The organism is Streptomyces sp. NPDC054783, assembly GCF_053611725.1.
The window spans coordinates 170,161-283,578 of record NZ_JBSHAY010000003.1; the positions used below are offsets into that span (position 1 = coordinate 170,161).

Below are 113,418 nucleotides of genomic sequence, written 5' to 3' on the forward strand. Positions count from 1 at the left end.
CCGTGATGCAGGTCGGAGAAGTGATCACCCGGCAGGACCGCCGCGACTTCACCACCAGCGACAGCGTGCCCTCGATTCGTGACGTTTCCCGTACGTCCGGTACGACGGCGGGTCGCGCACTGTTTGCGGGTTGGAAAGCCGCGGAGTGTGGCACCCGGTCAGGGAGCGGACACGCGAACCGCGTCCCGCACGGGCCGGCGGTTCGGAAGAGAGCCGCGAGCCGCACGAGACGGGTACGGCCCGCTCCGCCCGGTTGTCGCCGGAGAGCGCGGCGGCAACCGGTGCGTGTCCGACCCCGTCCGCCACGGGCCGGCGGATGGTCAGACCTGCTCGGTGGGGCGGACGAGCAGTTCGGCGACGGCCACGTGCCGGGGGCGGGTGACGATGTAGCCGACGGTGTCGGCGATGTCCTGGCTCTGCAGCCGCTCGATCTCGCCCAGCGCGGCGACGATGTGCTGCTGGATGACGTCCGGGTTGTGCGTGCGCAGCTCGGTGTCGACGCTGCCCGGCTCGACGACGGACACACGGACGTGCTGGCGTGCCAGTTCCTGGCGCAGCGCCTCGCTGAAGGCACCGACGCCGAACTTGCTGGCGCTGTACACGGCGGACATGGCGTAGGCGTTCCGGCCGGCGAGCGAGCCGATGTTGACGATGTCGGCGACCCGACGCGGCTCCTCGGCGGCTGCCTCGACCAGGTGGGGCACGGCCGCGTGGGCGGTGTACATCAGGCCCATGAGGTTGACGTCGATCATGCGGCGCCAGTCGTTCAGGTCGGCCGTGGGAGCGGGCCCGAGCAGCATGAGGCCGGCGTTGTTGACCAGGGTGTCCAGGCGGCCCAGGCCCTCGACGGTCCGCTCGACCGCCTCGGCGGCGGCCTGGGCGTCGGTGATGTCGGCGGCCACGACCAGGGCCTTTCCGCCGGCGCCCGTGATGTCCGCGGCGAGGTCGGTGAGCCGGTCCTCGCGCCGGCCGACCAGGGCCACGGAGGCACCCCGGCGGGCCAGTTCCAGCGCGGTGGCGTGGCCGATACCGCTGGAGGCCCCGGTGACCAGGGCGACGGTTCCTTCAAGACGACGAGTCATGGGTTCAGGCCTTTCGATGTACGGGCAAGGGCCGTACGGGGGTGGAGGCCGCTCGGGGCAGGGCCGAGGGCACAATGGGGAAGTGAGCAGCACTGGGCAGAAGCGCACGGACGGCACGCCTCGACAGACCGGGGCCGAGCGGGACCTACCGCCCCGCGAACGCCTCGTACAGGCCGCGTCGCGGCTGTTCTACTACGAGGGCGTCCGCGCGATCGGCGTGGAGCGGCTGATCGCCGAGGCCGGGGTGACCAAGGCGACCTTCTACCGGCACTTCGCGTCCAAGGACGACCTGGTCGTGGCCTATCTGCTGACCAAGGACGCCTACTACCGTGAGGTGGCCGAACCGCTGGCCGCCGGGCATCCGCCCGCCGAAGCGATCGACCTGATCTTCGAGGCGATCGCCGAGCACGCCCGCGAGCGCGGGTTCCGCGGTTCGCCGTTCATGAACGCCGCCGCCGAGTACCCGGACGCCGACCACCCGGTCCGCGGCCTGGTGGCGACCCACCGGAACTGGATCCGCACCCTCTTCGAGGACCTGCTCACCCGGCTCGGGCACGCCGACCCGGAGTCGGCCGCCGGTGCGCTGCTGATGCTGTACGACGGCGCGATGGCCGCCGGCTACCTGGACGACTCGACGGCCGCCCACAAGACCCTGCTGAACGCGGTCCGGCTCATCCGGTCGGACGGCTGACCCCGGCAGGGCCGGGGCGCGGTTTGCTTTCATGGCACTTTTCGATCTCTCTTCGACGTGCGGGTCATTCCCGGCGAGGCAGGAAGACCGGTCGTTCTACCTACGACGGTAGCCCTCCCGGCGCCCGCGCGCCACCGGCCGTCCTCAGGTGTGGGATGCCTCACCGGCCCTCACGTGGCCGCCGCGGTCGTCGAGGCGTCCGGCTGCTGGACCAGGGCGGTGGGCAGGGCGACGTACGCCGTGACGCCCGAGCCCTGCGTGGGACGCAGCTCGACATGGACCCCGAGGCGGCCGGCGAGCGCGCCGACGACGTGGTGGCCGAGGAACCGGGTGGGCGCGGCGAGCAGGGAGCCGGCCATGCCGGACAGCAGGGCGTTGGCCTCGGACATGCGCTCCGCCGTCATCCCGATGCCCCGGTCGACCACGGCGAGGCAGTACTCGCCGCCGTCCCGCCAGCCGTACACCGCGACGGGCTGCTGGGGCGGGCTGAACATGAGCGCGTTCTCCACCAACTCGGCCAACAGGTGGGAGAGTTCGGCGACACAGTGACCCCGGACGCGGCACTGCTCGATGTCGGTCACGGCGACCCGCTGGTACTGCTCCACCTCGGCGACGGCCGACTGCACCACCTCGGTGACGGTGACCGTGCCGGGCCACCGGCGGGCCGGGGGCTCCTCGCCGGCCAGGACGAGCAGGGACTCGGCGTTGCGGCGCATGCGCGTCGCCAGGTGGTCGAGCTCGAAGAGTTCGGCGAGGGCGTCCGGGTCGAGTTCCTGGCTCTCCAGCGTGGTGATCAGCCCGAGCTGCCGGCTGAGGAGCGCCTGGTTGCGGCGGCCGAGACTGGCCAGCGACTCGGTGCCGTTGCGGCGCAGGACGGCCTGCTCGGCGGCGAGGCCCACTGCGGTGCGCTCGACATTGCGCAGAGCGGCGACCAGCCGGGTGATCTCCCGTGCGGTGCCGGGGACTTCGGCCGCCTCGGGCTGCGCGGGCAACGGGGTGTCGGGGTCGGCCTCCTGGATGTGCCTGACCACGTCCGGCAGCCTGGTGCCCGCGACCGCGTCCGCCTCGTCGGCCAGGGCCCCCAGGGGGCGGGTGATGGAGCGGGCCGAGAACACCGCGAGCGCGCAGGCCACGGCGAGGATCAGCGCGCCCAGCGCCAGGAAGCCGGCGAGTTCCCGGGTGGCCGCGCCGCCGACCTGGTCCGCTCGTGCCCGTACGTCGTCACCGACCTGTTTCTGCACGCCGTGCAGGGCGTCGACGAGCGTCGTCATGTCGGCCCACCAGCGGGTGGGGTCGACGCCGAGGCGCGAGCCGTCGGCACCCGCCTCGGCCCTGGCCTCGTACCCGGTGACGCGGCGGGCGGCAGCCGTTGCGAAGGCGTGGTCGAGGGACGACTTCTCGGCACCGTCGGCGAGTTGGCGGTACTGGCCGAGGGCGGCGACCCGCGTGGCGCGGACGTCGGTGAAGTCGAGGTACTCGCCCGCCCGGAACCGGCAGGCCGCGAACACGCCGTTCAGGGAGCCGCGTTCGAGGGCCACGGCCTCCGTGGCGCGCGCCAGTGACTGCAGTGCCTGCACGCCCTGCGCGATGCGGCGGTCGCCGTCGGGCGCGCCGGCCCCTTCGGCGTCGATCAGCGCGGTGACGGCCCCGGTGTAGAAGCGGAGGGTGGCGGTGCGGTCGGCCGTGCCGGTGTCGACGGCGGTACGGGTCGCGGTGAGGCCGACGAGCGGGTGCTGGGCCCGGCGTAAGGCGGAGGCCGCGGCTCCGGGCAGATCGCCGCTCTGCTCTGCGAGCGCCGCCGTCAGGGACGTACGCGCGTCGTCGGTGCGCGCCCGCTGCCCGCGCACCTCGTCCCGGTACTGCTCGGCACCGCTCAACAGGCCGTTGGTGAGGCCCCGTTCGCGCTGGAGCTCACGGACGAGGTCCTGTTCCCGCAGCAGGAGGCCGACCCGGGACTCCGTGGCCCGCGCGGCGGACCAGTCGTGGGCGCGGTCGGCGACGCCCAGCCCGGTGAGGGCGAGGAGCAGACAGGTGGGTACGGCGAGGACGATCGCCATACGGCCGCGGATGGAGCCCCAGCCGGGCATGCGGACGAAGTGGTCGGGTCGGCGGATTCGGTTCCCCCTCATGCACGGCGAGGCTAGAGGCGGCCCGGCAGGCGCCTCGTTTCCCGGGCGTAAGACATCGATTCACAGGTGCTCACCCGACGCCCGCCCCTGCTGTGAGAGGGGTCATGGCATTGGATCAGCGGCGCCTTCGGGCGGGGGCTGCATGGTGCTGCCCACGGCCGGCACTGCCGCACGCGAAGGCCCCGGACCGGTCACGGCCGGGGGCCTTCGGCATCCACTACACACGTGAGGACAACGCTGGGTGACCGGCTAGCACTCGGTGAACTGCGCGCCTGGATTGCCCTCGCCGTTCAGCAAGTTGCCGAGCACGCCGTTGGCGATGCCCACCTCACCCAGGATGTCGACGCACCCGCCGCGAGGCACGACCGCGGCTTGGGCAGTGGCGGCGGCGGTGGCGGTGCCGGTGGCTATGAAGCTCACGCTAGCGACAACCGCGGCCGCGACAGCGGCCTTGGAGAGCTTGCGCATGTGTCCTCCTTGGGTCGAGTGGAGCGCATCGTCAAGAGATCCATTAAGCGCTCATTTCGGAGGCTAATCCGATATGCACCATGGCGCTCACCAGCAGCGCCATCCGGAGCCCCCTGGGCTCACCCGGTCGTGTCGCACGGCTCTCAGGGCGTCGGGCCCGGCTCGCGGCTCGGCGCGGCGTCCTTCCACACCGTGTGGAAAGCCAGCCGCAGGCAGCCCGCCAGGGCCGGGTGTTCGATGAAGAGCGTGGTGGTGGAGCCGGCGCCGGCCACCGGATCGGGCATGTCGCACAGGACGAGGGAGGCGTCGGCGATGACGAGTTTCAGGGGCAGTTCGGGGGCGAAGCGCGCCTCCTCGCCCGCCGCGGCGAAACGCCGTACGTGGTCCACCTGCTCGGGGTCGTCCAGGGCGTCGTCGAGGTAGATCGCGCGGACCGTGCCGCCCGAACGGTGCAGCCGATGGACCACCGCCAGGCCGTCCGCGTTCTCGGTGGGGGCGACGAACGGCGGTTTGCAGAAGGTGAGCAGTTCGTGCCGCGCCTGCCGCTGGATGTCGGCGAAGCGTTCGGAGATCGCCTTGGGGTCGCGCAGGATCTCGATGTAGTCCAGCGGGTCGGTGTGGTCCCGGCCCTGGGACCACAGGGGCTGCAGGAGGCCGGCCAAGTCCTGGGAGACCCGCTCCAGTCGGTCGACGGTCTCCCGTTGCGCGGCCATCAGGCGGGCGAGGGCCAGCTCGGGCGTGACGGCGGAGTAGGTCGCCACCCGCCCCGGGTGGGTGGTGGCCAGCTGCCGCCGCACGAGGGCGTCCAGCACGTCGTACACGCGCTGGCGCGGCACGTCGGCCTCCCGGGCCACCTCGGCGGCCGTGTAAGAACCACGCCTGATGAGGGTCAGGTAGACCCGTGCCTCGTAGCGGGCCAGGCCCAGCGACATCAAGTCGTTGATGGTTCCGTCTTCAAGCTCCATGGCTGCACAACGTACCCGGCCGCGCCGCGGGTTGATCCCAAGGTTTTTACCAACTGGCTCTGTTCTCTTCGGCAAATTGTCCATAGCCTCGTCTGTAGCCACCACTGACCAGGGTGGCAGCATCAGCAGGATGCCCGACTCGACTCCGGCCGGCCACCCCCAACGGCAAGCGCTTGTCATGTCTATGACATCACCGCGCTTCCGGCCGCCGGTGTGGAGCCACCCATCCCCCCACGGAGGGCAGTTCATTGCGTTCTCACCGCAGAAGGACCCTGATACGCCGCGGCGCGCCCGCGTTCCTGTCCGCGGCGGCTCTGATCACCGGCGGCCTCGCCGTCGCCGCGCAGTCGTCGGCGTTCGCCACGACGACCGACGCGTCGCCCACCACCTCCACGGCCTCCACGGTGCACACCCGCCCGCTGTGTTCCGAGCCGACCAAGCCCGGCTACATGGCCTGCCAGGCGGTGGTCCGCACCGACCTCACACCGCAGAAGTCCCTCGGCCGCCACGACACCCCCAAGGGCTTCGGGCCGGCCGATCTGCAGGCCGCCTACAACCTCCCGAAGGACGGCGGCAAGGGCGCCACCGTCGCGATCGTCGACGCGAACGACGACCCGAACGCCGAGAAGGACCTGGCGGCCTACCGGTCCCAGTACGGCCTGCCGGAGTGCAGCACGAGCAACGGCTGCTTCAAGAAGATCGACCAGGACGGCGGCACCAACTACCCGACGCCCGACTCGGGTTGGGCGGGCGAGATCTCCCTCGACGTCGACATGGTCAGCGCGGCCTGCCCGCAGTGCCACATCCTGCTCGTCGAGGCCAAGTCCGCCAGCATGGACGACCTCGGCGCCGCCGTGAACCAGGCCGTCAAGCAGGGCGCCAAGTACGTCTCCAACAGCTACGGCGGCGGCGAGGAGGCCGCCGACACCCAGGCGGACGACAAGTACTTCAAGCACCCCGGCGTCGCCATCACCGTCAGCTCCGGCGACAGCGGTTACGGCACCGAGTACCCGGCCTCCTCCCAGTACGTGACGGCCGTCGGCGGCACCTCGCTCAAGAAGGACAGCAGCACCCGCGGCTGGTCCGAGTCCGTTTGGGGCACCTCCGCCGGCGGCGAGGGAGCAGGCTCGGGCTGCTCGCAGTACGACGCGAAGCCGTCCTGGCAGAAGGACACCGCCTGCGCCAAGCGCGCCGTCGCCGACGTCGCCGCCGTCGCCGACCCGGCCACCGGTCTCGCCGTCTACGACACCTACCAGGCCAGCGGCTGGAACGTGTACGGCGGCACCAGCGCCTCCGCACCGTTCGTCGCCGGCGTCTATGCCCTCGCGGGCGCCCCGGGCAACGGTGACGTCCCGGCGTCCTACCCCTACGCCCACCCGGACAAGCTGAACGACGTCACCGACGGCTCCAACGGGTCCTGCAGCAACTACCTCTGCAAGGCGGGCAAGGGCTACGACGGCCCGACCGGCCTCGGCACCCCGAACGGCGTGGCCGCCTTCACCAAGTAACACACCGAGAACCGCACAGTCCGCTTCGCCCCGCCGGTCGGCCGACGGGGCGAAGTGCTGTCAACGGCACTTGTGCGCATGGCACCTGGGACCAGGCGCCGGAACGCCCGGCGTGGGGGTGGTCGTGACGGGCGTGTGCTTGCCCGGTCTGGTGGCGTGCTTGGCCGGGGGATGGGCGGGCTTGGGGGAGGCTGAGGGGGCTCCGGGCTCGTTGCTGCCGTGGCCCAGGGGTGCCGGGGCGGGGAAGGGCAGGTCGGGCAGGCCGGACAGGGCGTCGCGCATGTAAGCGGTCCAGATCTCGGTCGGGATGTCTCCGCCGAACACCTTCTGCAGGCCGCCGACGCCCGCCAGGGACTGGAGCTGGGGATGGGCCGGGTCCTCTTTGAAGAGGACGACCGACGTGGCCAGTTGGCGGGTGTAGCCGATGAACCAGGCCGAGCGGTAGTCGTCGGTGGTGCCGGTCTTGCCCGCCGCCGTACGGCCGAGTGCCTGGGCCCTGGTGCCGGTGCCCCGGGCGATGACGCCCCGCAGGACGTCGGTCACGTTGTCGGCGACCGCCGCCGGCAGGGCCCGTACGGGAGCGGGAGCCGTGAATCCCGGCAGGACCGCGCCGTCGCGGGTCACCTTCGTCACCGAGTACGGCGTGGCCCGCAGCCCCGAGGCGGCGAACGTCGCGTAGGCGCCCGCCATGCGGATCGCGCTCGGCGTGGAGGTGCCGATGTAGAAGCCGGCGCTGGGCGCGGCGAGGCTCTCCGGGCGCAGGCCCAGGGTCTTCGCCGTCCGGGCCACGTCGCCGTAGCCGACGTCCTCGCCCAGCTGCACGTACGGGGTGTTGACCGACTGCTCCATCGCCGTGCGCAAGGAGATGTACCCCCAGCGGTGCGGGGTGTCGTTGTGCTGGTGGAGGAGGCCGGTGGGGTCCTTGTCGTCGGTGACGTAGTCGCCCTGCCGGTCCTTGATCTGGATGCCGTCGTCGCCGTCGAACCTGCTGGCCGGGGTGATCGGCGCCGGGGGCGTGGCCGGTTTCAGGACGGCCCCGTACTGGAGCGCGGAGGCGAGGACGAGCGGTTTGAAGGTCGACCCCACCGGGACGCCGGAGGTGTCGGCGTTGTCGGAGTAGTGGGCCTGCTGGTAGCCGGGGCCGCCGTAGACGGCCAGGATCCGGCCGGTCGCCGGGTCCACCGAGGCGGCGCCGGCCTGGACGTTCCGGTCGGCGGCCCGGTGGGCGGGGTCGAGGCGCTCGGCGCGCACCTTCGCGACGGCCCTGGCCAGTTCCGCCGTCTTCTTGCGGTCGAAGGTGGTGTGGATCTGGTAGCCGCCGCGGCTCAGGCTGCCGTCGGTGACGCCGGGGTCGTGTGCCTGGACGTACGACCGGGCGAGCTGGACCAGATAGCCGGTCTGGCCGGTGAGCCCGGATCCGGGGGCCCACTTGCGGGGTACGGGGAAGCCGGCCGCCGCGATGCGGGCGCGCTGCTGCTGCGTCAGCCTGCCGGTCTTCACCATCCGGTCGAGCACCCAGGACCAGCGGGCCTGCGCCTGCGCCCGGGCCCGGGGGTCGGCGTCGGCGTACTGGAAGAGGCTCGGCTCGTTGACCGCGGCGGCGAGGAACGCGCCCTGGCTCACGGTGAGCTTCTCGACCGGGAGGCCGTAGTACACGCGGGCGGCGGCCTGGATGCCGTTGGCCTGGCGGCCGAAGAAGCAGGTGTTCAGATAGCCCTGGAGGATCTGCTGCTTGCTCATGCTCGCGCCGATCTTGGCGGAGATCAGCAGTTCCTTGAACTTGCGGGACAGCGTCTGCGACTGGTCGAGGTAGGTGTTCTTGACGAACTGCTGGGTGATCGTCGATCCGGACTGGACGGAGCCGCCCTCGGCCATGTGCACGAGGGCGCGCGCGACGCCCTGCGGGTCGATGCCCGGGTCGGTGTAGAAGGAGGCGTTCTCGGCGGCGATGAAGTCCCCCTGCACATCGGCGGGGACCTGCGCCAGGGTGACGTTCTCCCGGTTGACGCTGCCGTCGGTGGCCAGCACGGTGCCGTCGGACCAGTAGTAGACGTTGTTCTGGAGCAGCGTCTGGGGGTTCGGGTCGGGGACGGTGATCGTGGCGTAGGCGTACCCGACGGCCACGGCCACTGCGCCGACGCAGAGCAGGAACGACGCCAGCACCTGGCGCCACGACGGCAGCCAGCGGCGCGGGCCGCTCCGGTCGGCGCGCGGATAGTCGATCCAACGTTTCCGCACGTCGGTACGGCGCCTGCCGCGGCCGCCCGCCGCACGCCTGCCGGAGCTGGTCCGCTGCGGCGGTCGGCGCCGGGTTCCGCTCATGGGCTCGGATCACTTTCCTTCCGGTACCGCTGGGTTCGGTACCACTGGGTTCAGTACCACTGGGTGGTGTCGTGGGGGACGGGCTGCTGCCGGTAGCCGGCCTGGGGCGGGCCTTCGTACGGTCCGGGTCGCGGGACGGCGCCGTAGGGTGCGGGGTGCGGGACGGCGCCGTAGGGTGCGGGCTGCGGGACGGCCGCGTACGTTCCTGCATGGGGGCCGGCCCCATACGGTTCCGGCTGCTCAGGGGCGGTGGTGCGGTCGTCCCCGGAGGGACCCGCGGCCGCCGGGGCCGACGCCAGGCTGCCGTAGCGCTCCATGCGCTGCCAGCGCAGGCGTGAGCCGGACACGGCGGTGAAGACGGACTGGATCACCACCAGGTACATCAGCTGCCGGTAGACGAACTGCTGCAGCGGCAGGCTCCACAGCGGGCCGGGGCGTTCACCGTCCAGGCGAAAGGCGTACAGGCCCATGCCGAGTTGCAGCAGCAGGAAGGCCAGCCACAGACCGGCGATCCGCAGCGGGTCGAGGAAGACCAGGCCGTACAGGGCGAAGATGTCCACGGCCGGGGCGAGCAGCGGCAGCAGGACCTGGAAGAGGAGGAGATAGCCCAGGCCCCGGCGGCCCAGCTTGCCGGCGGCGCCGCGCTGGACCAGCGCGCCGCGGTGCTTCCACATCGCCTGCAGGGTGCCGTAGCACCAGCGGTACCGCTGCCGCCACAGGGCGTTCAGGGACGCGGGCGCCTCGGTCCAGGCCACCGCGCCCTCCTCGTACACCACGCGCCAGCCGTCGCGGCACAGGGCCATGGTGAGGTCGGTGTCCTCGGCGAGGGTGACGTCGCTGACGCCGCCGAGGTCCAGCAGCGCCCGGCGGCGGAAGGCGCCGACCGCTCCGGGCACGGTCGGCATGCACTCGGCGAGGTCGAACAGGCGGCGGTCGAGGTTGAAGCCGACCACGTACTCGATGTGCTGCCAACGGCCCAGCAGGCCACCGCGGTTGACGACCTTGGCGTTGCCGGAGACGGCGCCCACGCGGGGATCGGCGAAGGGCTGCACGAGGGTGCGGACGGCGTCGGGTTCGAAGACGGTGTCGCCGTCGACCATGACCACGAGCTCACAGGAGGCCGCGGCGAGCCCGGTGTTGAGCGCGGCCGGTTTGCCCGCGTTCTCCTGCCGGATCACCCGCACCCCCGGCAGCCGGAGCGACTCCACCAGGTCCGCGGTGCCGTCGGAGGAGCCGTCGTCCACCACGATGACCTCCACCGGATGGTCCGAAGCGATCAGGGACCTCACGGCCGCCTCGATCCCGGCGCTCTCGTTGTACGCGGGGACGATGACACTGACCGGTTCGGTCACCGGCGGCCCCCAGGAGCGGCCCCGGCGCCCGGAGCGCAGGCGCCGGTGCCGGCGGGCCGCGATCAGCACGACCGCGGCGCGCAGCACGCTGATCGCTCCGGCCGCGTACATCAGCACGCCCAGCAGCCATACGACCCAGTCGCCGGTCCGCAGCACCGTGATGAGGGCCATGCCCTGGAGGTGGTCGCCGAGGCCGGCGCGCTGGACCGGCCCGGCCATGCCGACGGCGGCGCCGACCGTCGCGAACCGGAAGCCCTGTGCCTTCAGCCTCGGGATCAGGGTGCCCAGCGCGGCGACGGTCTCGGCGCGGTCCCCGCCGCCGTCGTGCATCAGCAGGACCTGACCGGCGTGGCCGTGCGGGGTCGCGTTCGCGACGATGCGGGCGGTGCCGGGTCGCTGCCAGTCCTCGGCGTCCTGGGTGGAGAGCACCGTGACATAGCCGGCCTGGTCGGCCTGCTCGAGGACGGACCAGTCGGCGTCGTCCAGCGCGGCGTTCGACGAGGAGTACGGCGGCCTGAGCAGTGCGGTGGTGACCCCGGCCGCGCCGGCCACCGCCAGCTGGGTCTCGCGCAGTTCCAGGGAACGCTGCCAGGGGGCGAGGCGGGCCAGGTCGGGGTGGGTGAAGGTGTGGATGCCGATCTGGTGGCCGTCGGCGATCATCCGGCGGACCAGGTCCGGGTGGTCCACGACCTCGGTGCCGACGACGAAGAAGGTCGCGCGCACATGGTCGCGGCGCAGCACGTCGAGGATGCGCGGCGTCCAGACGGGGTCGGGGCCGTCGTCGAAGGTGAGGGCGATGGTGCGGTCCCTGACCCGGACGGTGTGCGCGGAGGAGGCGGCGTTCGCGATCACCGGGCCGCCGTGGGTCACCCGGGCGGGCACCGCGTCGTTCCGGCCGCGGGCACCGGTCACGTCGTCCGGGCTGATCCCGAACATGTGGTGGGTGTAGCCCTGCAGCAGGAGTGCCGTCGACAGCGTCACCGCGAGCACGCTCAGCAGGAGCCAGTGGGTGCGGGGTGTGATCTGGCGGGTGCGGCCGTGGCGGCGGGAGGGGGCGGTGCGGCGTCGGCGATCGGTCACGTCAGGGCCTTGGGATCACTTCACGGGCTTGTGGGACGAGCCGAGGGCGCGTCCCTTCGGGGCCGGGGTGCGGGTGGAGGCGGAGGCCGGGGAGGTGGTCTGCGCCTGCGTCACGGTGGTCCCGGCCGCGGGGGCGGTCGGGGCTGCCGTGGAGCCCGGCGCCTTCCGTACCGGACGGGGGCCGGTGTGCGCCGCGGCGGGGTTCGTGCTGCCCGCCGGGCGGCCGGTGCCGGCCGGGGCGTTCAGGCGCGGCGTGGCCGGGTGCGTGGCGGCCGGCTGCGGGACGAACGGGGCGCTGACGCTGGGGCCGCCCAGCAGGGTGCTGATCAGCAGGGCGACATAGCCGCCGGCGGGGATCATCAGCAGCCAAGCGGCGCGCAGCACACGGCGCTGGCGGCGCCCCGAGGAGTCCACGAAGACGGGCCGCGCCGGCTCGCTCACCGGTGTGTCCGGTTCCGGCACGAAAGGGATTTGCGGCGCGAAAGGTATGGGTTGCGTGTCGAACTGCCCTTGGTGCACGGCGTCCCAGGGCAGGGTGGCCGTGTCGGTGACGGCTCCGCCGCCCTGGTGACCGTAGGCATACCCGTACCCGGCACCGCCGTACGGCTCCTCGCCGTACCCCCTGCCGCTCTCGTCCGTCCACTGCACGAGTCGTGTCCCCTGTCCTGGCCGACCGACATGGTCATCCGCATGGACAGAGCGCGGCACCCCGGAACTGTTACACCTCAGTCCTCATGCACCCACTTCACCACCGCGTCTCCACACTCGGCGGTCTGCGTGTAGAACGCCTTCAGCTCCTGGTGCGCCACCGCGAACGCACCCCATGTCTCGGGCTCCGCGGTCACACCGCCGTAGTGCGGCAGCAGTGCGTCCCGGGCCAGGCCCCACAGCGCGTCGAAGTCGGCCGCGGCCAGGAACCCGGACACCCGGCGGGCCTGGGCCGCCGTCAGCACCAGCAGCGGCGGTTTGCGCCGGTCGGCGCGGAACACCGGCCGGCCGCCGAGCACCACGTGGGTCTGGGGCCGGTCCCGGGCAAGGGGCTGCAGGCAGGCGCCGGTGTAGATGCGTTCCTGGTCCCGGTAGTGCCGGACGGTCTCCGAGTCGTCGTCGAAGAGCCGTTCCAGCCAGGTCGAGCTGTTGCGCAGTGCCGGCGGCGGCACCGCTCGCAGACGGAGGTACGCGCTCATGCCACAAGGAGCGCACGAGGGTGCCGAAGCATCACGCGGCCGGACGGGACCGGTCCGCCCCACGCGGGGCGGCCGGGGCCTCGTGCAGTGGTCAGGGCCCTGGCCGCCCCATCCCTCTCCGTGCCGCCCACGAGGGGGGAGACCGGAACGGCACGGAGAGGGGTCCGGGGCGGGCTGCGGCACCTGCGCCGGCGAGCGGCAGCCGACCCGGGCGGTACCGCGCCCGGCACTCACCCAGCGCGCGGCCCGCGGAGAACGTCACCCGCCGCGACCGCCCCGGTCACCTGCGGCCTCGTGAAGGAGGCCTGGTACGTTGTGACACTTCTGTGGGGGCAGACGCTGATCGCCGTGGGGCCGTCGATGCGACCGGTGCGCGGCTGACGGCACGAACTGGCTACGAACCAGCGCGAACGAGGATGATCTTGGGCCAGGTACGGCAACCCCGGCGCGTACAGGCGTACGACGAGGAACTGGGCGCGGCGGTCGCGCGGGCCCAGGAGGGCGACGAGGCCGCCTTCGCGGTCGCCTACCGGTTCGTGCAGCCGGGCCTGCTGGGCTATCTGCACGGATTCGTCGGCGACGACGCCGAGGACGTGGCCGCCGACGCCTGGCTGGACATAGCCCGCGACCTCGGACGTTTCAAGGGCGACGGCGCCGGTTTCCGCGGCTGGACCGCGACCATCGCCCGGCACCGGGCGCTGGACCACCTGCGCCGCCAGCGCGTTCGGCCCCGCTCGGGCGGGACCGAGCAGGACGTACTGCACCTGGCCGGCCCGCACAGCACCCATGAGCAGGCCCTGGAGTCCCTCTCCACCGAGCGGGCCCTGGAACTGGTCCGCGGACTGCCCAGGGACCAGGCCGAGGCCGTGCTGCTGCGGGTCGTGGTCGGCCTGGACGGTCCCGCCGCCGCTCGCGTCCTCGGCAAGCGCCCCGGAGCGGTGCGCACAGCGGCCCACCGAGGCCTGAAACGCCTCGCGCGCCAGCTCGGCATCGGCGACGCGACGGAGAAGGGTGTGACGGATGAGGCTTCCCGAACGCTGGGGGAGTCGACATGAGCTACACCCGGTGCACCGCACGAACCACACGAACAGCACGAATCGACACGGCCGGACAGGAACGGACGAGAACGGACAACGGACATGGGTGAACGGCTGAGCGGCGACGGAGGACCGGGCCGTCGACGCGTGCAGGCCGGCACCGTGTCCGGCGCGTCGGACGCGGCTGACGTCGCCGCGCTGGAGACGGTGCTGGCCGCCGTCCTGCGCACCGGTGATCTCGACCCCCGGGCCGAGCAGCGGGCCGTGGCCGCGTTCCGGGACGCCGGCGCCGCGGGCGCGCGGCGGGCACGCACCCGGCGGCGGGACGACTGGCGGCCGACCGCGGAGCGGCGGGCCGGGCGGACGGTGAAGATGACGTTCGGCGCGGTGTTCGCCAGCGTCGCCCTGGGCGGGGTCGCCGTCGCGGCCATCGGCTCGGCCGGCTCGTCGACGGGCGGTACCGGGGCCGGCCCACGGACCGGGCACCCCTCGGCGGTCGCCCCGGCCCGGCCGGGCGGTACGGCGCCGTCGGCTCCCTCCGCCGGCTCCCGGCCGACGGACGGTCCGCCGTCCGCCAAGGACACCCAGGCCCACTGCCGTGCCTACGAGCAGGTCCGGAGCCGGGGCAAGGCGCTCGACGCGACAGCCTGGCAGCGGCTCGTCACGGCCGCCGGCGGCAAGGACAAGGTCGCCGCGTACTGCTCCGAGCAGCTGACGCGGGCGACCGCCACGCCGAGCGGGCGGACCGGCACGGGCAAGCCCGGCGAGAGCGCCGGGGCCGCCGGCCACGGCACGTCCGGCGGGACCGGCACCTCCGGCAACGGCACCTCCGGAACTGGCGCCTCCGGCAGCAACTCCGGCGGTACGGGCGACTCCGCCGGGAGCGGTACGGGCGACTCCGCCGGGAAGGGCCAGTCCGGCGGCGGCAGGACCGGCGGGAAGCACTGACCGGGAGCGCCGACCTGGTGGAGCACGTCCTGTCCGTCAGGGCGTGCCGCTGGGGATCACGCAGTTCTTCGGCTGTTCGCGGCCGGTGGGCCAGCCGAGGCCGACGAACCTCAGCCCGCCCCGGCCCGCCCGGCCCGGATCCAGCTCGACCACCGCGACCGGCTTGTCGTACGGATTGCCGGCGCTGGTCAGGCAGATCAGACCGCTCGTGCCCTGCACCCGGTGCCGGGACTGCAGTTGCGACCACTCCCCGCCGACGTCGTCCAGGGCCGGCATCCTCGCGGCGTCGCCGCTCTGCACCTGGTGCAGGGCCGTGCCGATGGTGACGAGGCCGTCGTACACGAGCATCGTCCGGGAGTCGTCCAGGTTCGGAGCGGAGCCGAGGTCGGTGGCCTTCGTGGTGCCGATCAGCTTCTTCAGGTCGTCCAGGGCCGCCTGGGGCTCGGTGAGGTACTGGGGGAGCTCGTCCCCGGTGGGCTCGCGGTGGTGGGCCGCCTTGAACCGCTTCTTCCAGGCGGCCAGTTCGGTGCTCCAGGCGTCCGGGTGCGCGGGGGCGGCGTACTGCACCGTCACCTTGGCCCTGCCGTCCGCGCCGCGCAGCTGCTGCCAGTCCCCGTCCGTCATGTTCTGCTGCAGCGAGGCGGCGTCGGAACCGCTGATGATCGTGTAGTGCCGGTTCTCGCAGCCCACTTGGGCGAGTTTGAGCGCGAAGAGCCGCAGGTGCAGGGTGCGGCCCGCGAAGTAGACGGTGTCGGCCTCGGAGTCGCAGATGTTGTTGGCTATCTGGGTGAACTGGTTGCCGGTCGAACCCGCCTCGTCGATCGCCGGGGAGGTGAAGGGCATCGCGGCGGGACCGGGCGCGCCCGTCTCCCGGATCCCGCTGAACGCCTTCGCCAGCGACTCGTCGTAGCCGTCCGGCCGCTTGTCGTAGACCAGGACCGTCCTGCTGTTCTCCCGGCCCTGCGCCCCGTTGAAGTCGGCGAGCGCCTGGGCCACGTCGTGGTTGGCGGGGATGATCCGGGCCAGGCCGGGGAACCTGGGCTTCGCCATCCCGTCCGCCCCGTCCGCGTTCGCGATCTGGTCGCCGGTGATCCGGGAGGCGAGCACCGGGATCCGGTGGTCCGTCAGGCGCCTGACGGCCGCCTGGGTGGCGTCGAGGCTGAGGTTGAAGCCGGTGACGGCGCGCAACCGGTCCCCGGGCGAGCCGGCCATGCGCAGCAGGGTGTCCACGACCGTCGACTGGTGCCGGTAGTCCCGCCCGGGGTTGGCCAGCACCAGCCGGATCTTCGGCGGTTCGCCCTCGCCCTCGTTGGCCTCCAGCTGCCCCAGGTACGCGCCCTGGAGGTCGCTGCGCATCTCCCGTCGCAGGGCCGCCTTGTCCGACTGGAGCGGCAGCATCATCGCCACCGTCACATGGGGCTGGCCCTGGATCTTCCTGTTCTCCCGGGCGATGGCCCGGGCCACCTGCCTGATCTCCGGTGTGCCGAAGTCGTAGCCCTCACCGTTGACGCCGACGCACTCGCCGCCGATCCGCTCGACCCCCTCGGTGCAGGTGTCCGGCCGGCTGACGACGGACCAGCCGAACAGACCGCCCGCCACGACCGCCGCCGTGACCAGCAGCGCGTAGAGGATCTTCTTCCACCTGGGCATCGCCGCTACCTCCTTCGCCGGAGCTGATCGGTGCAGGCGCAGCGCAGCAACGGCTGCTCGTTCTCCGCCAGGGCACTCCAGTCGGTGGCCGTCCGGCCGAGCTCCCCGGCGCCGTCGAACTCCATGATCGAGAGCAGGCCCAGCAGCTTGTCCAGCGTGCGGGCGGTCTCCCTGCCGGTCGGCCGGGTCCGCTCCTCGCACAGCCACACCGCGTGCAGCAGCTGGTCGACCGTGCGGCGCAGCGCCGGCCCGTCCACCGCCACCAGGCCCTGGGCGCGCTCCCGCCGGGTGTCCGCTCCGCCCGGATACGGCGCCTGGGCGACCTCCAGCAGCTCCGCGCACCACTCCCGGGGGCGCCCGGGCAGCGTGGCGGCCAGGTGGCGGACCACGTCGTCCACTCCGCCGGAGACCAGGTGGTGGTTCATCCGGTGCGCCATGACCGAGCGGAATGCACCGCCGCCCGGCGCCCCCTCCTCCGCCGTGCGTGCGGTGTAGTGGTCCCGCAGCAGGTGGTGGTCGGCGACCCAGGCCTCGCCGTCGGGGAGCAGCCCGTACAGCCGGTGCACCAGCAGCTGGCGCAGCCCGAAGTCCCCGATGAAGTGCCGCTCGCAGCCGGGCCAGCCGGTGTCGGTGAGCAGCTGCGCGACGTGATGTGCCGTCAGGCGGTGGACGCGGCCGGACTGGTGGTGGCGGAGCAGGACGTCGGCGCACTCGGTGTCGTGTGCCACCGACAGATGGGTGAGCAGGTCGAGCCACTGGTCGTGGTGCTCGGCCGGCAGCCTGACCGGCAGCTGGTCCAGGACCAGCTCCCGCAGCAGTACGTCCGCCACGGGCCGCTCGGGGCCGCCGTCGCCCGGGAGCGGCAGCCGGGCGTCGAGGATGTCCCGGTCATTGGCGTCCGCCGGCATCCGGAAGGCGGCGGCAGCGGCGGCCAGCCGGATCACCGTGTGCGGCCGTCCGCCGCTCAGCCGTGCCACGGCGGCGTCGACACGGCGGCGGTTCGTGCCGCCCTCCGGCTCCGCGCGCCGCTGTCTTCGCTCGGTCTCCAGCCGGAGCTGGTCGCCGGTCAGCAGCGGCATGCGCAGCAGCAGCACCCCGTCTGCCAGCGGTGCCCGGTCCGCCCCCGAGTCCGTGCGCCGGGACCAGTCGGCCGGCACGCCGTCGGCCGGCCGGAACTCCGCCGGGGCCGGCACCTCCCGCGGCGGCAGTCCGCCGTACAGGAAGGCGCCGCCGTCCGCCCGGCGTGCCGTGCCCACGACCACCACGCGGTCGCGCTGCCCGGCCCTGCGGTCAAGGAGCACGGCGCGCAGCAGCTGCTCCCCCAGCGGTGACTCGGCGCGGTCCAGCAGCACCGCCGGGCGGCCGACCCGGCTCAGCCAGCCCAGCGCCCCCGCGTACGCCGCCTCGAGGTCCTCGCGCAGCGCCCGGAAGAGGAAGCTCTCCGCCAGCTCCCGCTCCTCGCCGCCGGCCTGGAAGTCGGCGGCGAGATCGCGCAGCCCGTGCTCGGGCTGGCCGGCCGCACCGGGGTAGGCGCCGTAGATCCGCGCCAGTTCCGTACGGCCCCGGGGCGCCAGGCTCGCGAAGATGGCGTCGAGCAGCGCGGTGCTCACCGAGGCCGCGTACGGGTCGAGCGCCTGCCCGGACAGGGTCGTCAGCAGGTTCCGCAGGGCGCCGCGCAGCGCACCCCGCCAGAAGTCCCCCGTGCCCAGGCCGCGCAGGCGCTGCTTCTGGAGTAACTCCTCGTAGCGTTCGACCTCTGCCGCGACCGCCTCGGCGGTGCCCTCCGTGACGCCGGTCGCGACCATCGCGAGGCCCGCGAAGAGCCGGGGAAAGGCGAACGAGCCGCCCGTCCCCTGCCAGCCGGCGAGCCGCCGGGCGGCCTCGGCCAGGACCTCGGTCGCGGCCGAGCGGGCGCCGGGCTCCGGCTCCGCCCGGTCCGCGTGGGCCGGTGACCCGCAGTCCAGGTGGATCACCGGCACCTTGGTGGCGAACCGGTCCCGCACGGCCCGCAGCAGCCGGCCCTTGCCCATGCCCGGCCCGCCGGTGAGCAGCACCACCGGCAGGTCGGGGCCGTACAGCGGTTCCCGGCCGCCGCCGGACGGCGACCGCCCGAGCAGGCGCGCGAAGAAGCCCTCCTCCGCGAGGAGTCTTTCGAACCCCACGTCCTCACACACGGATCCCCCATGGATGCTCTCCCGCCCAGGAGCAGGTGATCGTTGTGGTGAAAGGACATCAGTGGAACATAAAGCCCTCTGTTCGGACAACGATGCTGACGCGAAAGGAAGTTGGGGACGGTGGGCGCGTGTGACGAGAGGTCAGGCCGATGCCGTGGCCGCCGCGCCGGCCCCTGCCGGCTCCGGTACGACGCGACGGCACCGGGCCGGCATCCCGAGCATCGGGTTGGCGACGCTCCAGGCCGCGCCCTTGCAGACCAGCTCCTTGTAGACGGCGGCGAGCCGTCCCGTCAGGGCCGCCCGGACGGGACGGTCGTCGGCGGTGACGTACTGGATCAGGCCTTCCCTGCGGCCCAGCGAGATGCACTGGTTGAAGTAGCGGATCGGTACCTTCGGGAGGCCGGCGCCGGTCAGGCGGGCAGCGACGGCGTCGGCGGCCTGCCACGCGGTGAAGCCGCCCGAGGCGCACGACATGCGCAGCGGCTTGTCACCGGGGCCCATCGCCATGGCCGCGTCGCCGACGGCGTACACGTCAGGGTGCGAGACCGAGCGCATGGTCCGGTCGACCACGATCTGGCCCGTGCCGGTGACCTCCAGGCTGCTGGCCCGCGCGATCGGGTGTACGGCGAAGCCGGTGGTCCACACGGTGACCGCGGCCGGCACGGGCGTGCCGTCGGCGGTGGTGACGCGGTCGGCCTCGACGGCGGTGACGGCGGTGTGCTCGTGCACGGTGATGCCGAGCCTGCCGAAGACCTTCCGCAGGTGCCGGCGGCCCTTCGGCGAGAGCCAGTCGCCGAGGCCGGCACGGGCGACGAGGGCGACGTCGAGGTCCGGGCGGGCCTCGGCGATCTCGGTCGCGGCCTCCAGGCCGGTGAGGCCGCCGCCGACCACGACCACGGGCTGTCCGGCGGCCAGGGCGGCCAGGCGCTCGCGCAGCCGGAGCGCTCCGGGCCGGCTCGCGAGCTGCTCGGCGTGCTCGGCGGTGCCGGGGACGCCCTGGTCGTTCCAGCCGCTGCCGAGGGCGTACACGAGGGTGTCGTACGGCAGTTCCTCGGCTCCGTCCGCGCCGGTGACGGCGACGGTCCTGCGGTCGGCGTCGACGCCGGTCACCCGCGCGAGCTTCACTTCGACGCCGGTGCCCGCGAACATCTCCGCGATCGGCCGGGGCTTGAGGGACTGGCCGACCGCGAGCTGGTGCAACCGGACGCGTTCCACGAAGTCGGGCTCGGCGTTGACGAGGGTGATGGCGACGTCTTCGGGGCGCAGCCGCCCGGCGAGGCGCCCGGCGGCGACGGTTCCGGTGTATCCGGCTCCCAGGACGACGATGCGGTGCTGCATTTCCGGCTCCTGCCTGCTGCTGTCTTCGACCGCTGCCTTCAGCGGATCCGCCCCTTGAACCGGGCGGCCCACCGTTTCCTGACAGGAATCGGATGTGAAGCAGCTCACATTCGAGTCGGGAGGGGTCCGAGGTGGTCAGAAGATGCCGAGCAGGGGTTCGCCGTGGTCGCCGGCCGCCCACCGCCGCGTCGCGCGTTCCAGCTTGTCGGGGTTGACCTGGTTGCGGAAGGCGGCGATGCCCTCGGCGGTGATCTCCAGGCACATCACGCCGACGACCCGGCCGCCGACGACCGCGACCAGGGCGGGGCCGCCGTTGGCGGTCGTGACGTAGACCTCGGACGGGCCGCCGATCAAGCGGCGCTTGGCCTCGCTGGGTTTGAACAGGCCCCGCATGAACTTCGCGACCGCGAGGGCGCCCTCGAAGGCCTTGGCGCGGGCCGGGACCTTCCCGCCGCCGTCGCCGACCGCGATGGCGTCCTGGGTGAGCAGCCGTACCAGCGGCTCGGTCCGCCCGCTGGTGGCGGCCGCGAGGAACTCCTCGACGACCCGCCGGGCGGCGGCCCGGTCGATCTCGGTGCGGGCCCTGCCCTCGGCGACGTGCTTCTTGGCGCGGTGGAGGATCTGCTGGCTGGCGGCCTCGGTGAGGTCGAGGATCCCGGCGATCTCCCGGTGCGGATAGCCGAAGGCCTCCCGCAGCACGTACACCGCCCGCTCGTCGGGCGAAAGCCGTTCCAGCAGGGCGAGGACGGCGTACGACACCGATTCGCGCTGTTCGGCGGTGTCGGCCGGCCCGAGCATCGGGTCCCCGGCGAGCAGCGGCTCGGGCAGCCACCGGCCCACATAGGTCTCGCGCCGCGCGCGGGCCGAGGCGAGCTGGTTGAGGCACAGGTTGGTGAGCACCTTCGTCAGCCATGCCTCGGGCACCTCGATGCGCCCGACGTCGGCGCCCTGCCAGCGCAGGAACGTCTCCTGTACGGCGTCCTCCGCCTCGCTCGCGGAGCCCAGCAGACGATAGGCGATGGCCTCCAGCCGGGGCCTGCACGCCTCGAACCGGTCCACGTCGTCCACGGTCAACGCCATGCCCGCGATCCTAGCCCGCAGGGCGATTTCGGGCTCGAGGCGGTCCGTGGGCGGCCCCCGGGCCGGCGGGACCCGGGGGCTGCGATCCGACGGCTCGGCTAGCGGGTGCCGTGTGCGTCGGGGGCGGGCAGGTGGCGGCCGGGAACCACGGTGGGGTCGGGTGCGGGCCGGGCGCTGTCGGCGGCGGAGCCCGCCGAGGCGAACGTGGACCGCGCCGCGGCCGTCGCGGGCAGCTCGCCGTTCGCCACCCAGTGGGTGGTCGTCCAGGCGCTGCTCGCGGCGATCGCCGAGGCGATGGCGGTGCGGTTGGCCGCCGGGTACGAGGTGTTGCCCCCGAAGGTCTGCACCACCCAGACGCTCGCGGCCTCCTGGTTCAGGTAGTTCGAGGCCGGTGCCGACAGGCTGGACTCGGCGGACCAGAGCATCGGGCCGTACGTGGCCGTGGCCGCGCCGCCCGCGACCGCGTTCTGCCAGGTCCAGGTGTCCTCGACGACGGCCTGCGTCGGTGCGGACCACCAGAAGCGGGCCAGGTTGGCGGCGACGTCCTCATGGGTCTTGCCGCCGGTCGTCCAGAAGCTCCAGACCTGGTTCAGGGGCGTGTGCTCCATCGCCTGGGTGGCGTTGTAGCCCACCGTCACCATGTTCGTGGTCTTGGGGTTCAGGGCGTTGAGGTAGTTCTTCACCGAGGTGGGGACCGTCTTGCCGTTCGTCAGCAGGACCACGCCGGTGCCGTGGTAGCCCAGCGCGCCCGCGGCCGTGGAGGCGGCGACCGGGTCGTGGTAGTCGTTGCCGTCGGCGACGAAGATCCAGCTCGGGGTCGCGCTGATCTGCCTGGCGACCCGGGCCGACAGCGAGGAGAGGTCGGGGGCGTCGAGACGCAGCGGCTTGTAGCCGAGTGCCTGGACCTGGCTCGCCACCTTGGAGCCGAGGATGCGGGTGCTGCCGTTGAGGTAGACGGTGCTGCCCTTGGGAAGCGATCGCTTGAGCTCGGTGGCCGCGGCGGAGTCCAGGCCGCTGCCGGAGGTCATCAGGACCGGGCCCTGCTTCTCCGCGGCCAGCGCGATCGCGGGGGCCGAGTAGGTGCCGTTGCCCTTGTTGACCAGCACCGCGGACCTGGCCGCGATGAGCCCGGGTACGTGCGTCCCGCCCACGGTGTCGAACGTCCACCGGGACGCGGCGCCGTCGATGCCGACCGAGCCGGTGCCGTAGACCCGGACCAGGGTGTTCTTCCGCAGCGGCTGCCAGGCGGGCTTGGCGCCCTTGCCGGCTCCGGTGACCTGGGTCGACGTACCCGCCGCCAGGTCGAGGACGCGCACCGTCTGCACGTCGTCGGACCAGCCGGCGTGCGAGCTGTGCGCCTCGTAGGCGATCCGTCCGCCGGCCGGGTCCCAGGTCGGTGACAGGTGGTCGGAGGGGTCGGTGGTGACCTGCTTGACGTCGCTGCCGTCGGCGTTCGCCGTGAACAGCTGGGTCCAGCCGTCCACTTCGCGCGTGAAGACCAGCTTGCCGCCGTCCGCCGAGAACACCGGCGAGGAGCCGGAGGCGATGATGTTCTTCAGCGCCTTGGTGGACGGGTTGTAGGTCCAGATGCCCTGGCTGTCGTAGCAGCCGTAGTTGTGCCGGCGTTCGAAGGCCAGCGTGCCGGCCGGGCTCGCCGTCGGGTGGACGTCACAGACCGTCGACGGTTCCTGGGTGGCCGTCAGCAGCGGCTCCGGCGCCCATGACCCGTCCGAGGGCCCGTAGGCGAGCTGGCCGCCCGTGCTGAACACCACGTACCGGCCGTCCAGCCAGAACGCGGGGTCCTCGTACGACGCGCTGGAGCGCACCTTGGTGGCCCACGGCAGCGTGACGAGCGAGGTGCTGCCGGTGACCCGGCCGGTGGACAGCTGGCTCCAGCCCGCCACGACCCTGCTGCCGTCCGGCGCCCAGTTCGGGGTGTAGCCGTAGTTCGGGATGCCGGGGACGGAACGCAGTCCCGTTCCGTCCGCGTTGACGGTCTCCACCCCCGTGGAACCGCCGTACAGGCCGATCTGTCCGGCCGTCACCGTTGCGGTCGCGGCCTGCGCGCCGGGTGCGGCCGCACCGAGCAGGCCGGCCGCCGCCAGCGAGGCGGCCGACGTGAGCGCCGCGAGACGGCGGCGCGTGCGAGATCTCAACTCGAAGCCCCCTGAAGAGTGCGTGCTTGTCCGCCGCGAGCGTCTCGGCCCCGCGCGTCCCGGGGGAACTCGTGCACGGAACGGGCGGCATCGGCGCGCGCGTGTCTGTGCCGCGCTGCGCTCCGGGTGACAGCGATCACTCGTCGGCAGCAGGACCGTATGTGATGACCCGCGGGGGGCACCGGAAAGTGACTTCGAACAGTGGGTGAACAAAAGGCGCGGGGGCGCTACTTGTTGCGGAGCGGGGTAATGCGCAGGGCCCGCAGCGGCGAGCGGAAGGCCGGCAGAAAGCTCAGCGTCATGCCGGCCGCGCCGATCCCCAGCGTGGCCGCCGCTCCGAACGCGGTGCCCGCGGCCCCGCCCAGAACTCCGCCGAGCGGCAGGCCGCCCCAGGACACGAACCGGGCCGTCGCGATCGTCCTGCCCAGGAGCCGGTCCGGGGTGAGGGCCTGCTGGACACCGGTCTGGGCCACGACGCGGACGACGCCGCCCAGCGAGAGAGCCGCGAGGCCGGTCGCCGCCGCGCACACGCTCCAGCCGGGTCGCGCGGCCGGCACCAGCGCGGTGAGCGGACAGGTGACGAGCGGCGCGAGCCAGATGACCGGGCCCTGCCCGAGCCGTTGCGAGACGCCGGCCGCGAGCAGGGCGCCCAGCAGGGCACCGCAGCCCATGCCGGACAGCACGAGACCGACGGCCGACGGACCGAGGCCCAACTCCCGTTCCAGGAAGACCAGCAGCATGCTCTGGTACAGGGCTAGGAAGAGGTTGAACAGTGCGTCACCGAGAACGGTCGCGCGCAGGACGGGATGCCCGAACACGAACTTCAGCCCCTCTGTGATCTCTCGGCGCATCGGGGGCCGCCCGCCCGCCTCCGGTCGCGGTTCGCGTCCGCGGAGCCGGCTCGCGAGGAGCCCCGACAGGGCCATCCCGGCCGCACTCGCCACGATCGCCGCGGGCGCTCCGGCCCGGCCGACCAGCGGACCCGCCAAGGCCGGCCCGCCAATGCTGGTCACCGAGCGGATCGCGGAGAGCTTCGCGTTGCCCTCGACGAGCCTGCCGCGCCCCACCAGGTGGGGCAGAAGGCTGACGTGGGCGACGTCGAAGAAGACGGTCAGCACGCCATGGACCAGGGCGACGGCGTACAGCCACCGGAGTGACAGCAGGCCCGCCCACCAGGCCGCCGGTATCGTCGCGAGCACCAGCGCCCGCACCAGATCGGCGCCGACCAGCACCGGACGTTTGGGCAGGCGGTCCACCCAGGCCCCGGCCGGCAGTCCCACCAGCAGCGAGCCGGCCGTGGTCAGCGCGCTCAGCAGCCCGACCTGGAACGCATCGGCGTGCAGAGCGAGGAGGGCGACCAGCGGCAGCGCCAGGAAGAGGATGCGGTCGCCCAGCTGGCCGAGAGCGGTGGCGACGAACAGCCGCCCGAAGTCCGGGTCGCGCAACAGCCCGAGCCGGGACGCCGTGGGCCTACGGCTCACCGTAGGTCCACCGCGAACTCGTAGACCACTTCCCGGCGTACGTCCGGGATGACGATGTCGGCGGTCTCCACCGGACGACCGCCGGTGTCGTAGATGGTCCGCTCGATCCGGAGCACCAGGTCCCCGACGCCGATCCCCAGCAGATGCGCCTCCGCCCGCCCGGCCCGCGCCGGACGCGGCACCTCGACGACGGTCTCGACGTCCACGCCGATGGAGCGCAGCCGCGCGACCACCCCCCTGCCCGCGAGCGGCCCCCGCTCGGGCAGGACGACCGGCGTTCCCCGCGTGACGGCCATCGGCTCCCAGGAGTCGGAGAGCTGGACGGGCTGCCCGTCGGCGAGGAACTCGTACTGCGTGTTGACGCAGAGGTCCCCGGTGTTGATGGCGAGCCGCTCGGCGATGGCCTCGGGGGCGGGGACGCGCACCAGGCTGTGCGCGTCCCAGGAACCGGCCCGTCCTCGCTCCGGCGCGCCGCCGAGGGCGCGGGCGCCCCGGTGCTCGCGGTGCCACGAGCGGAGCATCCGCAGGCGTTCACGGGGCGTACGGACGTAGGTGCCCGAGCCCGCGCGACCTTCCAGCAGGCCCTCGATGATCAGCCGGTCCACGGCCCGCTGCACGACATTGCGCCCGACGCCGTACTCCTCGGCCAGCCGCGCCCGGGACGGCAGTCGCTTCCCGGTCTCCCACTCCCCCGCGAGCACCCGCACGCGCAGGGCGTCTGCGACGGCGAGATACGGCGCCTGTCGGGGCATGGGCGAACCCTCCGATCAGTGACGGTCGGTGACGTGTTTCCGGGCGGATTCGCAAGCTACTTCACCGGCCGGAAGCTACTGGAGCAGCACTGCGCCCGGTGTTCGCCGCACCGGGTGTACTCGGCTGGGCGCAGCGGATGTTGCTTCCCCCGTCGGACGCGCCGGACCGGCGCCGCGGGCGAGTCTGGTCGTACTCCCGGCCCCGGATCCGAAGGAAGCGAAGTGAGCCGTCGATTGTCGCCCAGGGCCCGTAACAGCTGGGTCGTCGTGCACATGGTCGCCTCGGTCGGCTGGCTGACGCTGATGCTCTGCCTGCTCACCCTCGGGGCCACGGCACTGGCGACCGACGACGCGGACACGCTGCGGACCGCGTACCGGGCGATGGGGATGCTGGGCGACGCGCTGATCGTCCCGCTGAGCCTGCTCACCCTGCTCAGCGGCGTGGTGCTCAGCCTCGGCACGCCCTGGGGGCTGTTCCGCTACTACTGGGTCGCCGTCAAGTTCTGGCTGACCCTCGCGGCGACGGCGGCGTCGGCCTTCGCCCTCACCGCCCGGCTGCACGACGCGGTGCACGCCGTGGCCCGGCATCCGACCGGCTCGATCGCGGCCATGCACCTGGGGTTCGTCCGCTACGACACCGTGATCGTGCCGGCCGTCGCGCTGCTGCTGTATCTCTCGATCGTCGTGCTGTCCGTCTTCAAGCCGTGGGGGCGGCGGGTGACCACACCGGCGCGCTCCCTCCCGCGCCGCGGAGGTTGAGCGGCAACGGCCGAGGGCATGCGTACCCCCCAAGTGCCCTCAGGTCTGCCGCGGATCCGGCCTCAGGACCGCGAAGACCGCCCGGGCGGGGTCGGCCAGCCAGGCGATGCGGCCGACGCCGGGGACGTTCGCCGCCGGCATCAGCACCGAACCGCCGCTGTCGCCCACCGCCGTGACGATCGTGTCCGCGTCGGCCACGGCGAAGTACGGCACCCAGCGGGCGTCCTCCCCGTCGTCCCCCAGCGGGGCCACGCCGCCGAAGGAGCCCTCCTGCTGGTCGCCCTCCCCGATGCTGAGCACCTGGTACGTCATGCCCGGCGCCTGCATCTCCTGCGACCGCCAGCCGAACAGCCCGCGGTAGAAACCGATGGCCGCCTGCGGGTCCCTGACGTGCAGCTCCACCCAGACCAGCGCGTCGGCCTCCGACACCCGCTGCAGACCCTGCCCGTTCTGCAGCACCGCGAACTGCGCGCCCTGCGGGTCGGTGAACTGGGCGAAGGTGGTCTCGCCCAGGCCGGCCGGCTCGGCGCGCACCCGGCCGCCCGCGCCGGTCACGGCCCGTGCGGTGGCCCGGGCGTCGTCGGTGCGGAAGTACGTCATCCAGGCGGATCTCGCCCCCCGCTCGGTCAGCGGGCCGAGCCCGGCCACCGTACCGCCGTTCTTCTGGAAGAAGCCGTAGCCGCCGCCTTGCGGGCCGGCGGAGGCGAACTCCCAGCCGAACACGGCACCGTAGAAGGCGACGGCCGCCTGTGTGTCGGGGGTGCCGAGGTCGATCCAGATGGGCGATCCGGTGCGGAACTCTGTGCCGAGCATGCGTCTCCTCCTGCCGGTCCGGTGCGGAAGCCGCCCGCCACTATGCCGACGGACCCGCTCGGACCCGGCCGGGACACGGGAAAAGAACCCCGCGAATCTGCGCAGGAGTGACACATGTGCTGCACACAGCCTTTCGAAAGGCTCGTTACCGTGACGGTCGCCCGCTCCCCCAGGACTCAGGAAGACCACAGATGGACTACTGCTCCTCGTGCCGCCGGCACCTCAACGGCGCCCTGGTCTGTCCCGGGTGCGGTGCCTACGCCCCGGACATAGCCCCGCCCCGCACCCACGCCGGTGTCACGGCCGCACCGCTCGCCGCCGACACCTGGTTCGGCGCCGGGCAACCCGCCGCCGAGCCGTCCGCCGACCTCGCGGACACGGCCACGGACGCACCGCCCGCCGACGTCACCGACGCGCCGCGCGCCCCGCAGGGACGCGCCGCCCGGCGCCGGCAGCTGGCGCGCTGGAAGAAGAACCAGCGCCGGGCCGTGGTGGCGACCGCCGTCGCACTCGTCGGCGGCGGCCTGACGCTCGCCTCGCTGGACCGCGGCAACGGCGGCAAGGCCCAGGCGGCCACCGCACCGGACCACCGGAGCATGGGCCTCACCGAGGACCCGTCGGCCGCGCCCAGCAGCCCGCCGTCCACACCGGCCCCGCCCGCCGCCACACACCGGCACGCCCCCGCCACACCGGCGGCGCAGACGCCCGCCGTGAACGCCCCGCGACAGCAGTCCCTCGCCCCCGCGCCCCGCACGGCACAGTCCGCCGGCCACCCGCACACCGCCGCGGCGGCCCCGCAACCGGCCGCGCCGGCCGCCGCGCAGCCGCGGAGCACCGCACCGTCCTCCTCCGGCACCAGCACGGGCACGAGCAGCGGGACCGGGGCGGGCACCGGCACCAGCACGGGCACGGGTTCCTCCGGTACGGCGTCCCAGCCGACCTCGTCCACCGGCACGGGCAGCGGTACCTCCACCTCACCGACGTCCCCGACATCCCCGTCCTCGACGTCTTCCCACCAGCTCTGCCTGGTCCTGGTCTGCCTCGGCTGACGGCACGCGCACCCCCGCGGGCCGCCCCCGTCGATCGGCTACGCTACGCGTCCGACGACGGGGGAGAGACACATGTTCGTGTACGGCAAGCGACTCAAAGCGGCAGGTGCGACGGCATTCCTGCTGGCCGCGCTCGCCGCGTGCGGCGGCGGTGGCCGCACAGGCGGCAGCCCCGACCCCGTCCACGGCCTCAAGGACACGACCCGGCACGTCTCCCGGCAGACCACCCGCGCCACCCGCCCGCACCTGGTCAAGAGGTGCACCACGGGCACCCACCAGGTCCGGCACAGCTCCCGTTCCGGCAACCACCGCCGCACCCGCACCTGGTACACCACCGAGCGCTACCAGGACTGCCACAAGGTGCGCAGCGGCACCGAGACGTACCTCAGGGAAACACGCCCGGAGCGGTGGTGCGTCCGCCTGGACGACGTGAACGGCAACCGTAAGCAGGACGACGTGTGGTACCGCGTCGACCGTCTCGACTACAACCGGGTCCTGGACGCCGACGACCGCGCCCGCGTGCAGTTCGTCCCGCTGTACCCGGACACCGGCTGCTGACGTCGGGTTCCCGGCGCAGCCGACGGCGCCGCCCCCTCGCCGTGCCCCCGCACCGCGCCCCTCACCGCCCCCGCCCCCGCTCGATGGCCGACTCCACCGCCGCGATCCGGTCCGCGAGGAGTCCCAGCGCCGCCACCGCACGGCTCACGGGATCCTCCTCGGGACCGCCGAGGGTGCGGGCGCGGGTGTGAGCGGTCTTCACCTCGGTCCAGCGGGCTGCTTGCGCCGGGGTCAACGTGCCGCGCAGTTCGGCGAGTTTGAGCAGGTTGGCCTCGGCGCCCGTGGTGAGGGTCTGCGCCTCGGCCGTGTAGTGGTCGTCGACGACGGCCTCGCGTTCGGTGTCGTTCATGACCGGACGCAGGCGCCCGGCGATCCGGTTCATGTCGCGGTAGGAGCCCTGGAGGCGGAAGGGTGGTTCCGTGCGGGCGGCCTCCGACTGGGCGGCGGAGGCGATGTAGGCCTCGTTCACCGTCAGCACCGTCTCGCGGACCGTCAGCACATGGCGCAGCACGGCCACGGCGGCCGCCAGTTCGGCCGGCGGCATCGGGCGGGTGAGGCGGTCGGCGCGGGCCGTCGGGTCGGCGCCGGCCAGCCGGACCAGGAGGTCCAGGTCGGCGCGGTCGCGGGCGGCGAGCGGGGCGAGCACCGGGTTGGCGGTGAGGGCGTTCTCGACGAAGCTGAGCGCGAAGACGTCCTCCTTGCCGGTGAGGACGTCGCCGAGATTCCACACGTCGGCGCGGTTGGCGAGCATGTCGGGGATGCGGAAGCGCTCGCCCGACTCGGTGTAGGGGTTGCCGGCCATGCAGACCGCGAAGCGCTTGCCGCGCAGGTCGTAGGTGCGCGGTTCGCCGTCCCACACGCCGTCCACCCGCCGGGTGGCGTCGCACAGCGGGATGAACTTCTGCAGCAGCTCGGGCGAGGTGTGCTGGATGTCGTCCAGGTACAGGAGCGTGTTGTTGCCGGCCGCCAGCGCGAAGTTGATCTTCTCGATCTCGCGGTGGGCGGTGGCGTTCGGGGTGTCGGCGGGGTCCAGCGAGGTGACGGTGTGGCCGAGTGCCGGGCCGCTGACCCTGACCAGCATCAGGCCGAGCCGGTCGGCGACGTACTCCATGAGCGTCGTCTTGCCGTAGCCGGGCGGGGAGACCAGCAGGAGCAGACCGCCGGTGTCGGTGCGCTTGGACTCGCCGGTGGTGCCCAGCTGCCGGGCCAGGCTGTCGCCGATCAGCGGCAGGTAGACCTCGTCGACGAGCCGGTTCCGGACGAACGCCGACATCACCCGGGGGCGGTGGTCGTCCAGACGGAGCCGGTCGCGCTCGGCGGCCACCAGGGCCGTACGGCGGCGCTGGTAGGCACGGAAGGCCGGGACCTCCTCGGCCGCGAAGCGTGCGGTGCGGGTCAGGAACTCGTCGAGGCGCAACGGTAGTCGGCCGCCCGCCACGCGCGGGTGCGTGCCCAGCAGGCCCTCCGCCGTCGCGGTGAGCGGGGCGTCGCCGTCGTAGCGGGGCAGGTCCGGGCAGAGCTCGGCGGCGACCGCCTCGGCCAGTTCGCCGGGTCCGGCCTCGGTACCGCTGGCGGCGGCGTACGCGGCGAGCCAGGCGTGCACCACCTGCCGGCGCGCGGCCAGGCCGGCCAGCCCCTCCAGGTCCGCGCGGTAAGTCCCGTCCGCGTGCCGGAACTTCTCCAGCAGGGTGCGCGCCGTGAGGCCGAGGACGAAGCCCTGGGGGCCGCCGGTCAGCTCTTCGAAGAGGTACGCGGCGGCCGGCCCGCCCGCCACCGACGCGTCCCAGGCCTCGATCGCCCCCGCCAGCTCCCGCTCCAGTTCCCCGATGGCCGGTACGGCACCGAAGGCGTCCCGGGCCCGGGCCAGTGACGCCGCCCGCCGGGACCAGGCCGTCCGGGCCTCCCCCGTCGTGCCGTGCGCCCAGAACAGCTGGGCGCAGGCGCGGGCGGCGGGCTCGTGCCGCAGGGTGCCGGCGCCCTCGTGCAGCGGCAGCAGGGCCTGGAGCACGAGCGTCGCGTCGTGGTCGTGGACGCCGCGCTCGTAGCCCTCGTCGTACGACTCCTGCGCCGCCCGGCGGACCAGGTCCGGCAGGTCGTCGGCGGCGGCGAGGGCGGCCGGGCCGTGCTCGGCGAGCAGGCGGGCGGCGAGGTGCTCGGCGCGGTAGACCTCGGGTGACTCGGACGGCAGGTGGCGGTCCCAGCAGGGGCGGTACGCGGCGAAGTCCGGGTCGGCGACCGGGGCGCGGTAGTCCGTGCCGGTGACCGCGAAGGCGAGGAGGTCGCCGTGCGGGACGAGGGTGAGGTCGAGCGGCTGGGTGTTGACGGCGAAACGGTGGCCGCCGAGCAGCAGGGTGCGGCCGTCGTCGGCGTACAGGTCGGCGCGGTCGCGCAGGGCGCGGGCGGCCTCCTGGCGGGCGGACTTCAGCCGGCCGCCCAGTTCCTCGGCGCGCACGCTGTCGCCGAGGGCGCGCAGTTCGTCGGCGGTGCGGCGCACCTTGGCGACCAGCGGGTCGGAGGCGAAGTACGTGGTGACCGCGTCCGTGTCGGCCAGCGTGGCGGCTCGGCGGGCGACCGACTCCAGCATGCGCCCCGCCGAGAGCGCGAGCTGCTCGGCGCGGCGGGCGCGGGCGTCGGCGAGGGACTGCTTGCGGGCGGCGAACGCCTCGTAGATCTCGGCGCGCCGGTCGGCGAGCTCCGCGAGGAAGTCGTCGAACTCGGCGAACCGTCCGTCCAGGTCCTCCAACCGGCCCAGCACGGAGGCGAGTTGGTCGTCGCACTCCTCGGGGGTGCCGGACGCGGCGAGCGCGGCGCTGACGGCCTGGGCGAGCAGCGCGGTCTCGGCGGCGAACTCGGCCCGCCCCTCGCTGTCCTGGAGGCTGCGACGGCGGGCGTCCAGGGTCGCCCGGGCCCGGTTGACACCGCCCAGCACCTCGGCGATCCGCTCCAGGACGGCCGTACGGACGGTGGCGTCGGCGATGTCGAGGCCGGTCACCACCTCGGTGACCGTGCGCAGCCCGTCGGCGAGCTCGTCGAGCCGGGCGGCGACCGGCGCGCCCTGGGCCACGGTCTCGACGGCCGCCGCCTCCCCGACCAGCCGCTCGACCTCCGCCTGCTGCCCCGCGAAGGCGTCCTCGCGCGCCAGGAACTGCACCGCGCGCCGCCCGAAGGAGGCGAGGTCGCCCTCGGCAGCGGCCGCCAGGTCCGCCAGCCGGGCGGCATCGACGTACCGCAGCTCCCGCAGCGTCAGCAGGTGCCCGTGCGCGTGCCGGAGTTCGGTCAGTCCGCGCACCCAGGCGGCGGCCTCGCGCGGCGCCTCGCCGCGCAGCCGGCGCACCACGGCGGCGATCCGCCCCTCGGCCTCGTCGAGGGCGTCCGCGGCGTGCCGGGTCAGCTCCCGTACCGTCTCGAACTCGCCCAGCACCTGCTCGGCGGCCGTACGGACCTCACCCAACGGGCGTGCCAGATCATCCAGTTCGGGATCGCTGAGCCAGTGATGGACGTCAGCGGCGCGCACACAGGCCGCCGCCAGCGCCCGGTACCCCTCGCTCGTCTCGACGCCGTCGGCCACCAGCCGGGCCACGGACAGGCAGTCGGCGAGCCCGCGCACGAGATCGGCGTTGCCGACCCGGGCGAACGCGCCGGTGCCGGTGCGCAGCGCGGCGGCGTGCGTGTCGGACACGTACGGCGAGGTCCACCACTGCACCGGATGGGTGTGCGCCGGCTCCTCGCCCCCGGCACGCAGCACGGCGAGCGCACCGTCCTCGAACAGCGCCCAGCCCCGGCACGGCAGCGGGTTCGCGACCTCCTTGCGCAGGGTGTTGTACGACAGCAGCAGCGCGCGTCCGCCGGCCCGGGACCGGAAGGCGTACAGCACGTCCTCGCCGTTCGGGGCGTGCACCTCGCGCTCGAACTCCAGCCCGGCGACGTCGAGTTCGTACGTCTTGTGGGCCCCGCCCGCCAGGCAGTACCCGCCGGGGAAGACGATCCCCTGCTCCTCGGGCAGCCGCCGGCACGCCTGCCCGATCCCGTCGAGCCGTACGACGGTCCGGGACAGCGTGTCGAACACGAGGTACCGGTCGTCCCCCTCCTTGTACGGCCGCACCCGCAGCAGCACGAGTGCACCGACCCGCGCATGCGCGACCGCCGCGTCGGCGAGTGCCTGCAGCGGCTCCTGCACGGGTTCGGCGTACAGCTCCTCGCCTGCCGGGGTGCGTACGGTGAGCGATCCGCCGACGGTGGTCACCCCCAGACCCCCGGGTACGGCGACGTACTGGTCCCGGCCGAGGACGTGATCCTCGCGGGTGGTCTCCGTCCAGGTCACGTCCTGGGCCGGCGGGAAGACGTCGTCGCGGTCGCCGCGCGCGTCCAGGAACGCCACTCGGCCGTCCTCGGCGAGGCTCCAGCGCAGCACGCGGACGTCCTCGGCCTTCTCGCCGGTGCGGAACACCGCCAGCAGCCGGCCGTCGACCCGGCGCAGCCGCAGCAGCCGGGCCTGCCGGTAGTACCGGTGCAGGGCGGTGAACTCCCGCACGAACGCCGGGTCGCCGAGCAGTCCGGGGACGGTGTCCTCGGGCCGCCGCTCGCCGTCGCGGCCGTACAGCGCGAGTACGTCCGCGGCTTCGCCGGTTGCGCCGGTTGCGCCGGTTGCGCCGAACAGCAGGGTGTCTCCTACGGCCACGATGTCGCTCGGGACGCAGGGGTGCTCGGTGCGGAGGCGAGCGGTGGCCGCGAGGTCCAGCCGGGCCGAGCCGAACTCCTCGGCCCGGCGGGCGTTGAGCGCGGACGCCCTCCGGGCCAGGTCGGCGGCGTGCGCGGCGAGCCGGTCGCGGAGCACCTCGTAGGTGCCGGCGTCCACCTGCGGCGCCTCAGCGGTGGCCATGGCGTGTGCTTCCCTTCGTGGGCTGTGCGGCTACGGGCTCGGGGCTGCGGGGCATCTGCCGGGTGCGGATGCACAGTGCCTGGGCACGCCCACGCGGCGGAGCCGCATATCGGCGGAGCCCCGCGCCCCTTCGGGGGCGCTGCCCTCAGCTCCCCGTGCCGCTTCCGTTCAGTGCTGTCACCGGTGTGTCCGACAGGCCCAGTTCGCTCGCCCGGTCGAGGAGTTTCTGGAGCTGTCCCGCCTGCGGGCCGCCGTTCTTGATCTGCTTCGCCAGCAGCGCCGACACCGTCAGGTTCCGCACGTCCGCCGAGCCGAGTGAGCCGAGGAAGTGGGAGAGGTCGTCGGTGAAGCTGCCCGAGCCGTCCAGCCAGGGCTTCGCCAGCGCCTGCGCGGTGCGGGAGCTGTCGACGAAGCCGTCCACGCCCTTGCCGAGGGAGATGGAGGACACCAGGCGGTCGAAGAAGACGGACTCCCCGCCGACGATGTCGATGTCGGCGTGCTCCAGGCCGGTCGCCAGCACCGTCGCCTGCGCCTCGGCCACCTGCCGCTGTGTCTCCAGGCCGGCCAGCCGGATCTCCTTCTCCGCCTGCAGCCGCAGCCGGTACTCCTCGTGCCCCCGCGAGGCCTCGTCCAGCGCGGCCATCGCGGCGGCCTTCTCGGTCAGACCGGCGGCCTCGGCCTTCAGCTTCTCGCCGATGGCGGTGGCCTCCGCGAGCGCCTTGGCCCTGGTCCCCTCCGCCTCGGCCAGGCCCTTGGCCCGCGTGCCCTCCGCCTCGGCCTTCAGCCGCGCCTCGGTGGCCTCCGCGGCCGCCCGCGCGCCCTCGGCCTCCGCGAGCCCCTTCGCCCGCGCGCCCTCGGCCTCGGCGAGCGCCTTGGCCTGGGTGCCCTCGGCCTCGGCGCGCAGCCGCGCCCCGGTGGCCTCCGCCGCCGCGCGCCCGGCCTTGACGGTGACCTCGGCCTCCTTGTCGCGGACCTGCACCGCGGCAAGCCCTTCGGCGGCGGTTTCGGCCTGGACGCCCTCGGCGAGCCGCAGCTTGGCCCGGGCGTCGAGATCGGCGGTCTTCAACCGGGCCTCGGCCAGGGTGAGTTCCTCGGCGGCGCGGTGCGTGGCGGCCTGCTCGGCCGCCTCGGCGGCCTTGATGTCCTTGACCAGCTTCTCCTGCGCCTCCGCCTCGGCGGCGATGACGAGCGCCTGCCGCTCGCGCTCCGCCTCCTCGACCACGCGCAGCTTCTTGATGGACTCCTCCTGCTCGGCGACCGTACGGTCCACCGCGACCCGCTCCCGGACGACCTCGGCGATCTCCCGCTTCTCCGCCTCGACCTCCTTCTCGGCGGCGATCTTCGTCAGCTGGGTCTCCCGCTCCCGCGCGATGACCTCCAGCAGGCGGTCCTTCTCGATGCGCTCGTTCTCCACGGCGAGGACCCGCTCGCGGTTCTTCGCGGCGACGGCGATCTCGCGGGCCTGGTTCTCGCGCTGCACGCCGAGCTGTTCCTCGGTGCGCAGGAAGGCGCCCTGGGCGCGCAGCCGTTCCTCCTCCACCACGCGGGCGGTCTCGGCCTCCTCGCGGGCCCGGGAGGTCTCGATCTCCCGCTTCTGCTTGATCTCGGCGTCCGCCTGGCGCCGCTCCAGCTCCAGGATGGCCTCGCGGGCGTCGACGTCCTGGCGGGTGATCTCCTTCTGCTCGTTGCGCTTGGCCTCGTTGGTGCGCACGTGCTCGATCGCCGTCAGTTCGGTGATCTTGCGGATGCCCTCGGCGTCGAGGACGTTGGCCGGGTCCATCTGGGAGAGCGGGGTCTGCTCCAGGTAGTCGATCGCCGCGTCCTCGAGGTGGTAGCCGTTGAGGTCGATGCCGATCAACTCGATGATGTGGTACCGGAGTTCCTCGCGCTTGGTGTAGAGATCGGTGAAGTCCATCTGCTTGCCGACGGTCTTCAGCGCCTCGGAGAACTTCGCGTGGAACAGCTCCTGGAGCGTGTCCTGGTGGCTGGCGCGCTCGGTGCCGACGGTCTGGGCGACCTTGATGACGTCCGGGACGGTCTTGTTGACCTTCACGAAGAACAGGATCCGGATGTCGGCGCGGATGTTGTCCCGGCAGATCAGTCCGTCCCGCCCCGAGCGGCTGATCTCGATGGTCTTCACCGAGATGTCCATGACCTCGGCCTTGTGCAGGATCGGCAGCACGACCTGGCCGGTGAAGGACACGTCCACCTGGCGCGTCTTCGACACGATCAGGGCCTGGCTCTGGTCCACCTTGCGGTACAGCCGGGAAAACGCGAACACCGCGAGCACCACGGCGACGAGACAGACGGCGACGAGCACGCCGAGGGCTTCCATGGCATACGTCCTTGCGTCAGACGATGAAGTACGGAGCCCCCCGGGATCGCGGTGCCGGACCAGGTACCGGACCCCCGTACCGGTCCTTGGCCCCCGGTCGTTCGCCGGTGTCCGGCACCGCGATCCTCCGTAGTGCTCCCCGCGGACGATGGTGCGGCCGGGGCATGCGCCCGCGCATTGCCGGTGTCCGGCAGTGTTCACTAGGGTCTGGATGCCGGACAGGCGCTAAGAAAACGTCACCGGCGCGTCAAGATCGCGGGAGCACGGGGGACGGGGGCCGGGACCGGCATGGGGGACAGGCACGACATACGCGAAGCGTCCGAGCACTATCTGGACGGTTTCACCCGGACACTGTCCGAGGTTTCGGCCACCGGACGGCGGTTGACCAGGGAGGAGCTGAAGACCCGGCGGACCCTGGGCGAGCAGGCCGCCGAGGCCGGGCACGGACTGCGCGCGCTGATCGTGGCGCACCTGGCCGCCACCCGCGCCGCCTGGCCGGGCGTGCCCGGCTCGGCCGAGAGCGGCCTGGCCACGCTGGCCGCCGTCGAGCAGGCGATCGACGCGTTCGCCGAGGGCTACGAACGCGCCCAGCGGCTCTCCGTACGCCGCGAGGAGGCCGCCCGCCGGGAGTTCATCGACGATCTGCTCTACGGCCGCAGCGACCTGGGCCGCCTCGCCGAGCGCGCCGAACGCTTCGGCCTGCACCTGTCCCGGGCACACGCGGTGGCGGTCGCCGAGGGCCCGGCCGCCTATGTCGAGAGCGGGCCGGTCGCCCGCCGGGTCGAGGCCGCCGTGCTCGCCCGCTTCGACTCCCGCAGCATCCTGCTCACCACCAAGAACGGCCGGCTGCTGTGCATCGCGCCCGGCGACGAGGACGAGATCCTCCTGCACTTCGCCAAGCAGGCTTACGCGGCGACGGGCACCGCAGGCGCAGCACTGCGGGTCGCCATCGGCCGCCCGCAGCACGGCGCCGGCGGGGTCGTGCAGTCGTACGAGGAGGCCCTCGCCGCGCTGGAGATGGCCACCCGGCTCGGCCTGACCGGGCCGGTGCTGCGCGCCGCCGACCTCCTCGTCTACCCGGTGCTGGCCCGGGACCGGCAGGCGCTGGTCGACCTGGTGACCCACACCCTCGACCCGCTCACCAAGGCCCGCGGCGGGGCCGTACCCCTCCTGGACACGCTCAGCACGTACTTCGACTCCGGCTGCGTGGCCGCCGAGGCCGCCCGCCGGCTCTCCCTCAGCGTCCGCGCGCTCACCTACCGCCTGGAACGCATCCACAAGCTCACCGGCGCCGATCCCGCCGACCCGGCGCACCGCTACATGCTCCAGACGGCCGTGATCGGCGCGCGCCTGTTGGACTGGCCGAGCCGGCCCCTGTGAGCGGCGGCTCCGACGCGTCGAAAGTACTTGCATTTATGGAAAGTACTGTCCATGCTTAGGGTATCCACCGGGGCGGCCCGACCACCCGCCCCTCCAGGACAACCGCCCGCATGGAGGCACACATGACCAGCACGGGGGACCCGATGGACGCCCGGCAGGCACGGGACGCGCTCGCCGCCGCCTGCGCCGCACGCACCGCGGCACGAAAGGCGAGCGAGGCCAACGAGCGGAGCAGGCCCCGGCGTTACGCCATCGGCCAGGGCCTGACCTTCGCGGCCGGCTTCACCGCGTTCGGGCTGGCCAACCTGATGCCGCGGTACGGGACATGGCTGACGCTCGCCGGGCTGGCCTGCGCGGTCGGCTTCTTCGCGCTGATCTGGACCGGCGCCCACCACGGAGGAGTGACCCGCTGGTTCAGCCGGGACTGCGGATCCCGGCGCCGGGCCTGGGAGCTCTGGGTGGCTCCGCTCCTCTCGCTCGCCATCAGCGTGCTGGCCGCCATCCCGTACGGCGAGACGGGCTGGCTCATCGCCTTCGGCCTGACCACCGGCGCGGAGCACGTGCTGCGCGCGTTCCGGCAGCAGCGGGTCGGCACCGCATGACCGGCCCCGCGGGCGGCGCGCCCCCCGCTCTCGACCGCGAACTGCACCACCCGACCCGGCTGGCCCTCGCCGCCTATCTCTCGGCGTGCGGCGAGGCGGAGTTCGCCGTGCTGCGGGACTACTGCCAGGTCTCCGACTCCACGCTGAGCAAGACCCTCTCCGCGCTGGAGAAGACCGGCTACGTCAGCATCCGCAAGGGCTACCTCGGCAAGCGCCCGCGCACCTGGGCCGCACTCACGCTCACCGGCCGCAGGGCGCTCGCCCGCCATCTGGCCGCGCTGGAGGAGATCGCGGCGACGGCCCGGCGCGCCGCGGGTGCCGGTACCGGCGCGGAGGAGACCCCCGGCGGCTGAGGTACCGCACCCGGAGGCCTACTCCTCGTCGGCGGTGCGCACCGGGGTCGCGCGCCCGGGCTCCGGCAGCTCGGCCAGCTCCGCCCGGACCAGCAGGACGTCACCGATGAAGAGGTCGTACACGACGATCCCGGCCACACCGCCGATCAGCGGCCCGACGACGGGGATCCACCAGTAGCCGCTGTACACGCCGGACACGCTGCCCGGGAAGGCGAGGCTGCCCCAGCCCTCCGCATAGGTGAGCAGGCGCGGCCCGAAGTCACGGGCCGGGTTGATGGCATAGCCCGCGTTGGCGCCGTAGGACAAGCCGATGGCGGCGACGACGAAGCCCACGATCAGCGGGCCGAGGTTGGCCTTCACGGCCTGGTTGCGCAGGTCGAGGACGGCGGCGATCAGCATCAGCAGGAACGCCGTACCGACGATCTGGTCGATCAGCGGCCCCCAGATCCCGCCGTGGTAGTACGCCGCCGGGAACGTGGCGAAGATCGAGAAGGTGGCGTTCGTGTGCCCGTTCACCTTCGGCGCGGGCGAGACGGCGTCATACGCGTCGATGGCCTGGTGGTACACGAGATAGACCAGCGCGGCGCCGGTGAGCGCGCCGGCCACCTGCGAGAACCAGTACGGCAGGACCTTGGCCCAGGAGAATCCCCGGCGCACCGCCATGGCCAGGGTCACCGCCGGGTTGATGTGGGCACCGCTGACGCCGCCGGCCACGTACACGCCGAAGACGACCGCGAACGCCCAGCCCCAGGTGATCAGCAGCCAGTCACCGGCCGCCAGGAAGATCGTGGTGGGCGTCGCCGCACGGCCGGAACCGGGCAGCGCGGCGACCGCCGTCGCGACCACACCGCAGCCGAAGGAGATGAGCACGAACGTCCCGAGGAACTCGGCGAGGCACTCGCCCAGCAGTCCGCCCCGGGCTCTGAGCCGGGACGGCTTGATGATCGCGGGGATTTCGACAGCCACGGAGGCCCCTTTGAAGAGAGCAATACGGCCAATATCGCCATATTGGCTTACGAAACCTCGCCCCGCAGGGTGACAGTGCTCCGTCAGCCGTCAGGGTCCCCGGCTCAGCTGTCGAGGTCGTCGGCGAAGTGCCGGAACCCGTGCCGGTCCCGGTGCATGCCCCACAGCGTCTCCGCCAGCACCTCCGGATCCTTGCGGGCGTGCCCCAAAGTGATCGCCCCCGGGATCACCAGCTGCGCGACATGGATGCCCTCGCCGGCCAGCCGCTCGTGCAGCAGATGGCCGTACGCGCTCTCCGCTGCGAACGCGATGGACGTCCCGGCCCGTTCGGTGTGCGGTACGACGGCGGTCCCGCCGTTGACGAAGAGGATCGTGCCGCGCCCCAGCCGGCGCATCCCCGGCAGCACCTGCTGCACGGCGGCGACGGGGCCGTACACGGAGAACTCGATGGGCCCGACCAGATCCCGGTACCGGGTCTCCAGCACGGGCCGCATGAAGTCCCGGTGCGGCACCGGGCTGTACTGCAGCACCTCGACGGTGCCGATCTCGTCCGCCGCCCGCCGCAGAGCCGCGGACAGCTCCTCCGGCCTGCGCACGTCGGCGACGAACCCCCGGGCCGTCACCCCACTGCCCTCGAGGTCCCGCACCAGCACGTCGAGCCGGTCCCGTTCCCGGGCGAAGAGGGCCACCGCGAACCCCTCCCGCCCGAACCGCCGTGCGACGGCGGCCCCGAGCCCGGGCCCGGCGCCCACAATGGCGATACTGCTCATGCCGACCATCCGTACCGCACCGGGCACCACCCCACACACACGCGGGACTCCACCATGCCGACTCGCCCGGTGTGCCGTTGGAGGCCGAGCGGGCGGAGTTCCCGAACGACGTGGTGGCGGCACGCCCGGGCCTTACGGGCAATCCCCGGCGGGACCACGTATGGGCGGACGTGATCGAGCCGGTGCCCTAGACGGCCTCGCGCTCGACCGCCTGAGCGTGGGGCCCGCGGAGCCGTTCCACCTGTACGGCCGTGACGGCCCGTACGGCGAGGGCGCCGGCGATCGCGGCGCCCACCACGGCGGCGTCGCACACGAGCAGCGGCCACACCTCGCCGTAGGCACGCCCGATGATCTCGTCCGTGGAGTCGCGGTACACGACCCCCACCCCGCCGAGCGTCCCCAGCAGCCACAGCGCCCACCACACGTTGACGGATCCGGGCAGCCGCCGTCCGGGAGCGCTGCAGCGGAAGGCGTCGACGACGATCCCGCGCGGTATCCACAGATTGAACACGGGCAGGACCCACCCGAGATACACCCAGAACCCCAGGTACTTCGGTGTTTCCCCCGACAGCGCCCGCGCGTTGTCCCGCAGCCGCCACAGCCAGGACAGGTACAGCAGCGCACAGACCAGGGCGAGCCCGGCCCCCGCCGAGGTCACCCAGTGGTACGAGTCCTCCAGGGAGTTGAGCGGCCGGTGCACCCCGTTGCCCTGGTCCGGGGGCCCGTCGCCCGGCTCCCCCGCGACGGCGAGCCGCACCTCCCACACCCCGCGCACGAGCCAGGCGAGCCCGGCGAGCAGCAATCCCCCGACAGCCAGCTGCCCGGCCACCTGCACCGGCCGGTACGCCGGCCGGTGGGCGGCGAACTGATCTTCCACTTCGGTCATCCCGCCATCCTGTCGTACGAAAACCGCAGGCCACCAGAGGCCTCGGGCGAGGGGCGCCGCTACGCCGTCCGGGTGCATCCGTCACGCGGTTGGCCGCGCGTCGGGCGGCGTGTGCCCGCTCCCACGGCAAAGGATGGCCAGTAGCCGACGTATGGCGTGCGCGGACCGCGAGCATCAGGAGACAGACGACTTGTGAGCATCCTCAACGAACCCCATGGTGCCGCCACGGCCGAGGACGCCTACGAGAGCGAGGTGCCGGTCCGGGGCAGGCAGCCCGGCAACGTCGTGGTGAAGTGGATGACGACCACCGACCACAAGACGATCGGCACGCTGTATCTGGCGACGTCGTTCGCGTTCTTCCTGATCGGTGGCGTGATGGCCCTGATCATGCGCGCCGAGCTGGCCCGGCCGGGGCTGCAGATCGTCTCGAACGAGCAGTTCAACCAGCTGTTCACGATGCACGGCACCGTGATGCTGCTGATGTTCGCGACACCGCTGTTCGCGGGTTTCACCAACTGGATCATGCCGCTGCAGATCGGCGCTCCGGACGTGGCGTTCCCGCGGCTGAACATGTTCGCCTACTGGTTGTACCTGTTCGGCTCGACGATCGCGGTCGGCGGCTTCCTCACCCCGGACGGTGCGGCCGACTTCGGCTGGTTCGCCTACTCCCCGCTGACGGACGCGGTCCACTCGCCGGGCGTCGGCGGCGACCTGTGGATCATGGGCCTGGCCTTCTCCGGCTTCGGCACCATCCTCGGCTCGGTCAACTTCATCACCACCATCGTCTGCATGCGCGCTCCCGGCCTGACCATGTTCCGCATGTCGATCTTCGTGTGGACCGTCCTGCTGACCGGTGTCCTGGTCCTGCTGGTCTTCCCGATCCTGGCCGCCGCCCTGTTCGCGCTGGAGGCGGACCGCAAGTTCGGCGCCCACGTCTTCGACGCGGCCAACGGCGGAGCCCTGCTCTGGCAACACCTCTTCTGGTTCTTCGGCCATCCCGAGGTGTACATCATCGCCCTGCCGTTCTTCGGCATCATCAGCGAGATCATCCCGGTGTTCTCCCGCAAGCCGATGTTCGGCTACATGGGCCTGATCGCCGCGACCATCGCGATCGCCGGTCTGTCCGCGACGGTGTGGGCCCACCACATGTACGTCACCGGCGGGGTGCTGCTGCCGTTCTTCTCCTTCATGACGTTCCTGATCGCCGTGCCGACCGGCGTGAAGTTCTTCAACTGGATCGGCACGATGTGGAAGGGCAGTCTGTCCTTCGAGACCCCGATGCTCTGGGCGACCGGCTTCCTGGTCACGTTCCTCTTCGGCGGCCTGACGGGAGTGATCCTGGCCTCCCCGCCGATGGACTTCCACGTCTCCGACTCGTACTTCGTGGTGGCCCACTTCCACTACGTGGTCTTCGGCACGGTCGTCTTCGCGATGTTCGCCGGCTTCCACTTCTGGTGGCCGAAGTGGACCGGCAAGATGCTGGACGAACGCCTGGGCAAGATGACCTTCTGGACGCTCTTCGTCGGCTTCCACACCACCTTCCTGGTCCAGCACTGGCTGGGCGCCGAGGGCATGCCGCGCCGTTACGCCGACTACCTGGCGGCCGACGGCTTCACCGCCCTGAACACGGTCTCCACCATCGGCTCGTTCCTGCTCGGCATGTCGATGCTGCCGTTCCTCTACAACGTCTGGAAGACGGCCAAGTACGGCAAGCCGGTCGCCATCGACGACCCCTGGGGCTACGGCCGCTCCCTGGAGTGGGCGACCTCCTGCCCGCCCCCGCGGCACAACTTCGTCACCCTGCCCCGCATCCGCAGCGAGTCCCCGGCGTTCGACCTGCACCACCCCGACATCGCGATGCAGGAGCACGAGCGCCCGGTCCCGGCGCGGCCCGACCGAGGACAGGGGTGAGCGGTCCGCCGAGGCAGGGCGCCGACGACGCGCTCGCCAACGAGGTCGAGGGATACCTGCTCTGGCAGGCCCGCATCGCCGAGGCCGAGCAGCGCGCACGGGAGTTCACCGGGCCCCTGGAGTGGCTGACGACGGCGCAGCGCGAGGAGATCGAACACCGCTACGTCGCCGACAGCCTGGCCCGCTCCCGGACCGACCTGGAACGCATCGCGGCCCGCTGCAGGTCGCTGCGCGCCGAGTACGAACACCGCTACCAGGACCTCAAACGCCGCTGTGTGGCCCTGACCCTCGCGGTGTGCACGAGCTGCACGGCCCTGGCGACGCTGTTCCTGCTCCTGTGAGCCGTCAGGCCATCCAGAAGAACACCGCCGTCATCCGCTTCTCCTCCAGTTCCTTGCCGCAGTAACCCGTCGCGCTGTGCACGAGGTTGGCGTTGTAGAGGAGGAGGCGGTTGTACTTGTGGGGGACGCGGACGTCCTCCTCGAAGTGGTCGGCGGGGACGAACCTCGTGCCGAGGGCCTCGACCAGGTTGTTGTGCGGGGCCTGGACGATGTTGCCGCCGAGCCGGCCGCCGGGCAGTGACTGGCGGTAGAAGGCGGTGCCGCAGTCCTTGTGGACACGGGGGTTCAGGTACAGCACGGCGGCGTACCGGCACAGGGCGCGGGAGTCGGTGTGCGGGCGGGGCTCGCTCTCGCCCTCGCCGACCACCTGGACGCAGTTGTGGTTGAGGGTGCCGCCGCCGGGTGCCTGCTGCACCCACAGCTTGGTCGCGCCGGTGGCCTTCTTCACCAGGTTCTCGACGCGGGCGAGTTCACCGGGCTCCAGGCCGGGCATGGCGCGCAGGCCGGGCCAGGTCTCGGAGGTGTACGGGTAGCCCTCGACCCAGTCGTCCTTGGCCAGACACCGCTCCCGTACGGCGTCCACCTCGGGCAGGACGTCGTCGAGGACCCAGTAGTCGCGGCCCTTGGTGGGCTTGCGGTACGGCAGGACGGGAAGGGCCGCGGGCATACGGGGCGGTGGCTGTGGGGGCATGCGGCGAATCTATGCCGGGGTTTCCTCTCGCCTCTCCCGAGGAATGGTCAACTCTTCTTTACCCACGGCACAGATACAAATCTTTACCTGCCGCACCGATACGAACCGCCTCCGCGTCCGTACTGCTGTGCGTCCGAACCGTCCCGTGCCGTCAGCGTGGGCGGATCCACGACCGGGCAGGAGGCACGGTGCGCTTTTCGCGGAACGCGACGGGAACCCTCTTCGTGGGCGGTGCGATGGCCGTGACCCTCGCGGCACTCGCCTACCCGAGCATGCTCGGGCTGACCAAGGCGACCACCGCGCAGGACCGCGTCATCGCCAACACCCAGTGGGGGCCGCTCACCGAGCAGGACCGGGACTTCGTGGTGAAGGTGCGGGCCGCCGGTCTGTGGGAGTACCCGGTGGGGCAGATGGGGCTGCAGAAGGGCACCACACCGGGGGTCCTCACGGCCAGCAAGCACCTGGTCGACGGGCACGCGGCGCTGGACACCAGCTGCCGCAAGATCGCGCCGATGCTGAACATCACGCTGCCCGATCTGCCCAGCCCCCAGCAGCAGGGCTTCGTCAGCCAGTTGAAGGCGGACAGCGGGAAGAAGTTCGACAGCGACTTCGCCAACATCCTGCGGATGACGCACGGCGCGATCTTCAACACCATCTCGAAGATCCGGTCCACCACCAAGAACTCGCTGGTGCGCGCCCTCGCCGACCAGGCCAACGACACCGTGCTGGACCATATGACGGTCATGGAGAAGACCGGTCTGGTCGACTTCGACCAGACCATCTTCCAGCAGACCACCCCACCCAAGCTGCCCAACTCCGACCTGACCCCGCCACCCCCGGCCGCCGGTCAGCCGGAGGTGGTGCTCACGCCGCCGCCGAACCCGACCTCGACGCCCGTCGACCTCAGCGGGCTGACCGGCGGCAGCGGCGGCGCGGGCGCGACTCCGGGGGCGAACCCCGGCCCGACGGCGGGTTAGGCAAGCCACACGGTCGTGTCCGGCGGGAGGGTCCTGCCGTCGATCGGGGAGCTGGTCAGCAGCACCTCGCCCGGCGGCAGCCGTACCGGCCCGTCGCCGAGGTTGGTCACGCAGCGCCAGCCCTCGCGGCGGGTGAAGTCCAGTACCCCGGCGGGGACTTCCGGCGTCCAGGTCAGCTCCTCGCCCTCCAGCAGCTTGCGGCGCAGCCGCAGGGCGGTGCGGTACAGCTCCAGGGTCGAGCCCTCGGCCTCGGTCTGGGCCTCGACGGCGTACGCCGCGAAGGACGACGGCTGCGGCAGCCAGGCGCCGCCCGGCCCGAAGCCGTACGACGGCCCGTCCGTCGTCCACGGCAGCGGCACCCGGCAGCCGTCGCGGCCCTTGCGGACATGGCCGGTCTGTTCCCAGATCGGGTCCTGCAGCACCTCGGTGGGCAGGTCGGCGACCTCGGGCAGGCCGAGTTCCTCGCCCTGGTAGAGGTACGACGATCCGGGCAGCGCGAGCATGAGCAGGGTCGCGGCCCGGGCCCGGCGCAGCCCCGCTCCGGGGTCGATCGCGGGTGCGGTGCCGCCGGACAGCAGCCAGGCGGCCGGGTCGGTGCCGGCCGGAAGCGTGAGGCGGGAGGCGTGGCGTACGACGTCGTGGTTGGACAGCACCCAGGTGGCGGTGGCGCCGGCGGCCCGGGCGGTGGCGAGTTCGTCGGTGATGACCCGGCGGAGCTCGCCGGCGTCCCAACGGGTCTCCAGGTACTCGAAGTTGAAGGCCTGGCCGAGTTCGTCGGGGCGGGCGTACAGCGCGCGGCGGGGGCCCGGGACCCAGGCCTCGGCGACGGCGGTGCGCGGCGGGCTGTAGGCGTCGAAGACCTTGCGCCAGTCCCGGTAGATCTCGTGCACCTCGTCGCGGTCCCAGTACGGGTGGCTGCCCGGCGGGACCAGCGGCAGGGACTCCTCGCCGGTGGCGCCGATGTTCCCGATGTCCCGCAGTGGCTCGGCGAGGTCCTTGGCGAGACCGTGGGCGACGTCGACACGGAAGCCGTCGACGCCCCGGTCGGACCAGAAGCGCAGGGTGGTGCGGAAGTCGGCGCGGACGTCCTCGTTGTCCCAGTTGAGGTCGGGCTGTTCGGGGGCGAAGAGGTGTAGGTACCACTCGCCGTCCGGGGTCCGCTTCCAGGCGCTGCCGCCGAAGACGGACTGCCAGTCGGTGGGCGGGAGTTCGCCGTGTGCGCCCCGGCCGGGCCGGAAGACATAGCGCTCGCGGGCCGGGGAGCCGGAGGCGGCGCGCAGGGCCTCCTGGAACCAGGGGTGCTGGTGCGAGGTGTGGTTCGGGACGATGTCGACGACGACCTTCAGGCCGAGCCGGTGGGCCTCGCCGACCAGGGCGTCGAAGTCGTCCAGGGTGCCGAGGCGGGGGTCGACGTCCCGGTGGTCGGCGACGTCGTAGCCGCCGTCGGCCAGTTCCGAGGGGTAGAAGGGGCTCAGCCACACGGCGTCGACGCCGAGGCCGGCGAGGTGGTCCAGGCGCTGGGTGATGCCGCGCAGATCGCCGAGTCCGTCGCCGTCGGCGTCGGCGAAACTGCGGGGATAGACCTGGTAGATGACGGCCTGCCGCCACCAGTCGGGGTTCTTGGGGGAGAGGTCGGGGGAGCGCTCTGCCATACGGGATCCCTTCGGGAAGGAGGACGATACAGGGAATCTGTCCACATTGCCCGGAAAAGGAACCTTCGGCCGGCGCCGGAGGGTACCGCCCCGCCGCCTACGGGCGCTCCACCGTCTCCAGGTACAGCTTCACGAAACGGTCCACGTCGACCTCCAACGCCACGTCCACCAGGGCCTGTTCGCGCCTGCCCTCGTGGATCTCGGACTCGCCGGGGCGGGGACGGCGGTCGACGATCGTCTGGCCCCGGGTCGGGCCGGGGGCGAGGGAGACCTCGAGGGGCAGCAGGCGGGTGGTGATGCCCTGCGGGTCGGCGACCGCGCACACCGCGCCCGCGTCACCGAGGCCGCCCGCCTCCTCCGCCTCGGGGGCCTCGCCCTGGGCGGCCGGCCGGTGCGCGAGGAGTTCGCCGGCCAGACGGGTGCCGGGGTCGCTGCTCGCGCGCATCCGGTGGACGTCCGCCGCGTCCACGACCACCTGCATGAACACGTCGAGGCCGTACATCGTGATCGGCACCCCGGCGGTCAGCAGGACCGCCGCCGCCTCCGGGTCGTGCCAGACGTTGAACTCGGCGACCGGCGTGGCGTTCCCGACGGACACCGCGCCGCCCATGAAGACGATCCGCTCGATGTTGCGGGTCACCTCCGGATGGGTGCGCAGGAGCAGGGCGATGTTGGTCAGGGGCGCGGTGGGGATCAGGGTGACCGGGCGCGGCGAGGCCAGGATCTCGCGGCGCAGAAGGGCTACGGCGTCCAGCTCGGACGCGCTGCGTTTCGGCGCGGGCAGGCCCAGGTCGCCCATGCCGTCGGAACCGTGCACGTGCTGCGCCGGGCGGGCCGGCTCGATCAGCGGGCGTTCGGCGCCCCGGCCCACCGGGATGTCCGGGGCGCCCGCCTGCTCCAGCACGGTCAGGGTGTTGCGGACCACGCCGTCGACGTCCGTGTTCCCGGCCACGCAGGTCACCGCCCGCAGATCGAGACCCGGGTGGCGCACGGCGAGCAGCAGGGCGAGGGCGTCGTCGACACCGGTGTCGCAGTCGATGATCACGGGAATGGGCTGACCTGTCACGGCGGACTCCTTCCGTCAAGCCGACCTTAGATCAGTACCGCCGCTCCCACAGGTGCGGTTCACCCCCGCAGGTAACCGTCACTCCCACAGGGCGGTGCCGCGTCCGGCCACCCGCCCGGCGATCCGGGACAACAGCTCCGGCACCGGCAGCTCGCCGGGCCGGCGGCCGTCCCGCAGCCGTACGGCGGCCAGGCCCGCCGCGGCCTCACGGGCTCCGATCACCGCCTGGTACGGCACCAGGCGCGCGGCGCGGATCCGGGCGCCGAGGCTGCCCTGCTCCGGACCCGCGACCTCGGCCCGCAGGCCCGCCTCCACAGCCTGGCGCACGACCTGCGCCGCCTGCTCCAGCTGCTCCTCGCCGACCGGCAGGACGGCCAGCTGCACCGGGGCCAGCCAGGCCGGGAAGGCGCCGGCGTGCGCCTCGATCAGGTGGGCGACGGCCCGCTCGACGCTGCCGATGATGCTGCGGTGCACCATGACCGGGCGGTGCCTGGCGCCGTCCGCGCCGATGTAGTGCAGGTCGAAGCGGGCCGGCTGGTGGAAGTCGATCTGCACGGTGGACAGGGTGGACTCGCGGCCGGCCGGGTCGGCGATCTGCACGTCGATCTTCGGGCCGTAGAAGGCGGCCTCGCCCTCCGCCTCCTCGTACGCCGCGCCGGAAGCGTCCAGGACCTCCCGCAGCAGTTCGGTGGCCCGGCGCCACAGCTCCGGATCGGCGACGTACTTCCCGCCCTGTCCGGGCAGGGACAGCCGGTGCCGTACGGCCTCGATGCCGAGGTCGGCGTAGGCGCGGGCGATCAGCTCCAGCGCGGCCCGGGCCTCCTGAACCGCCTGGTCCAGGGTGCAGAAGATGTGGGCGTCGTTGAGCTGGATGGCACGGACGCGGGTCAGGCCGCCCAGGACGCCGGACAGCTCGGCGCGGTGCATGCTGCCCAACTCGGCGATGCGCAGGGGAAGTTCCCGGTAACTGTGGGAGCGGGAGCGGTAGATCAGGGCGTGGTGGGGGCACAGGCTGGGCCGCAGCACGACCTCCTCGGACCCTTGGGGGCCCAGCTTCATCGGCGGATACATGTCGTCGCTGTAGTGGTCCCAGTGCCCGGAGATCTCGTACAGCTCCCGTTTGCCGAGCGCGGGCGAGTACACGTGCCGGTAGCCGGCCCGGCGTTCGGCCTCGCGGATGTACTCCTCCAGGGTGTGCCGTACGACCGCGCCGTCCGGCAGCCAGTACGGCAGGCCGGCGCCCATCAGCGGGTCGGTGTCGAACAGACCGAGCTCGCGGCCGAGCCGGCGGTGGTCGGGGAGTGGGGCGTTCATGGGGTCTCCTCGCTACGGGAGGCGAACGCCCACGGAAGACGCAAGCCCCGGGGCGTTCGCCCCGGGGCTTCGATGCTGGTCAGGTGTCAGCGCGCCGGGACGGTCTCCGGCGTCGTCGTGCTCTTCGGGCACTGCTGGGCGCGCTGCATGAGGCGAACGTAACAGGCGCGGAAGCGGCGGGTCGAGGCAATTCCCGCGGGCCACTCACCCGGATCCCGCGGGCCACTCACCCGGATGGCCCGGGAGCGCTGGTGGGCCGGTCGGGGCGGTGGTGCCGTGAGACCAGGCACCACACCAGCAGGACCCCACCGGCAGGCACCCCCTCGCAGAACCCCCACCGGCCGCAGCCCCGGAGGCACCTCGATGACCTCTCTGCACGACGCGCTACGCCCCCGCGGCCTCCCACTCTGGCTCACCGTCGCCGGTCTCCTCGTCATGGGCGGCTGCGCGGCCCTCGCCCTGAACCAGCCGGAGACCGCGACCCCGCCCCTCCCGACGATCGACAAGCCGTCGCCGTCGCCGAAGACGTCCAAGCGGGCCGACGGCTCCACCCTCACCGACGGGCAGGCGCAGGCCGCGCTCCTCAACGAGAACGACCTCGGCGCCCCCTGGACGGCGACCCGCGGGGCGGCCACCTGGCGGGACCAGCTGCTGAAGGCGACCACCTCGGCCGGCGCGTGCCAGCGGCTGCTGGACGCCCTCTACACCGACGAACTCCTCGGCGGTCCCGCCCGCGTCGCCGTAGGCCTGGACAACACCGACACCGACGCCCAGCTGCGCTACCAGATCGCCGCCCGCCGCCCCGCCGACGTGAACACGGCCCTCGCCTGGCTGAAGACGATGCCGGCGCAGTGCGCGCGGTTCACGGCCACCACGGGGACCGGGATCACGGAGGACGTCCAGGTCGGCGACGCCCCGCTGCCGGAGGTCGGGGACGCGCGCCAGGGCCTGCGGGTCAGCCTCGCCGCCACCGATTCCCGCAACCGGCACGCCGTGCTCACGCTGGACGTGGCCGCCGTCCGGGTCGGCCCGGACGCGTTCGCCCTCACCAACGGCGGCTTCGGGGACGTCCCGAACGACGCGACCCAGGCCGCCGTCCAGATCGGCGCCCTGCGCCTGACGGACATCCGCAAGCAGGGGCGGGCGCAGGTGTGACCGTCGGCCTCTACAGCGGCGGCTGCGCCGGTGCCGGGCCCAGGGTCGTCGTGCCCGGGGTCGTGCGGTGGCCGAGGCCGGTGCGGTAGGCGTCCAGGGCGGCCTCGATACGGCCCGTGCGGCGCAGCAGGTCGCCCAGGAGGCGGCACAGGTCGGCCAGGTCGCCGGCGGCACCCGCGCGTTCCAGGATGCTGAGCGCGCGGACGTAGTGCTCCTCGGCGGCCTCGGTGTCGCGGGCGTCCTCGGCGATGATGCCGAGCAGGCGGTGGGCCGCGGCGGCGTGCACCGCGCCGCGCTCGGAGGAGAAGTCGCCGAGGACGCCCTCCAGGAGTACGGCGGACTCCTCCGACTTTCCCCGGCGGTGCAGCACGTCGGCCAGTTCCACGGCGGCCTGGCTGCGGTACAGGGCGGCCCGGGACTCGGCGAGCATGGCGTGCGCCTGGCGCAACTCGGTCTCGGCGCGCTCCAGGTCGCCGTTCTGGGCGCAGACGTAGCCGCGCATCCAGTGGCAGTTGGCCAGCTCCGTGCGCAGGCGCAGCCGGCGGTACAGCTCGGCCGCCTTGGCGAGGGAGGCGTCGGCCTCGGTGACCCGTCCCTCGGCGATCAGCGTGCGGGCCACCGAGCGGTGCATCCGGGCGATCAGCGCGGGGTCGCCGGCCTGCGGCGCGAGCGCGAGGGCGAGCTCGGCGGCCTGGGCGGCACGGGCGTGCGCGCCCATGTCCATGTACGGGCCGATCACGCTGGCGTAGAGCAGGAGCAGGGCGTCGGGGTCGTGCAGTCCGCCGCGGTTGAGTTCGTCCAGCGTCGATTCCAGCAGGTAGACGGCGTAGCGGAGTTCACCGGCCAGGTAGTGCGCGACCGCGCGGCCCCGGACCGCCGGTACACGCACCGGGAGGGAGTCGTCCGCGAGGTGCGCCTCGGCGCGCTCGAAGGACTCCCTCGCTTTGTCCAACTCGCCGGTCTCCAGGGCGCATTCACCCAGGCCGAGCAGGGCTGTGGCCTGCTCGCGGCCCAGTCCGTGGGTCTCCGCCTCCGCGAGCAGCGCCGCGTACTGTCCGGCGGCCTCCTCGGCCCTGCCGTCGGCGAGGACCCGCTGGGCCTCGGTGAGGCGCAGGCGCACGTCGGTGGCGAGGTGGGCGGGGCGGCCGACGGCCAGCTCCTCGAAGGCGACGCCGAGCCGGCCGGCGATGTGCCGCAGCGCCTCGTCGGAGGCCCGCACCCGGCCCGCCTCCAGGGTGGAGATGTACGCGGGCGTGTAGGCGGGTTCCGCCAACTGCCGCTGGGTGAGCCCGCGCTGGTTGCGCAGTTGCTGTACGCGCCGTCCGATGACCGCAGGGTCGTCCCGTTCCCGCATCGCGCCGAACCCCCAACTGCCCTGGGACCCCTTGCCGTTGGGCCCGTTCAGCCCCTAGGTTAAACGGCGGATTAAGTCTGCTTAATACGTCGCTGTTGTGTTGCGAGGTCACCGTGCCCGGACGTACATCCGAACCCTACGGAAACACCACCGCACGCAGGGCCGTCGCCGCCGCGCTGATCGCCGCGACAGCCCTGATCCTCGCGGCGAACGCGGGCCCGGCCCGCGCGGCGGAATCCCGGCCGACGGCTCAGGCCCGGGCGACCTCGACGCAGTCGCTTCCGGTGCTGCCCCTGTAGGAGGACTTGCGCCACCGCACGTTCGTCCAACGGCGAGGCACTCGGATCGAGTTCGCGAAGGTTCACCACGTAGCCGAGAGTAACGGCCCGACTGCGTACAGGTGGTCCTGTTCGCCACACCGCCGGAGGCCTACGCTGCCGGACATGACGTCTGCCGCCGCCCGAACGGCCCTGGACCTGACCGCCGACCTCCCGGTCGCGGAGCTGGAGGGCCTCTACCGCGACCTGCACCGCCACCCCGAGCTGTCCCTGCGCGAGCACCGCACCGCCGGGACGCTGGCCGGGCGGCTGAAGGGCGCCGGGTTCGAGACCGTCGAGGGCGTCGGCGGCACCGGGGTCGTGGGCCGGCTGGCCAACGGCGACGGGCCGACCGTACTGCTGCGGGGCGACATGGACGCGCTGCCGGTCGGGGAGGCCACCGGGCTGCCGTACGCCTCGGAGGCGGACGGGGTGATGCACGCGTGCGGGCACGATCTGCACGTCACCTGGCTGACCGGCGCCGCCGAGGCACTGGCCGCCGGGCGGGAGACCTGGCAGGGCACCCTGCTGGTGGTGGGGCAGCCGGCCGAGGAGACCGGGCAGGGCGCGGCCCGGATGGTCTCGGACGGGCTGTACGAGCGGTTCGGCCGGCCCGACGTGCTCCTCGGGCAGCATGCCGCTCCCGGCCCGGCGGGCCTGTACCCGCACGCGCCGGGCCTGATCATGTCGGCGGCGACGGACGTGGACATCGTGGTGCACGGCCGGGGCGGGCACGGTTCGCGTCCGGAGGCGACCGTGGATCCGGTGGTGACCGCCGCCTACCTGGTCACCCGCCTCCAGACGGTCGTCTCCCGGGAGCTCGCAGCCGGCGAGTCCGCCGTGCTGACCGTGGGCCGGCTCGAGGCCGGCACCCGGCACAACATCATCCCGTCCGAGGCCCGCATCTCGCTGAACCTGCGCAGCCAGTCCGAGGAGGTACGGCAGCGGATGCTGGCCGCGATCCGGCGCATCGCGCGGGGCGAGTGCCTGGCCGCCGGATGCCCGCGCGAACCCGACATCACGATCGGCAACATCTTCCCGGTGACGGTGAACGACGCGCCCACCGACAGCACGGTGGCCGCCGTGCACGGCGAGGTCTTCGGCGCCGGCACGGTGTTCGACCCGGGCCCGGCGATGGGCAGCGAGGACTTCCCCGCGCTGGCGCTCGACGGGGCCATCCCGTACTCGTACTGGTTCGTGACCACCACCCCGGCCGAGGTGTGGGACCAGGCCCCCGGCGACACCTTCCCGGAGAAGTTCGCGGCCGTACCCAGCAACCACAGCCCGCACTTCGCACCCGACCTGTCCGTGATCGCGCCCGGCGTGCGCACGCTGGTCTCCGGGGCACTGGCGCTGTTGCCGGTGGCGTGACGGGACCTACCGGGCCGCCTGGAGCTGGCGCAGCTGCCGCTGGACGTTCTCCAGCGCGCCCTGCCGGCGGCCCGGCACCCGCAGCCGCAACTCCGCCAGGGCGGGCCCGAGTTCACGGGCGTCGGACGGGGCCGTGATCCTGCCCCACTGATGGTGTGCCCGGTCCACGGCCGCCTCCACGGCGGGTGCGTCCACCGACTGCCCGGCGGCCAGCCGCACCCCGGCCACGGCGAGCCAGGCCCGGCAACTGCGCACCGCGTCCCCCGCGAACATCGCGAGGTCCGCCCGGACTTCGGCCCAGTGCAGAGCCTCGTCGGAGGCCGCGCCATGGGCACCCACGGCAAGCTGCTCCTGCTGAGCGGCAAGCACATCGGCCTCCCCGTGCCGCCCGCCCTGCACGGCGGCACTGATGGCGGCGTGGGGGTCCGGCCCGGCGACGCGGAAGTCTCGCTCGAGGGGGTGTGACGGCTGCCCGCTGCCGGGCGGGGGCGGGGTCTGGGCGAGGGCGTGCGGGGGCGGGACCTGCCCGGCGGCGTGCGGGGCCTGGGCGAGGGCGTGCGAGAGCTGCTGGGTTCCGGGCACGGTGGGGGCTTGGTCTTCCAGCCGACCTTGACGAGTGGGCGGGTGGGCGAACGGGGGTCTGGGGGCGAAGCCCCCGGGAATGGCCAGCACCAGGTCACGCCCGGCACTCGACTCCGCGATCCGAGCCAACGCCTGCTCGTGCAACCGAGGAAGCGGCGGCCGGTGCCCACTGCGCAACAGCGTCGCCACCGCCTTCATGTACGCCGGCTCGGCCACCCCCCGCCGCCCGGCCCCCGGCGCCACACGACCGAAAACGGCGGCATTGGCACCGCAGTCCAGCCCGCGCTCGGCGACGTACTGCCACGCCTCCGCATCCCCGTGCAGGTCCACGACCAGCGCGGTGTCCGCAGCGGAGCGCAACCGCAGCTCCTCCCGTATCCAGTGCCAGGGCAGCGCGGTGTAGCGCACGGTCGCCGCGGTGGTGCGCGCCAGCGCCAGATGCGGCAGCCGCTGCCGGCGGTCCAACTGCAGCTGTCCGGCGATGTACAGGGTCAGCGGCCCGGGCGCGGCCGCGGCGGCGCGCAGCCGGGTCAGTACGGCCTGCGGCTCCAGCGGGTCGGCGAGTTCGACGACGTTGGCGGTGTCGGTGCCGGACAGCACGGCGGGGGCGACGGCGGCCAGGACCGGCAGCACACCGGCCGCATCCACCAGGCGCCCCCGGCCCACCGGCGAGGCCGCGAGCAGCAGCACGGTTCCGGGCATCGGTCCTCCCCCTGTAGCCCTGTCGGGCCTGGTAGCCCTGTCGGGCCTGCCGACCCTGCCGAGGCCGGTCGGCTCTTCACGCTCTCCAGCCAGCACCGTAACCGCTGCGGCTGCAAACGCGCGCCCCGGGAAAGCCTCAGGACCGCAAACGTCCCTCTTCGCCGTCTTCGCCGTCTTCGCGCGCCGCCTCCCGCGCCCGCCGCACGGCGAACACCGTGGTGTCGTCGACCAGCCGGCCGCCACAGTGCCGCAGGACGCCGTCGCGGACCAGCCGGACCAGCAGCCCGGGGTCGGGGTGGCCCGTCCCGGCGGCGACCGCGGGGGCGAGCTCCCGGACCAGCGGATAGAAGGTGCCCCGCCGGTCCCGTGCCTCGGTCACCCCGTCGGTGACCAGCAGCAGGGTCTCGTCGGCGGCGAGCGGCACCCGGTGCACGGGCGGCAGACCGCCGACCAGGTCGGCGAACCCGAGCGGCAGCCCGTCGCCGCTGGGCAGCTCGCGCACTCCGCCCGGGCCGACGGCGAGCGGGGCCTCATGGCCGAAGTTGACGACCTCGATGGTCTCCGGGGTGTCCTCGGGGAAGCCGATCAGCACGGCTGTGGCGAACCGGTCGCCGTCGTCGCGACCGAGCGCGGTGGTGTGCCGGCGGTGCCGCAGCATCCGGATCTCCAGGCGCTCGGCGACGGTCGCGAGGTCCTTCTCGTGGTAGCCGGCCTCGCGGAAGGTGCCGAGCAGCGCCGCGGCCGTCTCCACCGCGCCGAGCCCCTTGCCCTGCACATCGCCGACGAACAGGCGGGTGCCGTACGGGCCGGGCTGGATGTCGTAGAAGTCGCCGCCGACCCGGGCCTCGACGTCCGCCGCCAGATACACCCCGGCATGCTCCAGCCCGGCCCAGCGCGGCGGCAGTGGGCGCAGCACGGTACGGCGGGTGGTCTCGGCGATGTCCTGGATGTGCAGGGTCTGCCGCTCCTTGCGCAGGCGCACGGCACAGGCCACCACGGCCAGCACGCCGCCGACGGCGACCAGGACGAAGTCGCCGAGACCGGCCTGGTACTGACTCGGCCAGGCGCTGTCGACGGCGACGTACGTCACCACCGCCAGCACCGCGAAGACGACCGTCGTCCACACCCCGCAGATCGCGGCGGCCGTACCGGGGACCAGCACGATCCAGGAGACGATCCGGAACCGCTCGCTGGTGTTGAAGTCCAGCAGCACGATGCCGACGAGCAGTAACAGGGGCGGTACCCAGGCGACATTCCGGCCGCGTACGCGCAGCAGCTGGCGCCGCCGCCCGTACTCCATCTCCGTCACGGCGGGCAGCCCTCCAGGTCTCTCGGCCTCTCCCAGCGAAACACGGGAGACAAACCGCCGCATCCGGGCACCCGTCACTCTCCTGGCCGACTTGCCGGGCCCTGCGCCCAGGTGTGCTCTGGAAGGCGGGGGCGAGGAGAGAGGAGTGCTCTCATGGCTCAAGCGGCACCCGTGCCCGGCGGCATGTCCCGCCCCGGCCGCAGGGAGATCGGAGAACGGCTTCCCGGTGGGCGGCGCACCCGTCCGCCCGATGTCTTCGGCGCGCGCACGCATCGCATCGCGCACTTCGCCGTCCCGGTCGTACTGGGCCTGATCTACGGCTACTGGGTCGCGGCCGACGCGCGCCAGGGCGGCCCCGTCACCGGCGGGAACCTGCTGCTCGGCTGGCTCAGCGCGCTGGTTTTCGCGGTGGTGTCCATCGCCCTGCTGAGGCTGGCCCCGCGGATGTCGCGGGAACTGCACGCGCTGCTGTGGTCGGCGTTCACCGGTATCGCGTTCGGCTTCCTGTACATCCAGACGCCGCACTCGGTCTGGCGGTCCGTGATGATGTCGCTGCTCGTCGCGGGGTGCACCTTCGGCACGTTCTTCTACCGCTACTACACGCGCGAGGACGCGTTCGGGCGCCGGGTCCGCTGAGCCGCACGGGCCGCGGGCGGGCCACGCGGGTGTGGGCGTGGGTCCCGGCGGGACGGGACCCACGCCTCCCCCGTGTTCCCCACTTCCCTCGCCCCGGCCTTGCACCGGTCTCCTCCCCCCAACACCAGGAAACACCCGTTCGGGTGAAGCCTCCACCGGAGATCGGGGTGCCCGGTTCCACCAAGGGGTGCGGTCGCTTCCGCCAGGGGGTGCGGGTCAGTTCTCCCAAGGGGTGCGGGTCAGTTCTCCACAGAGGTCAGGGCCTTCGCCCGAATGCATGCGCTCCGCTCGCGCACGCGCCCGCGGGGCCGTTGTCTGAAAGCGTGCCCCCACCTCTCAGGAGCGCCCTGTCGGCCGTACTGCTCGCCCTGTCCTGCCTCCTCGCGCCGTTCGGCGCGCTGGCGGCCTGGGCGGCGTACGGGCTCGTCGACACGGGCCGGTACGTCACCACGATGGCGCCGCTCGCCGCCGACCCGAACGTACGGGAGGCCGTCGTGGACACGGTCGGTGACGGCATCCTGCACGCGGTGGACCAGCATCTGGGCGTCCGTCCGGCGGGCGGCTCCGTCCGCCCGTTCGTGCGCGACGCGGTGCGCTCCTTCACCCAGACCGAGGCCTTCCGGCTGGCCTGGGACACCGGCAACCGGGTCACCCACGACGCGATCGTGCGCGCCCTGCGCGACGAGGAGGACGGCGGAGCGGCCGGTCGGCCGGTCACCGTCGACCTCGCCGCCGTCACCGACCAGGTCAAGCGTCAGCTGACCCGGGACCATGTGCCGCTCGCCGCACGGATCCCGGTGGAGCACACCGCGGTCTCCGTGCTGCCGGCGGGCGAACTGACCTCCTTGCGGAAGGGTTTCCACGTGCTCGAAGTCGCCGGATTCTGGCTGCCGGTGGCGGCCGTCGCCTTCGCCGCCACCGGGATCGCCCTCGCCGTCCACCGCCGGCGCGCCGTCGCCGCGACCGCGCTGGGCACGGCCCTGGGCGGCGGACTGCTCGCCCTGGCCCTCGCCGTCGGCCGCGGCCTCACCCTCGCCGGCCTGCCCGCCGACGTGCCCCATCCGGCGGCCGGCGCGGTCTACGACGCCCTCACCGGCACCCTGCGCACGACAGCATGGCTACTGCTCGGCCTGGGCCTCACGGTGGCGCTGACCGCATGGCTGACCCGCCACCTGCCCCTGACCCGCCGTCTGCACCCGCTCCGACCCGCCCCCACCCCCCACCCCTCCGCCCCACCGGTGTCGCCCCCACCCCCCGCCCCGACCCAGACACCGACCCGGGCACAGGCCTGACGACCCGGGCGCACGTCTGACGACCCGGGCGCACGTCTGACGACCCGCGCGCAGGTCTGACGCCCCCCGGCACGCACCTCGGCGCGCCCCGTCCCCAGCCTGTGGATACGTGCGGGGTGTTCAGCGGGCCGGAGCCGACCACGTGCTGCTCTCGCCGCACTTCACCACGCCGGGCGCCCACTTCCGGACGTTCCGGACGACTCCGGGCGGACCAGGGCGCGGACCTGGGACGACTCCGACCGGTCGGGAACGAACCGGCGATAATGGCTGCATGTCGCGAGAGTTCCCCATCGGCCTCACCCCTCCCGACTGGCTGGTCCGGAACCTCCGCCCCCAGCAGGCCCCCGTCAACAAGGCCGCCATGGCCCGCGCCGCCGTCGCGATGGCGCTCCCCCTGGCGGTCGGCCTCGCCACCGGCTACCCGGCCTACGGCGCCCTCGCATCCATGGGCGCCCTGTCCGGCGTCATCGGCGACACCGCCGACGCCTACCGCATGCGCATCCTCAACATCGCCGTCCCCCAGCTCTTCGGCGCGGTCGGCGTGACGCTGGGCACGCTGGTGTACGGCCACGGCTGGTACGCGGTGGCCGCGGTGACCGGGATCGCCCTGCTCTCCGGCATGATCTCGACGATCGGCGCGGTGGCCTCGGTCTCCGGCCTGCTCCTCCTGCTGAACTGCGTGATCGGCGCCGGCCTCCCGCTCCCCCGTCCCTGGTGGCTGGCCCCGGCCCTGATGACGGGCGGCGGCCTGCTGGTCCTCCTCCTCGCCCTGCTGTCCTGGCCGTTCCGCTCGGGGGTGCCCGAACGCGCGGCGGTGGCGGCCGCCTACCGCTCCGTCGCCACGCTCCTCGCCGTCTCCGGCACGGACCGCACCGAGGAGTACGACGAGGCCCGCCGGTCCGTCACCCAGTCCCTCAACCAGTCCTACGACCTGATCCTGGCCCGGCGCGCCCGCCACCACGGCCGCAGCCGCGAACTCACCCGCCTGCTGGCCCAGTTGAACGCCGTCATCCCGGTGGTGGAGGCGGCCCCCGCGGCCCACCTGGCGGGCCGCCCGCTGTCGGCCCGGATCCCGGAGGCGGTCCGTCACCTGGCCCAGGCGGTCGAGACGGGCTGCACGGGCCCGACAGCCCTGGACCTCCCGGTGCCGACGACGGAGACGGCCCGGGCGGTGGACCACGCCCTGCGCCACACGGCCGAGGTGGTGACGGCCCCCGACGTGGACCCCCGGGGCATCGACGACCGGCTGGGCCGCCCGGCGGCACTGGGCATCCGAACGGCCAGAGCGGCCCGCAGTGTCGTCCTCTCGGCCAACTCCTGGCGCTACGGCCTGCGCCTCGCGGTCTGCATCGGCATCGCCCAGGCCCTGGTGTCGTTGATCCCCGTTCCCCGCTCCTACTGGGTGGCCCTGACGATCACCTTCGTCCTGAAGCCCGACTTCGGCTCGGTCTTCTCCCGCGCCCTGCTGCGCGCCCTCGGCACGGTGGCGGGCCTGCTGATCGCGGCGGTGGTCCTTGCGGAGGTCCCGCTGGGCTGGTGGGACGTCCTCGTGATGCTGCTCCTGGCCCCCCTGATCCCGGCGCTGACCCCCCGGGGCTACGGCTACCAGACGGCAGCGATCACCCCGGTGATCCTCCTCCTGTCGGACATCCTGAACCACCAGGGCACGGCGTTGCTGCTCCCCCGCCTGACGGACTCACTCCTGGGCTGCGCGATCGCGCTGACAGCCGGCTACCTGCTCTGGCCGGAGAGCTGGCGCACCAGGGTCGGCGACCGCCTGGCCGACGCGGTGGCGGACACGGCGCGGTACGTGGAGACGGCGTTCGCCGCCGACGGGGACCCCGCCGCCCGGGCCCGCATGCGCCGACGCCTCTACCGCGACCTGTCGGTGATCCGTACGGAGTTCCAGCGGGCCCTGACCGAACCGCCGCCGACCGGGCGCCGCGCCGCCGCGTGGTGGCCGCTGGTCGTCGCGGTGGAACGGATCGTCGACGCGACCACGGCCGCGCGTGTCCGCGTACGGCACGGGGCACCGCCCCCGGCCCCGGCCGAGATCGCCCAGGTGGTGCTGCAGCTCCGGGAGCTGTCGGAGGGCGTACGGGACGCGGAAATCCTCATCCCGGTCCGCACGGACCTCACCGGTCCGGCAGGCAGCGTCCTGGAGCCCCTGCGCCAGGAGGTCGCGGCGGCCCGGTCGATCGCTTCCCCCCACTGAGCGCTTCGCTAACCTTACGTGTCCGTCCTGGCCAGGGATCGACGTGGATCAACTCACGCGAAGGGTTGCACACATGGGCATTCTCACTCTCCTGCGGAACGCATTCAGCCGCTCCCGCAAGGGACGCGCCATCGAGGCGGAGGGTGCGGACCGCCTGCCGGCGCAACCGGAAACCTCCCAGCCCACGCCCACTGCGGCCGACCCCACGGTCCCTGAACCCCGCCGTTCCTCCTCCTCGGAACACGACCTGGTGGCAGCGGCCTTCGACAAGGTGAAGGTCCCCCACCCGGCGGACCCGACGGAGGACGAGCCGGAGCCGGAGCCGGAGCCCACGAAGAACACCGCGGAGCCGGAGCCGGAGCCGGAGCCCACGAAGAACACCGCGGAGCCGGAGCCGGAGCCGGAGCCGGAGAACAACGCCGAGTCCGAGCAGCCGGTCACCGAGAAGGCCGAGCCCGAGGAGCCGACCGAAGCGGACACCACGCCGGAGGCCGAGCCGCAGGTCGCCCAGACAGCCGAAGCCGACGAGCAGACCGAGCCGGAGGCCGCGGAAACAGCCGGCACCGACGAGCCGGCCAAGCCGGAGGCCACGGAAACAGCCGACACCGACGAGCAGGCCAAGCCGGAGGCCACGGAAACAGCCGACACCGACGAGCCGGCCAAGCCGGAGGCCACGGAAACAGCCGACACCGACGAGCAGACCGAGCCTCAGGTCGAGGAGACGGCTGAAGCCGAGGAGCCGACCGCGTCCGACGAGACGACGGCCCCGCAAGCCGCCGACGGCGAGGACACCCCACAGGCGCCACCCGCAGCCGACGACGAGACCCGCACGGGGGGTGCGGGTGGGAACGACGACGCCGAAGGCGAAGCCGAGGCGAACGCCGACCCGACCCCCACGCCGGAGGCGACCCGCACGGGTGGTGCGGATGGGAACACCGACGCCGAAGGCGAAGCCGAGGCCAGCGCCGACCCGACCCCCACGCCGAAGACCCCCGCCACCACCCTCGCCAAGGTCAGGTCCCGCACCCCCTCCCTCGCCACCGCCTACAAGGCCGCCACGGCCACCCTGAAGGAGAAGGACCTCACCGGCACCCGCGCCAAGGTCTACCTCGTCCTCGACCGCTCCGCGAGCATGCGGCCGTACTACAAGGACGGTTCCGCCCAGGCCCTCGCCGACCAGACCCTCGCCCTCGCCGCCCACCTGGACCCCGAGGCCACGGTCCACACCGTCTTCTTCTCCACGGAGATCGACGGCACCGCCGACCTCACCCTCACCCCGGACCACGAGACGAAGATCGACGACGTGCACGCCGGCCTCGGCCGCATGGGCCGTACCAGCTACCACGCCGCCGTGGAGGCCGTACTCGCCCACTACGACGCGTACGAGAAGGACACCACCCCGGCCACCCCCGCCGTCGTCGTCTTCCAGACCGACGGCGCCCCGGACGCGAAGACCCCCGCGACCCAGGCCCTCACCACGGCGGCGGACACCCACCCCGCCGTCTTCTTCTCCTTCGTCGCCTTCGGAGAGCACGACAACAAGGCCTTCGACTACCTCCGCAAGCTGAAGACCGGCAACACGTCCTTCTTCCACGCGGGCCCCACCCCCCGCGAGCTGACCGACGCGGAGCTGTACGAGGGCGTCCTCGACACCTGGCGCCCGTAACACGGACCCACGACGGGCCGTAACCGTCAGTGACTCCGGGCCGCCCGCTTCCCACCCTGCAAAACGGGAAGCGGGCGGCCCACCCATGTCGGCTACGATTTCAAGGTTCGAAACCGCAGAAAAGCAGCGACCTGGGAGCAGCCACGATGGCTCGACACCTCATCACCAGCGCCCTTCCGTACATCAACGGGATCAAGCACCTGGGCAACATGGTGGGGTCCATGCTCCCGGCGGACGTGTACTCCCGCTACCTCCGCCAGCGCGGACACGACGTCCTGTACATCTGCGCCACCGACGAGCACGGCACCCCGGCCGAGCTGGCCGCGAAGGAGCAGGGCCTGCCGGTCGCCGAGTTCTGCGCGCAGGCGCACGACGCGCAGAAGGCGGTCTACGACGGCTTCCACCTCGCCTTCGACTACTTCGGCCGCAGCTCCTCCCCGGAGAACCGCGAGATCACCCAGCACTTCGCCCGCAAGCTGCACGAGAACGGCTTCATCGAGGAGCGGGCGATCCGCCAGGTCTACAGCCCCGCCGACGGCCGTTTCCTGCCCGACCGCTATGTCGAGGGCACCTGCCCGCACTGCGGTTACGACAAGGCCCGCGGCGACCAGTGCGAGAACTGCACCCGCGTGCTGGACCCGACCGACCTGATCAATCCGCGCTCGGCGATCTCCGGCTCCACGGAGCTCGAGGTCCGCGAGACCAAGCACCTCTTCCTGCTCCAGTCGAAGCTGGAGAACGAGGTCCGCGAGTGGGTGGCCCGGCATGACAAGGACTGGCCGCAGCTCGCCTCCTCCATCGCCCACAAGTGGCTGACCGAGGGCCTGCACGACCGCGCGATCACCCGGGACCTGGACTGGGGCGTCCCGGTCCCGGCCGACACCTGGCCGGAGCTGGCCGCCGAGGGCAAGGTCTTCTACGTCTGGTTCGACGCACCGATCGAGTACATCGGCGCGACGAAGGAGTGGGCCGACCAGGACCCGGAGAACCGGGACTGGAAGTCGTGGTGGTACGACGCGGACTCCGGTGAGAACCCGGTCCGCTACACCGAGTTCATGGCCAAGGACAACGTCCCCTTCCACACGGTGATGTTCCCGGCCACCGAGCTGGGCGTGCGCGAGCCGTGGAAGAAGGTCGACTACGTCAAGGCCTTCAACTGGCTGACGTACTACGGCGGCAAGTTCTCCACCAGCCAGAAGCGCGGTGTCTTCACCGACCAGGCGCTGGACATCCTCCCGTCCGACTACTGGCGCTACTTCCTGATCGCCAACGCCCCGGAGTCGGACGACTCGTCCTTCACCTGGGAGCACTTCACCGCCACGGTCAACAAGGACCTCGCCGACACCCTCGGCAACTTCGTCAACCGCGTGCTGTCGTTCTCGAAGAAGCGCTTCGGCGAGGAGGTCCCCGCGGGCGGCACCCCCGGCGAGGCCGAGACGAAGCTGGGCGGGCAGATCGCCGAGCTCCTCGCCGAGTACGAGGGTCACATGGAGGCCCTGCAGTTCCGCAAGGCCGCCGCGGCCCTGCGCGCCCTGTGGTCGGCGGGCAACTCCTACCTGGAGGAGAAGGCCCCCTGGCTGCAGATCAAGACGGACAAGGACGCCGCGGCCCTCACCCTGCGTACGGCGATGAACCTGATCCACCTGTACGCGGTGGTCTCCGAGCCGCTGATCCCGGCCACGTCCGCCGCCATGCGCCAGGCCTTCTCCCTCCAGGCCGACACCGCCACCTGGATCACCGAGGCCGAGGCCAGGTCCCTCACCGCCGTCACCGCCGGCACGCCCTTCACGGTCCCCCCGGTCCTCTTCGCCAAGCTGACCGACGAGGACCTGGCGGCGTACAAGGAGCGCTTCGGCGGCGAGGAGGGCTGACGGCTCCGGCAGCCGGGGCGGGCCCGGGAAGGCGTTACTTCCCGGGCCCGCCTCGTACGCGCCGGGGTTACTTCAGCACGCCGGCGCCGGTGGTGGTCGCCAGTTCCGCCGGCAGGTTCTTCGCGGACGTCTCCAGGCCCGCGGTGAGCGTCGGCGTCCAGTTCACGGTCGTCCTGATCTTCTTCGAGTCGGCGGCGTTGTACGCGGCGACCAGGTCGGTCTCCGTGCCGTTGACGAGGTTGCCGCTGCCCGCGACCGAGCAGGTGCCGTCGCCGCTGAGCAGCCCCGCGACCTTGCCGCCGGACGGCACCCTCCAGTAGTTGTCCTGCGCCACGACCTGCGCCTTCGCACGGGAGTTGATGCTGTACAGGGGCGCGTAGCCGTCGGCGGTCGTCGTGTCGTACAGGTTGTCGTAGACGTGGATCCGGCCGATCCGGGCCAGCGGGGCGCGCTGCACGATGCCCTTCCACAGGTTGTGGTGGATGGAGACGCGCAGCCTGCCGGTGCTGTCCTTGTCGCTGCTGCCGATCAGCATCGTCTTGTCGTGGTCGGTGAACCGGTTGCGCTCGACGGTGACCAGGTCGGAGCCGTTGGTGATGTCGAGGGCGCCGTCGTGGACCTGGTACTGGCGGCCGTAGTGGTCCGGGGTGGCGCTGTCGAAGCGGGGCGCGTCGGTGAACGTGTTGTGGTCCGCCCACACATGGGTGGCGCCCCGCAGGGTGACGGCGTCGTACTGCGAGTTCCAGTTGCCCTTGTCCCCGTCGGTCGGGTCCCACTGCGGGAAGCAGTCCTCGACCGCGGAGAAGGCCAGATTGCGGACGATGACGTTGTCGACGTCCTTCAGCTGCAGGCTGCCACCGGTGATCCCGGCGTTCGTGCCGGGCACGCCCACGACGGTCGTGTGGGCCGGCACCTTGAAGACGATTACGCCGGGAGCGAGTAGCCCGTGCCCTTCGCGTAGTCGGCGCAGGTGAGCTTTCTGCCGCCGTCGTCGGTGTTGGCGTCGACGGTGCCTGTGACCTTGATGATCCGGGGCGTGGTGTCGGAGGCGGAGCCCAGGGCCTTCACCAGCTGGGCGCGGGTGGAGACGGTGAAGGTGTGCGCGGAGTCGGCCTTCGCGCCGCCGGTGGTCCCAGTGCCGGAGGCGGCCCAGCCGTCCTTGGCGGGGAGCGTCTGGTGGTACAGGTCGACGGCGCCGGCGTTCGCGCTCATCACGAACATCCCGGCGCCGACGCCCGCGGCCACGACGGCGGCGGACACGGCGAGGGTGCGCCGCTTGCGCAGGGACCGGCGGTGGGAGGGAGCAGCCACGGAGGAGTCCTCAAGGGTGTGCTGAACATGCCTTACGACTCCTCAGTGGCCGCCGCCGGCAAGGAAGTTGCCGCCTCGCGGTGAGAATCTCCGGCTCAGGAGGCGTACCCGAGGACGAGCGCGCCGACGACGGGTGCGGCGTACACGAGCGGGAAGGGGATGTGCGAGTACCAGCGTGCCCGCGCCACGGTGACGGCGGCCCCGAGGAAGTAGGCCACCAGCCCGATTCCCGCCAGCACCCCGATCACCGGCACGAACAGACCGACCACCAGCCCCACGGCCCCGGCGGCCTTGGCCACGCCGAGCAGGGTCCACCACGACTGCGGCACCCGGTAGTCGGTGAGCGCCTTGACGATCCACTGGGCCCGCAGCAGCAGTACGGCACCGGAGAAACCGGCCATCAGCGCGGCGAGCAGGGTGACGACGATCTGAGCGGTACGCATGAGAGGCTCCCATCGAGCATCGAGCATCGAGCGGTCGAAGAAGTGCGGACACCTCTCTGAACCCCGAGCCCGCGCCCGTGTGACAGGAACCCGGAAAAAATCTTGAACGTCCCCGAACCCCACCACCGGCTCCTCGCCGACGTCGTCACCGCGGGCGGTCCGTACGGGCTGGTGCTCGCCGGTGGATATGCCCTGCAGGCGCACGGTCTGGTGGCGCGGCCGCATGCGAACCTCGACTTCGCCACGGAGAGTTCCGAGGGCATGGACCGGATCGCCGCAGCGGTCGGTGCCGCCCTGGAGGCCCGCGGACGGCAGGTGCGGGCCGGTGCCGTCTCCGCGCTCACCGCACAGCTGACGGTCACCGACCCGCCGACCGGTGAGCCGTGCGCCCTGGCGCTGCACAAGGAGGCCTTGTGGCAGCCGCCGGACCTCACCGCGTACGGCCCGGCGCTCTCCCTGGAGGACGCCGTCGGCACGAAGATCCGGGCGCTGTACGACCGGGGCGCGGCCGTCGACCTGATCGACGCGCGGGCCGCCGCGAACCGGTTCTCCCTGCGCGATCTGGAGGAACTGGGCCGCCGGCACGCCCACGACCCGTTCGACCTGCCGACCCTGCAGTCCCGGCTGACGGGCACGGACTTCTACTCCGACGTGGACTTCCTCCGGTACGGCCTGCAGGCGGCCGAGGTCACCGCCCTGCGCGCCTGGGCCCAGCAGTGGTCCGACGACATCGCCGAGCGCCTGCTGGAGGACGGCGCGTCGCCCGACGCGGAGGACGAGGAGTGACGACGGAGAGGCCCGCACCCCACGCCGGGGTTCCGGGCCTCTCCCTTGAAACTTCTGCCGTACTACTTCGGCTGCGGCTTCCTGATGTTCAGGTGCAGCTCGCGCAGGCGGGCCTCCTCCAGCTCGGTCGGGGCGCCCATCATCAGGTCCTGGGCGTTGCCGTTGAGCGGGAAGGCGATCGTCTCGCGGATGTTGGGCTCGTCCGCGAGGAGCATGACGATGCGGTCCACGCCGGGGGCGATGCCGCCGTGCGGCGGGGCGCCGAAGCGGAGCGCGCGGAGCATGCCCGCGAACTTCTCCTCCACCGTCTCGCGGTCGTAGCCCGCGATCTCGAAGGCCTTGAGCATGATCTCCGGCTCGTGGTTCCGGATGGCGCCGGAGGACAGCTCGACGCCGTTGCAGACGATGTCGTACTGCCAGCCCAGGATGTCCAGCGGGTCCTGGGTCTCCAGGGCCTCCAGGCCGCCCTGCGGCATGGAGAAGGGGTTGTGCGAGAAGTCGATCGCGCCGGTCTCCTCGTCCTTCTCGTACATCGGGAAGTCGACGATCCAGCAGAAGCGGAAGACGCCCTCCTCGAAGTGACCGGCGCGCTTGGCGGCCTCGACGCGGACCGCGCCCATGATCTTGGAGACCTCGTCGAACTCGCCCGCGCCGAAGAAGACCGCGTGGCCGGGGGCCAGGGACAGGCGCTTGGTGAGCTCGGCGACGTTGTCCTCGGTGAGGAACTTCGCGATCGGGCCGGAGAGGGAACCGTCCTCGGCGACGCGGACCCAGGCCAGGCCCTTCGCGCCAAGGGAGATCGCGAACTCGCCGAGCTGGTCGAAGAACTTGCGCGGCTGGTCCTGGACGGCCGGGACGGCCAGCGCGCGCACGTGCTTGCCGGCGAACGCCTTGAACTCCGAGCCGTCGAAGACATCGGTGATGTCGACCAGCTCCAGCTTGGCGCGCAGGTCCGGCTTGTCGGAGCCGTACTTCAGCATCGCCTCGCGGAACGGGATCCGCGGGAAGGGGGAGGTGACGTGCCGGCCGTCGCCGAACTCCTCGAACAGCTCGGTCATGAGCTTCTCGATCGGCTGGAAGACGTCCTCCTGCTCGACGAAGCTCATCTCGACGTCGAGCTGGTAGAACTCGCCGGGCGAGCGGTCGGCGCGGGCGTCCTCGTCGCGGAAGCAGGGCGCGATCTGGAAGTAGCGGTCGAAGCCGGAGATCATCAGCAGCTGCTTGAACTGCTGCGGGGCCTGCGGCAGCGCGTAGAACTTGCCGGGGTGCAGACGCGAGGGGACCACGAAGTCGCGCGCGCCCTCGGGGGAGGTGGCGGACAGGATCGGCGTCGCCATCTCGTTGAAGCCCATCGCCGTCATCTTGTGGCGCATCGCCGAGATGACCGCCGTACGCAGCATGATGTTGCGGTGCATGCGCTCGCGGCGCAGGTCCAGGAAGCGGTACTCCAGGCGCCGCTCCTCGTTGACCCCGTCCTCGGCGTTGATCGTGAACGGCAGCGGCGCGGCGGCGCCCAGCAGCTCGACCTCGGCCACCTCGACCTCGATCTCACCGGTGGGGAGGTCGGGGTTGATGTTCTCGGTTCCACGTGAAACAACGCGGCCGTCGACGCGGACCGTGGACTCCTTGGAGATCTTGTCCAGGGCCTCGTACGCGGGCGTGCCGGGCCGGGCGACCAGCTGGGTGATGCCGTAGTGGTCGCGCAGATCGATGAAGAGGATGCCGCCCAGGTCGCGCCGGTTGTGCAGCCAGCCGCTCAGCCGGACGTCGGTGCCGACGTCAGAAGCGCGGAGCTGGCCGCAGGTGTGGGACCTGTACCGATGCATCGTCGTTCATCCAGTCTTTGCGGATCGGGTGTCGCCAGGCGGGTACGGCCTAGGCCACCCCAAGGGTACCGGGCACCCCCAGCTCGGCTCCCCACCCTTTTCCCGTGCCTCCGCACTGGAGGATCCTCCGAGCCCGAGGGGCCCGGGATCCTCTGTTCCTACGGTGGCAGCTATCGGTCACATATTCCTAAAGTGGGCGAATGCGTACAGGCGAGCCCCTCCCGTCCGTCGGGGACGTCCTCGCCGCCCTCGCGACCGGGCTGTGGCACTGGGACACGGCCGCCCGACTGGTCACCGTGGACGCGGAGGCGGCGCGGCTGCTCGGGCTGCCCCCGGAGGCGACCACCCTCACGGAGGTCCAGACCCGGGCCCGGCTGCACCCGGAGGACTGGAACGAGATCACCGGAGTGGTCCCGCTGGCCGTCGACGAGGGCACGCTCGCCGAGGTGCGCATCCGGATCATGGACGAGGAGGGGAACATCCTGCGGGTCGTCCGCAGCCGCTCCAAGCCGTCCTTCGACCCCGAGCGGCGGGCGTACGAGCTGATCGGCACCCTGCAGGAGGTCACCGAGCCGACCCCCGGCACCCGGGCCGCCCGCAACGCGGTCACCGGCGACTGGCGGCGCTCGAGGGAGGCGTTCCTGCTGGACGCGGGCCGGGCGCTGGCCGAGGCCCGGTCCACGGCCGAGGTGCTGCGGGTGGTCGGCGGCCTGTCGATGCCCGGCTTCTCCCCCGACGGGCTGGTGGTGTTCGGGGTGGAGGGCGACCGGCTGACCATCACCGGCCAGCACGGGCACCAGCCCGGCGACATGGGCCCCTTCTCGCACATGGCGCTGAGCACCGACTATCCGGCGGCCGAGGTCGTCCGCACGGGCCGCGCGGTGTACATGTCCTCTCCGGCGGAGTACAAGGCCCGCTACCCGGCGACCTGGCCGCTCGCCCGTCGCTTCGGCCGCCGCTCGTGGGCCTTCCTGCCGCTGACGGTGGCCGGCCGCACGATGGGCGCCTGGATGGCGGCCTTCGCCTATCCGGTGGCGTTCACACCGGACGAGCGGGCCGTGCTGGCGACGGTGGCCCGGATGCTCGCCCAGGCGCTGTCCCGGGCGGAGGCCGCCGAGTCGGAGCGGGAGCTGACCGAGGGGCTGCAGCGCTCCATGCTGCCCTCGCTCGGCCCGGGGATCCCCGGGATGCAGGTGGCCGCCCGGTACATCCCGACCGGCGGGGGACTCCAGGTCGGCGGCGACTGGTACGACATGATCCCGCTGCCCTCCGGCCGCTTCGCGCTGGCCATGGGGGACGTGCAGGGCCATGACGTACGCGCCGCGGGCCTCATGGGCCAGCTGCGCATCGCCCTGCGCGCCTACGCCGCCGAGGGCCACCGCCCGGACGCCGTGCTCTCCCGCGCCTCCCGGTTCCTGCACGGCATCACCCATGACGACCAGATGACCGACGTCCGCTTCGCGACCTGCGTGTACGCGGAGGCCGACCCGGCGACCGGGGTGCTGGAGATCGCCCGTGCCGGGCACCCGGACCCGGCGATCCGGATGGCCGACGGCACGGTGATGCTGCGGCCGACGGCGGGCGGGCTGCCGCTGGGTGTGGACCCGGACGCGGACTATCCGACGACCCGGTTCACCCTGGAGCCGGGCGAGACGCTGATGCTCTGCACCGACGGCCTGATCGAGACCGGCGGACACGACCTGGAGAGCGGCTGGGGTCGGCTGCGCGCGATCCTGGAGGCCCACCCGGGGGACGACGAGGTCGATCTGGAGTCGCTGGCCGACGCGCTGGTGCAGGGTGTGCACGGGCCGTCCTCGCACCACACCACCGGTCCGCTGGCCGACCGCCGCGAGGACGACATCGCCCTGGTGCTGCTCTGCCGGCTGCTGGAGGGCGCCGCGCGGCCCGCCGTACGGCGCACCCTGCTGTCGGTGGCGCAGGACGAGCCGGACCGGATCGCCGAGGCCCGCCGGCACCTGCGCGAGCTGCTGCACGACTGGGCCTCGCCCGAGCAGGTCGACTCTGCGGTGCTGCTGGTCTCCGAGATGGTCACCAACGTCCTCGTCCACACCGACACCGACGCGCTGCTGCTCGCCGAGATGACCGGCGAGGCGGGCACGCGTGGGCTGCGGGTGGAGGTCACCGACACGGGCGACGACCTGCCGCACCGGCGCCGACCCGGCGAACTGGCCTCCTCCGGCCGTGGCCTGATGCTGATCGAACTCCTCGCGGACGCCTGGGGGGTGGCCCCCCGGGGCGAGGGCAAGAGCATCTGGTTCGAGCTCTATGAGTCGGGGAGTGCGGTGGGAGGCGCGTCGGGGGGTGCTTCGTGGGATGCGTCGGCCGGTGACTCGGTGGGCGTGTCGTGGGATGGGCCGGCCGGTGGGTCGCGGGGCGCGTCCGGGCGTACGGCGGGAGGTGCGTCGTGGGAAGCGTCGGCCGGTGAGTCGGGGGGCGCATCCGAGGGTGCGTCGTGGGGTGTGTCAGCCGTCGACTCGGGGTGCGCGGCGGAGGGCGGCTCGGCGGACGGTGGCGTACCCGTGGGGGACGCGGCGGGAGGCGGCGTATCCGAGGGGCGCGTGACGGGAGGCGGCGTGCCGGCGGGGGATGCACCGGGCGGCGGCGCGCCGGAAGGGGATGCGGGGGAGGGCGACGAGTCGGAGGGCGCCGCGTAACGGGTCCGCAGCTCCTGTACGACACCGAAGGCGGCCGCGGTCAGCGGGACCGCGAGCAGCATGCCGAGGATCCCCGCGACGGACGCCCCGGCGGTGATGGCGAGCATCACCACGGCCGGGTGCATCTGCATGGTCCGGCTCTGGATGACCGGCTGCAGCACATGACCCTCCAGCACCTGCACGGCGACGACGACTCCGACCACCCACAGCGCGATCACGAACCCACGGTCGGCGAGCGCGACCAGGACGGCCACCGTGCCGGAGAGGAAGGCGCCGAGGTAGGGGATGTAGGCGCCGACGAAGACCAGCGCGCCGAGTCCGACCGCGCCGGGCACCCGGAGGATCAGCAGGCCGAGGGTGATGCACACGGCGTCGATGAGCGCGATGAGGGTCGTACCGCGCATGAACCCCTCGACCGCCGCGAAGGCGCGCCGGGCAACGGCCTCCACGGTGTCGGCGGTGCCGCTGGGCGCGACGGCCCGCAGGGTCTCCACGGCCCGGTGGGAGTCGCGCAGGAAGAAGAAGACGAGCAGCAGGGCGAGCACGGCCATCGCGAGGGACTCGCCGACGACGCTGACCCCGCTGATGACGTTGGACGCGGCCGTGGCCCCGAACCTGCTCAGCAGCTTGCGGGAGTTGGCGGCGAGGTCGTCGAGACCGGTGCCGGCGGCCCCGAAGTGCGCCGAGACGCTCTTGGCGGCGTCCCGCAGCGAGGTGATGATCTGGTCGCCGGTGTCGATGAGCGCGGCGACGACGATGTACACGGCACCGCCGACGACGGCCACGACGGCGACACAGGTGAGCCCGGCCGCCACCGACGCCTGCACCCCGGCCCGCACGAGCCGCCGGTGCAGCGGGCCGAGCAGCGCGGTGCCGAGCAGGGCGAGCAGCACCGGGGTGACCGCCGTACGGAACTCCCCGCACAGCCGCACCCCGACCCACCCCACCCCGGCGACGAGGAGCAGCACGGCGCACCAGGCGGCGACACGTCGGACGGGGTCGGGCAGGAGCTGCACGCGTCCAGCGCACCATGGGCCCGGCCGGGCTGTCCTGCGTGGACGGCCCGGCCGGGTGACGGCGGCTCACCCGGCCCCTTGCGGAACGGTCCAGGCCGTCGAACACCGTCCGTACCGGCTCGAGATGCGCACTGTGACGATGTGGGCAAGCCTGAGGGCATTCCCCCAAGACACACGTCTTGCCGGAGGACCCAGGAAGGATCACTCACCATGCGACACATCGCCGCGTTCTTCGCAGCCGCGCTCCTCACGGTTCTTGCAGCCCCCGCCGCTTCCGCCGGGGAGGGAGGGTCTCACGTCTGCGACACCCATACGATCAGCTCGCTCTGCTGGTGACCTGCTTGCGAAGGTGACCTCTTTCTGAAAAGGGGACAGGCCGTCGGATCAGAAGATCCGCGGCCTGTCCCCTTCTCGTACGGACGGACTCCCGGAGGGCGGAGAGGTCACATACCGCCCGCGGACATCCCGTGCACCGCCGGGATCGAGCCCAGGCGGCCCTTCTGGAAGTCCTCGAAGGCCTGCATCAGCTCTTCCTTGGTGTTCATGACGAACGGGCCGTAGTGCGCCATGGGCTCCCGGATGGGCCGCCCACCGAGCAGGACGACCTCCAGGTCCGGGGTGTGGGAGTCCTGCTTCTCGTCCGCCCGGACGGTCAGCGCGGACCCGGCACCGAACACGGCGGTCTGGCCGAGGTGGATCGGCCGGCGCTCCGCGCCGACGCTGCCGCGGCCCGCGAGGACGTAGGCCAGGCCGTTGAAGTCCTCCCGCCAGGGCAGGGTGACCTCGGCGCCCGGGGCGACGGTCGCGTGGATCATCGTGATCGGGGTGTGCGTGACGCCGGGGCCCTCGTGGCCGTCGAGCTCACCGGCGATGACGCGCAGCAGCGCGCCGCCGTCGGGAGTGGTGAGCAACTGGACCTGGCCGCCCCGGATGTCCTGGTACCTCGGAGCCATCATCTTGTCCTTGGCCGGGAGGTTCACCCACAGCTGCAGGCCGTGGAAGAGACCGCCGGACACGACCAGGGACTCCGGCGGCGCCTCGATGTGCAGGAGTCCGGAGCCGGCCGTCATCCACTGGGTGTCGCCGTTGGTGATGGTGCCGCCACCGCCGTGGGAGTCCTGGTGGTCGAAGGTGCCGTCGATGATGTAGGTGACGGTCTCGAAGCCGCGGTGCGGGTGCCAGGGGGTGCCCTTGGGCTCCCCGGGCGCGTACTCCACCTCGCCCATCTGGTCCATCATGATGAACGGGTCGAGGTGGCGGTAGTTGATCCCCGCGAAGGCCCGGCGCACCGGGAAGCCCTCGCCCTCGAACCCGCTCGGAGCGGTCGAGACGGCCAGCACCGGACGCGCCACGGCATCGGCGGGGGCGGTCACACGGGGCAGCGTCAACGGGTTCTCAACGGTCACTGCAGGCATGGTCGGACCTCCTTCTGCGCTCACTTTAGTTGAGCGTTGAACTTTCTGCCACCCCTAACGGAACGGGCCCGGAGGGAATTCCCTCCGGGCCCAGGGGTGTGAGGTGCGCGGGGCTCGGCCGCCGTCCGCGCAGCGATGGCGACTAGCCGTACATCCGGCGCATCGCGAAGTCGACCATCTGCTCGACCGCCTTCGCATCGAAGACCATCCGGTGCTCACCCTCCATGTCCAGGACGAAGCCGTAGCCGGTGGGCAGCAGGTCGATCACCTCGGCGCCGGTGATCACGAAGTACTTGGACTCCTTGCCCGCGTACCGGCGCAGCTCCTTGAGCGAGGTGAACATCGGGATCACCGGCTGCTGGGTGTTGTGCAGGGCGAGGAAGCCGGGGGTGTCGCCGCGCGGGCAGTACACCTTCGACGTGGCGAAGATCTGCTGGAAGTCCTCGGCGGACATCTGCCCGGTGGTGAAGGCCCGCACAGCGTCCGCGAGGGAGGGCGGGGACGGCTCCGGGTAGAGCGGCGGCTGCTGACCGTACCCGCCGACACCGCCCGGCATCTGCTGCTGCGGCGGGGCGTACTGCTGCTGAGCGCCAACGTTCTGGTCGTAGCCGTACATGGGCGCAAGAGTACCGAGGGAGGGGGGAAGAGCGAGTGCCGGACGTATTTGCGTAGCGGGCATGGCCGCGAAGGAGACGGGCGCGGGCGCACCGGAGGGCACGCCGGAGCACATGGAGCTGGTGGAGCGGCTGGACGTTGCCGCGGACCCGGCCCGCGTCAGCGCGCCGACGCCGGTGATCTCGCCGGTCGACGACCCGCTACAGCCCGCCCCGGCTCCACCGCGCGGCCGCGGAAGGGATACGGGGCCCGGCTGATGGAGATACCGGGCGGCCACCCGCCTTTCGCTGAGCAGTCGGACCGGTGGGCCACCCTGCTCACCGGTCCGGTGGAGGACACTTGGAGTAGACCCTTCTCACACTTGTCCCGGCAGGGGTTGCTTCTTATTACCGACGGGTAGCATCATCGGAGCTACTTGTTGGTACGTGAACTAGGTGCGAGGAGTCAGTGCCTCGCCGATCCCTCTACGGAGCCGTCGTCATGGGGCACTACAAGTCGAATCTGCGCGACATCGAGTTCAACCTCTTCGAAGTACTGGGGCGCGACAAGGTGTACGGCACCGGCCCGTTCGAGGAGATGGACGTCGACACCGCCAAGAGCGTCCTGGAGGAGCTGACCCGCCTCTCGGAGAACGAGCTGGCCGAGTCCTTCGCCGACGCCGACCGCAACCCGCCGGTCTTCGACCCGGAGACCAACACCGCGCCGGTCCCGGCGTCCTTCAAGAAGAGCTACCAGGCCTTCATGGACTCCGAGTACTGGCGGCTCGGCCTGCCCGAGGAGATCGGCGGCACCACCTCGCCGCGCTCCCTGATCTGGGCCTACGCCGAGCTGATCCTGGGCGCCAACCCGGCCGTGTGGATGTACTCCTCGGGTCCGGCGTTCGCCGGCATCCTCTTCGAGGAGGGCAACGAGGTCCAGAAGCACATCGCCAAGATCGCCGTGGACAAGCAGTGGGGCTCCACGATGGTGCTCACCGAGCCCGACGCGGGCTCCGACGTGGGCGCCGGCCGTACCAAGGCGATCCAGCAGGAGGACGGCTCCTGGCACATCGAGGGCGTGAAGCGCTTCATCACCTCCGGTGAGCACGACATGTCCGAGAACATCCTCCACTACGTGCTCGCCCGTCCCGAGGGCGCCGGCCCCGGCACCAAGGGCCTGTCCCTCTTCCTCGTCCCGAAGTACGAGTTCGACTTCGAGACCGGCGAGCTGGGCGAGCGCAACGGCGTCTACGCCACCAACGTCGAGCACAAGATGGGCCTGAAGGCCTCCAACACCTGCGAGATGACCTTCGGCGACCAGCACCCCGCCAAGGGCTGGCTCATCGGCGACAAGCACGACGGCATCCGCCAGATGTTCCGCATCATCGAGTTCGCCCGCATGATGGTCGGCACGAAGGCGATCTCCACGCTGTCCACCGGCTACCTGAACGCGCTGGAGTACGCCAAGGAGCGCGTCCAGGGTCCCGACCTCGCGCAGTTCATGGACAAGTCCGCGCCCAAGGTCACCATCACCCACCACCCGGACGTGCGCCGCTCGCTGATCACGCAGAAGGCGTACGCGGAGGGCATGCGCGCCCTGGTGCTGTACACCGCCTCCGTCCAGGACGCGATCCAGGTCAAGGAGGCGGCCGGCGAGGACGCCTCCGCCGAGCACGCGCTGAACGACCTGCTGCTGCCGATCGTCAAGGGCTACGGCTCCGAGAAGGGCTACGAGCAGCTCGCCCAGTCGCTGCAGACCTTCGGCGGCTCCGGCTTCCTGCAGGAGTACCCGATCGAGCAGTACATCCGGGACTCCAAGATCGACACCCTGTACGAGGGCACCACCGCGATCCAGGGCCAGGACTTCTTCTTCCGGAAGATCGTCCGCAACCAGGGCGCCGCGCTGAACTCCCTCGCCGAGGACATCAAGAAGTTCCTGGCGCTCGGCACCGGCGGCGAGGAACTGGCCGGCGCCCGCGAGCACCTGGCCAAGGCCGCCGTGGAACTGGAGGCGATCGTCGGCCTGATGCTGACCGACCTCGCCGCCACCGAGCAGGACACCAAGAACATCTACAAGGTGGGTCTGAACACCACCCGCCTGCTCATGGCCTCCGGTGACGTCGTCGTCGGCTACCTGCTGCTGAAGGGCGCCGCGATCGCCGCCGAGAAGCTGGCCACGGCCTCCGCCAAGGACCAGGCGTTCTACACCGGCAAGATCGCCGCGGCGAAGTTCTTCGCCGCCAACGTCCTGCCGGGCGTCACCCTCGCCCGCAAGGTCGCCTCCGGTGTCGAGCTGGACCTGATGGAGCTGGACGAGGCCGCGTTCTAGGACCAGGCCGCGTTGTGAAAGGTACCCGCGGGTTCCTGCGGATTCCCTGTGCGGGCCCGCTCCCTTTCCGGGAGCGGGCCCGCACACGTCGTTAAGGTGAACCCATGAGCGCACCAGCCCGCTTCGACCGCGGCCACACCGACGACCTCATGTCCTTCCTGGCGGCGACCCCGTCGCCGTACCACGCCGTGGCGAACACCGCCGAGCGGCTGGAGAAGGCCGGCTTCAGGCAGGTCGCCGAGACGGACGCCTGGGACTCCTCGAGCGGCGGCAAGTACGTACTGCGCGGCGGCGCGATCGTCGCCTGGTACGTCCCCGAGGGTGCCGAGGCGCACACGCCGTTCCACATCGTCGGCGCGCACACCGACTCCCCGAACCTGAGGATCAAGCCGCGGCCGGACAGCGGGGCGCACGGCTGGCGCCAGGTCGCCGTCGAGATCTACGGCGGTCCGCTGATGAACTCCTGGCTGGACCGCGACCTGGGCCTGGCCGGCCGGCTGAGCCTGCGGGACGGCTCCTCGGTCCTGGTCAACGTGGACCGGCCACTGCTGCGTGTGCCCCAGCTCGCCATCCACCTGGACCGTTCGGTCAGCACCGAGGGGCTCAAGCTCGACAAGCAGCGTCATCTGCAGCCGGTCTGGGGCCTCGGCGACGATGTGCGCGACGGCGATCTGATCGCCTTCCTGGAGCAGGAGGCGGGGCTCGCGGCCGGCTCGGTCGCCGGCTGGGACCTGATGACGCACCCGGTGGAGGCCCCCGCCTACCTCGGCCGCGACCGGGACCTGGTCGCCGGTCCGCGCATGGACAACCTGCTGTCGGTGCACGCGGGCGCCGCCGCCCTGGCCGCCGTCGCTACCTCCGGCGCCGCGCTCACCCGCATCCCCGTGCTCGCCGCCTTCGACCACGAGGAGAACGGCTCCCAGTCGGACACCGGCGCGGACGGCCCGCTGCTCGGATCGGTGCTGGAACGCTCGATCTTCGCGCGCGGCGGCTCGTACGAGGACCGGGCCCGGGCCTTCGCCGGCACGGTCTGCCTGTCCTCCGACACGGGCCACGCCGTCCACCCCAACTACGCCGAGCGGCACGACCCGACGCACCACCCCCGGGTCAACGGCGGCCCGATCCTCAAGGTCAACGTCAACAACCGCTATGCCACGGACGGTTCGGGCCGCGCGGTGTTCGCCGCCGCCTGCGAGAAGGCCGACGTGCCCTTCCAGTCGTTCGTCTCCAACAACTCCATGCCGTGCGGCACCACCATCGGCCCGATCACCGCGGCCCGGCACGGCATTCGGACCGTGGACATCGGCGTGGCGATCCTCTCGATGCACAGCGTGCGTGAACTGTGCGGCGCCGACGACCCGTTCCTGCTGGCGAACGCCCTGACGGCCTTCCTGGAGGGCTAGCCGGCACTGCCCCGGGTACCCGGACGGCACCGGAGATTCCGGAACCGAAAGGGGAGGCGACTTCTCATGGGGCTCGGAGGATGCATCATCCTCATCGCCGTGGGGGCCATCCTCACGTTCGCGACCGACTGGCACATGCGCGGCGTCAACCTCGATGTCGTCGGCGTGATCCTGATGGCCGTGGGCCTGATCGGCGTCGCCACGTTCAGCGGTATCGCGCGACGCCGGCGCGTCGTGATGCCGCCGACACCGGTGGTGGAGGAGGAACCACACCATCACCACCACCGCGTCGACGGCTACAACGACGGCTACGGCGTCTGACGCGCCGCCCGCCTACTGGTCGTCCATGCCCGCGAGGACGAGCGGCAGGCGGTCCGCCGCACCCTCGGTGAGGCGGACCGGGACGCCCCAGTCCTGCTGGTGGACGTGGCAGGCGGGGTACGCGTTGGCGGGGTCGTCGTCACAGGAGGCGGCCATGGCCGAGACATGCAGGACGCCCTCCGCCACGGCCGGGTTCAGTTCCAGCTCGCGGCTCAGGTCCGTGTCCGCGCCCTCGCCCTTGAGCAGCAGCTCGGGCGGGGTCGAGGAGACCAGCAGACGGGTCGAGGGGCCGATGGGGGTGCCCCCGCGCGAGTCTGTTCGAGCGTGGGGGAGGGTGTCCAGCTTCTGGCCCGCAGGGGCCTGGAAGATGACGTCCAGTCTGAGGCGGCCGGGGGCGACCTCGGTCGCCGCGCGCCGGGTGCGGTGGGCGACCGACTCCACCCGCACCGCCTCCTCGGGCAGCCGCAGCCGGGTCAGCCGGTGCCGGGCCGACTCCACGACCACGATGTCCTCGCCGACGAGCACGGCGTCGCTGGGCTCACGCAGGTCGGTGGCGAGCGTGCTGACCTCGCCGGTGGCCGGGTCGTAGCGCCGCAGGGCGTGGTTGTAGGTGTCGGCGACCGCCACCGAGCCGTCGGGGAGGGCGGTGACGCCCAACGGGTGCTGGAACAGGGCCTGTCCGGCGGCGCCGTCGCGGTGGCCGAAGTCGAACAGGCCGGTGCCGACAGCGGTGTGGACGTGCCCGTCGAGGTCCACCCAGCGCAGGGCGCTCGTCTCGGAGTCGGCGAGCCACAGCCGGTCGGCGGTCGCCGCGAGACCGGAGGGCTGGGCGAACCAGGCCTCGGCGCCGGGGCCGTCGACCAGGCCCTCGTTGGTGGTGCCCGCCGCCGCGGCGACCGTGCCCGCCGCGGGGTCGTACGTCCACAGCTGGTGGACGCCCGCCATCGCGATCCACACCTTGCCGCCGAAGACCGCCACGTCCCAGGGCGAGGAGAGGTCCACCTCGCGGGCCGGGCCGGACGTGGCGGACCCCTGCCACCACTGCCTGCCGGTGCCGGCCAGGGTGGTCACCGCGCCCGTGGCGAGGTCGAGGCGGCGCAGGGCGTGGTTGACGGTGTCGGCGACGACCACCGAGCCGTCCGCCAGCAGCGCCACGCCCTGCGGCTCGTTGAAGGAGGCCTGCTCGGGGCCGCCGTCGGCGAACCCGCGCGTGCCGGAGCCGATACGCCGTACGACGGTCTCGGCGTCCTCGGCCAGCTCCACCAGCTGGTGCCGGGTGGTGTCGCTGACCAGGAAGTTCCCGGACGGGAGCAGCAGCGCCCTGCCCGGGAAGCGCAGGGTCGTCGGCTCGGGCTCCGGCGCCACGTACGGACCGTCGCCGCGGCGCAGGGTGCCCTTCGCCTCGTGCTCCGCCTCCAGCTCCTCGACCAGCCCCTCGATGGCGTGCACGTGGCCCTCGCCGGCGTGCTGGGCGACGACGTACCCCTCCGGGTCGATCACGACCAGGGTCGGCCAGGCCCGCACCGCGTACTGCTTCCAGGTGGCGAGCTCCGGGTCGTCCAGCACCGGGTGCTCGACGCCGTAGCGCTCCACGGCGTCGACGACCGCCCGGTGCTCGGCCTCGTGCACGAACTTCGGCGAATGCACGCCGATGACCACGACCGTGTCCCGGTGCTTCTCCTCCAGGTCGCGCAGCTCGTCCAGGACATGCAGGCAGTTGATGCAGCAGAAGGTCCAGAAGTCCAGGACGACGATGCGTCCGCGCAGGTCGGCGAGGGTGTACTGCTGATCGCCCGTGTTCAGCCAGCCGCCCTTGCCGATCAGCTCGGGGGCGCGGACGCGGACGCGGCGGGATGCGGAGTCGGTCATGGCTCCAAGAGTGCCACCCGACTCCGACAGCCGTTCGGGTGCCTGTGGACAACCGGCCGGACCCGCTCGGGCGCCTGTGGAAAAGTCGCGCCCAGCCGCGCGGTCGCGCAGTGGCGCAGTGGCTCTCAGTCCTGGTGGATCACATCCGTGCCGGGGCCGCCGGAGAGCGTGTCCCGGCCGGGACCGCCGTACAACTTGTCATTGCCGCTGTTGCCGTACAGCTTGTCGTTCCCGCTGTTGCCGTACAGGACGTCGTTGCCGGTGCCGCCGTTCAGGGTGTCGTCGCCGGTTCCGCCGGTGATCGTGTCCCTGCCGTCGTCCCCGGACAGGTACTGGCTTCCGGAGCCGCCGTGCAGCACGTCGTCGCCCTTGCCGCCCTGGACGATGTTGTCGCCGCCGCTCGCGTTGATCGTGTCGTTGCCGTCACCGCCCCAGGCCAGGCCCTCCGCGCCGACGGTGAGGGTGTCGTCGCCGGCGTCGCCGGAGACGTAGGCGCCGTCGAGGCGGCCGGAGTCGGTCGCCCTGTCGTCGCCCGCGCCCAGCGATATCTGGGCGTAGGAGTAGACCTGGTCGGTGGCGTTGTCGTAGGCGAGCGTGTCGTCGCGGTCTCCGAGGTTCATGATCAGGGCGGCGTACGGGTCCTGGCTGTCCACCAGGGTCACCGTGCAGGAGACCTTCGTGCGGTCCTTGCGGTCGGGGTGGGCGCAGTCGTGGCCCGCCCTGATGGGGACGACGTCGTCGATCACATAGGTGATGCCGGTGCGGTCCGCGGTGAGCGACGCGGTGACGGTGGCCTTGTTGGTCTGGCCGGGGGCGGCCTGGTAGGTGAGCTGCCAGTCGTACTGGTTGACCGCGGCGGTGGCCGAGGCGGTGGCGGCGCCGGCGGTACCGGCCACGGCGAGGGGTGCGGCCAGGGCGGTGCCGAGGGCCAGAACGGCGAGCGCGGTGCGCGAGGGCATGAGGTGCCTCCGAGGGAACGGGCGGATGGGCGACTTCCGCACCGTTCGACTCGGGGACCCCGCCTCGGGTTGGTCAACTCCCTTGGATGTACGGGGAGTTCATCTGCGCTACACCCGTCGGCCCGGTGGATTCAGGCGCCCGGTCAGGTCAGGGCGTGGCCGGTGGTGACGTCGACGTGGCCGGGAACCTCCTCGTGCCGGTCGCCGACCGTGAGGGTGCCGGTGGGCTCGAAGAGGAGGACTTCGGCGCGGTGGGGCGCGGACGGCTTGTGATGGGTGCCGCGCGGCACGGTGAACACCGAGCCCTTGGTCAGGACGACGGTGCGCTCGCCGGCCGGCTCGCGCAGGCCCAGGTGCACCTCGCCGTCGAGGACCAGGAAGAACTCGTCGGTGTCCTCGTGCACATGCCAGACGTGCTCGTTCTCGAACTTGGCGATCCGGACGTCGTAGTCGTTGACGGTGGCGACGATGCGCGGGCTCCAGCACTCGGTGAAGGAGGCCAGGGCCTTGTCCAGGGAGATCGGTTCGCTGCTCATGCCTTCATCCTCGGGTCGGCCCGCCCGGCGCACGAGTGCTAGGAATCGCATATGCCGCAAGGATCCTCTCAGCCACCGGACCGGGCCGTGCCACCGGACCGGGCCGTGCCGCCGCACCGGGCCGTGCCGCCGCACCGGGTCGTCGTGATCGTGGACGCGGGCACCAACCCCTTCGAGGTCGGCGTCGCCACCGAACTGTTCGGACTGCCCAGGCCCGAACTGGGCGGTCCGGGGCCGCTGTACACGGTGACGCTGTGCGCGCCCACCCCGGGCATCCGGATGAACCACGGCTTCTTCACCCTGGCCGGCGTACCCGGCCTGGAGGCGGTGGAGGAGGCCGACACCCTCGTCGTACCCGGACGCCCCGACAACGTCGTACCGCGCGGCAGCGACGTCCTGGACGCCATCCGGCGCACGCACGCGCGCGGAGCGCGCATCGTCAGCTTCTGCACCGGCAGTTTCGCCCTCGCCGAGGCCGGTCTGCTCGACGGACGCCGGGCCACCACCCACTGGATGTGGGCCGACACCTTCCGGGATCTGCACCCCAAGGTGCTGCTGGAGCCCGACGTCCTCTTCGTGGACGAGGGCGACATCCTCACCGCCGCCGGCAGCGCGGCCGCGCTCGACCTCGGGCTGCACCTGTGGCGCGGCGACCACGGCGCCGAATTCGCCAACGCCGTCTCCCGGCGCCTGGTCTTCGCCGCCCACCGCGACGGCGGCCAGCGGCAGTTCGTGGAGCGCCCCGTGCCCGACGTGCCCGACGAATCACTCGGCCCGCTGCTGGCCTGGGCGCAGGAGCGGCTGGGCGAGCCGCTGACCGTGGCGGACCTCGCCGCCCGCGCGGCCGTCAGCCCCGCCACCCTGCACCGCCGGTTCCGCGCCCAGCTGGGTACGACGCCGCTGGCCTGGCTCACCGGGGAGCGGGTGGCGCTGGCCTGCCGGCTGATCGAACGGGGCGAGGAGCGCCTGGACGTCGTCGCGGCCCGCAGCGGCCTGGGTACGGCGGCCAACCTGCGGGCCCGGCTGCGCCGGGAGACGGGGCTCAGCCCGTCGGCGTACCGGAGGCGGTTCGGGCCGGCGGGTCCCGACGAGCGCGACCGGCGGGCGCTTCGGCCGGCGGGACCGTGATGATCAGGGCGCGGCGGGGAACGGTATGCGCATGAGACTCCTCGTACACGACCGGCTGCTCGGCATCGGCGACGACTACTGGATCGAGGACGAGCACGGCCGGAAGGTCTTCCTCGTCGACGGCAAGGCCATGCGGCTGCGGGACACCTTCCAGCTGAAGGACGCCCACGGGCGCGTGCTGATCGACATCCACCAGAAGATGTTCGCGCTGCGCGACACCATGGTGATCGAGCGGGACGGCGAGGGCCTGGCCACCATCAGGCGCAAACGGTTGTCCCTGCTGCGCCACCACTACCGGGTGTCCCTGGTCGACGGCACCGTGCTGGACGTCAGCGGCAGGATCCTCGACCACGAGTTCGCCATCGAGTACGACGGCGAACTCCTGGCCGTGATCTCCCGCCGCTTCCTGTCCCTCCGGGACACCTACGGTGTCGACATCGTGCGCGAGGACGCGGACCCGGCCCTGCTGATCGCGGTGGCGGTGTGCGTGATCCACCTGGCGCAGAAGGAGCGGGAGGAGGACTGACGGGGGCCGGAGGCTCGACGGCCCGCTAGCGGCGGGGCGGCTCCAGGCCCAGGACGCGGTCCTTCAGCGCCGGGAACTGCTCGCGGGTGGCCGCCACCTTCGCGGGGTCGAAGTCGACGGTGAGGACCTCCTCGTCCGGGCCCGCCTCGGCGAGCACCTCGCCCCACGGATCGACCACGATCGAGTGACCCGCCTGCGGAACTCCGGCATGGGTCCCGGCCGTTCCACACGCGAGCACGAACGCCTGGTTCTCCACCGCCCGCGCCTGAGCCAGCAGCGTCCAGTGCGCGCGTCGCCGCTCGGGCCAGCCCGCCGGGATCACCAGGGTCTCGGCCCCGGCGTCGACCAGTGACCGGAACAGTTCGGGGAAACGGAGGTCGTAGCAGGTGGCCAAGCCGAGCGTGGTCCCGGGCAGCCGGACCGTCACCGGGTCCCGCCCGGCGCCCATCAGTACGGCCTCGCCCTTGTCGAAGCCGAAGCGATGGATCTTGCGGTAGGCGGCGGCAAGCTCACCGGAGGGGGAGAAGACGAGAGAGGTGTTGTAGAGCGTTCCCTCGCCCGCGGCGGAGCCGCTGTCGGACGCAGCCCGCTCCGGAACGGACCCCGCGTGCAGCCAGACGCCCGCGTCGCTCGCGGCCTTGGCCATCGTCTCGTACGTCGGCCCTTCGAGCGGCTCGGCCTCGCGGCCGAACTCCTCGTAGGCGAAGGCGCCGGTGGTCCACAGCTCCGGCAGGACCACCAGGTCGGCACCGGCCTGTTCGCGGACCAGCGCGGCCACCCGCTGTCGCCGGGTGTCGACCGATTCGTCCTCGTTCACGGCGATCTGGATCAGCGAGGCGCGCACACTACCACCGTCCTGGCATTCGAGTAGCCCACACAGGCCTACGATCGTCACACGAAAGCACTGCCGGGGTGCCTGCAGGCAGCGTAACTTAGCCTCCCAGACGCCCGCCGCAGTGCAGCCGCCGCCCGCTGGCAAAGCCGCCACAACCCGCCCGTGTACCAACCGCCGAGGGGTCCCGTTCCGTGAGTCTGCATCCCACCCTCCAGCCCTACGCCGACGCCTGGACACACTCCATCGAAGCGATATCCGAGATGGTCCAGTCGCTCGCGGAGGGCGAGTGGAACCGGCGGACCCCCTGCCCGGGCTGGTCGGTCCGGGACATCGTGTCGCACGTCATCGGCATGGACTGCGAGCTGCTCGGCGACCCGCGCCCGATCCACTCCCTGCCCCGTGACCTCTTCCACGTCACCAACGAGCACCAGCGGTACATGGAGATGCAGGTCGACATCCGCCGCCACCACACGGCGCCGGAGATGACGGCCGAGCTGGAGTACACGGTCATCCGCCGCAACCGCCAGCTGCGCAACGAGTCGCGTGACCCCGGCACCACGGTCCGCGGCCCGCTGAGCAAGGACATCACGGTGGAACAGGCCTACCGCGCCCGCGCCTTCGACGTGTGGGTGCACGAGCAGGATCTGCGCACGGCCCTGGGCCGCCCCGGCAACCTGGACTCGCCGGGTGCGCTCGTGGCCCGGGACGTCCTTCTGGAGGCACTCCCCAAGGTCGTCGCGAAGGACGCGGACGCACCGCGCAGTTCAGCCGTCGTCTTCGACGTGCACGGCGCGGTGGAGTTCCTGCGCACCATCCGCGTCGACATCCAGGGCCGAGGATCCCTGGAAACCGCCCCGGCCCTCGGCCCCGCCGCCACCCTCACCCTCGACTGGGAGACCTTCGTGCGCCTCGCCTGCGGCCGCGTGACACCGGAGGCGGCGGCCGACAGGGTGAAGGCCGAGGGCGACCTCGACCTGACGGCGGCGATCCTGCGCAACTTCGCGGTGACGCCGTAGCCGACACGGCGACGGGAAGTCACCGACGGCGAGCGCGAGCAGGTTGTCCAGCCCCTCAACCGACCGGAACCGGGTGGTGCGCGGGATGGCAGTGAACGGCTAAGCCGCCGGCACGTGCACCGTCTCCACCCGGCTGGCGACCAACCGCTCACGCTCACGCCGGGCGGCCCGCCCCCGGAGCCGCAGGATCTGGGACACCCCGAGCGCCTGCAGCACGAACACGGCGCTGAACGCCACGGCGTAGTCGTCCCCGGTCGCGTCCAGCAGCACCCCGACCGCGAACAACGTCGTCATCGAGGCGACGAACCCACCCATGTTGGTGATGCCCGACGCGGTCCCCTGTCGCTCGGGCGGGTTGGCGGGCCGCGCGAAGTCGAACCCGAGCATCGAGGCCGGCCCGCACGCACCCAGCACCGTGCACAACACCACCAGCAGCCACATCGGCGCATGCGCACCGGGATACGCCAGCGTCGAAGCCCACAGCAGCGCCGTCGCCCCGACCGTGCCCAGTGCCAGCGGCAGCCGCGCCGCGTGGTGCCGGGCGACGATCTGGCCGTAGACCAGCCCGATCACCATGTTGGACAAAACGACCAGGGTGAGCAGTTCACCGGCCGTGGCCCGGCTGAGCCCCTGCGCCTGCACCAGGAACGGCAGGCCCCACAGCAGCAGGAACACCATCGCAGGGAACTGGGTGGTGAAGTGCACCCACAGCCCGAGGCGCGTGCCGGGCTCCCGCCAGGACGCCGCGATCTGCCGGCGGACGTAGGCCGCGCCCTGGTGCGGCGCCGGCTCGGGTTCGTGCCCCTCGGGGTGGTCCTTCAGGAACAGCAGCGTCAGCACGAGGACGACGACGCCCGCGAACGCGCTGCCGGCGAACGCCGGGGTCCAGCCGATGCCGTGCAGCAGCCGGGCGAGGACCAGGGTGGAGACCAGGTTGCCCGCCATGCCGACCAGCCCAGCGAGCTGCGCGACCAGCGGCCCGCGCCGGGCCGGGAACCAGCGGGTGCCGAGCCGCAGCACGCTGATGAAGGTCATCGCGTCACCGCAGCCCAGCAGGGCGCGGGAGGCGAGAGCGGTGCCGTAGGACGGGGAGAAGGCGAAGCCCAGCTGCCCGGCCGTGAACAGCACGGCACCGATGCTCAGCACCCTCTTGGTGCCGAGCCGGTCGACCAGCAGGCCGACGGGTATCTGCATGCCGGCGTAGACCAGCAGCTGGAGGATGGAGAACGTCGACAGGGCGGAGGCGTTCACATGGAAGCGGTCCGCCGCGTCCAGTCCCGCCACGCCGAGTGACGTACGGAAGATGACGGCGACGAAGTAGACGGCGACGCCTATGGACCACACGGTGACGGCGCGTCGGCCGCCCGGCGGATCACCCGGAAGGGTGACGTTCCGCGTCGGAGCGCTCATCGGGCCTCACCTCGGGCGAGGTGCTCGAACCAGCTCACATGCCGGTGCACGGCCCCGACGGCCGCCTCCGCGTCCCCGGCGCGCAGCGCGTTCAGGATCTCCTCGTGCTCGGTGAGCGTCTTGGCGATCCGGTCGGGGTGGGAGTGCATGACGGCGACGCCCATCCGCAGCTGCCGGTCGCGCAGCTGGTCGTAGAGCCGGGACAGGATCTCGTTGCCGCCGCTGCGCACGATCTCGGCGTGGAAGCTGCGGTCGGTCACCGCGGCCGCGGCCAGGTCACCGGCGGCCGCCTGCGCCTTCTGCAGCTCCAACAGCTCGGTCAGCCGCTGCAGCAGGGCGGGCGGGGCGGGTACGGCCTTGCGGGCGGCGTGCTCCTCGACCAGCTGGCGGGTCTCCACCACGTCCGCGATCTCCTGCGCGGAGACCGGCAGGACCATCGCGCCCTTCTTCGGGTAGAGCCGGATCAGGCCCTCGGCCTCCAGTCGCAGCAGCGCCTCCCGCACGGGCGTGCGGGAGACCCCGACGGCCTCGGCCAGCTCGCCCTCGGTGAGCAGGGTGCCGCCCTCGTAGCGGCGGTCGAGGACGCCCTGCTTGACATGGGCGTACACGCGGTCGGCGGCGGGCGGTGGCTTGGGGTCGCGGTGGGTGGGCTGCCGTACGGCCGTCTTCATGTCCACAGGATAGATACAACACGTACGCATGGGCGGCGACGTCCAGCATCCGGACGTGACGGAATTCGCGCGCGGCGACCGCACAACTTTCTGTGCTACTTACGTGTCTCACACGTGCGGCCCGCTGCTCCCGCCACCCCAACTGGGCCGTATTCAGGGGCATTTACGAAAATCGGGGTACATCACTTTGATTACCGGCATTAAGGGCACGCCCAGCACGCGCATCCGCAGGGCCGCCGCCGTCGCCGTCACCTCCGGCGCGCTGCTTGCGACCGGTGCCCTCACCGCGGCGCCCGCTCAGGCCGTCACCACGCCCTCGATCATCGCCAAGGGCGGCTATGTGATGAACAACGCGAGCGGTACGACGCTGTACAACAAGGCGGCGGACTACAAGCGCTCCACCGGCTCCACCACCAAGATCATGACCGCCAAGGTCGTGCTCGCGCAGTCGAACCTCAACCTCGACAAGACGGTGATCATCCAGAAGGCGTACAGCGACTACGTCGTCAAGAACAACGCCTCCCAGGCGCACCTGATCGTCGGCGACAAGGTCACCGTCCGCCAGCTGCTGTACGGGCTGATGCTGCCGTCCGGCTGCGACGCCGCCTACGCGCTCGCCGACACCTACGGCTCCGGTTCCACCCGCGACGCCCGCGTGAGCAACTTCATCAGCAAGATGAACACCGCCGCCAAGAACCTTGGTCTGAAGAACACCCACTTCGACTCCTTCGACGGCATCGGCAACGGCAACAACTACTCGACGCCGCGCGACCTGACGAAGATCGCCAGCAGTGCGATGAAGAACTCGACGTTCCGCACGGTCGTCAAGACGAAGTCGTACACCGCGAAGACCGTCACCAAGACGGGCAGCATCCGCACGATGGTCCCGTGGACCAACACCAACGGGCTCCTCAGCAGCTACAGCGGCACGATCGGCGTGAAGACGGGCTCCGGCCCGGAGGCCGGCTACTGCCTGGTCTTCGCCGCCACGCGCAACGGCAAGACCGTCATCGGCACCGTCCTCGCCTCCACCTCCATCCCGAACCGGGAGGCGGACGCGAAGAAGCTCCTCAACTACGGCTTCGCCAGGCTCGGCTGACGTCCCACCGGACACCCACGGGCCCGTCGCGCACCAGCGGCGGGCCCGTTGTGCTGCCCGGACCCGGCACGATGAAGCTGATGGTGCTAGTGTCATTGGCACCATGCTGCTGCGTCTGGACAAGACCGACACCCGCCCCCTGCACGAGCAGGTCGCGGCGGCGATCCGGCGGGCCATCGCCGAGGGCGAGTGCCGCGCGGGCGACCGGCTGCCCTCCGCCCGCGATCTCTCCACGGCCCTGGACATCAACGTCAACACCGTCCTGCGCGGCCTGCGCGAACTGCGGGACGAGGGCCTGCTGGAGTTCCGCCGCGGCCGCGGGATCACCGTCGCCGAAGGTGCGGCCCGGCGCTCCGGACTGGAAATCAGGGTGCGTGAGCTGGTCGCGGAGGCATCCCGGCTCGGCTACAGCCGCACCGACCTCATCGAGATGATCCGGGGGACGACGACATGAGCAACGGGGACGAGCCGGACGGGAACGACCGACGCCGGCACGGGGGCGACCCGGTAGGCGTACGCAGTCGCACCGCGCGCTGGGGGCTCGTGGGCTGCACGGTGGCCGTCGCGGCGCTGCTGGCGGGTCTGCCCTGGGCCGCGCGCGGCCGGCTGCCCGACCGGCTGGCGACCCACTGGAGCGGGGGCGCCGCCCCGGACGGCTCCATGCCGCTGTGGGAGACATCCCTGGTGCCGGCCGGCCTCTGGCTGCTGATCGCCCTCGCGCTGAGCGTGCGCTGGCGCCGATCCTGGCCGACCGCACGCCCCTGGCGGGCGATCGCGCTGGCGCCCACCGCGGCCGTGCTCGTCGGTGCGCAGGCCGGCGTCGTCCGCGCCAACCTCGACCGCACCGACTGGCACGAGGCCCGCGATCCGGCCCTCGGGGTCGTCCTACCCCTGGCCCTGGCGGCGGTCGCCGGCGTGGTGGCCTGGTGGCTGACCATCCGCACCACCTCCACCACGCCAACCGCCCCGACCCCCGCACTCGATCTGCCCGCGGACGAGCGCCTGGTGTGGTTCTCCCGCACGGCCAACCCCTGGCTACAACTGGTGGCCGCGCTGACCGGCCTGATCGCCGTCGGCGCGCTGGTGACACTGGTCGCCGGCCTGGCGGACCCCGCCGTGCTGGTCCCGCTGTGCGCCGTCTGCGCCGCCGCCTCGCTCGCCGGCGCCCTCTCCTCCTCGGTCCAGGCGAAGGTGTCGGAAGCGGGCCTGGAGGTGTCGTTCGGCCCGCTCGGCTGGCCCGCCCGCCGCTGGTCGCCGACCGCCATCGAGTCCGCCCGCGCCGAGGCCCGGCAGCCGTCCCAGGTCGGCGGCTGGGGCTACCGCCTCAGCGGCCTCGGCACGACGGTGATGCTCCGCGCCGGTGACTGTCTGGTCGTACGGCCCCGGGGCCGCCGTACCGACTTCGCCGTGAGCGTGGACGACGCCGAGCGGGGCGCGGCCCTGCTGAACGCGCTCCGGCGGCGGGCCTGAGCAGGCCATGGGCATCCAGAACCCCCAGGGCGTCCCGGGGGAGTACGACGGCCGGGCGGCACCCTGGGACACGGCCGCCGCACTGGTCCGGTCCGCACAGGACGGGGACGCCCTGGCCATGGATGAACTGCTCACGCTGGTCACCCCGTACGTGACCCGGCTCTGCCGCCCGATCGCCCCGAACGACACGGCCGACGCCGTACAGGAGTCGCTGCTGGCCGTCTTCAAGGGCCTGCGCACACTCCGCGACCCACAGGCCTTCTACGGCTGGGTCCGTACGGCCACGGTCCGCGAGGCGGTCCGGGTCGCCCGCCGCACCTCCGCCGAGGAACCGGCCGACCCCGCCGACCTGGCCCGCCTCGGCGGACTGCGCACGCACGCCGACGGTGAGCTGTCGGCCGACGTGCGGGACGCACTGGCCCGGCTGCCGGTACGGCACCGCGCGGTGCTGGTCCTGCGCGAGCTGGAGGGCCTGGACGAGGCCACCGTCGCCGCCCTGCTCGGCGTACCGCAGGGCACCGTCAAGTCCCGGCTGAGCCGGGCCCGTTCCTCCTTTCGGAAGGCGTGGTCACGATGAGTTCCTCCGATCCGGTGCTGCGGCTGCGCGTGCTGGCCGCGGGGCTGCACGCCGGTCTCTACGCCGAGGAGCATCTGGCGCTGCCCTACGAGAGGGTGTGGGCGGTGGCCGCAGACCTGGAGGCGGAACTGCCCCGTCTCGTGCCGTTCCTCCGCGAGTTCCGCGTGCCGCCCGGCGACGCCGAGCGGAAACGGGCGCTGGCGGTGGGCCGTTCGGGCCTCACGGAGTCCTTCGAGGTACGGCTCTCCCCCGGCTGGTGTCTGATGCAGTCCCGGCTGATCGTCGGCGGCATGGCGGCCGCCCCCGAGGCCGGCGGCACCCGCTTCGCCGTACTCGGTGCGACCCGCCCCGCCGCCCTGCGCCCCGCCCAGTGGCTCTACGGCCGCCTGCTCGGCGAGCGGCGCGGACGGGCGTTCGTCGACCGGGTCGCCGAGCGGGCAGCGCTGCGCTAGACCTCCTCTGCGAAGGGGGCGAACAGTTCGCGGATCGCCTCGGCCACCTCCTCCGGCCGCTCCTGTGGCAGATGGTGCCCGGCCGCCGGCACCAGCCGCACGCGCAGCTCGTCGGCGTACCGCTCCGCGCCCGCCAGCATCGACGGCACGACCACGTTGTCCCGCTCCCCGCCGAGCAGCAGCGTCGGCACGGTCAGCCGCTGCCGCCGCGCGGTGCCCCGTACCAGCGCGGGGATGTCGTGCAGGACGTACTGCCAGAACAGGGACTGGACGGCGGGGGCACTCTGCGCGGTGGCGGCGGCGTACTCGGCGATCTCCGCCTGCGTCCACGCGGCCGCCGGGTCGGCGACCTGGTGGCGCAGCAGGAGGCGGGTGAAGCCGGGCCAGTGCCGCAGCACGGCCCGCCCGAGCACCGGGTACTCGACGAACGCGGTGTACCACAGCCGCCACAGGTTGGGCAGGACCGCGCGGTGCCGGGGCCAGGGATGGGTCATGTTGAGCGCGAGGTAGCCGGTGAACCGCTCCGGCGCCCTCAGGCACAGCCGGAACCCGAGATGCGCTCCCCAGTCGTGCCCGACCAGCCCGACCCGCTCCAGCCCGAGCGTGTCGAGCAGCGCGAGGGCGTCCTCGGCCAGGCTGTCCATGTCGTAGCCGCGCCGCGTGATCGGCGACCAGCCGAAGCCGCGCAGGTCCGGGCAGAGCAGCCGGTATCCGTCGGACAGCTGCCCGGCGACCTTGTGCCAGGCGTACCAGTGCTGCGGGAAGCCGTGCAGCATCAGCAGCGGGGTGCCGGTGCCGCCGTACTCGGCGAGATGCAGCCTGGTGGAGCGCACGTCCAGCATGCGGTGCTCGGCACGCTCGTCCTTCGGCAGCGGACGGTCTGGACGGTCGGTGTGCGGTGCCATGCTGACCCCTCTCGGGCCGGTGCGGTCCCCCGGTCGGGCCCGCGTCGCCGGGTCAGGAGTCGGCGTCAGCGCGAAAGGTTCCCTCCCTTCTGTTCCTTGACGTGGTCCCCCGTGGGGAGCTGGTCGTAGGTCTTGAACGTGTACGAGGCGTCGTAGGACAGCAGGTTGCCTTCGGCCGCCGGCAGGCCGAGGCGACGGTTGAGGGGTCCGGTCAGGGGTCCGCAGTCTTCGGCGGCCGGGGCGGTGAAGGTGTCGTCGTACGCCGAGAACTCGATCACCGGTGGGTCCTGGGAGACCCACTTGGAAGGACCGGAGCGCTTCAGCTGGAAGTCGACCGGCTCGCCCGCGCCGATCGTGCAGCCGTGCGGTACCAGCGGGCCGATGAGCCGGAAGCGCAGGCTGAACTGCCCGGTGTAGAAGTCGGACCGGCCGCCGTACTCCGGCTGTGTCGCCAGTCCCAGGACGGCCGCGCGATCGCCCGCCGGCGTGCCGGTCAGTCCGCCCGGTATGGCGGTGGCGGAGCTGTGCATCGCACCCCACACCTGGCCCTTGCTGCCGTCCGGCATCGGGCCTTCGGCGTGCGTCATGGTGATCGGGGCGAGGTTCACCGTGACCTTGCCGAGGGTCAACCGCGGGGCGGCGGTGTGCACTTCGCATCGCCATCGGGTCGGGTCGACGCCGTCGGGCAGGGGCGGACAGTCACCGAAATCGGCCGCGGTCGCCGCGGCGACGCGTGGCGCGGAGTAGGCCACACCGGGCGCGCACACCGCCGCCGTACCGGCGAGGACGGCGGCGCCCGCGACGGCGGCGACACGCCGGACGGAAAGCGAACTGAGCCCAGGAACAGCGGATTTCGTCATGTCACCAGCGTGCCGCCGTGGCCACTCCCTCACCATCCGTGACGTCCCCGACAGCACCCCGATCCGTCCCTGATACGGCGTCAGGGTCAGTCGTCCGGGACCTGATGCGCCCGATGTCACCGGAATCCGGGAAGCCGCCGAAGCTCGCCGATCTTCAGCGCTTTGCCCACCACCAGATAGACGAGACCGAGTGCGAGCGAACCGGCGACGGTCGTCAGAGCCGTCCCCGCCGTGCCGTGCCCGACCACCCCGGCGCAGCCCCGCGCCGCGGCCCAGCCCGCCACCGCCGCGACGCCTCCGGCGCACAGCAGCTTGGCATAGGTGCCGCGCAGGGCGCCGTCGTCCAGCCGGCCGCCGGTACGACGGGCCAGCAGACGGACGGTGAGGAGGAGTCCGGCGAAGTAGGAGACGGTGTAGGCGCCGGCCATACCGGTGACCGCCCACCGGGCGGGCAGCAGCAGATGGCAGGCGGTGGCGAGCGCGATGTTGACGACCCCGATCCACACGGCCATGAAGAACGGCGTACGGGTGTCCTCGAAGGCGTAGAAGCCACGCAGCAGCAGGTACTGCGCGGAGAACGGGATCAGCCCGAGACCGAAGGCCTGGAGCATGTGCCCGAGGGGCTGGGCCGTGGCGGGGTCGGCGGCGCCGTGGGCGAAGAGGAGGACGGCGATGTCCGGCCCGAGCGCGGTGAAGAGGAAGGCGGCCGGGACGATCACGACACCACTGGCCCGCAGCGCCCGGGACAGGTCGGCGCGCAGATCACCGGTCCGCCCCTCGGCCGCCGCCTTGCTCATCCGGGGCAGCAGAGCGGTGACGAGCGAGACGGTGACGATGGACTGGGGCAGCATCCAGATGGTCTGCGCGTAGCTGTAGGCGGTGTACCCGACGCCCGCCCCGGGAAGCTCCGTGTCGGCGGCGCCGGCGTAGTTGGTGACGACGGTGAGCCCGACCAGGTTGGTCAGCACGAACAGCAGCGTCCACTTGGCCGCGTGGATCCCGGAGCCGAGTCCTGCTCCGCGCCAGTCGAAGCGGGGCCGGAAGCGGAAGCCTGCGGCGCGGGCGAAGGGGATGAGCGCGAGCGCCTGTACGGCGATCCCGAGGGTCGTACCGACACCGAGCCAGTGGACCTGGGTGGCGGTGACGTCGGCGACCGAGTGCGGGACGGTCATCATCCCGAGGTAGACGCCGAACATCGCCACGAGGACGACGTTGTTCAGCACGGGCGTCCACATCATGGCCCCGAACCTCTCGCGGGCGTTGAGCACTTGGCCGTAGATGGCGAAAAGCCCGTAGAAGAAGATCTGCGGAAGCAGGAACCGTGCGAAGACGACGGTCAGCCGGAACGCATCGTGTTCCTTGGGCGTGTCCCGTATGTACAGGCTCGCGATCTCCGGCGCCGCCCACACGGCGACCAGGGTCCCGACGGCCAGCACGCTGACGACGAGGGTCACGAGCCGCTGCTCGTAGGCCCGCCCACCGTCGGCATGCGTGGCCCGGGCCCGCACCAGCTGCGGCACCAGCACGGCGTTCAGCGCGCCGCCGATCAGCAGGGTGTACAGGCTGGTCGGCACGGTGTTGGCGGTGTTGTACGTGGTCGCGAGCAGCCCTGTCCCGAGCGCGGCCCCTTGCAGCACCTGCCGGACCAGCCCGCCGGCCCGCGATACGACGGTACCGGCGGCCATGAGCACCGAGGCCCGCCCGGCCCCCGCCTCCGCCTTGGGTTTCGCATGCCGAGCGGTGGTCTTCTCCCCCGTCACCATGCGGTAAATCTACGGCAGTTGACGATCAGCGGCTGCGAGCGAGGTGACCGGCGAAACGGTCCCGTGCGGCGGGGCTCAGGGTGAGCAGCGGCGTCGCCGTGACGGACCCGGGGGGCGAAACGCGTGCCGGAAGCGCGTCTCGCGAGGGAGGACGAACAGTTCGGCCGGGGTCTCCTCATCGTCCCGGCGCTCGCCGAGCGTTGGGCCGTCGAGGAACTGGCCGTGGGAACGACGGTGTGGGCGGAGTTGGAGTCGGGTGTGACGGAGGGTTCCGTCAGTCCGTGTCCGTCGCGGCGAGAACGGCGAGGCGACGGGGGCTGAGCGCGGCGATGCCATGATCGTAGATCTCGTTTGTGGAACCACTCCGAGTCGGCCTGGAAGCGGTACCAGCTACAGCGCCGCGCCCGGTGTTCGACCGCATGGGCGCCGGCGGAGTGCTCGGCACCGCACAGGCCCCCGACAGCGCTCCACGCGGCCAGCCGGCCGTAGGCTCCATGGACACCCGGGTGGTACGTCCCGCCCATCGACGCGGTCGTGAACAGTGTCGACCAGACGCCTTCCAGGGCGCCCGGCACACTGCTCTGCGGCATCAGCGTCGGCGCCAACTGCTGGGCCGAGGACTCCCACAACGACTCCTACGGCCGGCTCACCTTTCTCCGGGACGGACTGGGCCTGCTGCCAGGGTCGGCCTGCCCGTACTGCGACAGCGAACCGGGCCGCTGTCCCTCCTACCGAGCAGCCGTCGCAACCGGCGCGCTCCCCGCCGGCTGGGCGCTGGAGGACGGTGTCGGCGCCCTTTTCACGGACGGTGCCCTGACAGAAGCGGAGACACATAAGCAGCGAGCAGGCTTGTTCCGGGTGGAACCGAACATGGGCGCAACGGCCGAGGAGCGTGCGTTGCCCTGCCGGCTTCTCGACGGAGCACTGTGATACTGCTCGCGGCTGTCGCATCTCTGATTACCCGGTCAACTGACCAGGGCCGCCCTCATTCTTGCCAGTATCTTTGCGTAGGATTGGCTCGACGCCAGGACTCACATGATGCGGGCCGGGGGGACACAGCATGGGCGGTCAAGGAGCACGTTCAGCGCAAGGCGGCAACGCCGACCTTCGGGTGTCGTCTCAGGACCTGACCAAACTCACGAACGACCTCGACGAGATGCAGGACCACCTCGACAAGCAGGTCCGGCGCATGGACGAGCTCGTCGACCGTATCGAGGCCGGTTGGCGAGGCCCGGCGGCGACTGCGTACCGGGAGTTCCACCGCGCGGCGGCCAAGGACGCCGTACGCATCCGGGAAGTGATGAAGCAGCTGGAGGAGGCCGTGCGGCTGAGCCGCGACGGTTTCAGCTCCGATGACATGCACGTGCTCGAGCAGATGCGGCGGATCCACGTGGACGTCGACAGCGAGGTCGACAAGCTCTCCACGCCGAACACCGGAGCCGACGACACAGCGGCACAGCCGCGCAGCAGCCTGGACCGCTATTGACGGCCGGACCGCAACCTGCTCATTCAGCAACGCCGTTACCGAGGCCAAGGGGGAGTCATGTCGACCGGTGCGGACGGCGACCACATAGCCGTCTCATTCTCCACACTCCACGAACTCGCAGTTGAACTGGAGGACATCCTCAAACAACTCAACAGCAAACTTGACGACCTTTATGACCGCGTCGAACCGGTCGTCCTCTCCTGGAAGGGCGAGACCCGCGAGATCTTCGTGCAGAAGCTCGACGAATGGGACGGATCCGCTCAGGACCTCCAAGCAGCGCAGAAGTGGCTGCACGGGTACGTGACCACCGGTCACGCCAACTACGCCGCCGCTCACAAGGCGGTGCTGCGCGGCTGGGGGGCGGCCTGATGGCAAGCCGTCCGAGTGATGCCCAACGCCAGCAGGAACGAGACCAGCTCAAAACGGCGGCCCCAGACTCCGGCGGCGGATTCGATCTGATGCCGCAGCACCTCTACTACACGTCGGCCGTGGTGCGCGACGGGCAGTTCGATTACGACAAGGGCGCGACGACATTGGTGAACGCGCTCAATCAGTACAGCCAGTCGGCGGGGACCGGATCGGGTCCCGATGCTTTCGCCAAGGCCTATATGAAGATCGCCGGGAAGTTCATCGAGGTCTGGTCAGCCAGCGTGGTGAGCGTCGGCGGCGTCGCGGTCGGCCTGACCATGACTGCCAACAACTACCAGTCCGCGGACTGGGCCGCACGCGGCATGTACGGGCCTCCACCTCGCCACACTCCGCCCGCCGTCATGGAAAAAGCACCTGATTACGGGAAAATCAACGACATCAAATGGTCCGGGACCGGCCAGGACGCCGACTCGTGGGCGATTTCCGGAGCCCTTGGCGAGATCCCGGACTTCCTCGCGGACGTCATCCGTCCAGCCATCGAGTACGGGCTGAATCTGGGCAAGACCCACGAGATCACCCCTGGCGCCGACGAGGGCGACCTCAAAGGTATGGCCACCGCGTGGGAAGAGGCCGGAAAGACCGCACTGAAGGCCGGGGACAATTTCACGTCCGCCATCGAATACATAACGGATCCCCAAGGAAACAACGAGTGGCAAAGCGCGATGAAGTCGTTCTGCCAGTCGATCTGGGGGACCACCGCTTGGGGCCGGAGTCGGAACGCGCAGGGCCAGATAGCCCAGCCGCATCAGGGTGCCCGCAGCTGGAAGACATCGGGAAACGTGGCGCCCTCGCAGCGCCGGCCGATCCTGGAGGTGCTGCAACACACCGCTGACACCCTGCACAAGACCTGTACCGAACTGGCCGAGGCCGCACATACCTGCCGCGAGACCACCACCAATCTGGCCAAGAAGGCGGCCCAAGGCATGGTGGAGGATCTGACAACGGGGCTGGATGCCGTGGAGTTGCTCGAGCTCGCAGGCACTGCAATGTTCGGCAAGCTGGTCTGGACCTTCCGGCAGCACATGGACCGAGCAGCAGCGGACAAAGCGGTGGACATCTATCAGCAGAAGTTCCACGAAGCCGCCACCACGCTGCTCGCCCTGGAATGGGAGCTGGACGAAGCCCTCAGAAGCGCGCCGACCTTCATCGCAGAGGAAGCCAGGGCCGAAGCGTTCGGCGGGCGCTCACTCAACGAATTCAAACAGGAGCACAAGCTCATCAACGGGGAAAACCCGTTCCCCTACAAATACACCCTCGACCTCGCCATGGAGGAGAACCTCTACGGCGGTCACACCATCGACAAACATGTCGGCAAGACGGACGCTCAACTGCTCCAACGTCTGAGGGACCAAGCAAACAGCAGCGGCACGCCCACCATCCCCGCAGCCTCCAGTTTCACGGACCTGCCATCCGCCCAGAAGTACACCCAGTACTGCATCCGGGAGAAAACCGCGGACATCGACTCCTGGCTGGCCACCGGCAGACCGCCCCAACCGCCCAGCGAGATCTTCTCGGTGTCCTCGGTGGGGCCCGCCCCGCACAGGCCGCCGGCCGTCATGCCGGTGACCGGGCGTACGTCCGTGGTGCACAACGGGCAGCCGAGCCCGGTCACAGATGCCTATGGCGTGCAGGTCCGCCTCAAATACGTCGACGGTTTGAATCCCCCCTTCGTCGTCGTCACCTCCATGCCGAAGTGACCGGAAGCATAAGCTGGAGATCCGCTCGTGACGCCCCCGTTGCCCATCGATCATCCGTCTGGACGTGCCAATGACATCGCCTGATGCCTCGGCCTGGGCAGATGCCCTGACCATGTACGAGCGGCGGTACTCGATCGTCGTGGTGGGACCACGCGCGCACGAGGACTGGTCCCTGGATGCCCTCGCGTTGCTGAACAAAGAGGTCTCGGATCCCCGTTCCTGGCGATCGCTGGAGTTCTACTCGGAGAGCGACGAGGAGTGGCGCCCGGACTGGCTGGCGCCCTTCGCGCCTCCAGGGACCGGCTGGTCGTCCAGGCTTCGGCGCATTCCTCGTTCCTCAGCACACCGCTTGTTGGTCGCACTGTCGACGAACTGGTTGGACGTCACCTCAGAACGCGACTTCGACACCGAACGCGCCGGCCTGGAGGCCAAGGCAGCCGTCCTTCTGGCCCGCTTCCCGGAGAAATCGTCCGCCTTCTATGCCAACACCGGGCACCGGTCCGGTGATGCCCCGGACTTCTACCTTCCCATCACGGGATGCGACCCGTTCAGCGTGCACGATCGCGACGTCGGCCTCATGGCGGTGTCCGACGCCGAAGTAGGCATTTTCTGGTCCTTCGATGCCACATGAAAGCGGTCGTCGAAGCAATCGAAATTCCCCTGAGCCATCCGGACGGACTCCATGAACAACACCGGTGACGTGAACGAAAGTACCGTCGTCCCCTCGGAAACGCCGGCCCTGGTGCTCACCCGCAGCGCTACGTATCCCGATCGTGAAACGGCCCAATGGGCCACCCAACAGGTTGTCACCGCCAACGAGCAGCTCATCCATCGCTGGCTCGCCCGGTCCACCCGCCCCCGCCTGACCATCGAGGCCGCCTGGCCGTCACGTTCCGAGCCCGTCGGCCGGGTTCTGTTGCAGGCGATGATGCTGGCCGGCCGTGAGCCGGTCGACGTGCACGCGGCCAGAGTAATTCTCAAACGGGACCCGTCCCGCCCGCACGGCTTCGCCGTCCACGCCACTTTCCCGATCTACCTGTAGACCCGTAGAGGCTGACCACCGTGCCCCTGAGCCCCCTCGAACACGACCGTCGCTACGGCGAACTCGACCAGGTCATGCGCGCCTACCTCGGGCAGTCGGCCGACGACACCCCCGACAAGCCCAGCCCGGCCCTGAACGCTTACCTCCGCCACACCTGGCACAGCCGCCCCTGGGCCCTGGCCATCGCGGAACGGCAACTGCGGGACTACGCCGACAACCCGCCGGGACGGCTCAGGCTGCGCCTCGGCGAGTTCTACGCCATCCCCGACGTCGGCCCGCCCGAGACTGACATCCAGCAGTGGCTGTACTGCCTCGCGGACCACATCAAGCACAGCATCGAGACCGGAGAAGTACCGCCACCGGCATCCCCCGTCACCCACTGGGAATGGCACGCCCGCTTCCCCGAACTCGGCCAGTTCCTCGGCGGCTGGTTCTCCCAGGACATGCCGGACGAGTTCGACGATCACGACGCAGCCGTCGACGACTACCACGCCTCCACCGACCCCCAGCTCGTGGCCCGTCTCATCGGAGAGCTCCATGAGCTGCTCGCCCTGGATCTGGACGAGAGCGACTACGCACTCGCCGTCGCCGAACTGGGCATGGAAGTCGACCCACCTGCGCCGTACTCGCCGAGCGGCTGGCTGGCGCGGGTCGCCGAGCAGCTTGCCGCACCCCCGACCGAAACCGGTCCGTCTACCTGAGGAAGCCCAGGGGCGGCCGACCGTGTCAGTCCGTGTCCGTGACGGCCAGAACGGCGAGGCGCCGGCCGTCCGCTGCAGGAAATCGCCATGGAGCTCCGCATAGCAACAGACCTCTTGGGGCCTCGGAAGACGTCTCGCTGAGCACCATGCAGGATGCCACCACGGACGACGGCATTCGCCTGCCCGTTCTCGTGGAGAAGGGCGAGCTGCGCGAGCCACTCGAATCGATCGCAGCTCGTACGGGCCTCTCGGTGCACCGCGTCAACGAATGCCTGCGGCTGCTGCGGAAGCACGCCTGCATCCGCTTCCGAGGACGGGGCGCCGGTGTACGTGCTGAACCAGCCCTGAACAACCCCCAAGAGCAGAGGGGGGCGGCCGCAAGACGAATTTGCGGCCGTCCCCTCAGGCTTTCCCACGCTACCCACCCGGAGCCGTCACGCCCAGGTGATCAGCCTCTTCGGCTCCTCCAGAATCGCCGCCACGTCCGCCAGCACCTTGGAGCCCAGCTCGCCGTCCACCAGGCGGTGGTCGAAGCTCAACGCCAGGGTCGTCACCTGACGCGGCTTGACCTTGCCCTTGTGGACCCACGGCTGGAGCTTGATCGCGCCGACCGCGAGGATCGCCGACTCGCCGGGGTTGAGGATCGGCGTGCCGGTGTCGACGCCGAAGACGCCGACGTTGGTGATCGTCACCGTGCCGCCCTGCATGGCCGCCGGGGACGTCTTGCCCTCGCGGGCCGTGGAGACCAGGTCGCCCAGCGCGGCGGCCAGCTGCGGGAGCGTCTTGTCGTGCGCGTCCTTGATGTTGGGCACGATCAGGCCGCGCGGGGTGGCCGCCGCGATGCCCAGGTTGACGTAGTGCTTCTGCACGATCTCCTGGTTGGCCTCGTCCCAGGACGCGTTGATCTCCGGGTTGCGCTTGATGGCGACCAGCAGGGCCTTGGCGATCAGCAGCAGCGGGTTGACCCGCAGGCCCTGCATCTCCTTGTCCTGCTTCAGCTCCTCGACCAGCTTCATCGTGCGGGTCACGTCGACCGTCACGAACTCCGTGACGTGCGGCGCGGTGAACGCCGAGCCGACCATCGCCGCCGCCGTGGCCTTGCGGACGCCCTTGACCGGGATGCGGGTTTCGCGCATGCCGTCGTAGGACGCGACCGGTGCCGGGGTCACCGCAGCCGCGGCGGCCGGGGCCGGCGCCGGCTCCGCGGGCTTCGGCGTGGCCGCCGCGTGAACGTCGTCGCGGGTGATGATGCCGTCCGGGCCGGACGGGGTGATCGTGGCGAGGTCGACGCCGAGGTCCTTGGCCAGCTTGCGCACCGGCGGCTTGGCCAGCGGGCGGGGCTTCTCGGCGACCGTGCCGTGGCCGTGGCCGTTCAGCTCGGTCTGGATCGCCTGGGCCGGTGCCGGGACCGTGACCTCGGGGCCCTTGCGGGGGCGGCGCTTGGTGGAGGACGTCGACACGCCGTAGCCGACCAGGACCGGCTGGCGGCCCTGCGGCTTGGCCTCCGGCTCGGGCTCGGGCTCCGCAACAGCTGCCTGCGGCTGCTCGGCCGGAGCCTCGGCGGGTGCCGCGCCGGCCACCTCCACCGCGATGATGGACATGCCCACGTCGACCGTGGTGCCCTCGGGGAAACGGAGTTCGCGGACCACGCCGTCGTAGGGGATGGGCAGTTCGACGGCCGCCTTGGCGGTCTCGACCTCGCACACCACCTGGCCGTCGGTGACCGTGTCACCCGGCTGGACGTACCACTTGAGGATCTCGGCCTCGGTGAGTCCCTCGCCGACGTCCGGCATCTTGAACTCGCGCACGGACGCTTCCGTCATCGTCGTCACGACCCTCTCCTCAGTACGCCAGCGAGCGGTCGACGGCGTCGAGCACGCGGTCCAGGTCCGGCAGGTACTCCTCCTCCAGGCGGGCCGGCGGGTAGGGGGCGTGGTATCCGCCCACCCGCAGGACCGGTGCCTCCAGGTGGTAGAAGCAGCGCTCGGTGATCCGGGCGGCGATCTCCCCGCCGGAGCCGAAGAACACCGGTGCCTCGTGGACCACGACCAGGCGGCGGGTCTTCTCCACCGAGGCCTGGATGGCGTCGAAGTCCAGCGGCGACACCGAGCGCAGGTCCAGGACCTCCAGGGACTTGCCCTCCTCGGCCGCGGCGGCCGCGACCTCCTGGCACAGCTTCACCATCGGGCCGTACGCCGCCAGGGTCAGGTCGGTGCCCTCGCGGACGACCTGGGCCTTGTGCAGCGGGGCGGGGATCGCCTCGACGTCCACCTCGGCCTTGTCCCAGTAGCGCCGCTTCGGCTCGAAGTAGATCACCGGGTCGTCGCTCTGGATGGCCTGCTGCATCATCCAGTACGCGTCCGACGCGTTCGACGGAGACACGATCTTCAGGCCCGCCACGTGGGCGAACAGCGCCTCGGGGGACTCCGAGTGGTGCTCGACCGCGCCGATGCCGCCGCCGTAGGGGATGCGGACGACGACCGGCATCTTGACCTTGCCCAGCGAGCGCGCGTGCATCTTCGCGAGCTGGGTGACGATCTGGTCGTAGGCCGGGAAGACGAAACCGTCGAACTGGATCTCCACCACCGGGCGGTAGCCGCGCAGCGCCAGACCGATCGCGGTGCCGACGATGCCGGACTCCGCCAGCGGGGTGTCGATGACCCGGCTCTCGCCGAAGTCCTTCTGGAGGCCGTCCGTCACGCGGAACACACCGCCGAGCTTGCCGACGTCCTCACCCATGACGAGGACCTTGGGGTCCTCCTCCAGGGCACGGCGCAGCGATTCGTTGATGGCCTTCGCCATCGCCATCTTCTCGGCCATCTCAGCGACCCCCTTCGCTTGCGTCAGCAAACGACGCCTGGTAGGCGGCGAACTGCGCTCGCTCCTCGTCGACGAGCGCGTGCCCGTCCGCGTACACGTTCTCGAAGATGGCGAAGTGGTCCGGGTCGGGCATGGCGCGGACCGCTTCGCGCACTCGTTTGCCCAACGCCTCGGACTCGGCCTCGAGTTCCGCGAAGAATCCGTCGTCCGTGTGGTTTGAGGCTTCCAGATACCGGCGAAGGCGCAGGATCGGGTCCTTCGCCTCCCAGGCCATCCGCTCCTCGTCGCCCCGGTAGCGGGTGGGGTCGTCGGAGGTGGTGTGGGCGCCCATGCGGTAGGTGTACGCCTCGACCAGGGTCGGGCCCTCGCCGTTGCGGGCCCGCTCCAGGGCCCATTTGGTGACCGCGAGGCAGGCCAGCACGTCGTTGCCGTCCACGCGCACGCCCGGGAAGCCGAAGCCCTGCGCGCGCTGGTAGAGCGGCACCCGGCTCTGCTTCTCGGTCGGCTCGGAGATCGCCCACTGGTTGTTCTGGCAGAAGAACACGACGGGTGCGTTGTAGACCGCGGAGAAGGTGAACGATTCGGCCACGTCACCCTGGCTGCTCGCGCCGTCACCGAAGTAGGCGATGACGGCCGAGTCGGCGCCGTCCTTGGCCACGCCCATCGCGTAGCCGGTGGCGTGCAGCGTCTGGGAGCCGATGACGATCGTGTACAGGTGGAAGTTGTTGCCGTTGGGGTCCCAGCCGCCGTTGTTCACGCCGCGGAACATGCCGAGCAGGTTGGTCGGGTCGACCCCGCGGCACCAGGCGACGCCGTGCTCGCGATAGGTCGGGAAGACGTAGTCGTCGTCGCGCAGCGCCCGGCCGGAGCCGATCTGCGCGGCCTCCTGGCCGAGCAGCGAGGCCCACAGGCCCAGCTCGCCCTGGCGCTGCAGGGCGGTGGCCTCGGCGTCGAAGCGGCGGGTGAGCACCATGTCGCGGTACAGGCCGCGCAGGTCTTCGGGGGTGATGCCGGCGACGTAGGCGTCGTACTCGGCGTTCTTGACCCGCTTGCCCTCGGGCGTCAGCAGCTGTACGAGCTCCGGTTCGGCGCTCTTCGCGGTGGCGCGGGTGGGGCGCTTGGCTCCGGTGGCTCCGGACTTGGTACCGGTCGTGCCGGTCTTGGTGCCGGTGGTGCCGGCCTTGCCTGCGGCGCTGCGTCGCGGCTTGCGCGCGGCACTGCTGTCCACGGTCACGTGTGCTCCTCCGTCGTTCCGGCCCCCGGGGTTGCCGGTAGGCCAGTGCGGCTCACCTGTTTCGACCACCGGGCACGGGGTGGGTGCCACTCGGCCGGGAACAGGCGTGACAGGTGCCCCGGCGAGCGCCCTGCAACCATCACGTTACCCAGTGCTCCACATATCTGTGAAACCCCACCTGACCTGCGATTTTGCTTGGATTTCCAAGTAAATCGAGGAGGTGTGCAAGCGTGCTGGTCACAGCCTTGCGAAAGGCCGGAGCAACCGCACGTTATCCCGCTGACCCGGGTCACGGGAAGAGTTGATTTGTGAGGGCGACAGGCTCACCAACCACAGACGGCGTGCGTTTGCACCGCATCGGGAAGGCGATCAAGAATTCAAGCCTGCTGGCACAAAAGAGCGGGAGCAACGGAAATCTTTGATAAAGCCCGCCGGGTGACCGAAAGCGATCAGCGGCGACCGCCTGTGACAAGCCCCAGCTCACGGCCGTTTTTCGTGCCCTACCATCTGCGGCGTGCCGCGCTCATGTGTACCACCCCTTGTACCCCACGCGCCCCCTCTGGGCGCCCTGCTCCGCCTGTACGCCGCCGGTTCCGCCCTCACCTGTGAGCCGGTCGACCAGGGCCTGCTGAACCGCGGCTACCGGCTGCGCACCACCCGCGGCCGCTATTTCCTCAAACACCATTTCGACCCCGACACCGCCGACCCGGCCGCCATCGAACGCCGGCATCGCGCCACCCAGCGCCTGGCCGACCTCGGCGTCCCCGTCGCCGTACCGCTCGCGCACCGCGAGGGCCGTACGGTCGCCGTCGTCGGCGGCCACGCCTACGCCCTGCACCCCTGGATCGACGGCAGGCACCGGCACGGCGGACAGCTCACGCGCGGGGAGAGCGCACACCTCGGGGCGGTCCTGGGCGCCGTGCACGCCTGCCTGGAGCGCGTGATGCCGCCCAAGGGGCGCACGCGGCCGGCCACGAGCCCTCATCCCGTGGAGAGCGCCGCCCCCTCCGACACCTTCGCCCTCATCGACGACCTGCTCGCCCATGTGCGCCGGCACCGCCCCGCCGACGCCTTCGACGAGCTGGCCCGGCACCGGCTGCTGGAACGCCGGGCGCTCCTGGAGCAGCACGCGGACCGGCGCCCGCCGCGCGGCGGCTCGGTGGGCTGGGTGCACGGCGACTTCCACCCGTTCAACGTGCTCTACAAGGACGACGCCCCGGCGGCCATCGTCGACTGGGACCGGCTGGGTGTGCAGCCCCGCGCCGAGGAGGCCGTACGCGCCGCGGCGATCTTCTTCGTGCGCCCCGCGGGCGCACTGGACCTGCCGAAAGTACGCGCGTACGCGCGCGCGTACCGGCGCGCGGCCGGCGCCGGACCCGCCGAGCTGGCGGCGGCCGTGCACCGGGTGTGGTGGGAGCGGCTGAACGACTTCTGGATGCTGCGCTGGCACTACGAACGCGGTGACACGCGCGCGGACTGCCAGTTCCCGGCCGCGTCGGCGCTCGTGGTGTGGTGGACACGCGAGTACGACGCGGTGCGCGCCGCGTTCAGCGAGTGACGGCGCCCGGGTCACGGCGCCCCCGGCGGGAACCGCTCAGGGGGACGCCGTCAGAGGCGAGGCCGGTGTCCTTCAACCGGTGGGGTCACCCGTGGTCCCGCCGTCCGTCGTGGTGCCGACGTCGGTGCCGCCGTTGGTGACGCCGGTGTTGGTGCCGCCGTTCGTCGTGCCGGTGTTGGTGCCGCCGTCCGTCGTACCGGCGTTCGTGCCGCCGTCCGTCGTACCGGCGTTCGTGCCGCCGTTCGAGGTGTCCGAGGACTGCGACGGGGAGGTCTGCGGGTCCGTGGGCTCGTCGGTCGGCTCCGTGGTCTGCGACTGGGACGTCTGCGGGTCCGACGGGGTGTAGCCGGAACCGCCCGAACCCGAGTCCGAGCCGTTGTCCGTGCTGGTGTCCGTGGGCTGGTCGGTGGTGTCGTCCGACGGGGTCGGGGTGTCCGAGTGGTCCTTCGTCGACTTCGAGTGCGTCGCCGGCGGCTTGGTGTCGGTACCGGTGCCGGTGCCGTTGCCCGTGTGCTTGACCGCGAATGCGACGCCCGCCGCGATCGCGATGACCGCGAGCACGGCGACGATCCACATCTTGCCGCGGCCGCTGCCCTTGTTTCCGTGCCCCTCGAAGCCGCCGTCGTCGCCGCCTCCGTAGCGCTGCGGCAGGATCGGCTGGGGGATCTGCGCGGTCCCGGCGCCGAAGTCGCCCGGGTGCTGCATCGCGGTCGTCCCCGTGAAGCCGCCCGCCGGGGTGTGCCGGCCGTCGTGCGCCTCCACCGGGCCGGTGTGCCAGGTACCGGTGTGCCCGCCCTGCTCGTACAGCATCTGCAGGCCGTACTGGACCAGGCCGCGCATCTCCTCGGCCGTCTGGAACCGGTCGTCCGGGTCCTTGGCGAGCGAGCGCATGACCAGGCCGTCCAGCTCCGGCGGGCAGCCGTCGGAGAACTCCGAGGGCGGGGTCGGGATGTCCTGGACGTGCTGGTAGACCACCGACAGCGGGGTCTCACCGGTGAACGGGGGCCGCAGGGAGAGCAGTTCGTACAGCAGGCAGCCCGTCGCGTACAGGTCGGAACGGTGGTCCACGGCCTTGCCGAGCGCCTGCTCCGGGGAGAGGTACTGCGGCGTGCCCATGACCATGCCGGTCTGCGTCATCGTTGTCGACGCACCGTGCAGGGCACGCGCGATGCCGAAGTCCATCACCTTGACGGCACCGCTGTTCGTGATGATCACGTTGGCGGGCTTGATGTCGCGGTGCACGATGCCGTGCTGATGCGAGTAGGCGAGCGCGTCCAGCACCCCGGAGACGATGATCAGGGCCTGCTCGGGGCCCGGCGCCTCGGCGTTCAGCAGCAGATCGCGGATGGTGCGGCCCTCGACCAGCTCCATCACGATGTACGGCACGGACTGGCCGCCGACGAAGTCCTCGCCGGAGTCGTACACGGCGACGATCGCGTGGTGGTTGAGCCCGGCGACGGACTGCGCCTCGCGCGTGAAGCGGGCCTTGGAGACCGGGTCCTCGGCCAGGTCCGCGCGCAGCAGCTTCACCGCGACGGTACGGCCCAGACGGACGTCCTCGGCCGCGAACACCTCGGCCATGCCGCCCCGGCCGAGCCGGTGCGTCAGCCGGTACCGGCCGTCGCCGACGAGCCCTCCGTTGCCCCACATCTCCGGCGCATCCGACATACCGCCGCCAGTCGCCTCGGGGTCGGACGGGCCCTGGGCGCGCTGCGTCTGGTCCATCAGTCCTCGCCGTCGTTTCTGCCCGCGGTGCGCGCGGTGTTGTTACGGTCTCCGTCGGCCACGCTACAGCCTCGGCGTGAGCCACCGGTTCGGAACCGGAACCGGGACCGGCCGAAGCCTGACCGGCCATGAAACCTGTAGCACGCGCTGTCGTGCAAATTCTGTGTGCCGGTCGTACGCCCCCTGTAACGCTTGCGCGACGCTTCTGGCGCGTACGGTCACGGAACGGGCACCGAGCTTGACGTGTCAGTGCCCTGGGGCAGACTTGGCCGGGAATGACACATTCGATCAAGGCCCGTGCGATGAGCGAAGGCGCCGGACGGCCAATGGGGGACACGGAGAGATGAGCCAGGACGGCGCACACGGCCGGTACGCGGGGCAGTCACTGGCCGGTGGTCGCTACCAGCTGCGGGACCTGCTCGGCGAGGGCGGCATGGCCTCGGTGCACCTTGCGTACGACGCCGTGCTCGACCGCCAGGTCGCGATCAAGACGCTCCACACGGAACTCGGCCGGGAACAGGCGTTCCGCGAGCGCTTTCGCCGCGAGGCCCAGGCCGTGGCCAAGCTCACGCACACCAACATCGTGTCGGTCTTCGACACCGGCGAGGACGATCTCGGTGGTCTGACGACCCCCTACATCGTCATGGAGTACGTCGAGGGCCGCCCGCTGGGCTCGGCCCTCGAGGAGGACATCCGGCAGTACGGCGCCATGCCCGCCGACAAGGCACTGAAGGTCACCGCGGACGTGCTGGCCGCGCTGGAGATCAGCCACGAGATGGGGCTGGTCCACCGCGACATCAAGCCGGGCAACGTGATGGTGACCAGGCGTGGCGTGGTCAAGGTCATGGACTTCGGCATCGCCCGGGCCATGCAGTCCGGTGTGACGTCGATGACACAGACCGGCATGGTCGTCGGCACCCCGCAGTACCTCTCGCCCGAGCAGGCCCTCGGCCGTGGCGTGGACGCCCGTTCCGACCTGTACTCGGTCGGCATCATGCTGTTCCAGCTGGTCACCGGGCGCCTCCCGTTCGACGCGGACTCCCCGCTGGCGATCGCGTACGCGCACGTGCAGGAGGAGCCGGTCGCGCCCTCCTCGATCAACCGTTCGCTGCCGCCCGCGGTGGACGCGCTGGTCGCCCGCGCGCTGAAGAAGAACCCGAACGAGCGTTTCCCGACCGCCGAGGCCATGCGCGACGAGTGCCTGCGCGTCGCCGCGTCCTTCCAGGCGGCCGCGCCGAGCATCGTGCCCGGCGCCGGGCCGACACAGAGCGGCGCGGGCGTCGGCTCCGCGGTGTTCCCGCCGGTCGACCGGACCGCCCAGGCGGCCCCCGGGCCGGTCCAGACGCCGTACCAGCCGGGCCCGTACGGCGCCCCGCAGACGCCTGCCGCGGCCTACGGCTATCCGCAGCAGGCCGGCTACCAGACGCCGCCTCCGATGGGCTACGGGCCGCAGGCCGCGTCGACCCCGCCGCCGTACACGATCTCGCCGCAGACGGCCGCGCAGCCGTCCGCTCCGGGCTCCGGCGGCAAGAGCAACAAACCGGTGATCATCGGCTCGGTCGCGGTGTCGCTCGTCGCGGTCGTCGCCCTGATCGTCGCGCTGACGATGAACAGCGGCGGCGGTGACGACAAGGGCGGCAGCGGCGGCGCCAGCGCCTCGGCGTCCGCCTCCCACCCGGCGGGCTACCGCGGGCCGGACCGGACCCGGGTGATCGACAAGACCAAGTGCACGGACCCGACGGAGTCCTGGGACGATACGAAGAAGATCATGCTGCCCGACTTCCGGTACAAGGACATCAACTCCGTGAAGGCCTGCTTCCAGGCCGCGGGCTGGCAGTACAAGATCACTACGCAGGACGACAACACCTGGGGCAAGGACACCGTCCTGGACCAGTTCCCGGCCGAGGGCACGGACGTCGACAAGAAGGACCCGGGCACGATCGACCTCACGGTCTCGACGGGCAACCCTGCCTGACACCGGCCGTCTGTGAGAGACGGGCAGGAGACAGGGGAGCCCGGCACGGTGTCCGTGCCGGGCTCCATTTATTACGGGTACGCCCGCCTCGCTACAGGTAGGGGCCGCCCGAGCGGCCGGCGGCGCGATGGTCGTCGCCGCCCTCGTGGCCGGTCACGCCCGGCGGGAGCGCGCGGCGCATCTGCTCCAGCTGGGCCCGCGCGGCCATCTGCTGGGCGAACAGCGTCGTCTGGATCCCGTGGAAGAGGCCTTCCAGCCAGCCCACCAACTGCGCCTGCGCGATGCGCAGTTCCGCGTCGCTCGGGGTGGCGTCGTCGTTGAACGGCAGGGAAAGCCGCTCCAGTTCCTCGACCAGCTCCGGCGCGAGTCCGTCCTCCAGCTCCTTCACCGAGCTGGCGTGGATCTCCTTGAGCCGCACCCGGCTCGCCTCGTCCAGAGGGGCCGCGCGCACCTCCTCCAGGAGCTGCTTGATCATGCTGCCGATCCGCATGACCTTGGCCGGCTGTTCCACCTGGTCCGTCAGCGGGGTCTCACGGGACTCGTCGTCCCCGTTGCCGCCGCCGAGCGCCATCCCGTCCTGGCCCACGACGAGGATCTGGGGGTTCTCCGGCGACCGTTCGTTCCTCGGCATCTCCATGCCGCCATTCTCTCGCACGCGTACACCTCATCACCGTGGTGCCCCCTCGTGGGACTGATCCACCGTTTAGACCCGACGGCCCAATCTGAAATGCCCTGATCGCCCTTGAATGTGAGGCTTATTCCTGCCGGTCACCCATCGATCACGACATCCGGCTCCGGGAGGTCACCGACGTGACTCCATGGCTGCGCATCACGCTCCGCTGCATACGGCCGCTGCTCGTCCTCTGCATACGGCCGCTTCTCGTCCTCGCGGTGGCCCTGCCCGTGTGCGGCACCGTCACCGACGACGCCACGACCGCGTACGCCGCCGAACCCGCCCAGAGAGGCTCCCCCGACCCCGACCCACCGGACCGGCCGACGCCCGACGAAGCGAAACGCCCCGCCCCTGGAGACACGGCCCGCACGGCGCCCGGAGACACGGGCCGCACGGCCCGCACCGGCAGCCCGGAACACTCAGCACACGGCGGCCGCGGGCCGACGGACGACGTCGCTCGGGAGCCGTCGGGCGGCATAGGCACCGATCACAGTCCGAGTCACGGTCGCGGTCATGGTGACGGTCATGACGGCCACAGTCACGGTGACGGTCACGGTGACGGTCACGGTTACAGCGGCTTCCCGGCCACCGGACCCTTGCCGATCTCACCGATCTCACCGATCCTCCCCATACCCTCTGATTCCGCCTCCGCCTTGTACCGTCCGACGGCCGTCGAGCCGACCCGTGCGGGCAGCCGGGCCGGCGAGGGGCGGATGCGGCCGGGCCGACCGGACGGCCCCGCGGCCGAGGTCGAGGGCGAAGACGACCCGGTACCCACCCAGGCCCCCCGCACCGGCCGGGCGGAGGAACCGGAGATCACGGACCTCCCGACCACGACACCGACGGCTCCGACCGCCCCCGACGAGGCCGGCCTCAACCACCCCCCGGCCCAGAACGCCGTCCCCCAGGGCACGAACCCCTCCGAGCCGGTCCTGCAGGTACTCCCCCTGGGCAGCGGGCTGATCCTCATAGGCCTGGGCCTGGGCCTGGCCTTCCTGGGCCTCAAACTCCGCAGAGACTGACCGCACGGTCGCGGCGGCACGGGTGGGCGGTCGCTCCCCCGCTCGAGCCAAGCCGAGAGTGGGGAGGCACCCGGCAAGCGCCGGCAAGCGCCCCCACGTCCGGCCCGCACCGACACCGCCGCTCATGCACCACCGGCGCCCCTGAACCCGGCACCCGGCACCCGGCACCCGGCACCCGGCACCCGGCACCCGGCACCCGGCGCAGCCAACCCCGCGGCACCGGGCACCGCGCCGCTCCAGCCCCCCGGCGTTACGACGTGACCAGCAGCACCTTCCCCACGTGCCCGCTGGCCTCCACCACGCGATGCCCCTCGGCCGCCTCCGCCATCGGCACCTCGCGATCCACCACCGGCCGCACATGCCCGCCGGCCAGCAACGGCCACACATGCTCCCGGACAGCCGCCACGATCGCCGCCTTCTCGCTCAGCGGCCGTGCCCGCAACGAGGTCGCACTGATCGCGGCCCGCTTGTTCAGCAGCGTGCCGATGTTCAGCTCCCCCTTCGCGCCGCCCTGCATGCCGATGATCGCGAGCCGCCCGCTGACTGCGAGAGCCTGGACGTTGCGGTCCAGGTACTTCGCGCCCATGTTGTCGAGGATGACGTCGGCCCCCGCGCCCCCGGTGGCCTGCTTGATCTCGGCGACGAAGTCCTGCTCGCGGTAGTTGACGAGGATGTCCGCGCCCAGCTCGGCACACCGCTCCAGCTTCTCCTTCGTACCCGCCGTCACCGCCACCCTGGCCCCGACGGCCTTGGCGAGCTGGATCGCCATGGTGCCGATGCCGCTGGACCCGCCGTGCACGAGCAGCGTCTCACCGGGCCGCAGATGGGCGATCATGAACACGTTGGACCAGACCGTGCAGACGACCTCGGGCAGCGCGGCCGCGCGCTTGAGGTCGACCCCCTCGGGCACGGACAGCAACTGCCCGGCGGGTACGACAACCTTCTCGGCGTACCCGCCACCCGCGAGCAGTGCGCACACCTCGTCGCCAACGGCCCAGCCGGACACTCCGGAGCCGAGCGCGGCGATCCTGCCGGAGCACTCCAGACCGGGGTAGGGGGAGGCGCCGGGCGGCGGGTTGTAGAAGCCCTGCCGCTGCAGGACGTCGGCACGGTTGACGGCGCTGGCCACCACCTCGACCAGCACCTCGCCCTCGCCAGGCACCGGATCGGGGACCTCCGCCCACACCAGCGCCTCGGGACCACCAGGTTCGGGAATCGTGATCGCATGCATGCCCGTGACGCTACTCCCCGCGGATGCCGTCCACGGGTCAGACCCGCTCGCTCGAACACGCCCGCACGATGGTGATCCGCAGGCCCACCTCACCCCGTGCAGTACCGGACGTTCGACGAGGTCCAGCCCGCTGCCCTGGCGTGACGGCCCAGACGTTTCACGTGAAACACACCTCGATTCCAGCGGTCGCCCACGGCAGGTCCAGCAGCTCCGCCTCTTCCCCCTGTCGGGCCCCGCCGGGTGGTACGACGGCCAGCGCATCGGCGGCGGCGATGCCGCGGAGCATGGCCGGACCGTTGTAGTGCAGCGGTACGGCACGGTCGCCGCGCAGCACCACGGGGATCAACCGGGTGTCGTAGGGATGCCCCTGCACCGCCTCGCTGAGCGGCAGCGTGTACGGCTCCGGGGCCGGGTGGGCGGCCAGAGTGCGCAACAGCGGCTCGGCGAGGGTGAGCAGGCCGGACACGGCCGCGAGGGGGTTGCCGGGGAGGCCGACGAGGTGCTGGGCGTCCTTGGTACGGGCCAGCAGCATGGGGTGTCCGGGGCGCACCTTGACGCCGTCGACGAGGAGTTCGGCGTCGATGCGCTTCAGGATGGGGTGCACGTGGTCGACGGGCCCGCCGGCGGTGCCGCCCGTGGTGACGATGAGGTCGGCCTCGGAGCCGGTGACGGCCCGGTGCAGGGCCTTCGCGTCGTCGCCGATCCGGCGCACCTTGACGACCTCGGCGCCGAGCGCGCGCAGCCACGGCGGCAGCATCGGGCCGAGCGCGTCCCGGATCAGCCCGTCGCGCGGCAGTCCCTCGGCCAGCAGTTCGTCGCCGAGCACGAGGACTTCGGCACGGGGCCGCGGTACGGCGGTGACGGAGTCGTATCCGGCCGCCGCGGCGAGCCCCAGGACGGCGGGGGTGACCCGGGTGCCGACGGGCAGCAACTGGTCGCCGCTGCGGCACTCCTGGCCGCGCGGGCGGATGTCCTGGCCGTGCACGATCTCCCGCGTGGCGTGCAGCCGCCCCTGCGCGTCGGTACGGCCATGCTCGCTGCGCAGGACTGCGGTGGTGTCGGCAGGGATGCGGGCGCCGGTGGCGATACGGACCGCCTCGCCGTCGGTGAGCGGCTCGGGCTGCGCGTGCCCGGCGAGCACGCCCTCGCCGCGCACCTCCCAGGGCCCGGGACCTGCGACCGCCCAGCCGTCCATCGCGGAGGTGTCGAAGGAGGGCAGGTCGGTGAGTGCGTCGAGCGGGGCGGCCAGGACCAGGCCGAGGGCATCGCCGAGCGGCACGGACACGGGGGCGCTGCGGACCCGGGAGCGTGCGGCGCGGGCGGCGATCTCGCGGGCCTGGGCCCATGGGATGGCCCGGTGCCGCTCGCCGTGGGCTTCCGGCGCCGGAGCGGGAACCTGGCCCGCGCGTTCGTCCTTGGCTTCCCTCACGAGGGCCAGGGCCTCCTCGACGTCGAGGTCGTCGCTGTCCTCGGCGGGCGCTCCGGCCCGAGTTCCGGGGGCGGTCATCCGGCGTCCGGGGCGCTCGGGCCCCCGCTGCTCTCTTGCCCGCCCCCGCCGTTTTCTTTCCCGCCCTTGTTCTCTTCCTCCCAGCGCAGCGCGAGCGCGGCCGCCTTGCGGGCGGCCTCGGCGACCGCGTCGGGGCCGCCCTTGCCCTGGGCCGCGGCGTAGCCGACGAGGAAGGTGGTCAGCGGGGCGGCGGGCCGGGCCACGCCGTGCGCGGCGTCACGGGCCAGGTCGAGCAGGACGCCGGTGTCGACGTCCAGGTCGATGCCCAGCTCGTCCTTGACTGCGGAGATCCATTCATCCAACACGTGCCCATGCTCCCTGATGCGTGCCCTGGCGTTGACGAGGTCGTCCCAGGTGTCGCAGTCGAAGGACGCGAGCGGGTCCGGGACACGGGTGAGGCTGAGGGCGCCGGTCAGCCGGCGCAGGGGCAGTCCGGTCAGGCCGTCGGGTCCGGCCGCGAGGGCGGCCAGCTCGCGGCGGAGCGCGGGGGTGCGGTAGGCGGCCACGAGCGGCTGGTCACGGCCGTCGGCGTCGGTGAGCAGCGCGCCGTCGGCTCCGGTGTCGCCGAGGGCGGTCAGCAGGCGCCATAGCGTGGCCGGCCGGAGGAAGGGCAGGTCGGCGGAGAGTACGACGGCGTGCTCGGCGGTGGTGTGCCGCAGGCCGGCTTCCAGCGCGGCGACCGGTCCCGCGCCGGGCGGTTCCTCGCGCGCCCAGAGCACCGGCCGCACGGTGGGCCGCCGGCCGGCCACCACAACGGTCGTCCCGGCGTCCGCGCAGGCCGCGAGCACCCGGTCGAGCAGCGCCCGGCCGCCGACCCGCAGACCGGGCTTGTCGGCCCCGCCGAGCCGCCGGGCGGCGCCGCCGGCCAGCACGACGGCGTCGTACGGCAAGGGCGTCCCGGGAGCGGCGGGGGCGTTGTCGGTCACCCCCCGAGTATGTCCCGAGGGGCCTC

93 protein-coding genes and 6 pseudogenes are annotated in these 113,418 nt (G+C 72.0%); 46 read left to right on the forward strand and 53 right to left on the reverse strand.

Going from position 1 to position 113,418, the window contains the following annotated elements; all coding sequences use genetic code 11:
- Window positions 1-320: 320 nt before the first annotated feature.
- The gene (locus ACWGJ5_RS07700; protein WP_453308862.1) at window positions 321-1,082 is read right to left on the reverse strand and encodes an SDR family NAD(P)-dependent oxidoreductase; all 762 of its coding nucleotides are present in this window, start codon (window positions 1,080-1,082) and stop codon (window positions 321-323) included.
- A gap of 82 nt (window positions 1,083-1,164) precedes the next feature.
- On the opposite strand from ACWGJ5_RS07700, the gene ACWGJ5_RS07705 reads away from it, so the two are divergent.
- Window positions 1,165-1,773, forward strand: coding sequence for a TetR/AcrR family transcriptional regulator (locus ACWGJ5_RS07705; RefSeq protein WP_453308863.1), 609 nt, complete (start codon window positions 1,165-1,167; stop codon window positions 1,771-1,773).
- 170 nt (window positions 1,774-1,943) lie between these two features.
- Here the strand turns inward: ACWGJ5_RS07705 and ACWGJ5_RS07710 are convergent, their stop codons facing one another.
- From ACWGJ5_RS07710 to ACWGJ5_RS07720, 3 genes are all read right to left on the reverse strand, one after another.
- Complete coding sequence (locus ACWGJ5_RS07710) at window positions 1,944-3,902, reverse strand: sensor histidine kinase (RefSeq protein WP_453308864.1); 1,959 nt, start codon at window positions 3,900-3,902, stop codon at window positions 1,944-1,946.
- Window positions 3,903-4,151: 249 nt separating this feature from the next.
- Window positions 4,152-4,370, reverse strand: a complete 219-nt coding sequence (locus tag ACWGJ5_RS07715; RefSeq protein ID WP_453308865.1) for a hypothetical protein — start codon at window positions 4,368-4,370, stop codon at window positions 4,152-4,154.
- Between the two features lie 143 nt (window positions 4,371-4,513).
- Complete coding sequence (locus ACWGJ5_RS07720; RefSeq protein WP_453308866.1) at window positions 4,514-5,335, reverse strand: TrmB family transcriptional regulator; 822 nt, start codon at window positions 5,333-5,335, stop codon at window positions 4,514-4,516.
- A gap of 248 nt (window positions 5,336-5,583) precedes the next feature.
- Here ACWGJ5_RS07720 and ACWGJ5_RS07725 point away from each other — a divergent pair, with 248 nt between their 5' ends.
- Window positions 5,584-6,843, forward strand: coding sequence for a S53 family peptidase (locus ACWGJ5_RS07725; protein WP_453308867.1), 1,260 nt, complete (start codon window positions 5,584-5,586; stop codon window positions 6,841-6,843).
- A 60-nt stretch (window positions 6,844-6,903) separates the two neighbouring features.
- On the opposite strand, the gene ACWGJ5_RS07730 is transcribed toward ACWGJ5_RS07725, so the two are convergent.
- From ACWGJ5_RS07730 to ACWGJ5_RS07745, 4 genes are all read right to left on the reverse strand, one after another.
- Window positions 6,904-9,165 carry a transglycosylase domain-containing protein gene (locus ACWGJ5_RS07730; protein ID WP_453308868.1) on the reverse strand — a complete coding sequence of 754 codons (2,262 nt, stop codon included), beginning with the start codon at window positions 9,163-9,165 and terminating at the stop codon, window positions 6,904-6,906.
- A gap of 50 nt (window positions 9,166-9,215) precedes the next feature.
- Window positions 9,216-11,597 carry a glycosyltransferase gene (locus ACWGJ5_RS07735; protein WP_453308869.1) on the reverse strand — a complete coding sequence of 794 codons (2,382 nt, stop codon included), beginning with the start codon at window positions 11,595-11,597 and terminating at the stop codon, window positions 9,216-9,218.
- A 15-nt stretch (window positions 11,598-11,612) separates the two neighbouring features.
- A complete protein-coding gene (locus tag ACWGJ5_RS07740; RefSeq protein ID WP_453308870.1) occupies window positions 11,613-12,245 on the reverse strand; it encodes a hypothetical protein in 633 nt (210 codons plus the stop codon).
- Between the two features lie 77 nt (window positions 12,246-12,322).
- Window positions 12,323-12,784: a DUF1877 domain-containing protein gene (locus ACWGJ5_RS07745; protein ID WP_453308871.1), complete on the reverse strand. Its 462-nt coding sequence runs from the start codon at window positions 12,782-12,784 to the stop codon at window positions 12,323-12,325.
- A gap of 422 nt (window positions 12,785-13,206) precedes the next feature.
- Between ACWGJ5_RS07745 and ACWGJ5_RS07750 the strand changes: the two genes are divergently transcribed.
- Window positions 13,207-13,839 (forward strand): RNA polymerase sigma factor, encoded by a 633-nt coding sequence (locus tag ACWGJ5_RS07750; RefSeq protein ID WP_453309164.1) that lies wholly within the window; start codon window positions 13,207-13,209, stop codon window positions 13,837-13,839.
- 84 nt (window positions 13,840-13,923) lie between these two features.
- Complete coding sequence (locus ACWGJ5_RS07755; protein WP_453308872.1) at window positions 13,924-14,769, forward strand: hypothetical protein; 846 nt, start codon at window positions 13,924-13,926, stop codon at window positions 14,767-14,769.
- 36 nt (window positions 14,770-14,805) lie between these two features.
- Here the strand turns inward: ACWGJ5_RS07755 and ACWGJ5_RS07760 are convergent, their stop codons facing one another.
- From ACWGJ5_RS07760 to ACWGJ5_RS07790, 7 genes are all read right to left on the reverse strand, one after another.
- On the reverse strand, window positions 14,806-16,419 hold the full coding sequence (locus ACWGJ5_RS07760) for an amino acid ABC transporter substrate-binding protein (protein WP_453308873.1): 1,614 nt from the start codon (window positions 16,417-16,419) through the stop codon (window positions 14,806-14,808).
- Between the two features lie 5 nt (window positions 16,420-16,424).
- On the reverse strand, window positions 16,425-18,581 hold the full coding sequence (locus ACWGJ5_RS07765; protein ID WP_453308874.1) for a hypothetical protein: 2,157 nt from the start codon (window positions 18,579-18,581) through the stop codon (window positions 16,425-16,427).
- A 153-nt stretch (window positions 18,582-18,734) separates the two neighbouring features.
- A complete protein-coding gene (locus tag ACWGJ5_RS07770; protein WP_453308875.1) occupies window positions 18,735-19,931 on the reverse strand; it encodes an NAD(P)/FAD-dependent oxidoreductase in 1,197 nt (398 codons plus the stop codon).
- 135 nt (window positions 19,932-20,066) lie between these two features.
- Window positions 20,067-21,011: an RNA polymerase sigma factor SigJ gene (gene sigJ, locus ACWGJ5_RS07775; RefSeq protein WP_453308876.1), complete on the reverse strand. Its 945-nt coding sequence runs from the start codon at window positions 21,009-21,011 to the stop codon at window positions 20,067-20,069.
- Window positions 21,012-21,109: 98 nt separating this feature from the next.
- Complete coding sequence (locus ACWGJ5_RS07780) at window positions 21,110-23,167, reverse strand: TolB family protein (RefSeq protein ID WP_453308877.1); 2,058 nt, start codon at window positions 23,165-23,167, stop codon at window positions 21,110-21,112.
- 227 nt (window positions 23,168-23,394) lie between these two features.
- Window positions 23,395-24,648 (reverse strand): MFS transporter, encoded by a 1,254-nt coding sequence (locus tag ACWGJ5_RS07785; protein WP_453308878.1) that lies wholly within the window; start codon window positions 24,646-24,648, stop codon window positions 23,395-23,397.
- Window positions 24,645-25,400: a GntR family transcriptional regulator gene (locus ACWGJ5_RS07790; RefSeq protein ID WP_453308879.1), complete on the reverse strand. Its 756-nt coding sequence runs from the start codon at window positions 25,398-25,400 to the stop codon at window positions 24,645-24,647. Before ACWGJ5_RS07790 ends, ACWGJ5_RS07785 begins: the two co-directional genes overlap by 4 nt.
- A gap of 222 nt (window positions 25,401-25,622) precedes the next feature.
- Between ACWGJ5_RS07790 and ACWGJ5_RS07795 the strand changes: the two genes are divergently transcribed.
- Complete coding sequence (locus tag ACWGJ5_RS07795) at window positions 25,623-26,159, forward strand: DUF2269 domain-containing protein (protein ID WP_453308880.1); 537 nt, start codon at window positions 25,623-25,625, stop codon at window positions 26,157-26,159.
- Window positions 26,160-26,198: 39 nt separating this feature from the next.
- Here ACWGJ5_RS07795 and ACWGJ5_RS07800 read toward each other — a convergent pair whose 3' ends face one another.
- A complete protein-coding gene (locus ACWGJ5_RS07800; RefSeq protein ID WP_453308881.1) occupies window positions 26,199-26,972 on the reverse strand; it encodes a VOC family protein in 774 nt (257 codons plus the stop codon).
- 191 nt (window positions 26,973-27,163) lie between these two features.
- Between ACWGJ5_RS07800 and ACWGJ5_RS07805 the strand changes: the two genes are divergently transcribed.
- Window positions 27,164-28,021: an SCO2400 family protein gene (locus ACWGJ5_RS07805; RefSeq protein WP_453308882.1), complete on the forward strand. Its 858-nt coding sequence runs from the start codon at window positions 27,164-27,166 to the stop codon at window positions 28,019-28,021.
- Window positions 28,022-28,093: 72 nt separating this feature from the next.
- Entirely contained in the window at window positions 28,094-28,579 is a 486-nt protein-coding gene (locus tag ACWGJ5_RS07810) for a hypothetical protein (protein ID WP_453308883.1), read from the forward strand.
- A 61-nt stretch (window positions 28,580-28,640) separates the two neighbouring features.
- Here the strand turns inward: ACWGJ5_RS07810 and ACWGJ5_RS07815 are convergent, their stop codons facing one another.
- Both ACWGJ5_RS07815 and ACWGJ5_RS07820 read right to left on the reverse strand, forming a co-directional pair.
- On the reverse strand, window positions 28,641-33,458 hold the full coding sequence (locus ACWGJ5_RS07815; RefSeq protein ID WP_453308884.1) for a DNA repair ATPase: 4,818 nt from the start codon (window positions 33,456-33,458) through the stop codon (window positions 28,641-28,643).
- A gap of 145 nt (window positions 33,459-33,603) precedes the next feature.
- Window positions 33,604-35,793, reverse strand: a complete 2,190-nt coding sequence (locus tag ACWGJ5_RS07820; RefSeq protein ID WP_453308885.1) for a flotillin family protein — start codon at window positions 35,791-35,793, stop codon at window positions 33,604-33,606.
- 288 nt (window positions 35,794-36,081) lie between these two features.
- Between ACWGJ5_RS07820 and ACWGJ5_RS07825 the strand changes: the two genes are divergently transcribed.
- The 3 genes from ACWGJ5_RS07825 (at window position 36,082) to ACWGJ5_RS07835 (ending at window position 38,128) form a co-directional block, all read left to right on the forward strand.
- Entirely contained in the window at window positions 36,082-37,173 is a 1,092-nt protein-coding gene (locus ACWGJ5_RS07825) for a PucR family transcriptional regulator (protein ID WP_453308886.1), read from the forward strand.
- A 122-nt stretch (window positions 37,174-37,295) separates the two neighbouring features.
- On the forward strand, window positions 37,296-37,775 hold the full coding sequence (locus ACWGJ5_RS07830; protein WP_453308887.1) for a hypothetical protein: 480 nt from the start codon (window positions 37,296-37,298) through the stop codon (window positions 37,773-37,775).
- Entirely contained in the window at window positions 37,772-38,128 is a 357-nt protein-coding gene (locus tag ACWGJ5_RS07835; RefSeq protein ID WP_453308888.1) for a winged helix-turn-helix domain-containing protein, read from the forward strand. Before ACWGJ5_RS07830 ends, ACWGJ5_RS07835 begins: the two co-directional genes overlap by 4 nt.
- 18 nt (window positions 38,129-38,146) lie before the next feature.
- Here the strand turns inward: ACWGJ5_RS07835 and ACWGJ5_RS07840 are convergent, their stop codons facing one another.
- The 3 genes from ACWGJ5_RS07840 to ACWGJ5_RS07850 form a co-directional block, all read right to left on the reverse strand.
- Window positions 38,147-39,094 carry an MIP/aquaporin family protein gene (locus ACWGJ5_RS07840; RefSeq protein WP_453308889.1) on the reverse strand — a complete coding sequence of 316 codons (948 nt, stop codon included), beginning with the start codon at window positions 39,092-39,094 and terminating at the stop codon, window positions 38,147-38,149.
- A gap of 104 nt (window positions 39,095-39,198) precedes the next feature.
- Entirely contained in the window at window positions 39,199-39,864 is a 666-nt protein-coding gene (locus tag ACWGJ5_RS07845) for an SDR family NAD(P)-dependent oxidoreductase (RefSeq protein WP_453308890.1), read from the reverse strand.
- Window positions 39,865-40,051: 187 nt separating this feature from the next.
- Complete coding sequence (locus ACWGJ5_RS07850; RefSeq protein WP_453308891.1) at window positions 40,052-40,750, reverse strand: DUF4328 domain-containing protein; 699 nt, start codon at window positions 40,748-40,750, stop codon at window positions 40,052-40,054.
- A 192-nt stretch (window positions 40,751-40,942) separates the two neighbouring features.
- Between ACWGJ5_RS07850 and ctaD the strand changes: the two genes are divergently transcribed.
- Together ctaD and ACWGJ5_RS07860 are read left to right on the forward strand one after the other, a co-directional pair.
- Window positions 40,943-42,661: an aa3-type cytochrome oxidase subunit I gene (gene ctaD, locus ACWGJ5_RS07855; RefSeq protein WP_453308892.1), complete on the forward strand. Its 1,719-nt coding sequence runs from the start codon at window positions 40,943-40,945 to the stop codon at window positions 42,659-42,661.
- Complete coding sequence (locus ACWGJ5_RS07860) at window positions 42,658-43,002, forward strand: cytochrome C oxidase subunit I (protein WP_453308893.1); 345 nt, start codon at window positions 42,658-42,660, stop codon at window positions 43,000-43,002. Before ctaD ends, ACWGJ5_RS07860 begins: the two co-directional genes overlap by 4 nt.
- Window positions 43,003-43,006: 4 nt before the next feature.
- Here the strand turns inward: ACWGJ5_RS07860 and ACWGJ5_RS07865 are convergent, their stop codons facing one another.
- Window positions 43,007-43,693, reverse strand: coding sequence for a DUF6445 family protein (locus tag ACWGJ5_RS07865; RefSeq protein ID WP_453308894.1), 687 nt, complete (start codon window positions 43,691-43,693; stop codon window positions 43,007-43,009).
- A gap of 236 nt (window positions 43,694-43,929) precedes the next feature.
- Here ACWGJ5_RS07865 and ACWGJ5_RS07870 point away from each other — a divergent pair, with 236 nt between their 5' ends.
- On the forward strand, window positions 43,930-44,670 hold the full coding sequence (locus ACWGJ5_RS07870; protein WP_453309165.1) for a DUF4142 domain-containing protein: 741 nt from the start codon (window positions 43,930-43,932) through the stop codon (window positions 44,668-44,670).
- Here ACWGJ5_RS07870 and ACWGJ5_RS07875 read toward each other — a convergent pair.
- From ACWGJ5_RS07875 to thrS, 3 genes are all read right to left on the reverse strand, one after another.
- On the reverse strand, window positions 44,667-46,322 hold the full coding sequence (locus ACWGJ5_RS07875; protein WP_453308895.1) for a glycoside hydrolase family 13 protein: 1,656 nt from the start codon (window positions 46,320-46,322) through the stop codon (window positions 44,667-44,669). The genes ACWGJ5_RS07870 and ACWGJ5_RS07875 overlap by 4 nt on opposite strands.
- A gap of 97 nt (window positions 46,323-46,419) precedes the next feature.
- Window positions 46,420-47,388, reverse strand: a complete 969-nt coding sequence (locus tag ACWGJ5_RS07880) for a nucleoside hydrolase (protein ID WP_453308896.1) — start codon at window positions 47,386-47,388, stop codon at window positions 46,420-46,422.
- Window positions 47,389-47,466: 78 nt separating this feature from the next.
- Window positions 47,467-48,702, reverse strand: coding sequence for a threonine--tRNA ligase (gene thrS / locus ACWGJ5_RS07885; protein WP_453308897.1), 1,236 nt, complete (start codon window positions 48,700-48,702; stop codon window positions 47,467-47,469).
- Between the two features lie 363 nt (window positions 48,703-49,065).
- Between thrS and ACWGJ5_RS07890 the strand changes: the two genes are divergently transcribed.
- Entirely contained in the window at window positions 49,066-49,857 is a 792-nt protein-coding gene (locus ACWGJ5_RS07890; protein WP_453308898.1) for a hypothetical protein, read from the forward strand.
- Window positions 49,858-49,867: 10 nt separating this feature from the next.
- On the opposite strand, the gene ACWGJ5_RS07895 is transcribed toward ACWGJ5_RS07890, so the two are convergent.
- Window positions 49,868-51,211: a tetratricopeptide repeat protein gene (locus tag ACWGJ5_RS07895; RefSeq protein WP_453308899.1), complete on the reverse strand. Its 1,344-nt coding sequence runs from the start codon at window positions 51,209-51,211 to the stop codon at window positions 49,868-49,870.
- 113 nt (window positions 51,212-51,324) lie between these two features.
- Here ACWGJ5_RS07895 and ACWGJ5_RS07900 point away from each other — a divergent pair, with 113 nt between their 5' ends.
- Window positions 51,325-51,510: a hypothetical protein gene (locus tag ACWGJ5_RS07900; protein ID WP_453308900.1), complete on the forward strand. Its 186-nt coding sequence runs from the start codon at window positions 51,325-51,327 to the stop codon at window positions 51,508-51,510.
- On the opposite strand, the pseudogene ACWGJ5_RS07905 reads toward ACWGJ5_RS07900, so the two are convergent.
- Window positions 51,495-51,551, reverse strand: a pseudogene (locus ACWGJ5_RS07905) (hypothetical protein); the annotation flags it as partial. The gene ACWGJ5_RS07900 and the pseudogene ACWGJ5_RS07905 overlap by 16 nt on opposite strands.
- Window positions 51,552-51,654: 103 nt before the next feature.
- Between ACWGJ5_RS07905 and ACWGJ5_RS07910 the strand changes: the two are divergent.
- A complete protein-coding gene (locus ACWGJ5_RS07910; protein WP_453308901.1) occupies window positions 51,655-52,899 on the forward strand; it encodes an amidohydrolase in 1,245 nt (414 codons plus the stop codon).
- A gap of 6 nt (window positions 52,900-52,905) precedes the next feature.
- On the opposite strand, the gene ACWGJ5_RS07915 is transcribed toward ACWGJ5_RS07910, so the two are convergent.
- Both ACWGJ5_RS07915 and ACWGJ5_RS07920 read right to left on the reverse strand, forming a co-directional pair.
- Entirely contained in the window at window positions 52,906-54,183 is a 1,278-nt protein-coding gene (locus ACWGJ5_RS07915; protein WP_453308902.1) for a hypothetical protein, read from the reverse strand.
- 136 nt (window positions 54,184-54,319) lie between these two features.
- Entirely contained in the window at window positions 54,320-55,483 is a 1,164-nt protein-coding gene (locus tag ACWGJ5_RS07920) for a PP2C family protein-serine/threonine phosphatase (RefSeq protein WP_453309166.1), read from the reverse strand.
- Between the two features lie 162 nt (window positions 55,484-55,645).
- Between ACWGJ5_RS07920 and ACWGJ5_RS07925 the strand changes: the two genes are divergently transcribed.
- From ACWGJ5_RS07925 to metG, 5 genes are all read left to right on the forward strand, one after another.
- Window positions 55,646-56,128: a hypothetical protein gene (locus ACWGJ5_RS07925; protein WP_453308903.1), complete on the forward strand. Its 483-nt coding sequence runs from the start codon at window positions 55,646-55,648 to the stop codon at window positions 56,126-56,128.
- A gap of 323 nt (window positions 56,129-56,451) precedes the next feature.
- Window positions 56,452-57,420 carry a hypothetical protein gene (locus tag ACWGJ5_RS07930; protein WP_453308904.1) on the forward strand — a complete coding sequence of 323 codons (969 nt, stop codon included), beginning with the start codon at window positions 56,452-56,454 and terminating at the stop codon, window positions 57,418-57,420.
- Window positions 57,421-57,691: 271 nt separating this feature from the next.
- Window positions 57,692-59,635, forward strand: a complete 1,944-nt coding sequence (locus ACWGJ5_RS07935; RefSeq protein WP_453308905.1) for an FUSC family protein — start codon at window positions 57,692-57,694, stop codon at window positions 59,633-59,635.
- A 73-nt stretch (window positions 59,636-59,708) separates the two neighbouring features.
- The gene (locus ACWGJ5_RS07940) at window positions 59,709-61,301 is read left to right on the forward strand and encodes a VWA domain-containing protein (protein ID WP_453308906.1); all 1,593 of its coding nucleotides are present in this window, start codon (window positions 59,709-59,711) and stop codon (window positions 61,299-61,301) included.
- 146 nt (window positions 61,302-61,447) lie between these two features.
- Window positions 61,448-63,172 (forward strand): methionine--tRNA ligase, encoded by a 1,725-nt coding sequence (gene metG / locus ACWGJ5_RS07945; protein ID WP_453308907.1) that lies wholly within the window; start codon window positions 61,448-61,450, stop codon window positions 63,170-63,172.
- 67 nt (window positions 63,173-63,239) lie between these two features.
- Here the strand turns inward: metG and ACWGJ5_RS07950 are convergent.
- Window positions 63,240-64,483: pseudogene (locus ACWGJ5_RS07950) on the reverse strand (pectate lyase family protein).
- Window positions 64,484-64,578: 95 nt separating this feature from the next.
- The gene (locus tag ACWGJ5_RS07955; RefSeq protein WP_453308908.1) at window positions 64,579-64,926 is read right to left on the reverse strand and encodes a DoxX family protein; all 348 of its coding nucleotides are present in this window, start codon (window positions 64,924-64,926) and stop codon (window positions 64,579-64,581) included.
- Between the two features lie 102 nt (window positions 64,927-65,028).
- Between ACWGJ5_RS07955 and ACWGJ5_RS07960 the strand changes: the two genes are divergently transcribed.
- Entirely contained in the window at window positions 65,029-65,712 is a 684-nt protein-coding gene (locus ACWGJ5_RS07960; RefSeq protein ID WP_453308909.1) for a nucleotidyl transferase AbiEii/AbiGii toxin family protein, read from the forward strand.
- A 62-nt stretch (window positions 65,713-65,774) separates the two neighbouring features.
- Here the strand turns inward: ACWGJ5_RS07960 and aspS are convergent, their stop codons facing one another.
- Entirely contained in the window at window positions 65,775-67,538 is a 1,764-nt protein-coding gene (aspS, locus tag ACWGJ5_RS07965; protein ID WP_453308910.1) for an aspartate--tRNA ligase, read from the reverse strand.
- Between the two features lie 200 nt (window positions 67,539-67,738).
- Between aspS and ACWGJ5_RS07970 the strand changes: the two are divergent.
- Window positions 67,739-69,859, forward strand: a pseudogene (locus ACWGJ5_RS07970) (SpoIIE family protein phosphatase); the annotation flags it as partial.
- Window positions 69,860-70,170: 311 nt separating this feature from the next.
- On the opposite strand, the pseudogene ACWGJ5_RS07975 reads toward ACWGJ5_RS07970, so the two are convergent.
- The 3 genes and pseudogenes from ACWGJ5_RS07975 to ACWGJ5_RS07985 form a co-directional block, all read right to left on the reverse strand.
- Window positions 70,171-71,229: pseudogene (locus tag ACWGJ5_RS07975) on the reverse strand (AI-2E family transporter); the annotation flags it as partial.
- Window positions 71,230-71,672: 443 nt separating this feature from the next.
- Window positions 71,673-72,644 (reverse strand): pirin family protein, encoded by a 972-nt coding sequence (locus tag ACWGJ5_RS07980; protein ID WP_453308911.1) that lies wholly within the window; start codon window positions 72,642-72,644, stop codon window positions 71,673-71,675.
- A 142-nt stretch (window positions 72,645-72,786) separates the two neighbouring features.
- Window positions 72,787-73,260, reverse strand: coding sequence for an SseB family protein (locus tag ACWGJ5_RS07985; protein WP_228621500.1), 474 nt, complete (start codon window positions 73,258-73,260; stop codon window positions 72,787-72,789).
- Between the two features lie 61 nt (window positions 73,261-73,321).
- Here ACWGJ5_RS07985 and ACWGJ5_RS07990 point away from each other — a divergent pair, with 61 nt between their 5' ends.
- From ACWGJ5_RS07990 to ACWGJ5_RS08005, 4 genes are all read left to right on the forward strand, one after another.
- On the forward strand, window positions 73,322-73,516 hold the full coding sequence (locus ACWGJ5_RS07990; protein ID WP_453308912.1) for a hypothetical protein: 195 nt from the start codon (window positions 73,322-73,324) through the stop codon (window positions 73,514-73,516).
- 223 nt (window positions 73,517-73,739) lie between these two features.
- Window positions 73,740-75,566, forward strand: coding sequence for an acyl-CoA dehydrogenase (locus ACWGJ5_RS07995; RefSeq protein ID WP_453309167.1), 1,827 nt, complete (start codon window positions 73,740-73,742; stop codon window positions 75,564-75,566).
- A 104-nt stretch (window positions 75,567-75,670) separates the two neighbouring features.
- Window positions 75,671-76,969 carry a M18 family aminopeptidase gene (locus ACWGJ5_RS08000; protein ID WP_453308913.1) on the forward strand — a complete coding sequence of 433 codons (1,299 nt, stop codon included), beginning with the start codon at window positions 75,671-75,673 and terminating at the stop codon, window positions 76,967-76,969.
- Between the two features lie 66 nt (window positions 76,970-77,035).
- Window positions 77,036-77,290 (forward strand): hypothetical protein, encoded by a 255-nt coding sequence (locus ACWGJ5_RS08005; RefSeq protein WP_385313034.1) that lies wholly within the window; start codon window positions 77,036-77,038, stop codon window positions 77,288-77,290.
- Between the two features lie 12 nt (window positions 77,291-77,302).
- Here ACWGJ5_RS08005 and ACWGJ5_RS08010 read toward each other — a convergent pair whose 3' ends face one another.
- The 3 genes from ACWGJ5_RS08010 to ACWGJ5_RS08020 all read right to left on the reverse strand — a co-directional run bounded on the left by ACWGJ5_RS08010 (window position 77,303) and on the right by ACWGJ5_RS08020 (window position 80,654).
- Window positions 77,303-79,159: a thioredoxin-like domain-containing protein gene (locus tag ACWGJ5_RS08010; RefSeq protein WP_453308914.1), complete on the reverse strand. Its 1,857-nt coding sequence runs from the start codon at window positions 79,157-79,159 to the stop codon at window positions 77,303-77,305.
- 125 nt (window positions 79,160-79,284) lie between these two features.
- Window positions 79,285-80,118 carry a calcium-binding protein gene (locus tag ACWGJ5_RS08015; RefSeq protein WP_453308915.1) on the reverse strand — a complete coding sequence of 278 codons (834 nt, stop codon included), beginning with the start codon at window positions 80,116-80,118 and terminating at the stop codon, window positions 79,285-79,287.
- Window positions 80,119-80,261: 143 nt separating this feature from the next.
- Window positions 80,262-80,654 (reverse strand): cupin domain-containing protein, encoded by a 393-nt coding sequence (locus tag ACWGJ5_RS08020; protein ID WP_453308916.1) that lies wholly within the window; start codon window positions 80,652-80,654, stop codon window positions 80,262-80,264.
- A 51-nt stretch (window positions 80,655-80,705) separates the two neighbouring features.
- Between ACWGJ5_RS08020 and ACWGJ5_RS08025 the strand changes: the two genes are divergently transcribed.
- A complete protein-coding gene (locus tag ACWGJ5_RS08025; protein ID WP_453308917.1) occupies window positions 80,706-81,782 on the forward strand; it encodes a helix-turn-helix domain-containing protein in 1,077 nt (358 codons plus the stop codon).
- Between the two features lie 31 nt (window positions 81,783-81,813).
- Window positions 81,814-82,308 carry an LURP-one-related/scramblase family protein gene (locus ACWGJ5_RS08030; RefSeq protein WP_228621510.1) on the forward strand — a complete coding sequence of 165 codons (495 nt, stop codon included), beginning with the start codon at window positions 81,814-81,816 and terminating at the stop codon, window positions 82,306-82,308.
- Window positions 82,309-82,333: 25 nt separating this feature from the next.
- On the opposite strand, the gene ACWGJ5_RS08035 is transcribed toward ACWGJ5_RS08030, so the two are convergent.
- Window positions 82,334-83,152 (reverse strand): carbon-nitrogen family hydrolase, encoded by an 819-nt coding sequence (locus ACWGJ5_RS08035; protein WP_453308918.1) that lies wholly within the window; start codon window positions 83,150-83,152, stop codon window positions 82,334-82,336.
- 182 nt (window positions 83,153-83,334) lie between these two features.
- Between ACWGJ5_RS08035 and ACWGJ5_RS08040 the strand changes: the two genes are divergently transcribed.
- Window positions 83,335-84,159: a maleylpyruvate isomerase family mycothiol-dependent enzyme gene (locus ACWGJ5_RS08040; RefSeq protein ID WP_453308919.1), complete on the forward strand. Its 825-nt coding sequence runs from the start codon at window positions 83,335-83,337 to the stop codon at window positions 84,157-84,159.
- A 99-nt stretch (window positions 84,160-84,258) separates the two neighbouring features.
- Here ACWGJ5_RS08040 and ACWGJ5_RS08045 read toward each other — a convergent pair whose 3' ends face one another.
- The gene (locus ACWGJ5_RS08045; RefSeq protein WP_453308920.1) at window positions 84,259-85,569 is read right to left on the reverse strand and encodes an MFS transporter; all 1,311 of its coding nucleotides are present in this window, start codon (window positions 85,567-85,569) and stop codon (window positions 84,259-84,261) included.
- Window positions 85,566-86,240, reverse strand: coding sequence for a GntR family transcriptional regulator (locus ACWGJ5_RS08050; RefSeq protein WP_453308921.1), 675 nt, complete (start codon window positions 86,238-86,240; stop codon window positions 85,566-85,568). Before ACWGJ5_RS08050 ends, ACWGJ5_RS08045 begins: the two co-directional genes overlap by 4 nt.
- Before the next feature lie 187 nt (window positions 86,241-86,427).
- On the opposite strand from ACWGJ5_RS08050, the gene ACWGJ5_RS08055 reads away from it, so the two are divergent.
- The 5 genes from ACWGJ5_RS08055 (at window position 86,428) to ACWGJ5_RS08075 (ending at window position 89,838) form a co-directional block, all read left to right on the forward strand.
- Window positions 86,428-87,339 carry a D-alanyl-D-alanine carboxypeptidase family protein gene (locus tag ACWGJ5_RS08055; protein WP_453308922.1) on the forward strand — a complete coding sequence of 304 codons (912 nt, stop codon included), beginning with the start codon at window positions 86,428-86,430 and terminating at the stop codon, window positions 87,337-87,339.
- Window positions 87,340-87,442: 103 nt separating this feature from the next.
- Window positions 87,443-87,793 (forward strand): GntR family transcriptional regulator, encoded by a 351-nt coding sequence (locus ACWGJ5_RS08060; RefSeq protein ID WP_453308923.1) that lies wholly within the window; start codon window positions 87,443-87,445, stop codon window positions 87,791-87,793.
- Window positions 87,790-88,809 carry a DUF1648 domain-containing protein gene (locus ACWGJ5_RS08065; RefSeq protein ID WP_453308924.1) on the forward strand — a complete coding sequence of 340 codons (1,020 nt, stop codon included), beginning with the start codon at window positions 87,790-87,792 and terminating at the stop codon, window positions 88,807-88,809. Before ACWGJ5_RS08060 ends, ACWGJ5_RS08065 begins: the two co-directional genes overlap by 4 nt.
- A gap of 7 nt (window positions 88,810-88,816) precedes the next feature.
- Window positions 88,817-89,386 (forward strand): RNA polymerase sigma factor, encoded by a 570-nt coding sequence (locus ACWGJ5_RS08070; RefSeq protein WP_453308925.1) that lies wholly within the window; start codon window positions 88,817-88,819, stop codon window positions 89,384-89,386.
- On the forward strand, window positions 89,383-89,838 hold the full coding sequence (locus ACWGJ5_RS08075) for a hypothetical protein (RefSeq protein WP_453308926.1): 456 nt from the start codon (window positions 89,383-89,385) through the stop codon (window positions 89,836-89,838). The genes ACWGJ5_RS08070 and ACWGJ5_RS08075 overlap by 4 nt, the downstream gene beginning before the upstream one ends.
- Here ACWGJ5_RS08075 and ACWGJ5_RS08080 read toward each other — a convergent pair.
- The 4 genes from ACWGJ5_RS08080 to ACWGJ5_RS08095 form a co-directional block, all read right to left on the reverse strand.
- Window positions 89,835-90,743 (reverse strand): alpha/beta fold hydrolase, encoded by a 909-nt coding sequence (locus tag ACWGJ5_RS08080; protein ID WP_453308927.1) that lies wholly within the window; start codon window positions 90,741-90,743, stop codon window positions 89,835-89,837. The genes ACWGJ5_RS08075 and ACWGJ5_RS08080 overlap by 4 nt on opposite strands.
- A 65-nt stretch (window positions 90,744-90,808) precedes the next feature.
- Window positions 90,809-91,603, reverse strand: coding sequence for a hypothetical protein (locus tag ACWGJ5_RS08085; RefSeq protein ID WP_453308928.1), 795 nt, complete (start codon window positions 91,601-91,603; stop codon window positions 90,809-90,811).
- Between the two features lie 116 nt (window positions 91,604-91,719).
- Window positions 91,720-93,366, reverse strand: a complete 1,647-nt coding sequence (gene murJ / locus ACWGJ5_RS08090; protein ID WP_453308929.1) for a murein biosynthesis integral membrane protein MurJ — start codon at window positions 93,364-93,366, stop codon at window positions 91,720-91,722.
- A complete protein-coding gene (locus ACWGJ5_RS08095) occupies window positions 93,360-93,956 on the reverse strand; it encodes a DUF6183 family protein (RefSeq protein WP_453308930.1) in 597 nt (198 codons plus the stop codon). Before ACWGJ5_RS08095 ends, murJ begins: the two co-directional genes overlap by 7 nt.
- Between ACWGJ5_RS08095 and ACWGJ5_RS08100 the strand changes: the two are divergent.
- The 8 genes and pseudogenes from ACWGJ5_RS08100 to ACWGJ5_RS08135 form a co-directional block, all read left to right on the forward strand.
- Window positions 93,937-94,296, forward strand: a pseudogene (locus ACWGJ5_RS08100) (Type 1 glutamine amidotransferase-like domain-containing protein); the annotation flags it as partial. The gene ACWGJ5_RS08095 and the pseudogene ACWGJ5_RS08100 overlap by 20 nt on opposite strands.
- Window positions 94,297-94,426: 130 nt before the next feature.
- Window positions 94,427-94,852, forward strand: coding sequence for a WXG100 family type VII secretion target (locus tag ACWGJ5_RS08105; protein ID WP_453308931.1), 426 nt, complete (start codon window positions 94,427-94,429; stop codon window positions 94,850-94,852).
- Between the two features lie 57 nt (window positions 94,853-94,909).
- The gene (locus ACWGJ5_RS08110) at window positions 94,910-95,221 is read left to right on the forward strand and encodes a WXG100 family type VII secretion target (RefSeq protein ID WP_453308932.1); all 312 of its coding nucleotides are present in this window, start codon (window positions 94,910-94,912) and stop codon (window positions 95,219-95,221) included.
- Window positions 95,221-96,978, forward strand: coding sequence for an RNase A-like domain-containing protein (locus ACWGJ5_RS08115; RefSeq protein WP_453308933.1), 1,758 nt, complete (start codon window positions 95,221-95,223; stop codon window positions 96,976-96,978). The genes ACWGJ5_RS08110 and ACWGJ5_RS08115 overlap by 1 nt, the downstream gene beginning before the upstream one ends.
- Before the next feature lie 112 nt (window positions 96,979-97,090).
- Window positions 97,091-97,609 (forward strand): hypothetical protein, encoded by a 519-nt coding sequence (locus tag ACWGJ5_RS08120; RefSeq protein WP_453308934.1) that lies wholly within the window; start codon window positions 97,091-97,093, stop codon window positions 97,607-97,609.
- Window positions 97,610-97,720: 111 nt separating this feature from the next.
- Window positions 97,721-98,020 (forward strand): RNase A-like domain-containing protein, encoded by a 300-nt coding sequence (locus ACWGJ5_RS08125; protein WP_453309168.1) that lies wholly within the window; start codon window positions 97,721-97,723, stop codon window positions 98,018-98,020.
- 20 nt (window positions 98,021-98,040) lie between these two features.
- The gene (locus ACWGJ5_RS08130) at window positions 98,041-98,721 is read left to right on the forward strand and encodes a contact-dependent growth inhibition system immunity protein (protein WP_453308935.1); all 681 of its coding nucleotides are present in this window, start codon (window positions 98,041-98,043) and stop codon (window positions 98,719-98,721) included.
- Window positions 98,722-98,900: 179 nt separating this feature from the next.
- Window positions 98,901-99,069, forward strand: a pseudogene (locus ACWGJ5_RS08135) (DNA-binding protein); the annotation flags it as partial.
- A gap of 86 nt (window positions 99,070-99,155) precedes the next feature.
- Here ACWGJ5_RS08135 and ACWGJ5_RS08140 read toward each other — a convergent pair.
- Genes ACWGJ5_RS08140 through pdhA form a run of 3 tightly spaced genes read right to left on the reverse strand, consistent with a single transcriptional unit; the run spans window position 99,156 to window position 102,775 of the window.
- Window positions 99,156-100,553: a dihydrolipoamide acetyltransferase family protein gene (locus ACWGJ5_RS08140; protein ID WP_453308936.1), complete on the reverse strand. Its 1,398-nt coding sequence runs from the start codon at window positions 100,551-100,553 to the stop codon at window positions 99,156-99,158.
- 10 nt (window positions 100,554-100,563) lie between these two features.
- Entirely contained in the window at window positions 100,564-101,541 is a 978-nt protein-coding gene (locus ACWGJ5_RS08145) for an alpha-ketoacid dehydrogenase subunit beta (protein ID WP_351554393.1), read from the reverse strand.
- Window position 101,542: 1 nt separating this feature from the next.
- On the reverse strand, window positions 101,543-102,775 hold the full coding sequence (pdhA, locus tag ACWGJ5_RS08150; RefSeq protein ID WP_453308937.1) for a pyruvate dehydrogenase (acetyl-transferring) E1 component subunit alpha: 1,233 nt from the start codon (window positions 102,773-102,775) through the stop codon (window positions 101,543-101,545).
- Between the two features lie 514 nt (window positions 102,776-103,289).
- Here pdhA and ACWGJ5_RS08155 point away from each other — a divergent pair.
- Window positions 103,290-104,333 carry a phosphotransferase gene (locus ACWGJ5_RS08155; protein WP_453308938.1) on the forward strand — a complete coding sequence of 348 codons (1,044 nt, stop codon included), beginning with the start codon at window positions 103,290-103,292 and terminating at the stop codon, window positions 104,331-104,333.
- A gap of 72 nt (window positions 104,334-104,405) precedes the next feature.
- Here the strand turns inward: ACWGJ5_RS08155 and ACWGJ5_RS08160 are convergent, their stop codons facing one another.
- Complete coding sequence (locus ACWGJ5_RS08160) at window positions 104,406-106,058, reverse strand: protein kinase domain-containing protein (protein WP_453308939.1); 1,653 nt, start codon at window positions 106,056-106,058, stop codon at window positions 104,406-104,408.
- Window positions 106,059-106,401: 343 nt separating this feature from the next.
- On the opposite strand from ACWGJ5_RS08160, the gene ACWGJ5_RS08165 reads away from it, so the two are divergent.
- The gene (locus ACWGJ5_RS08165; protein WP_453308940.1) at window positions 106,402-108,033 is read left to right on the forward strand and encodes a protein kinase domain-containing protein; all 1,632 of its coding nucleotides are present in this window, start codon (window positions 106,402-106,404) and stop codon (window positions 108,031-108,033) included.
- Between the two features lie 91 nt (window positions 108,034-108,124).
- Here the strand turns inward: ACWGJ5_RS08165 and ACWGJ5_RS08170 are convergent, their stop codons facing one another.
- Window positions 108,125-108,670 carry a bacterial proteasome activator family protein gene (locus ACWGJ5_RS08170; RefSeq protein WP_453309169.1) on the reverse strand — a complete coding sequence of 182 codons (546 nt, stop codon included), beginning with the start codon at window positions 108,668-108,670 and terminating at the stop codon, window positions 108,125-108,127.
- A gap of 689 nt (window positions 108,671-109,359) precedes the next feature.
- Here ACWGJ5_RS08170 and ACWGJ5_RS08175 point away from each other — a divergent pair.
- Entirely contained in the window at window positions 109,360-109,728 is a 369-nt protein-coding gene (locus ACWGJ5_RS08175; RefSeq protein ID WP_453308941.1) for a hypothetical protein, read from the forward strand.
- 250 nt (window positions 109,729-109,978) lie between these two features.
- Here the strand turns inward: ACWGJ5_RS08175 and ACWGJ5_RS08180 are convergent, their stop codons facing one another.
- From ACWGJ5_RS08180 to ACWGJ5_RS08190, 3 genes are all read right to left on the reverse strand, one after another.
- Window positions 109,979-110,959 (reverse strand): NAD(P)H-quinone oxidoreductase, encoded by a 981-nt coding sequence (locus ACWGJ5_RS08180; RefSeq protein ID WP_453308942.1) that lies wholly within the window; start codon window positions 110,957-110,959, stop codon window positions 109,979-109,981.
- Window positions 110,960-111,116: 157 nt separating this feature from the next.
- Window positions 111,117-112,466, reverse strand: coding sequence for a molybdopterin molybdotransferase MoeA (locus ACWGJ5_RS08185; protein ID WP_453308943.1), 1,350 nt, complete (start codon window positions 112,464-112,466; stop codon window positions 111,117-111,119).
- On the reverse strand, window positions 112,463-113,392 hold the full coding sequence (locus ACWGJ5_RS08190) for an NTP transferase domain-containing protein (RefSeq protein ID WP_453308944.1): 930 nt from the start codon (window positions 113,390-113,392) through the stop codon (window positions 112,463-112,465). Before ACWGJ5_RS08190 ends, ACWGJ5_RS08185 begins: the two co-directional genes overlap by 4 nt.
- Window positions 113,393-113,418: the final 26 nt, after the last annotated feature.

What these genes read in the sequence shown, in the direction of transcription:
- ACWGJ5_RS07700 (WP_453308862.1), bottom strand. Translation starts at nt 1,082, where the DNA reads ATGACTCGTCGTCTTGAAGGAACCGTCGCCCTGGTCACCGGGGCCTCC.
- ACWGJ5_RS07710 (WP_453308864.1), bottom strand. Translation starts at nt 3,902, where the DNA reads ATGAGGGGGAACCGAATCCGCCGACCCGACCACTTCGTCCGCATGCCC.
- ACWGJ5_RS07715 (WP_453308865.1), bottom strand. Translation starts at nt 4,370, where the DNA reads ATGCGCAAGCTCTCCAAGGCCGCTGTCGCGGCCGCGGTTGTCGCTAGC.
- ACWGJ5_RS07720 (WP_453308866.1), bottom strand. Translation starts at nt 5,335, where the DNA reads ATGGAGCTTGAAGACGGAACCATCAACGACTTGATGTCGCTGGGCCTG.
- ACWGJ5_RS07730 (WP_453308868.1), bottom strand. Translation starts at nt 9,165, where the DNA reads ATGAGCGGAACCCGGCGCCGACCGCCGCAGCGGACCAGCTCCGGCAGG.
- ACWGJ5_RS07745 (WP_453308871.1), bottom strand. Translation starts at nt 12,784, where the DNA reads ATGAGCGCGTACCTCCGTCTGCGAGCGGTGCCGCCGCCGGCACTGCGC.
- ACWGJ5_RS07755 (WP_453308872.1), top strand. Translation starts at nt 13,924, where the DNA reads ATGGGTGAACGGCTGAGCGGCGACGGAGGACCGGGCCGTCGACGCGTG.
- ACWGJ5_RS07760 (WP_453308873.1), bottom strand. Translation starts at nt 16,419, where the DNA reads ATGCCCAGGTGGAAGAAGATCCTCTACGCGCTGCTGGTCACGGCGGCG.
- ACWGJ5_RS07770 (WP_453308875.1), bottom strand. Translation starts at nt 19,931, where the DNA reads ATGCAGCACCGCATCGTCGTCCTGGGAGCCGGATACACCGGAACCGTC.
- sigJ (WP_453308876.1), bottom strand. Translation starts at nt 21,011, where the DNA reads ATGGCGTTGACCGTGGACGACGTGGACCGGTTCGAGGCGTGCAGGCCC.
- ACWGJ5_RS07790 (WP_453308879.1), bottom strand. Translation starts at nt 25,400, where the DNA reads ATGCCCCGACAGGCGCCGTATCTCGCCGTCGCAGACGCCCTGCGCGTG.
- ACWGJ5_RS07800 (WP_453308881.1), bottom strand. Translation starts at nt 26,972, where the DNA reads ATGCTCGGCACAGAGTTCCGCACCGGATCGCCCATCTGGATCGACCTC.
- ACWGJ5_RS07805 (WP_453308882.1), top strand. Translation starts at nt 27,164, where the DNA reads ATGGACTACTGCTCCTCGTGCCGCCGGCACCTCAACGGCGCCCTGGTC.
- ACWGJ5_RS07810 (WP_453308883.1), top strand. Translation starts at nt 28,094, where the DNA reads ATGTTCGTGTACGGCAAGCGACTCAAAGCGGCAGGTGCGACGGCATTC.
- ACWGJ5_RS07815 (WP_453308884.1), bottom strand. Translation starts at nt 33,458, where the DNA reads ATGGCCACCGCTGAGGCGCCGCAGGTGGACGCCGGCACCTACGAGGTG.
- ACWGJ5_RS07820 (WP_453308885.1), bottom strand. Translation starts at nt 35,793, where the DNA reads ATGGAAGCCCTCGGCGTGCTCGTCGCCGTCTGTCTCGTCGCCGTGGTG.
- ACWGJ5_RS07825 (WP_453308886.1), top strand. Translation starts at nt 36,082, where the DNA reads ATGGGGGACAGGCACGACATACGCGAAGCGTCCGAGCACTATCTGGAC.
- ACWGJ5_RS07830 (WP_453308887.1), top strand. Translation starts at nt 37,296, where the DNA reads ATGACCAGCACGGGGGACCCGATGGACGCCCGGCAGGCACGGGACGCG.
- ACWGJ5_RS07835 (WP_453308888.1), top strand. Translation starts at nt 37,772, where the DNA reads ATGACCGGCCCCGCGGGCGGCGCGCCCCCCGCTCTCGACCGCGAACTG.
- ACWGJ5_RS07845 (WP_453308890.1), bottom strand. Translation starts at nt 39,864, where the DNA reads ATGAGCAGTATCGCCATTGTGGGCGCCGGGCCCGGGCTCGGGGCCGCC.
- ACWGJ5_RS07850 (WP_453308891.1), bottom strand. Translation starts at nt 40,750, where the DNA reads ATGACCGAAGTGGAAGATCAGTTCGCCGCCCACCGGCCGGCGTACCGG.
- ACWGJ5_RS07865 (WP_453308894.1), bottom strand. Translation starts at nt 43,693, where the DNA reads ATGCCCCCACAGCCACCGCCCCGTATGCCCGCGGCCCTTCCCGTCCTG.
- ACWGJ5_RS07870 (WP_453309165.1), top strand. Translation starts at nt 43,930, where the DNA reads ATGGCCGTGACCCTCGCGGCACTCGCCTACCCGAGCATGCTCGGGCTG.
- ACWGJ5_RS07875 (WP_453308895.1), bottom strand. Translation starts at nt 46,322, where the DNA reads ATGGCAGAGCGCTCCCCCGACCTCTCCCCCAAGAACCCCGACTGGTGG.
- thrS (WP_453308897.1), bottom strand. Translation starts at nt 48,702, where the DNA reads ATGAACGCCCCACTCCCCGACCACCGCCGGCTCGGCCGCGAGCTCGGT.
- ACWGJ5_RS07890 (WP_453308898.1), top strand. Translation starts at nt 49,066, where the DNA reads ATGACCTCTCTGCACGACGCGCTACGCCCCCGCGGCCTCCCACTCTGG.
- ACWGJ5_RS07895 (WP_453308899.1), bottom strand. Translation starts at nt 51,211, where the DNA reads ATGCGGGAACGGGACGACCCTGCGGTCATCGGACGGCGCGTACAGCAA.
- ACWGJ5_RS07910 (WP_453308901.1), top strand. Translation starts at nt 51,655, where the DNA reads ATGACGTCTGCCGCCGCCCGAACGGCCCTGGACCTGACCGCCGACCTC.
- ACWGJ5_RS07915 (WP_453308902.1), bottom strand. Translation starts at nt 54,183, where the DNA reads ATGCCCGGAACCGTGCTGCTGCTCGCGGCCTCGCCGGTGGGCCGGGGG.
- ACWGJ5_RS07920 (WP_453309166.1), bottom strand. Translation starts at nt 55,483, where the DNA reads ATGGAGTACGGGCGGCGGCGCCAGCTGCTGCGCGTACGCGGCCGGAAT.
- ACWGJ5_RS07925 (WP_453308903.1), top strand. Translation starts at nt 55,646, where the DNA reads ATGGCTCAAGCGGCACCCGTGCCCGGCGGCATGTCCCGCCCCGGCCGC.
- ACWGJ5_RS07935 (WP_453308905.1), top strand. Translation starts at nt 57,692, where the DNA reads ATGTCGCGAGAGTTCCCCATCGGCCTCACCCCTCCCGACTGGCTGGTC.
- ACWGJ5_RS07940 (WP_453308906.1), top strand. Translation starts at nt 59,709, where the DNA reads ATGGGCATTCTCACTCTCCTGCGGAACGCATTCAGCCGCTCCCGCAAG.
- metG (WP_453308907.1), top strand. Translation starts at nt 61,448, where the DNA reads ATGGCTCGACACCTCATCACCAGCGCCCTTCCGTACATCAACGGGATC.
- ACWGJ5_RS07955 (WP_453308908.1), bottom strand. Translation starts at nt 64,926, where the DNA reads ATGCGTACCGCTCAGATCGTCGTCACCCTGCTCGCCGCGCTGATGGCC.
- aspS (WP_453308910.1), bottom strand. Translation starts at nt 67,538, where the DNA reads ATGCATCGGTACAGGTCCCACACCTGCGGCCAGCTCCGCGCTTCTGAC.
- ACWGJ5_RS07980 (WP_453308911.1), bottom strand. Translation starts at nt 72,644, where the DNA reads ATGCCTGCAGTGACCGTTGAGAACCCGTTGACGCTGCCCCGTGTGACC.
- ACWGJ5_RS07985 (WP_228621500.1), bottom strand. Translation starts at nt 73,260, where the DNA reads ATGTACGGCTACGACCAGAACGTTGGCGCTCAGCAGCAGTACGCCCCG.
- ACWGJ5_RS07990 (WP_453308912.1), top strand. Translation starts at nt 73,322, where the DNA reads ATGGCCGCGAAGGAGACGGGCGCGGGCGCACCGGAGGGCACGCCGGAG.
- ACWGJ5_RS07995 (WP_453309167.1), top strand. Translation starts at nt 73,740, where the DNA reads ATGGGGCACTACAAGTCGAATCTGCGCGACATCGAGTTCAACCTCTTC.
- ACWGJ5_RS08000 (WP_453308913.1), top strand. Translation starts at nt 75,671, where the DNA reads ATGAGCGCACCAGCCCGCTTCGACCGCGGCCACACCGACGACCTCATG.
- ACWGJ5_RS08005 (WP_385313034.1), top strand. Translation starts at nt 77,036, where the DNA reads ATGGGGCTCGGAGGATGCATCATCCTCATCGCCGTGGGGGCCATCCTC.
- ACWGJ5_RS08010 (WP_453308914.1), bottom strand. Translation starts at nt 79,159, where the DNA reads ATGACCGACTCCGCATCCCGCCGCGTCCGCGTCCGCGCCCCCGAGCTG.
- ACWGJ5_RS08015 (WP_453308915.1), bottom strand. Translation starts at nt 80,118, where the DNA reads ATGCCCTCGCGCACCGCGCTCGCCGTTCTGGCCCTCGGCACCGCCCTG.
- ACWGJ5_RS08020 (WP_453308916.1), bottom strand. Translation starts at nt 80,654, where the DNA reads ATGAGCAGCGAACCGATCTCCCTGGACAAGGCCCTGGCCTCCTTCACC.
- ACWGJ5_RS08025 (WP_453308917.1), top strand. Translation starts at nt 80,706, where the DNA reads ATGCCGCAAGGATCCTCTCAGCCACCGGACCGGGCCGTGCCACCGGAC.
- ACWGJ5_RS08030 (WP_228621510.1), top strand. Translation starts at nt 81,814, where the DNA reads ATGAGACTCCTCGTACACGACCGGCTGCTCGGCATCGGCGACGACTAC.
- ACWGJ5_RS08045 (WP_453308920.1), bottom strand. Translation starts at nt 85,569, where the DNA reads ATGAGCGCTCCGACGCGGAACGTCACCCTTCCGGGTGATCCGCCGGGC.
- ACWGJ5_RS08050 (WP_453308921.1), bottom strand. Translation starts at nt 86,240, where the DNA reads ATGAAGACGGCCGTACGGCAGCCCACCCACCGCGACCCCAAGCCACCG.
- ACWGJ5_RS08060 (WP_453308923.1), top strand. Translation starts at nt 87,443, where the DNA reads ATGCTGCTGCGTCTGGACAAGACCGACACCCGCCCCCTGCACGAGCAG.
- ACWGJ5_RS08065 (WP_453308924.1), top strand. Translation starts at nt 87,790, where the DNA reads ATGAGCAACGGGGACGAGCCGGACGGGAACGACCGACGCCGGCACGGG.
- ACWGJ5_RS08070 (WP_453308925.1), top strand. Translation starts at nt 88,817, where the DNA reads ATGGGCATCCAGAACCCCCAGGGCGTCCCGGGGGAGTACGACGGCCGG.
- ACWGJ5_RS08075 (WP_453308926.1), top strand. Translation starts at nt 89,383, where the DNA reads ATGAGTTCCTCCGATCCGGTGCTGCGGCTGCGCGTGCTGGCCGCGGGG.
- ACWGJ5_RS08080 (WP_453308927.1), bottom strand. Translation starts at nt 90,743, where the DNA reads ATGGCACCGCACACCGACCGTCCAGACCGTCCGCTGCCGAAGGACGAG.
- ACWGJ5_RS08085 (WP_453308928.1), bottom strand. Translation starts at nt 91,603, where the DNA reads ATGACGAAATCCGCTGTTCCTGGGCTCAGTTCGCTTTCCGTCCGGCGT.
- murJ (WP_453308929.1), bottom strand. Translation starts at nt 93,366, where the DNA reads ATGGTGACGGGGGAGAAGACCACCGCTCGGCATGCGAAACCCAAGGCG.
- ACWGJ5_RS08095 (WP_453308930.1), bottom strand. Translation starts at nt 93,956, where the DNA reads ATGCCGCAGAGCAGTGTGCCGGGCGCCCTGGAAGGCGTCTGGTCGACA.
- ACWGJ5_RS08105 (WP_453308931.1), top strand. Translation starts at nt 94,427, where the DNA reads ATGGGCGGTCAAGGAGCACGTTCAGCGCAAGGCGGCAACGCCGACCTT.
- ACWGJ5_RS08110 (WP_453308932.1), top strand. Translation starts at nt 94,910, where the DNA reads ATGTCGACCGGTGCGGACGGCGACCACATAGCCGTCTCATTCTCCACA.
- ACWGJ5_RS08115 (WP_453308933.1), top strand. Translation starts at nt 95,221, where the DNA reads ATGGCAAGCCGTCCGAGTGATGCCCAACGCCAGCAGGAACGAGACCAG.
- ACWGJ5_RS08120 (WP_453308934.1), top strand. Translation starts at nt 97,091, where the DNA reads ATGTACGAGCGGCGGTACTCGATCGTCGTGGTGGGACCACGCGCGCAC.
- ACWGJ5_RS08145 (WP_351554393.1), bottom strand. Translation starts at nt 101,541, where the DNA reads ATGGCCGAGAAGATGGCGATGGCGAAGGCCATCAACGAATCGCTGCGC.
- ACWGJ5_RS08160 (WP_453308939.1), bottom strand. Translation starts at nt 106,058, where the DNA reads ATGGACCAGACGCAGCGCGCCCAGGGCCCGTCCGACCCCGAGGCGACT.
- ACWGJ5_RS08165 (WP_453308940.1), top strand. Translation starts at nt 106,402, where the DNA reads ATGAGCCAGGACGGCGCACACGGCCGGTACGCGGGGCAGTCACTGGCC.
- ACWGJ5_RS08170 (WP_453309169.1), bottom strand. Translation starts at nt 108,670, where the DNA reads ATGGAGATGCCGAGGAACGAACGGTCGCCGGAGAACCCCCAGATCCTC.
- ACWGJ5_RS08180 (WP_453308942.1), bottom strand. Translation starts at nt 110,959, where the DNA reads ATGCATGCGATCACGATTCCCGAACCTGGTGGTCCCGAGGCGCTGGTG.
- ACWGJ5_RS08185 (WP_453308943.1), bottom strand. Translation starts at nt 112,466, where the DNA reads ATGACCGCCCCCGGAACTCGGGCCGGAGCGCCCGCCGAGGACAGCGAC.